At 38.1% G+C, this 115,343-nt stretch carries 98 protein-coding genes (1 of these 98 only partly in view); 53 read left to right on the top strand and 45 right to left on the bottom strand.

What is annotated here, in order from left to right; all coding sequences use genetic code 11:
• The first annotated feature begins 50 nt into the window (after positions 1-50).
• The 3 genes from IPP32_00715 (at position 51) to IPP32_00705 (ending at position 5,217) form a co-directional block, all read left to right on the top strand.
• On the top strand, positions 51-662 hold the full coding sequence (locus IPP32_00715) for a YihA family ribosome biogenesis GTP-binding protein (GenBank protein MBL0046614.1): 612 nt from the start codon (positions 51-53) through the stop codon (positions 660-662).
• Positions 659-1,552, top strand: coding sequence for an alpha/beta hydrolase (locus tag IPP32_00710; GenBank protein MBL0046613.1), 894 nt, complete (start codon positions 659-661; stop codon positions 1,550-1,552). The genes IPP32_00715 and IPP32_00710 overlap by 4 nt, the downstream gene beginning before the upstream one ends.
• 245 nt (positions 1,553-1,797) lie before the next feature.
• A complete protein-coding gene (locus IPP32_00705; protein ID MBL0046612.1) occupies positions 1,798-5,217 on the top strand; it encodes a T9SS type A sorting domain-containing protein in 3,420 nt (1,139 codons plus the stop codon).
• Positions 5,218-5,287: 70 nt separating this feature from the next.
• On the opposite strand, the gene IPP32_00700 is transcribed toward IPP32_00705, so the two are convergent.
• Positions 5,288-5,776, bottom strand: a complete 489-nt coding sequence (locus tag IPP32_00700) for a DinB family protein (protein ID MBL0046611.1) — start codon at positions 5,774-5,776, stop codon at positions 5,288-5,290.
• 73 nt (positions 5,777-5,849) lie between these two features.
• Here IPP32_00700 and ruvC point away from each other — a divergent pair, with 73 nt between their 5' ends.
• A complete protein-coding gene (gene ruvC / locus IPP32_00695; protein ID MBL0046610.1) occupies positions 5,850-6,410 on the top strand; it encodes a crossover junction endodeoxyribonuclease RuvC in 561 nt (186 codons plus the stop codon).
• Between the two features lie 2 nt (positions 6,411-6,412).
• Here the strand turns inward: ruvC and IPP32_00690 are convergent, their stop codons facing one another.
• Positions 6,413-7,798: a hypothetical protein gene (locus tag IPP32_00690; GenBank protein ID MBL0046609.1), complete on the bottom strand. Its 1,386-nt coding sequence runs from the start codon at positions 7,796-7,798 to the stop codon at positions 6,413-6,415.
• Positions 7,799-8,076: 278 nt separating this feature from the next.
• Here IPP32_00690 and IPP32_00685 point away from each other — a divergent pair, with 278 nt between their 5' ends.
• Together IPP32_00685 and queG are read left to right on the top strand one after the other, a co-directional pair.
• Positions 8,077-8,532 (top strand): hypothetical protein, encoded by a 456-nt coding sequence (locus tag IPP32_00685; GenBank protein MBL0046608.1) that lies wholly within the window; start codon positions 8,077-8,079, stop codon positions 8,530-8,532.
• A 422-nt stretch (positions 8,533-8,954) separates the two neighbouring features.
• Complete coding sequence (gene queG / locus IPP32_00680) at positions 8,955-9,887, top strand: tRNA epoxyqueuosine(34) reductase QueG (protein ID MBL0046607.1); 933 nt, start codon at positions 8,955-8,957, stop codon at positions 9,885-9,887.
• Here queG and IPP32_00675 read toward each other — a convergent pair.
• The 3 genes from IPP32_00675 to IPP32_00665 all read right to left on the bottom strand — a co-directional run bounded on the left by IPP32_00675 (position 9,871) and on the right by IPP32_00665 (position 11,447).
• Positions 9,871-10,059, bottom strand: a complete 189-nt coding sequence (locus IPP32_00675; GenBank protein MBL0046606.1) for a hypothetical protein — start codon at positions 10,057-10,059, stop codon at positions 9,871-9,873. The two genes, queG and IPP32_00675, sit on opposite strands and share 17 nt — an antisense overlap.
• A gap of 202 nt (positions 10,060-10,261) precedes the next feature.
• Positions 10,262-10,834, bottom strand: coding sequence for a UbiX family flavin prenyltransferase (locus IPP32_00670; GenBank protein MBL0046605.1), 573 nt, complete (start codon positions 10,832-10,834; stop codon positions 10,262-10,264).
• Between the two features lies 1 nt (position 10,835).
• The gene (locus IPP32_00665; GenBank protein MBL0046604.1) at positions 10,836-11,447 is read right to left on the bottom strand and encodes a PorT family protein; all 612 of its coding nucleotides are present in this window, start codon (positions 11,445-11,447) and stop codon (positions 10,836-10,838) included.
• A gap of 205 nt (positions 11,448-11,652) precedes the next feature.
• On the opposite strand from IPP32_00665, the gene IPP32_00660 reads away from it, so the two are divergent.
• Entirely contained in the window at positions 11,653-14,826 is a 3,174-nt protein-coding gene (locus IPP32_00660; GenBank protein ID MBL0046603.1) for a fibronectin type III domain-containing protein, read from the top strand.
• 68 nt (positions 14,827-14,894) lie between these two features.
• On the opposite strand, the gene IPP32_00655 is transcribed toward IPP32_00660, so the two are convergent.
• Positions 14,895-16,736, bottom strand: a complete 1,842-nt coding sequence (locus IPP32_00655; protein ID MBL0046602.1) for a DUF349 domain-containing protein — start codon at positions 16,734-16,736, stop codon at positions 14,895-14,897.
• Between the two features lie 174 nt (positions 16,737-16,910).
• On the opposite strand from IPP32_00655, the gene gdhA reads away from it, so the two are divergent.
• Entirely contained in the window at positions 16,911-18,257 is a 1,347-nt protein-coding gene (gene gdhA, locus IPP32_00650; protein ID MBL0046601.1) for an NADP-specific glutamate dehydrogenase, read from the top strand.
• 64 nt (positions 18,258-18,321) lie between these two features.
• Here gdhA and IPP32_00645 read toward each other — a convergent pair whose 3' ends face one another.
• Together IPP32_00645 and IPP32_00640 are read right to left on the bottom strand one after the other, a co-directional pair.
• A complete protein-coding gene (locus tag IPP32_00645) occupies positions 18,322-19,362 on the bottom strand; it encodes a T9SS type A sorting domain-containing protein (GenBank protein MBL0046600.1) in 1,041 nt (346 codons plus the stop codon).
• A 136-nt stretch (positions 19,363-19,498) separates the two neighbouring features.
• On the bottom strand, positions 19,499-19,639 hold the full coding sequence (locus IPP32_00640) for a hypothetical protein (GenBank protein MBL0046599.1): 141 nt from the start codon (positions 19,637-19,639) through the stop codon (positions 19,499-19,501).
• Between the two features lie 500 nt (positions 19,640-20,139).
• Here IPP32_00640 and IPP32_00635 point away from each other — a divergent pair, with 500 nt between their 5' ends.
• The 3 genes from IPP32_00635 to IPP32_00625 all read left to right on the top strand — a co-directional run bounded on the left by IPP32_00635 (position 20,140) and on the right by IPP32_00625 (position 21,319).
• Positions 20,140-20,499: a 30S ribosomal protein S6 gene (locus tag IPP32_00635; GenBank protein ID MBL0046598.1), complete on the top strand. Its 360-nt coding sequence runs from the start codon at positions 20,140-20,142 to the stop codon at positions 20,497-20,499.
• Between the two features lie 19 nt (positions 20,500-20,518).
• Positions 20,519-20,788: a 30S ribosomal protein S18 gene (locus IPP32_00630; protein MBL0046597.1), complete on the top strand. Its 270-nt coding sequence runs from the start codon at positions 20,519-20,521 to the stop codon at positions 20,786-20,788.
• Between the two features lie 84 nt (positions 20,789-20,872).
• A complete protein-coding gene (locus IPP32_00625; protein MBL0046596.1) occupies positions 20,873-21,319 on the top strand; it encodes a 50S ribosomal protein L9 in 447 nt (148 codons plus the stop codon).
• A 422-nt stretch (positions 21,320-21,741) separates the two neighbouring features.
• Here the strand turns inward: IPP32_00625 and IPP32_00620 are convergent, their stop codons facing one another.
• Positions 21,742-22,977, bottom strand: a complete 1,236-nt coding sequence (locus IPP32_00620) for an RsmB/NOP family class I SAM-dependent RNA methyltransferase (protein ID MBL0046595.1) — start codon at positions 22,975-22,977, stop codon at positions 21,742-21,744.
• 657 nt (positions 22,978-23,634) lie between these two features.
• Here IPP32_00620 and IPP32_00615 point away from each other — a divergent pair.
• From IPP32_00615 to IPP32_00595, 5 genes are all read left to right on the top strand, one after another.
• Positions 23,635-24,330, top strand: a complete 696-nt coding sequence (locus IPP32_00615; GenBank protein ID MBL0046594.1) for a hypothetical protein — start codon at positions 23,635-23,637, stop codon at positions 24,328-24,330.
• 189 nt (positions 24,331-24,519) lie between these two features.
• On the top strand, positions 24,520-24,894 hold the full coding sequence (locus IPP32_00610) for a hypothetical protein (protein ID MBL0046593.1): 375 nt from the start codon (positions 24,520-24,522) through the stop codon (positions 24,892-24,894).
• Positions 24,895-24,961: 67 nt separating this feature from the next.
• Positions 24,962-27,259 carry a T9SS type A sorting domain-containing protein gene (locus IPP32_00605; protein MBL0046592.1) on the top strand — a complete coding sequence of 766 codons (2,298 nt, stop codon included), beginning with the start codon at positions 24,962-24,964 and terminating at the stop codon, positions 27,257-27,259.
• 34 nt (positions 27,260-27,293) lie between these two features.
• On the top strand, positions 27,294-27,872 hold the full coding sequence (locus IPP32_00600; protein MBL0046591.1) for a DUF3109 family protein: 579 nt from the start codon (positions 27,294-27,296) through the stop codon (positions 27,870-27,872).
• Between the two features lie 112 nt (positions 27,873-27,984).
• The gene (locus IPP32_00595) at positions 27,985-28,734 is read left to right on the top strand and encodes a T9SS type A sorting domain-containing protein (protein ID MBL0046590.1); all 750 of its coding nucleotides are present in this window, start codon (positions 27,985-27,987) and stop codon (positions 28,732-28,734) included.
• A gap of 366 nt (positions 28,735-29,100) precedes the next feature.
• Here the strand turns inward: IPP32_00595 and IPP32_00590 are convergent, their stop codons facing one another.
• Positions 29,101-29,820, bottom strand: a complete 720-nt coding sequence (locus IPP32_00590; protein ID MBL0046589.1) for a pyridoxine 5'-phosphate synthase — start codon at positions 29,818-29,820, stop codon at positions 29,101-29,103.
• Between the two features lie 115 nt (positions 29,821-29,935).
• Between IPP32_00590 and IPP32_00585 the strand changes: the two genes are divergently transcribed.
• The 5 genes from IPP32_00585 to IPP32_00565 all read left to right on the top strand — a co-directional run bounded on the left by IPP32_00585 (position 29,936) and on the right by IPP32_00565 (position 34,364).
• Positions 29,936-30,598, top strand: coding sequence for a CBS domain-containing protein (locus IPP32_00585; protein ID MBL0046588.1), 663 nt, complete (start codon positions 29,936-29,938; stop codon positions 30,596-30,598).
• A 12-nt stretch (positions 30,599-30,610) separates the two neighbouring features.
• Positions 30,611-32,017: a BamA/TamA family outer membrane protein gene (locus tag IPP32_00580; GenBank protein ID MBL0046587.1), complete on the top strand. Its 1,407-nt coding sequence runs from the start codon at positions 30,611-30,613 to the stop codon at positions 32,015-32,017.
• 5 nt (positions 32,018-32,022) lie between these two features.
• Positions 32,023-32,901 carry an NAD kinase gene (locus IPP32_00575; GenBank protein MBL0046586.1) on the top strand — a complete coding sequence of 293 codons (879 nt, stop codon included), beginning with the start codon at positions 32,023-32,025 and terminating at the stop codon, positions 32,899-32,901.
• 96 nt (positions 32,902-32,997) lie between these two features.
• Positions 32,998-33,573: a Crp/Fnr family transcriptional regulator gene (locus tag IPP32_00570; protein MBL0046585.1), complete on the top strand. Its 576-nt coding sequence runs from the start codon at positions 32,998-33,000 to the stop codon at positions 33,571-33,573.
• 77 nt (positions 33,574-33,650) lie between these two features.
• The gene (locus IPP32_00565; GenBank protein ID MBL0046584.1) at positions 33,651-34,364 is read left to right on the top strand and encodes a CPBP family intramembrane metalloprotease; all 714 of its coding nucleotides are present in this window, start codon (positions 33,651-33,653) and stop codon (positions 34,362-34,364) included.
• A 446-nt stretch (positions 34,365-34,810) separates the two neighbouring features.
• Here IPP32_00565 and IPP32_00560 read toward each other — a convergent pair whose 3' ends face one another.
• The 18 genes from IPP32_00560 to mraZ all read right to left on the bottom strand — a co-directional run bounded on the left by IPP32_00560 (position 34,811) and on the right by mraZ (position 55,173).
• Positions 34,811-35,848 carry an OmpA family protein gene (locus IPP32_00560; protein ID MBL0046583.1) on the bottom strand — a complete coding sequence of 346 codons (1,038 nt, stop codon included), beginning with the start codon at positions 35,846-35,848 and terminating at the stop codon, positions 34,811-34,813.
• Between the two features lie 114 nt (positions 35,849-35,962).
• Positions 35,963-37,744, bottom strand: a complete 1,782-nt coding sequence (locus IPP32_00555; GenBank protein MBL0046582.1) for a peptide ABC transporter substrate-binding protein — start codon at positions 37,742-37,744, stop codon at positions 35,963-35,965.
• A gap of 119 nt (positions 37,745-37,863) precedes the next feature.
• Positions 37,864-38,631: an exodeoxyribonuclease III gene (gene xth / locus IPP32_00550; GenBank protein ID MBL0046581.1), complete on the bottom strand. Its 768-nt coding sequence runs from the start codon at positions 38,629-38,631 to the stop codon at positions 37,864-37,866.
• An 84-nt stretch (positions 38,632-38,715) separates the two neighbouring features.
• Positions 38,716-39,159 carry a GatB/YqeY domain-containing protein gene (locus tag IPP32_00545; GenBank protein MBL0046580.1) on the bottom strand — a complete coding sequence of 148 codons (444 nt, stop codon included), beginning with the start codon at positions 39,157-39,159 and terminating at the stop codon, positions 38,716-38,718.
• Between the two features lie 12 nt (positions 39,160-39,171).
• Positions 39,172-40,722: a cell division protein FtsZ gene (gene ftsZ / locus IPP32_00540; GenBank protein ID MBL0046579.1), complete on the bottom strand. Its 1,551-nt coding sequence runs from the start codon at positions 40,720-40,722 to the stop codon at positions 39,172-39,174.
• A gap of 53 nt (positions 40,723-40,775) precedes the next feature.
• Positions 40,776-42,077: a cell division protein FtsA gene (gene ftsA, locus IPP32_00535; protein MBL0046578.1), complete on the bottom strand. Its 1,302-nt coding sequence runs from the start codon at positions 42,075-42,077 to the stop codon at positions 40,776-40,778.
• A gap of 5 nt (positions 42,078-42,082) precedes the next feature.
• A complete protein-coding gene (locus IPP32_00530) occupies positions 42,083-42,877 on the bottom strand; it encodes a hypothetical protein (protein ID MBL0046577.1) in 795 nt (264 codons plus the stop codon).
• On the bottom strand, positions 42,874-44,277 hold the full coding sequence (locus IPP32_00525) for a UDP-N-acetylmuramate--L-alanine ligase (GenBank protein MBL0046576.1): 1,404 nt from the start codon (positions 44,275-44,277) through the stop codon (positions 42,874-42,876). Before IPP32_00525 ends, IPP32_00530 begins: the two co-directional genes overlap by 4 nt.
• A gap of 1 nt (position 44,278) precedes the next feature.
• Positions 44,279-45,379 carry an undecaprenyldiphospho-muramoylpentapeptide beta-N-acetylglucosaminyltransferase gene (murG, locus tag IPP32_00520; protein MBL0046575.1) on the bottom strand — a complete coding sequence of 367 codons (1,101 nt, stop codon included), beginning with the start codon at positions 45,377-45,379 and terminating at the stop codon, positions 44,279-44,281.
• Positions 45,372-46,535 carry an FtsW/RodA/SpoVE family cell cycle protein gene (locus IPP32_00515; protein MBL0046574.1) on the bottom strand — a complete coding sequence of 388 codons (1,164 nt, stop codon included), beginning with the start codon at positions 46,533-46,535 and terminating at the stop codon, positions 45,372-45,374. Before IPP32_00515 ends, murG begins: the two co-directional genes overlap by 8 nt.
• Positions 46,535-47,080, bottom strand: a complete 546-nt coding sequence (locus tag IPP32_00510; protein ID MBL0046573.1) for a hypothetical protein — start codon at positions 47,078-47,080, stop codon at positions 46,535-46,537. The genes IPP32_00515 and IPP32_00510 overlap by 1 nt, the downstream gene beginning before the upstream one ends.
• Before the next feature lie 20 nt (positions 47,081-47,100).
• On the bottom strand, positions 47,101-48,459 hold the full coding sequence (gene murD, locus IPP32_00505; GenBank protein ID MBL0046572.1) for a UDP-N-acetylmuramoyl-L-alanine--D-glutamate ligase: 1,359 nt from the start codon (positions 48,457-48,459) through the stop codon (positions 47,101-47,103).
• 4 nt (positions 48,460-48,463) lie between these two features.
• The gene (locus IPP32_00500; protein MBL0046571.1) at positions 48,464-49,720 is read right to left on the bottom strand and encodes a phospho-N-acetylmuramoyl-pentapeptide-transferase; all 1,257 of its coding nucleotides are present in this window, start codon (positions 49,718-49,720) and stop codon (positions 48,464-48,466) included.
• Positions 49,721-49,744: 24 nt separating this feature from the next.
• On the bottom strand, positions 49,745-51,205 hold the full coding sequence (locus IPP32_00495) for a UDP-N-acetylmuramoyl-L-alanyl-D-glutamate--2,6-diaminopimelate ligase (protein MBL0046570.1): 1,461 nt from the start codon (positions 51,203-51,205) through the stop codon (positions 49,745-49,747).
• Positions 51,205-53,313, bottom strand: coding sequence for a transpeptidase family protein (locus IPP32_00490; GenBank protein ID MBL0046569.1), 2,109 nt, complete (start codon positions 53,311-53,313; stop codon positions 51,205-51,207). Before IPP32_00490 ends, IPP32_00495 begins: the two co-directional genes overlap by 1 nt.
• A 2-nt stretch (positions 53,314-53,315) precedes the next feature.
• A complete protein-coding gene (locus IPP32_00485; protein MBL0046568.1) occupies positions 53,316-53,786 on the bottom strand; it encodes a hypothetical protein in 471 nt (156 codons plus the stop codon).
• A 21-nt stretch (positions 53,787-53,807) separates the two neighbouring features.
• On the bottom strand, positions 53,808-54,704 hold the full coding sequence (rsmH, locus tag IPP32_00480; protein ID MBL0046567.1) for a 16S rRNA (cytosine(1402)-N(4))-methyltransferase RsmH: 897 nt from the start codon (positions 54,702-54,704) through the stop codon (positions 53,808-53,810).
• Position 54,705: 1 nt separating this feature from the next.
• The gene (mraZ, locus tag IPP32_00475) at positions 54,706-55,173 is read right to left on the bottom strand and encodes a division/cell wall cluster transcriptional repressor MraZ (GenBank protein MBL0046566.1); all 468 of its coding nucleotides are present in this window, start codon (positions 55,171-55,173) and stop codon (positions 54,706-54,708) included.
• Positions 55,174-55,508: 335 nt separating this feature from the next.
• Between mraZ and IPP32_00470 the strand changes: the two genes are divergently transcribed.
• The 4 genes from IPP32_00470 to IPP32_00455 all read left to right on the top strand — a co-directional run bounded on the left by IPP32_00470 (position 55,509) and on the right by IPP32_00455 (position 59,592).
• Entirely contained in the window at positions 55,509-56,372 is an 864-nt protein-coding gene (locus IPP32_00470) for a 1-acyl-sn-glycerol-3-phosphate acyltransferase (GenBank protein MBL0046565.1), read from the top strand.
• Between the two features lie 22 nt (positions 56,373-56,394).
• Positions 56,395-57,324 carry a GNAT family N-acetyltransferase gene (locus IPP32_00465; GenBank protein ID MBL0046564.1) on the top strand — a complete coding sequence of 310 codons (930 nt, stop codon included), beginning with the start codon at positions 56,395-56,397 and terminating at the stop codon, positions 57,322-57,324.
• Positions 57,325-57,351: 27 nt separating this feature from the next.
• Positions 57,352-58,815, top strand: a complete 1,464-nt coding sequence (locus tag IPP32_00460) for a glycosyltransferase family 39 protein (GenBank protein MBL0046563.1) — start codon at positions 57,352-57,354, stop codon at positions 58,813-58,815.
• A 69-nt stretch (positions 58,816-58,884) separates the two neighbouring features.
• A complete protein-coding gene (locus IPP32_00455) occupies positions 58,885-59,592 on the top strand; it encodes a DsbA family oxidoreductase (GenBank protein MBL0046562.1) in 708 nt (235 codons plus the stop codon).
• A gap of 3 nt (positions 59,593-59,595) precedes the next feature.
• Here the strand turns inward: IPP32_00455 and nadE are convergent, their stop codons facing one another.
• A complete protein-coding gene (gene nadE / locus IPP32_00450; protein MBL0046561.1) occupies positions 59,596-60,378 on the bottom strand; it encodes an NAD(+) synthase in 783 nt (260 codons plus the stop codon).
• A gap of 82 nt (positions 60,379-60,460) precedes the next feature.
• Positions 60,461-61,285 carry an outer membrane beta-barrel protein gene (locus IPP32_00445; protein MBL0046560.1) on the bottom strand — a complete coding sequence of 275 codons (825 nt, stop codon included), beginning with the start codon at positions 61,283-61,285 and terminating at the stop codon, positions 60,461-60,463.
• Positions 61,286-61,341: 56 nt separating this feature from the next.
• On the opposite strand from IPP32_00445, the gene IPP32_00440 reads away from it, so the two are divergent.
• The 8 genes from IPP32_00440 (at position 61,342) to IPP32_00405 (ending at position 70,825) form a co-directional block, all read left to right on the top strand.
• Complete coding sequence (locus IPP32_00440; protein ID MBL0046559.1) at positions 61,342-62,355, top strand: hypothetical protein; 1,014 nt, start codon at positions 61,342-61,344, stop codon at positions 62,353-62,355.
• Between the two features lie 53 nt (positions 62,356-62,408).
• A complete protein-coding gene (gene gldC, locus IPP32_00435; GenBank protein MBL0046558.1) occupies positions 62,409-62,753 on the top strand; it encodes a gliding motility protein GldC in 345 nt (114 codons plus the stop codon).
• A gap of 116 nt (positions 62,754-62,869) precedes the next feature.
• Complete coding sequence (locus tag IPP32_00430; protein ID MBL0046557.1) at positions 62,870-63,196, top strand: hypothetical protein; 327 nt, start codon at positions 62,870-62,872, stop codon at positions 63,194-63,196.
• A gap of 107 nt (positions 63,197-63,303) precedes the next feature.
• Positions 63,304-64,875, top strand: coding sequence for a SulP family inorganic anion transporter (locus IPP32_00425; GenBank protein ID MBL0046556.1), 1,572 nt, complete (start codon positions 63,304-63,306; stop codon positions 64,873-64,875).
• 17 nt (positions 64,876-64,892) lie between these two features.
• Positions 64,893-65,570 (top strand): carbonic anhydrase, encoded by a 678-nt coding sequence (locus IPP32_00420; protein MBL0046555.1) that lies wholly within the window; start codon positions 64,893-64,895, stop codon positions 65,568-65,570.
• Between the two features lie 29 nt (positions 65,571-65,599).
• The gene (locus IPP32_00415) at positions 65,600-68,206 is read left to right on the top strand and encodes a DUF2309 domain-containing protein (protein ID MBL0046554.1); all 2,607 of its coding nucleotides are present in this window, start codon (positions 65,600-65,602) and stop codon (positions 68,204-68,206) included.
• A gap of 1 nt (position 68,207) precedes the next feature.
• Positions 68,208-70,079: a hypothetical protein gene (locus IPP32_00410; protein ID MBL0046553.1), complete on the top strand. Its 1,872-nt coding sequence runs from the start codon at positions 68,208-68,210 to the stop codon at positions 70,077-70,079.
• Positions 70,080-70,126: 47 nt separating this feature from the next.
• A complete protein-coding gene (locus IPP32_00405; GenBank protein MBL0046552.1) occupies positions 70,127-70,825 on the top strand; it encodes a DUF2490 domain-containing protein in 699 nt (232 codons plus the stop codon).
• A gap of 102 nt (positions 70,826-70,927) precedes the next feature.
• Here the strand turns inward: IPP32_00405 and IPP32_00400 are convergent, their stop codons facing one another.
• The 9 genes from IPP32_00400 to IPP32_00360 form a co-directional block, all read right to left on the bottom strand.
• On the bottom strand, positions 70,928-71,761 hold the full coding sequence (locus IPP32_00400) for an Omp28 family outer membrane lipoprotein (protein ID MBL0046551.1): 834 nt from the start codon (positions 71,759-71,761) through the stop codon (positions 70,928-70,930).
• A 19-nt stretch (positions 71,762-71,780) separates the two neighbouring features.
• Positions 71,781-73,436: a hypothetical protein gene (locus tag IPP32_00395; protein ID MBL0046550.1), complete on the bottom strand. Its 1,656-nt coding sequence runs from the start codon at positions 73,434-73,436 to the stop codon at positions 71,781-71,783.
• A gap of 17 nt (positions 73,437-73,453) precedes the next feature.
• Positions 73,454-73,966 (bottom strand): TlpA family protein disulfide reductase, encoded by a 513-nt coding sequence (locus tag IPP32_00390; GenBank protein ID MBL0046549.1) that lies wholly within the window; start codon positions 73,964-73,966, stop codon positions 73,454-73,456.
• Between the two features lie 67 nt (positions 73,967-74,033).
• Positions 74,034-75,953 carry a T9SS type A sorting domain-containing protein gene (locus tag IPP32_00385; GenBank protein MBL0046548.1) on the bottom strand — a complete coding sequence of 640 codons (1,920 nt, stop codon included), beginning with the start codon at positions 75,951-75,953 and terminating at the stop codon, positions 74,034-74,036.
• Positions 75,954-76,048: 95 nt separating this feature from the next.
• A complete protein-coding gene (ispG, locus tag IPP32_00380; protein ID MBL0046547.1) occupies positions 76,049-78,025 on the bottom strand; it encodes a (E)-4-hydroxy-3-methylbut-2-enyl-diphosphate synthase in 1,977 nt (658 codons plus the stop codon).
• Positions 78,026-78,167: 142 nt separating this feature from the next.
• Positions 78,168-79,079, bottom strand: a complete 912-nt coding sequence (locus tag IPP32_00375) for a TIGR01777 family protein (protein MBL0046546.1) — start codon at positions 79,077-79,079, stop codon at positions 78,168-78,170.
• A gap of 91 nt (positions 79,080-79,170) precedes the next feature.
• Complete coding sequence (locus tag IPP32_00370; protein ID MBL0046545.1) at positions 79,171-81,066, bottom strand: T9SS type A sorting domain-containing protein; 1,896 nt, start codon at positions 81,064-81,066, stop codon at positions 79,171-79,173.
• Positions 81,067-81,158: 92 nt separating this feature from the next.
• On the bottom strand, positions 81,159-81,833 hold the full coding sequence (ung, locus tag IPP32_00365) for a uracil-DNA glycosylase (protein ID MBL0046544.1): 675 nt from the start codon (positions 81,831-81,833) through the stop codon (positions 81,159-81,161).
• A gap of 270 nt (positions 81,834-82,103) precedes the next feature.
• Positions 82,104-82,826: a (Fe-S)-binding protein gene (locus tag IPP32_00360; GenBank protein MBL0046543.1), complete on the bottom strand. Its 723-nt coding sequence runs from the start codon at positions 82,824-82,826 to the stop codon at positions 82,104-82,106.
• 300 nt (positions 82,827-83,126) lie between these two features.
• Here IPP32_00360 and IPP32_00355 point away from each other — a divergent pair, with 300 nt between their 5' ends.
• Both IPP32_00355 and purD read left to right on the top strand, forming a co-directional pair.
• A complete protein-coding gene (locus tag IPP32_00355) occupies positions 83,127-83,561 on the top strand; it encodes a hypothetical protein (GenBank protein ID MBL0046542.1) in 435 nt (144 codons plus the stop codon).
• A 106-nt stretch (positions 83,562-83,667) separates the two neighbouring features.
• Positions 83,668-84,945: a phosphoribosylamine--glycine ligase gene (gene purD / locus IPP32_00350; protein ID MBL0046541.1), complete on the top strand. Its 1,278-nt coding sequence runs from the start codon at positions 83,668-83,670 to the stop codon at positions 84,943-84,945.
• Here purD and IPP32_00345 read toward each other — a convergent pair.
• On the bottom strand, positions 84,934-85,122 hold the full coding sequence (locus IPP32_00345; protein ID MBL0046540.1) for a hypothetical protein: 189 nt from the start codon (positions 85,120-85,122) through the stop codon (positions 84,934-84,936). The two genes, purD and IPP32_00345, sit on opposite strands and share 12 nt — an antisense overlap.
• 52 nt (positions 85,123-85,174) lie before the next feature.
• Here IPP32_00345 and IPP32_00340 point away from each other — a divergent pair, with 52 nt between their 5' ends.
• From IPP32_00340 to IPP32_00290, 11 genes are all read left to right on the top strand, one after another.
• Complete coding sequence (locus IPP32_00340; protein MBL0046539.1) at positions 85,175-86,161, top strand: hypothetical protein; 987 nt, start codon at positions 85,175-85,177, stop codon at positions 86,159-86,161.
• Positions 86,162-86,709: 548 nt separating this feature from the next.
• Positions 86,710-87,405: a phosphoribosylformylglycinamidine synthase subunit PurQ gene (gene purQ, locus IPP32_00335; GenBank protein ID MBL0046538.1), complete on the top strand. Its 696-nt coding sequence runs from the start codon at positions 86,710-86,712 to the stop codon at positions 87,403-87,405.
• A gap of 174 nt (positions 87,406-87,579) precedes the next feature.
• Positions 87,580-90,810, top strand: coding sequence for a hypothetical protein (locus IPP32_00330; GenBank protein MBL0046537.1), 3,231 nt, complete (start codon positions 87,580-87,582; stop codon positions 90,808-90,810).
• Positions 90,776-91,600 carry a T9SS type A sorting domain-containing protein gene (locus tag IPP32_00325; protein ID MBL0046536.1) on the top strand — a complete coding sequence of 275 codons (825 nt, stop codon included), beginning with the start codon at positions 90,776-90,778 and terminating at the stop codon, positions 91,598-91,600. Before IPP32_00330 ends, IPP32_00325 begins: the two co-directional genes overlap by 35 nt.
• 121 nt (positions 91,601-91,721) lie before the next feature.
• The gene (locus tag IPP32_00320; protein ID MBL0046535.1) at positions 91,722-91,877 is read left to right on the top strand and encodes a hypothetical protein; all 156 of its coding nucleotides are present in this window, start codon (positions 91,722-91,724) and stop codon (positions 91,875-91,877) included.
• 5 nt (positions 91,878-91,882) lie between these two features.
• Positions 91,883-92,107, top strand: a complete 225-nt coding sequence (locus IPP32_00315) for a hypothetical protein (GenBank protein MBL0046534.1) — start codon at positions 91,883-91,885, stop codon at positions 92,105-92,107.
• Positions 92,086-93,414 carry a T9SS type A sorting domain-containing protein gene (locus IPP32_00310; protein MBL0046533.1) on the top strand — a complete coding sequence of 443 codons (1,329 nt, stop codon included), beginning with the start codon at positions 92,086-92,088 and terminating at the stop codon, positions 93,412-93,414. The genes IPP32_00315 and IPP32_00310 overlap by 22 nt, the downstream gene beginning before the upstream one ends.
• Positions 93,415-93,646: 232 nt before the next feature.
• The gene (gene lpxB, locus IPP32_00305) at positions 93,647-94,756 is read left to right on the top strand and encodes a lipid-A-disaccharide synthase (protein ID MBL0046532.1); all 1,110 of its coding nucleotides are present in this window, start codon (positions 93,647-93,649) and stop codon (positions 94,754-94,756) included.
• The gene (locus IPP32_00300) at positions 94,753-95,898 is read left to right on the top strand and encodes a SpoIID/LytB domain-containing protein (protein ID MBL0046531.1); all 1,146 of its coding nucleotides are present in this window, start codon (positions 94,753-94,755) and stop codon (positions 95,896-95,898) included. Before lpxB ends, IPP32_00300 begins: the two co-directional genes overlap by 4 nt.
• A gap of 153 nt (positions 95,899-96,051) precedes the next feature.
• Positions 96,052-96,243 carry a cold shock domain-containing protein gene (locus IPP32_00295; protein ID MBL0046530.1) on the top strand — a complete coding sequence of 64 codons (192 nt, stop codon included), beginning with the start codon at positions 96,052-96,054 and terminating at the stop codon, positions 96,241-96,243.
• Positions 96,244-96,322: 79 nt separating this feature from the next.
• Entirely contained in the window at positions 96,323-98,440 is a 2,118-nt protein-coding gene (locus IPP32_00290) for a ComEC family competence protein (GenBank protein MBL0046529.1), read from the top strand.
• On the opposite strand, the gene IPP32_00285 is transcribed toward IPP32_00290, so the two are convergent.
• The 3 genes from IPP32_00285 to fsa all read right to left on the bottom strand — a co-directional run bounded on the left by IPP32_00285 (position 98,435) and on the right by fsa (position 101,133).
• Complete coding sequence (locus IPP32_00285; GenBank protein MBL0046528.1) at positions 98,435-99,055, bottom strand: threonylcarbamoyl-AMP synthase; 621 nt, start codon at positions 99,053-99,055, stop codon at positions 98,435-98,437. The genes IPP32_00290 and IPP32_00285 overlap by 6 nt on opposite strands.
• Position 99,056: 1 nt before the next feature.
• Positions 99,057-100,349: a SpoIIE family protein phosphatase gene (locus tag IPP32_00280; protein ID MBL0046527.1), complete on the bottom strand. Its 1,293-nt coding sequence runs from the start codon at positions 100,347-100,349 to the stop codon at positions 99,057-99,059.
• Positions 100,350-100,476: 127 nt separating this feature from the next.
• The gene (gene fsa / locus IPP32_00275; GenBank protein MBL0046526.1) at positions 100,477-101,133 is read right to left on the bottom strand and encodes a fructose-6-phosphate aldolase; all 657 of its coding nucleotides are present in this window, start codon (positions 101,131-101,133) and stop codon (positions 100,477-100,479) included.
• A 149-nt stretch (positions 101,134-101,282) separates the two neighbouring features.
• Here fsa and IPP32_00270 point away from each other — a divergent pair, with 149 nt between their 5' ends.
• From IPP32_00270 to IPP32_00260, 3 genes are all read left to right on the top strand, one after another.
• A complete protein-coding gene (locus tag IPP32_00270; GenBank protein ID MBL0046525.1) occupies positions 101,283-102,767 on the top strand; it encodes an NAD(P)/FAD-dependent oxidoreductase in 1,485 nt (494 codons plus the stop codon).
• 5 nt (positions 102,768-102,772) lie between these two features.
• A complete protein-coding gene (locus tag IPP32_00265; protein MBL0046524.1) occupies positions 102,773-105,922 on the top strand; it encodes a UvrD-helicase domain-containing protein in 3,150 nt (1,049 codons plus the stop codon).
• 137 nt (positions 105,923-106,059) lie between these two features.
• Entirely contained in the window at positions 106,060-108,090 is a 2,031-nt protein-coding gene (locus tag IPP32_00260) for a M13 family metallopeptidase (GenBank protein MBL0046523.1), read from the top strand.
• Positions 108,091-108,162: 72 nt separating this feature from the next.
• Here IPP32_00260 and paaZ read toward each other — a convergent pair whose 3' ends face one another.
• Together paaZ and IPP32_00250 are read right to left on the bottom strand one after the other, a co-directional pair.
• The gene (gene paaZ, locus IPP32_00255; GenBank protein ID MBL0046522.1) at positions 108,163-110,262 is read right to left on the bottom strand and encodes a phenylacetic acid degradation bifunctional protein PaaZ; all 2,100 of its coding nucleotides are present in this window, start codon (positions 110,260-110,262) and stop codon (positions 108,163-108,165) included.
• A gap of 64 nt (positions 110,263-110,326) precedes the next feature.
• A complete protein-coding gene (locus IPP32_00250; protein MBL0046521.1) occupies positions 110,327-112,387 on the bottom strand; it encodes an HDIG domain-containing protein in 2,061 nt (686 codons plus the stop codon).
• Between the two features lie 176 nt (positions 112,388-112,563).
• Here IPP32_00250 and IPP32_00245 point away from each other — a divergent pair, with 176 nt between their 5' ends.
• The 4 genes from IPP32_00245 to IPP32_00230 all read left to right on the top strand — a co-directional run.
• Positions 112,564-113,742 (top strand): acetyl-CoA C-acyltransferase, encoded by a 1,179-nt coding sequence (locus tag IPP32_00245; GenBank protein ID MBL0046520.1) that lies wholly within the window; start codon positions 112,564-112,566, stop codon positions 113,740-113,742.
• Positions 113,743-113,836: 94 nt separating this feature from the next.
• Complete coding sequence (locus IPP32_00240; GenBank protein MBL0046519.1) at positions 113,837-114,229, top strand: four helix bundle protein; 393 nt, start codon at positions 113,837-113,839, stop codon at positions 114,227-114,229.
• Between the two features lie 89 nt (positions 114,230-114,318).
• Positions 114,319-115,095: a C40 family peptidase gene (locus tag IPP32_00235; GenBank protein ID MBL0046518.1), complete on the top strand. Its 777-nt coding sequence runs from the start codon at positions 114,319-114,321 to the stop codon at positions 115,093-115,095.
• On the top strand, positions 115,095-115,343 hold the 5' end (the start) of the coding sequence (locus tag IPP32_00230; GenBank protein ID MBL0046517.1) for a DUF255 domain-containing protein. 294 nt of this gene lie beyond the right edge of the window; the window shows 249 of its 543 coding nt (coding positions 1-249); it begins with the start codon at positions 115,095-115,097; its stop codon lies off the right edge, out of view. The genes IPP32_00235 and IPP32_00230 overlap by 1 nt, the downstream gene beginning before the upstream one ends.

The following is a 115,343-nucleotide window of genomic DNA, read 5'->3' as shown; positions in this document are numbered from 1 at the left end:
GAAAAAATAACTCAACTACTCAATATCTCAACAACTCAACACCTCAAACCTTGGAAATAAAAACTGCAACATTTGTTATCAGCAATACCGATTATAAAAAATCACCCACGCGCAAGCTCCCTGAATATGCTTTTATTGGACGTTCCAATGTTGGTAAATCGTCGCTCATAAATATGTTGTGTGGAAATAAAAGTCTGGCAAAAACTTCCGGGAAACCGGGTAAAACGCAACTCATTAATCATTTTATCATTAACGAAAAGGAAGAACCCTGGTATTTAGTGGATTTACCGGGTTATGGTTACGCCAAAGTGAGCAAGACACTCAAAGAGCGTTGGGGAAAATTTTTGCAGGAGTATATATTAAAACGCGAAAATTTATTGTGCATGTTTGTGCTCATTGATAGCAGATTAGAACCTCAAAAAATTGATTTGGAATTTATGCAATGGCTCGGCGAAAAAGGGGTTCCATTTGTAATGGTATTTACTAAAAAGGACAAACTGCCAATTCGTGCATTTAATAAGAACATGGGCAGCTATAACAAAAAAATGCTTGAGTTATGGGAAGAGCTTCCTAAGCAGTTTTTTTCTTCGTCCATCAATTCAGACGGTAAAGAGGAGATTTTATCCTTTATTGAAGAAACAAATAAATTGATGGTGGAATGAGATGGTTTATTTGTTTTTTGTTTGTAATTCCAATTGTTAGCAATGCACAATCGATTCAGGTTGGAGCAGGCAGCATAAAGCGATTCGAAAACTTTAAATCAGTTTATGTTGATCCACGTAATGTGGATGTGTGGGTTCCTTCGGATTATTCCACGGCGGTGAAATATGATGTAGTGTATATGCAAGATGGCCAAATGCTTTTTGACAGCACAAGCAATTGGAATCATCAGGAATGGCAGGTAGATGAAACGGCAGAAAAATTGATGCAAAGCAAAAAAATTCGGAATGCTATTATTGTGGGAATATGGAACAATGGAGCCTACCGACGAAGCGAGTATTTTCCGCAAAAGTGTATTGAAGCTATGCCTCCTGAACTAAAGGATACTTTGATTGCAAATTATTTGTTAGGAAAAGTTTTAGCGGATAATTATTTATTGTTTCTCACCCGCGAATTGAAGCCATTTATCGACAGTGCTTTTTCAACCAATACAAGTCTTAGTCACACCACTATAGCCGGTTCAAGCATGGGCGGATTAATTTCGCTTTACGCCATTTGCGAGTATCCCCAACTCTTCGGCGCTGCTGCTTGCATGAGCACCAATTGGCTGGGAGTTGTTTATAAAAACGAAAGTATCGCACCTTTTTTTATCGCTTATTTAAAACAAAAATTGCCTGACCCCAACACACACAAAATTTATTTTGATTATGGTTCATTGGGCTTGGATAGCTTATATAAACCGGTTCAACTAAAAGTGGATGAGCTTATGCGGGCACACAAGTACAGTTCAAAAAATTGGATTACTAAAGAGTTCCCGGGCGAAACACATAGTGAAAGGGCTTGGAGTATGCGTTTAGCCATTCCTTTTGAATTTTTGTTGCAGTTGGATTAATTCTCCTTTCAACTTTCGATAGTTCCATGTTATGAACTGCAAATTTAAGCTAAGAATTATGAAAGAATTGTCGGTAATTCTGTAATGGATATTGCTTTTAATACTGTTGTTTTGTATAAGCGCTAAATTATAATTTAATCAACAATTTCAGGTTAAAAAGTCCCTTTGAAAATCGGTGAATGGAGGCTTGTAAATTGATGATTTTTGTAAATTTACACTTACTAATAGTACCAAACAAATAGGAAATGAAGAAGAAAATTACAATAAGTTTTATAGCATCTTTATTACTGATTAGTTCAGTTTTTGCTGTATTACCAACACCACTCATAACTTCACCTGCCGACGGATCGGTTGGAAATCCTGCCAATACAATTATTAATTGGTACAATGTTACCGGCGCAACCAATTATGAGTTTAAAATAAACACCGATCCAACATTGAATGGCGCCACCTTGCAAACGTCTGTATCAAGTCAGTTTTCTACAAACGAACTTTTATACAACACCATTTATTTTTGGCAAGTGCGCGCTTTGAAAACCACCGGAACTCCCGATTCATCAGATTGGACACAAATATTTAGTTTTACAACTGCTGCTACGCTTGCGTTAACAGCACCAAGCGACGGAGCAATTAATCAATTACCAAAATGCTTTTTAAATTGGGCCAACAGTGGAGGTATTACTAATTACCAGGTTCAATGGGATGAAACAGCAAATTTTAATTCTCCTTTCTTGATGGACTCCCTTTTACCGGATTCCGTTTCTGATATTTATATAAACAATTTAAAATTTGGAACTACTTATTTCTGGCGTGCACGAGGAATGCATGCTTTGGATACGATGCAATGGACTAATCCATATTCTTTCACCACACTTGATTCAGTTGTTCTTTCCTCACCGGCAAGTGGAGCTGCATTTCAATCTACAAGTAGTTTATTGAATTGGGATTACATCAGTGGAATTACAAATTATGAAGTGCAAATTGATATGCTACCAACATTTAATTCACCCTCATTTCAAAGCGCAGTGTTGCCGGATTCCATATCTCAATGGACAACTGCAAATTTGGATTTTGGAACCAATTATTATTGGAGGGTGCGTGCTTGGCATGCAACCGATACTACTCAATGGTCGCAAGTGTGGGATTTTTCCACATTGGTTTCGGTAACGCTTACTGCCCCTGCAAACAATGTTACAAACCAGTTTCCGAATGTGCTTTTGAATTGGAACTATGTGTCTGACCCAATCTCTTATGATGTGGAATTCGATACGAGTGCCACGTTTACTTCACCGCTCTATGCATATGCAACAAACGATACAATATCGGAATACAAAACAGCAGAATTATTATTTGGTACAAAATATTTTTGGAGAGCACGTGTACACAATGCAGCAGATACCTCACAATGGTCATCAGCATGGAGTTTTACAACCATTGATACCTTAAATCAAACAAGTCCTTTGAATGGGTCAGTAAACCAAGCTTCGCGCGTTACACTTAATTGGTCAGCTATAAGTGGTACAAGCGGGTATGATATTCGTGTTGATACAGTTGCTGATTATTCATCTGCTTTTGCATTTCAACTGAGTTCACTTTCGTCCAACCAGCAATTAACTAATTTATATTTTGGCACCACTTATTATTGGAGTGCTCGTGCAGTTCATGCAAAGGATACATCTTCATGGACGAGCAATTGGACTTTTACTACTGCGGATGCAGTCGCGCTTTCATCACCTGCCAACCTATCTGTTGATGCAGCTCCAAGAACAAATTTAAACTGGAGTAATTTAAGTGGCTCCAACGAATATATTGTGCAGTACGATACCGCTGCAAATTTTTCATCTCCTTTACTTGTCTCAGCAAGTGCATTGGTGTCGAATTATTTTACATCCAATTTATACTTTAATCAAACTTATTTTTGGCGTGTACGTGCCATCAATTTAGTGGATACAAGTGGCTGGTCTCCTGTGTGGAGTTTTACTACCGTTAATCAAGTACTGCATACTTCGCCCTTGGATAGTGCAATTGGTCAAGCCTTGATTACTGAAATTAATTGGTCAGGTGTTTCAGGAGCAACCGGTTATATTTATCGTTTTGATACCAGTCCTTTATTTAATGTTTTTCCACAATATGGAAATTCAATCGGGACGAATTCAAGAGCCGATATAACCTTGCCATTAAACGGACAAACGTATTATTGGCAAGTGGCGATTGTTGATTCGGTGGATACTTCAGGATGGTCCAATCCATGGAGTTTTACCACATTCTATCAAATTGCGAATGCTCCTCTGCTTGTATCGCCCTTAGATATGGCAAGTGGTATTCAATTAACAGCTGCACCTTTAGTTTGGAATAGTGTTCCTGCTGTATTTGGATATGAATACATGTATTCAACAAACTTCAATTTTGCAAATTCGATTAGTGCAAATACTTTGGATACAACAGGAGCCACAGCCGCGCTTGCAAGCTTTACAACTTATTACTGGAAAGTAAGAGCAGCGAATGCAAGCGGCTATTCGCCATGGTCAGCTACTTTTTCGTTTACTACTTTAAATCCTTTATCCAGTGCTCCTTTATTATTTGCTCCCGAAGATTTAGCAGTGGATGTTCCTCAACCGGTAGCATTTAGTTGGTATCCTGTAAATATTGCTACATCATACATCGGTGAATACGCAAACGATACAGCATTTACCAATGCAGTTATTTTTGCAACTACCGATACATTTGCCATTTCGGGAACGCTTAATCCTTTATCAACATATTATTGGAGAATAAGAGCGAAAGATGGAAATGCTTTATCACCATGGAGCGAAATATGGAGTTTTACAACCGAAAATCCATTAACCGTTGCGCCGCTTCAAAATGCACCCCAAGATCTAGCAATTGGAATTGCAACACCCGCTAATTTTAACTGGTATTCCATTGAATTAGCTTCTTCTTATGAATGCGAATACGATACCGATAGTTTGTTTTCGGCACCTATCACTTTATTGGCAAATGATACAAGTGTTAGTTCTTTACCTCTTACTCCATTTACCAAGTATTTTTGGCGTGTGCGGGGAGTGTTAGGTAATGTATCATCACCTTGGAGTGCAACTTGGCGCTTTACCAGCGATGATGCTACCATTCCTTTCCCAATTTATCCGGCCTATGGCGATACAGGATTGTTGACTCCGGTAACTTTTAGCTGGAACCTAGTTATTGTGGCCAATAGTTACGAATGTGCCTATGACACCGATTCACTCTTTTCGAATCCGATTGTTTTGAATTCCAACAACGATACAGCACAATCACTAAACTTAGCTTCCTACACAAAATATTTCTGGAGAGTTAGAGCTTATGATGGCACACAGTTTTATGCTTGGAGCCCCACTTGGGTTTTTACCACTTCTGTAATGATTGGATTGCCTTCACACGCAAGTGAAACGGCACTCAGCATTTATCCCAACCCTGCCAAAGACAAGTTGTTTGTGCTTGTTCCCAACAAGGCAAATGAAACTATTTTGATACGCTTGTATAACGCTTATGGTGCAGAGGTATGGACAAAAGTATATTCGGGAAGCGTTAATGAAACACTTAGTTTGTCAAGCTATTCAAAAGGGCTTTATACTATGATTGTGGATAATGGAAAATCCCAAACTGTAAAAAAATTGCTAATAGAATAAACGTATTTGTTAAGAACACCAAGGGGAAGCTGTTCCATTCAGTTTCCCCTTTTTTATTGCTTTTCGTCTCCTAATTTCTTAGAAAGGCTATAAAATCAGTGCTTGGAAGTGCAGCAATGCCTGCTTGCCGGAGTAGCGTAACCAATTGCCCACGATGATAGGTGGAATGGTTCATGCAATGCATGATTATTTCGGTATGCGAATTTGTAAACTCTTTTTGCTGCAAATTTTTATAGGTACAGCTTTTTAAAAAGAAAGAATCCGGCGCATTTTTAACGCTTGTTTCAAAATCGCGAGAACAGGCTAAAAAGGCATCTATGGCTACCTCGTTTCCAAATGTTTTACTAGGAAAGGCGGTTAATGAAATGCCATTTATGCGGTTCAGCCATATATACTCCGCATCCCAAATGTGATATACCGTTTTTCGAATGGAAGAAAAACTACTGCTAATTTCTTTTTCCAGTTCAGCTTTATCAACCTTTACTAATACCACTGCGATGCGGCTGTTGGCCCACAAATTATAGCTTACTAATTGTTTCAGATAGTGAGAAGTTTCCATTGTTTTATTTTGATTCAAATATAAGTCAATTTCAAATTTTGAATTTCCTACTTTCGCAACATATAAAAAATAAATGCCGGCACTCGTTAAGGATAAAATTATATTAGGAATCGACCCCGGAACTACCATCATGGGTTATGGATTGGTGCACAGCAATGGAACAAAAATTTCGTTAATTGCTTTGGGCGTATTGCAATTAAGTAAATACGATGACCATCCGCTGCGATTGAAAAAAATATTTGAACGTACGCTTGGATTGATAGAAGAATACAAACCCGATGAAATGGCCGTGGAAGCTCCATTCTTTGGAAAAAATGTGCAATCGATGTTAAAGTTAGGTCGTGCACAAGGTGTGGCTATAGCTGCTGCGATGTATCGCGATGTTCCCATATTTGAATACTCTCCCAAAAAAATTAAGCAAAGCATCACCGGTAACGGAAATGCAGCGAAAGAGCAAGTTGCTGCCATGCTTCAAAATTTGTTAAGCATAAAAGAAATTCCCAAAGATTTAGATGCTACCGATGGATTGGCTGCAGCTGTTTGTCACAGTTATCAAAACACTTCCGGAAGCGGTGAAAAAAAGTATTCCGGTTGGGATGCATTCGTGAAAGATAATTCCAAGCGCGTAAAATAATTTTACTTTAAACTCCCTTGCAGTGAAATGTTTTCATCCCCTTTCTGATAAGGAAGATAGGTGATAATAAACTGAAACATTTCATCCGTAGTGCGCATGCTTCCTTCCCTTTCTGATACAGTTCTTGGAGGGTGAAAGGGATTAAGCGGATTGTTACGGGTATTGTCGAAAGTTCCATAAACATAAATAACAGCACCTTCCGGGATTTTTACCATCTTTTTAAATGTGTAAAAATATTGCCAGCGAAAATCCCATTTGTTGATTTTAATAAGTGGGATGGTATCTCCATTTGTTTGAACAGCAAATGCCCAGAATTTTTTTCCCAGCAGATGCATGTGAGGATTTATGGTGAGGATAGAAATATCCGTTGAAACATAGTAACGCGTTAAAAACGTTTTTACCGAATCGGGCGGAATCACCAAGGGCGGCTCAATGGGAGATACTCCAAGTGTTCCCATTTGTAGTTCAAGTGTGGGGCGTTTAAGTGGACCTTTTCCAAAAAAAATATTGAGCTGCGATTGATCACTGGTATCCACCGCTGATGGTCCATAATGGATGTCTTTAAAGAAAAATGCTCCTTTGCGCGACATTAAAAATCCTCCAATTCCTTCGGGATAAATATTCGGTAGCACACCGGGTAAATAATTGGTAACAGATAACTTTAATATGGGATAAGTGCCGTCATCATTAGCTAATCCCAGCTTATCGTATGCTGATTTTATGGTGGGGAAATCTTTTATGTCTACAATTTTATCTCCATCAAATACGTTTTTCTTTTTGTCGTATTCATAACGTACCATCTCACCGTTCATGTGATGCAACAATTTGTTGTTGCCCGGAATAAATTCAATAGCACGGATAAATGTATCGCGCGGAATTTGATATGGAATCTTCATTAATAAAAAACGGTCTTGCTTATCGCCTTTTATGATTAAGGGTCGCTCCATTTTTAATACCAAATCGGGTTTTCCTAATTGGGAAGCATTTTCAAACACAGGCGCTGGCGGTAATAAACTGGAATCCCCATAAGGGCAGCCGGCTTTTACCCAATCGCCTATTAAATTTATTTCAGCATCGGTTAAAAGTTTTTCATCGCTAAAATGTGTATAGCTTGCATCGGCCGGCCAAGGAGGCATGTAGCGTGTTTTCGTTGAAATGGCAATCATGGGTGCGCGTTTCGCCGCATCTTCATAACACAGTAAAGGAAAGGGACCAACCGAATTTTTTTGATGACATGGTGAACAATTCTTAAATAAGATAGGAGCAATGTCTTTTGTAAAAGTTACTTGATTATTTTGTTTTGAGGATTGCCCACAACTGATGCTAAAAAGCACAACTATTGTAGCAATTGAATAAATGGCAACTTTATAATTCTGCTTAATTTTCACCTTTTAATCGAGTAGCTGTTCCTGAATAAGTTTGGACAAAGATATTTGCTTATTGGAGAAATAGGAGACTTGAAAGAAATTATTTGTAAATCCAGCACTTTTCAAACAACTGACTAAATGCACATCTTAAGGTGTTTAACAGGGTATATTCTGATAAAAGGCTTAATTAATTAGGGAGCGGATTTGTTTTCGTGATGAAAAAAAAATATTTTTAGAGCAGTAGCATTCTCAAATTCTAATTCATGATACACCAACCACACACAGAAAAAAAATTAACAATGAAAAAAATATTCTTGCTTCTTTGCATAATTCAATGGACGAATTGCAACGCGCAATCCCTAAAAAATAATTCCTGGATACTTGGGAAATGGGAGATGAAAATGGGAAATAAATCCATCTTCGAAGAGTGGAAAATGCAAGACGACAGCACATTTGTGGGCAGTTCCTATATGCAGGATGGAAATGGTAAGCAAAGAATTATGGAAACCATGGAGCTAAGAAGCAGGGGTGGAGTTAATTATTATGTTCCAACTGTAAAAGGGCAGAACAACAATAAGGAGGTGGTTTTTAAAATTTCAATAGCCGAAGAAAATAAATTTACAGCCGAGAATTCGGAGCATGATTTCCCTCAGCGCATATACTATGAATTAATATCTCCTAACGAACTAAAAGCACAAATTGAAGGATTGCAAAAAGGGAAGCTACGCAAAGAAGAATGGATTTTTAAGAAGTAATTAGAAAGCTGTAATATCATTTCGTAGAAGAATGTAAGTGCATTTATTCCACGTTAGTATTGTGGTAATTTATTTTAGGTTGAATAAAAATTGCACACCTTTAAAATCAAACTCATTCTAATAAATCAGCACTCTAATCCACCCCCTGCCCCCGCCGGCGGGGGATATAAAAAGCCCCGTAATCTTTCAAATTGACTTTCAATTCGTCTAATCTTAAAAATCATAAGCATCCTAATAAATCAGCACTCCAATCCACCCCCTGCCCCCGCCGGCGGGGATACATAAATCCAGTTAATCCTCATTACAACTCCCGTCCATCTTAAACAAATCCATCAGCTAATCGGCTAATTAGCTAATCAACAAATCAGCTAATCAAGAAATCACATTTCAAAAAACAATCGTTTACCTTTACCAAAACAAATATGTCCTCTACATCTAAAAATACCCAAGTCATTAAAGCCGAAGCCAAGCGCTTAGGCTTTGAGTATTGCGGCATTTCGAAAGCAGGATTTTTAGAAGAGGAAGCACCCCGATTGGAAAAATGGTTGAAGAATAAGCAACATGGAAAAATGCAGTACATGGAAAATTATTTCGATAAGCGCCTCGATCCTAGGTTATTGGTGGATGGTGCTAAGTCGGTGATATCGCTGCTGCTGAATTATTTTTCCGAGCAAAAGCAATGCGATGCAACAGCACCAAAAATTTCGAAGTATGCTTATGGAAAAGATTATCATTTTGTTATAAAGGAAAAATTAAAGGAGTTGCATCACTTTATAGAAACCCACATTGGACAAGTTAATGGTCGTGCATTTGTGGATTCGGCGCCGGTTTTGGATAAAGCATGGGCAAAAAAAAGTGGCTTGGGTTGGATAGGAAAAAATGCCAACCTTATCACCAAAAATAATGGTTCCTTTTTTTTTATTGCGGAATTAATTGTGGATTTAGAACTCGACTACGATGGCCCGATAAAAGATTATTGCGGTTCGTGCACCCGTTGCATCGATGCTTGTCCAACACAGGCCATTACTGAGCCACACGTGGTGGATGGAAGCAAATGCATATCCTATTTTACCATTGAACTAAAAGAAAATATCCCAACTGAAATGGCCGGTAAATTTCAGAATTGGGCATTTGGTTGTGATGTGTGCCAGGATGTGTGCCCTTGGAATCGGTTTTCAAAACCGCATTCAGAACCCCTATTTACTGCGAATTCAGCAATGCTTGAACTCTCGAAAAAAGACTGGGAAGAAATTAGCGAAGATGTATTCACAAAAGTCTTTAAAGACTCTGCGGTTAAACGCACAAAATTTTCGGGCTTAAAAAGAAATCTGGATTTTCTTAAACGAAGCGTCTGAAAACTTCTTTGATAATGGGAGCATACTGATTGCCAAAGGTGGCGAGGCACCAAACTTTAAGCATTAAAGCTTCCTCTTTTTTTAACCATTTAATTCCTTTTAGCAACTCTTTCTTAAATAGTGATTTGTCGAAACTCACTTTTTCTAAGGTGAGTTTAGTTAACTCATACATGCCAGTGGTGATTAAAGTGAATACTAAAATTAAACAGCACAATAATTTTCCTGAAAATCATACTGTTGATTAAGCTCCTTTGATTCAATTTAAAATGAATCAAATTACTCTTTCCATACCTTCTAACGCAAAGGTACAAAATGAGGTTACTAAAAAAAGCAAAAATTTGTTTACAATCTTCAAATTACAGAATTGCAGTCAATTATTTTTCATTTTCCTTCCAGCGAAACGAGTTTATTTGCAATCCGGCTAAATCAAGCGCCCTGTCTACAACGGTTGCAGCCAACTCTTCAAATGTTTTGGGCAAGCTATAAAAAGAAGGGCTTGCCGGGCATATAATACCTCCCGCTTCCGTTATCAGTTTCATGTTGTTGATATGAATCAAACTCAGTGGGGTATCTCTCGTTATTAAAATCAGTTTTCTGCGCTCTTTCAGCATTACATCCGCAGCTCTTGTGGTTAAATCATTGGATATTCCTGCAGCAATGCGTGCTAGTGTGCCCATGCTGCAAGGACAAATAATCATACTGCTAAATCGAGCCGAGCCGGAAGCAAAGGGGGCAAAAAAGTCGGATTTGGAATACATTTTAAAGGGAAATTTTTCATACTCCGTATTTTGCAGTTCATATTTCCAAACGTCTTTTGCATTGTCGCTCATGACTAAGCCCACTGTTTCTATTTGGTTGGTTAACTGCTGTAATTTTTGAAGCAATACTTTAGCATAAATGGAACCACTGGCTCCGGTAATGGCGACGACTATTTTTTGTTTTTCCATCTTACTTAAAATCGTACCGCAGTGCAAAATACATAGCGGTGTTATATTGACCTTTGTTCCATCTATAGGTTTGACCTGATGCGTGTGCCCTTATTGGAAGAACAGAATTAGTGAACCTCCAGTTTACCGAAAAGTGGTTGAAAACTCGGTAGTTTAATCCGGCGCAAGCACTCCACTCCGTTTTATTAAAAGGTCGGCTTTCTATAGTTCCTGTGGGAAATTCCCCATATACATCACTCACTTTGGAGTTAATTAAATAACCCAACGAAGCACCCAATTCATAGGTAAATCGCCGGATTTTATATTTATACAACAATGGAAATTCGGCATAGTTTACTTTTAATTGAAAATAAGCTTTTCCTTTTTCCAAATCTTGTGCTTGCAAACTGCCTTTTTGTGCATACAACAATTCAAATTCAACTGAGCTACTATCGCCTATTTTAATACTAACAAATGGTCCGGCAACAATCCCCGCTTTGTGAAATCCACCCAGTTGGTCGCCCGAAACCTGACTGGTAACCACTCCGGCCATTAGGCCCGATTTAAAGTTTTGTGCCACAACCGGCAAAATACTTATAAGGAGTGAAAAGGTGAGCAGCTTAATGTATTTCATGTATGCATTCAAATCTGCTCAAAGTTAGGAATGCTATGCTTTAGAGAAAGAAAAAATTGCATATTTTTTTCTCATTGAACTGATGTCTGTTCCCGTTCGGGTGAATTAATTTCTATTTAAGCTCAATTTGTAATACTTCTGAAACTTAATTCGAGTATAAATAAATGAGAAATCATCCAATTAACACGAATTAAAACCTCAGGCTATGAAAACACAACTCAACCACTTCGGACTACTCCTGCTAATCGGTTTATTCTTCTCAGCGTATAAATCGCAGGCTCAAAATTATGCATACAAGGGTATGTATGTATACACGTTGGATTCCATTTTAAACGATGCCAGCGGTAAAACAGAAGATGTTTTATTCCGCTATTGTCGCGATAGTTCTATTAATGCGCTCACGTTAAGTGTAGGCGCATATAATTTAAATACCTCTCCTTCATATGTTACCAAGCTTGCAGCATTTATGAAAAAAGGAAAAACGCGTTACGGCATCAAATATTTTACAGCCGTTTTTTCGGATTATGCCACCTTGTTAAATGAAATCCACTTTTATCAAAACAGCCGCACCGATACCCTCGAACGATTTAACTATTACAACTATGAGTTTGAATATTGGAACAACAATTTTTACACGGCCACCGGAAGCTCCGAAACTGCATATTGCACCAAATATTTACAACCCAATAATTGCAGTTGCGATTCTGTGGGAGCTTGGAATTATTTTACAAAATACATTAAGCGTGTGGATTCCTTGGCCCAGGCCGATAATATTAAATCTTCACTTTATATTGGGGTAAAAAGTAAAGACACACTTAAAAATCGCTTTATTGCCAACACCGTTGATTTGATTATGATTGCCTGTTATAAAAATTTGCCGGCCGATTTATATCAAACGCATACCACCGGAAAATTTACTGCCTTTTCAAAAGCAAATCACAAGGTGAATGTGATTCCAATCTTTGCCAGTTTAACCCAAAGTGCCAGTGAGAATTTGAAGCAATGGTTAAAGGGTGCCCCACCCACCGGAAAGCACTCCGAATCCTCGGCAATGCCTGTATTTATGAGTGAGTACAATTTACTACCGGCTAATGTCAAGAATAATTTAAACATCATCGGTTACCAATGGTTCAAGTATGGTGGAATGCCTAAGGATTCCAGTTTTAACGCAATTTCTATCACGCCAAGTGGATTGGTTGCAACACCTTCTTCCACAACAGCCGCCTTAGCATGGACCGCGGTAAATGGAGCAAATCAATACAGCATTTGGTATGCACCGGCAAATACTTACAACTGGACGAAGTTAAGCGCCACAACTGCTTCAACAACCTTGTCGGGATTAAGCGCCGATAACACGTATCAATTTTTAGTATTTGCCAAAACGAGTTCCGGAAATACTGCAAGCTCTCAAGTGGCTTCATTTACCACAACAACTGCTACAGCAACTTGTGTTAAAGCTACCGGATTAAGTGCAAGTAACCTTTCAAGTGAAAGTGCAGATTTAACTTGGGTTGCAGCGCAAGGTGCAGCCGGATATAATTTACGTTACAAAGCGGTAGCTCAAACCACTTGGCTTACTCATTCGGCTACATCAACAACGTTTTCACTATCTGCTTTAAGCCCGGCAACCAATTACGAGTTTCAAGTACAAACTAATTGTGGCGCATCAACAAGCGACTTTACTACATCAGTTACTTTTACAACAGCTACGGCATCATGCGGAATACCAACTACTTTAAGCAGCAGTTCAGTTACCGCAACAACTGCAACCTTGGGCTGGGCGCCGGTTAGCAATGTTGCTGGATATATTGTATCCTATCGATTGGGAAGCGCTGCAAGTTGGATAAGCCAGTCGGTTGCTGCAAATTCGCTTTCAATAAGCGGATTAAACCCTGCTTCAACCTACGAGTTTCAGGTGCAATCAAAATGCAATGCAACTACTTTAAGTTCTTTTTCTACCTTGGCTAGCTTTTCAACTGCAAATCCGGTATGTGGCGTTCCGGCTGGTGTTACAGCTGCTGCAATCACAAGTTCAGGAGCAACAATTAGTTGGTCAGCGATGCAATATGCAACATCCTATTTAATTCAATACAGAGTAAAAGGAACATCCATTTGGACCAGCACTACTAGTACCACAACAAGCGTTGTGCTTACCGGTTTATCTTCCGGATCTGTTTATGAATATGCGGTGCAAAGCTATTGTTCTGCCACCAATTTAAGTGCTTTTTCAGCAACAACAGAATTCACAACACAAGTGAATTGTGCAAGCCCGGGTAGCGTTGGAGTAAGTGCAACTACCTCCAACACAGCAACACTTACATGGGCTGCATCTGCAAACGCATTGAGTTATAAATTGGAATATAAATTGCCTACAGCAAGCACCTGGACTGCTGTAAATTCAACAAGCTCGAGCCAAACATTGAACGCACTCACCGCTGCGACAACCTATCAATATCATCTACAAGCTGTATGTGCAGCTGCAAGCAGTGCCTTTACTGCAACTGCTCAATTTACCACTACGGCGCCTTCACTTACCTGTGATGTTCCTCAAGGGCAAACAGTAACAGCAATATACTCTACCTCGGCAACACTTAATTGGACAGCTGTAAGTGGAGTATCGAGTTATAAAGTGCAATACCGAAAAGTTGGCTCAAGTGTTTGGACCAATAAAACAACTGCCAATACTTACAAAATAATTTCCTCACTTAAATCAGCAACAGCTTATGAATTCAAGGTTCAATCGGTTTGTTCTGCTTCCTTGAGTAGTGCTTATTCTGCCGTATTTGTCTTTAACACAAAAGGAGCAACCACAAAAGCAGTTTCTCAAACCTCCGCCATGCGCACTACACTAGGCATAAGCATTAAGTGGACTAGCACGGAAGAGGAAGACGCTTCTTATTATAGTATTGAAAAATCAACTGACGGTAATGAATTTGAACCATTCAAGACAGTGCTTGTTGAACAAAATACTTTTAGTGGTGCTTCGTATGAAATTGAAGATGTTGATTTTGATGCACAGGACGCAAGTGCTTCCATTTGGTATAAAATTTCACTAATTGATGCAGATGGAAACAGTGCTTACTTACGCACTATAGAAGTAATGCCAAAAACAGAATTTGCAGATGAATTTAAAATTTATCCCAATCCAAACCCCGGCGATCAAATTAACCTGAACGTGAAACTCGAGAAGAAGGAAGAAATTTTAGTGGTATTGATGGATATCTTAGGAAATTTGGTGTACTCTAAAGTTATGATTACAGATGATAATGGTGCCATTGCAACCGCAATAAATCCTACGCAAGAATTGGCAAAAGGTATTTACCAAGTGGTAGGCTATTCTTCTACCAAAACCTTAAGTCAGAAATTAATTGTGAAATAGGGTTAAGTTAAAAAAGAAAAAGTCCGGAGCTAGCTTCGGACTTTTTCTTTTTTAAAAGGTGATAAAACCTAAACGTGAGGAATCATTTTTAATTGCGCTTTGAGCTTTGTTACTTCCTCTTTGCTTCGGTCAATTTTTTGTTGAAACTCTGCTTTCATCGCATCTGCATTCTTTGATTTGCCAAAGAAACCCAAGTTGTTTTCCAATTGATTGATATCTGCTTGAATGCGTTTTATTTTATCCTGCAAATGAAATCGTTCCTTCGAAATTTCGTCTTTACCTTGGGGAGTTTGCTGCAATTGCTCGTATTTCATTTGATAAAAAGTACGGTCTTCTGAACCTTTCTTTTCTTTGATTTTACCCAAATACTCATTCACAGCTGCACGATAAGTAGTTTGTAGCGACTCAAATTGCTTGTAAGGAACTTCGCCAATGGCACTGAATTCTTGTTGTAAATTTTTTACTGCCTCTAAGTTGGCTTTATTATCATCTTGAATTTCGAGTGACTGAAATTTTGCAATCACTTCCATTTTCTTAGTATGATTGTCAATCAAAACCGCATCGCGCTCTGCGAAATTTTTGTTTTTATTTTCGAAATACAAATCGCAAGCCTTTTTAAATCGAAACCAAATTTTGTCAGAAACCTTGCGGGGCACAGCTCCCACCTTTTTCCATTCGGCTTGAATTTTTTTGTACGCTTCGGTGGTGGCAGCCCAGTCTTTATTGTCCACCATGCTTTCAGCTTTTTCGCAAAGCGCAGTTTTTAAAGCCAGGTTTTTATTTTGCTCATCGCGCAAAGCGTTAAAAAACACATCCTTTTGATTGTAAAATTTTTGACGTGTTTGCTTAAAGCGATTCCAGGTTGCATTGTTATCTTCTTTTGGAGTAAAGCCAATTTTTTGCCATTGGTTCCAAATTTCAGTTACCCGTTCGGTCGCTTTTTTCCAATCGTTAAAATTGGTATGGTTTACGGTTAACTCTTCATCGAGCTTGGCGCACAAAGCAGTTTTTGCCTGTAGATTTTCATCCTGTTTTGCCCTTACTTTTACTAAATTTTCCTTTAGCTTGGCGTATACTTTATCGGCAGCTATTTTAAAGCGCTCCCATATTTGCTCATTGGCTTCTTTCCCAACATTTCCGATTTCGCGCCACTGGTTTTGAAGTAATTTTAATTCATCCACCGCTTTTCGGAGCGAATTTTCTTCGGCTAGTTTTTCAGCTTTTTCGCACAATTCAGTTTTGAGCTCCAGGTTTTTTTTCTGGTCGAGTTCGCGCAAGTCTTTGCTGATTTTCATCACGTCAAAAAACTGGCTCACACAAAACTGATAGTTTTGCCATAAATTATTTGCTTCGGCCGGTGTTACTGCACCAACAGAGCGCCATTTGCTTTGTAAAGCTTGAAATTTTTGATAGGCTTTGGAAATATTTTCTTCGCCCATCATCATGTCTTTCAACTCCTGAATGATGAGTTTTTTGGTGGCTGTATTTTCAAGGATTTGCTTTTCCTTTTGCGCCTTTAGCTCACTGCGTTTTTTATTAAACTGACTTGCCAGTGCTTCAAACTTATCGTCTAAAGCATCTTTGCGCATTTCAAAATCTTCGGCTAAGCCACCCTCTTCGATGTAGAGGTTACGTTTCGCGTCGGTTTCGGTTTTCACCAGTTCAAAATAGGCTTCACGCAACAAGCGCACTTTGCCGGAGGCGGATTGTACTTCATCCGATTTCACAATTTCTTCCAGCTTGTGAAAGAGTTGTTCTTTGTTTAAGCCCGAAAAATCAAGTTCGTTGTGGTGTTCTTCCACATGATTTTCATCTTCGTGTAAAATAGGTTCTTCGACAGCAATCTGCTGAGTCGATGTCTCAAAATAAGACTCGCCTGAGGTCATTGTATTTTCTTCGTTTTCTTGCATTGTGCAAAACTATTATTTTAATTTAATCCTTTGGGATTACTAAAGTACAAAATTATTTTATGCAGAATCAATATAAATAAGCCTTCACTCTCCTTTTTCAAAAGCTGATTAAGTTCTTTTGTGCTTAATTGTCAAAAAGTTATATTTACCCAATAACCTTTAAACTAAAAACCTATGAGCAAGTATCAAAAATTAATTGATGAATTTATGCAACGGGTGCGCACTAAAAATCCGGGTGAACCTGAGTATCACCAGGCGGTGCTGGAAGTTGCAGAGTCGGTAATTCCATTTATGGAGGAAAATCCACGCTACAAAAAAGCCAGAATTTTAGAACGAATTGTGGAACCTGAACGTGTACTCATGTTTCGTGTTCCATGGATTGATGACAAGGGAGAACTTTGTGTAAATAGAGGATTTCGCATACAAATGAACAGTGCTATCGGACCTTACAAAGGTGGCTTGCGCTTTCACCCCTCTGTGTATTTAGGTATTCTTAAATTTTTAGCTTTTGAACAAGTATTTAAAAATTCTCTTACTTCCTTGCCAATGGGTGGTGGTAAAGGCGGAAGTGATTTTGATCCCAAAGGGAAATCAGACAATGAAGTGATGCGTTTTTGCCAAAGTTTTATGACCGAGTTATATAAATATATTGGACCGGATACGGATGTCCCTGCCGGGGATATTGGGGTAGGCGGAAGAGAGATTGGGTTTATGTTTGGACAATACAAACGCTTAAGTAATACTTTTTCAGGCGTACTCACCGGTAAAGGAGTTCAATTTGGAGGAAGTTTAATTCGTCCAGAAGCTACCGGATACGGCTGCGTGTACTTTACCGCAGAAATGTTGGCAACAAAAAAGCAAAATTTTAAAGGCAAAAAAGTAGTCATTAGTGGTTCCGGAAATGTGGCGCAATACGCAGCCGAAAAGGTTATTCAGTTGGGCGGAACAGTTCTGACAATGAGCGACAGCGAAGGTTACATTTATGACAAGAGCGGTATTGATGCGAAGAAATTGGCCATCATCATGAAACTCAAAAATGAGCAACGAGGCCGCATTAAGGATTGTGTGAAATTATTTAAATGCGAATTTGTAAAAGGCAAAACCCCTTGGGAAGTGAAGTGCGATGTGGCTTTGCCATGTGCCACTCAAAATGAACTCACCGGAGCCGATGCTAAAAAATTGGTAGCGAACGGTTGTATAGCTGTGGCAGAAGGAGCAAATATGCCTTCTACACCGGATGCAGTAAATATTTTTATAGATAAAAAAATATTGTTTGCTCCAGGAAAGGCTTCCAATGCCGGCGGAGTAGCAGTGAGCGGTTTAGAAATGAGCCAAAACTCTTTGCGTTTATCCTGGACGCGCGAAGAAGTGGATAAGCGACTGCATGACATCATGAAAAATATTCATGCAAGCTGCATTAAACACGGTACAGAAAAAGGCTACACCAATTATGTAAAAGGTGCCAACATTGGCGGATTTGTGAAAGTGGCTGATGCGATGATTGCGCAAGGGCATGTGTAAAAAAAAGCAACAGACTGGTCGGACCACTAGTGGTCCGACCAGTCTGTTTTAATTGCGTTTCATTTTATTTATTAACGATAATTTTTTTTGTAAAAATGCCTTTCGAATTTTCTATTTTCAATAAGTAATTCCCAGTTTCAAGCCAACTGCAATCAATGTTATGTTGATCAGTCGGAGCTATTTCCTCCCAAATGAGCTTACCCTGTAATGTATAAACTTTATATGTTGCATCCTTTTCATTCTTATCGATAAATTGGATCTTAAATATGCCATTGCTGGGATTCGGGGACACAAGGAAAGAATTGTCTTTTGATTTTTCATTTATAGTAGAAGGACTACCAGTTGCAGTATAAATACCATTCACTTCGGAAGCTGATAATGCCCGGTTGTAAATTAATATATCGTCCAAAACACCTTTAAAGCCTGTAGCTGTAATTACCCCAGCTAAACCAGCTTGCGAAGTACCAACTGGTGTTGCATTAAGTCCAAGTCCTGCTGTGCTAAGAGAAGCCTGGCCTTGTGGACCAATAGGCCCGCCATTGTAGGAGAAGCCGGTTGCTAATGCTCCGTTTATATACATTTCCATGGTTTCGTTGGAGTGATTATACACCGCCACAACATTCGTCCATGTTCCCGGAATAATTAACATATCAGAGTTAAAGCTAAGCGTTCCAAAGGTAAATTTGAGGTGATTGTTTCCACCCAGGTTTCTAATTCCCAACTGCCATGCATCATTGGCAAACATGGTTGGAGAAACTTGAAATACCGTTAATTTCATCCATAAGGAAATGCTGAAGCTGTTTGTGCCAAAGTTAAATTGGGAAGGTTGACCGAAATCTATAAAAGTTGTAGATAGGCTTGCGGGTACAAAATCGTAGGCACTATTAGCATTGCCATTCCTATCGGCAGTTAAGGCAGGAAAGGTATTTCCCGGCCATCCACCTGAGGAAGGAGTGCCATTAATTCCATTTCCATTTTGATCATTTGCATTTCCTGTGAATGGAAAATAGCCTATTAGCCCGTTGGATGGAATTTGAGCTGATGCACCTTTTCCAAGAAGAAAAAGTGACATGATTAATAATTTAACGCAGGTAATTTTTTTCATTAGTAGTTTTTTTAGTAAGAATTACAATTGGATTTATTTTCCTTTCGAAATTACTCGCTAAAAAGCACTAAAAATATCGCTACCTGAGGGTATTTTATAGTAGGTACTGGTACTTAGTGATCCTACTTCTTTTTAATTAATCAACTAATTTAGCATTCGGAAAATTTATTTTCCAATTGTTAAATACAGCCAGTGAACGAACAGTTACCATGGTTTTGTGATCGAGTTGAATTTTGAAGCGGGGGCGCTTGTCTTCAAGCGGTTTCTTTTTTTTCATGAAATTTTTCATTTTCTTTATTTTTAGTAGAACGATTTAATTTGATTGATATTGTTAGCTCAAAGTAAAGAAGCTTGGCAAGCGACTGAAATAGTACAAAATAGGATATGGTTGTAGTTGTTTGTACTACATAGTGGTCCGACCACTATGTTGCCGAAGTACCACGCATTAGGGATTACTCACGAGAGTTTAATTTTAGGTGTTCGTGATTCGCTTTGCTTAATTGAGCCTTTGTTTAAGCTCTCCGCCAGCTGGCGGAAGCGAGTGGCGAAAGCCCGGCCCGACGCAGGAGGGAATGCCCTGATGGGTAAACTTTATTGAATGCTTGGGAAGCTGTGCCGGCTAGCACTGAATTGGGTTTAACAAGCGTCTACTATCCAATGACTTAAGCCTGGAAAACAGCCGGTATTTTACTTTGGTAGTTCAAAAACTTTGCTTACATTTGCAGCCCGCAAAAAAAATGTGGTATAAATTAGTATAAACCAAAATCTTACAAAACAATGTTAAAAGATTATGAAACCGTTTTCATTATGACTCCCGTTTTGTCTGAAGATCAGACAAAGGAAGCGGTAAGTAAGTACAAAGAGTATCTTACTACAAATGGTGCTAAATTAGTGCACGATGAGAGTTGGGGCCTAAAAAAATTGGCTTACCCGATCCAAAAAAAATCATCCGGATTCTATCATGTGATTCAGTTTCAGGCTGAAGGCAGTTTGATTGGAAACTTGGAGGTTACTTACAAACGCGATGAACGTATTTTGCGTTTCTTAACTGTTGCTTTAGATAAGCATGCAGTTGCCTGGGCTTCTAAAAGAATTGGTCGTTCGGCTGAGAAAAAAGTAGCATCCGCAACCGTTTAATTTTAAAAAAGACAAAGACATGGCAGCAAAATCAGCAGAAATTAGATTTTTGAACCCTCCAACAGTGGAGACTCAAAAGAAAAAATATTGTCGTTTTAAGAAAAGCGGCATGAAGTATATCGACTACAAGGACCCAAACTTTTTATTGAAGTTTGTAAACGAGCAAGGTAAAATTTTACCACGCCGTTTAACCGGTACTTCTGTTAAGTATCAGCGCAAAGTGGGAACGGCTATTAAAAGAGCGCGTCACTTGGCTTTGATGCCTTATGTTGCAGATATGCTGAAGTAATAAATCAGTTATTGGTTATAGAGCTATTGATTATTGAGTAACTCTTGCCATAGCAAATTACAAACAAGAAAAACGAAATTTAAAATGGAAATTATATTAAAACAAGACGTAAAACACTTAGGATATAAGAATGATATCTTAAAAGTGAAAAACGGATATGGCTTAAATTACCTTATCCCGCAAGGCTTAGCAAAAGTTGCTGATGCTTCTGCGAAAAAAGTACTTGCTGAAACAAAAAAGCAAACTGCTTTTAAAGAAGAAAAATTGCGTAAAGCCGCTATGAGTACTGCCGATTTCTTAAAAGAAGTTACAGTAAAAGTAGGTGCAAAAGCAGGAGAGAACGGAAAAATTTTCGGTTCGGTTACTTCTTTGCAATTGGCTGAAGCAATTAAAAAATTAGGTCACGAAATCGACCGTAAATCCATCACCATTGATGACGAGCACATTAAGTCTTTGGGTGAGTATACTGCAAAAGCACGTTTATCGCGTGATGTAGTTGCGGATATTAAATTTGAAGTGGTGGAAGAATAAGCTTCACTATTGCATATTAAAAAGAGGCTGTCTCCTAAGGGGCAGCCTCTTTTTTTTTGTTATTCTTTAGGTTTTTAATGCGGACGTGCGGTTGATTAGATTGGATGTTTCGAGCCGTTTGTAATTATGCCAGAGGCATAGGAATAGCAGACACTCGCAGGATGCGAGAGAATGGTGGTTTTGCCGGAGGCATAATAATAGCTTACACTCGCAGGATGCGAGCGAGTGGTGGGATTATGCCAGAGGCATAGGAATAGCAGACACTCGCAGGATGCGAGCGAGTGGTGGTGAAGGGGTGGTGGATAGTATTACTTGTGGTTTCTATGATGTTGGTTAAAATAAACACATAGTCACATAGAAAACATAGAGAAAGAGGGTTTATCCAAGTGCAATATTTAAGTATTATTGCAGTTATGTCAACACTAACTAATACGTTTCATTAAGGCCATATAAAACCCATCGCAATCAAAAGCAAGGGGCGAATATTGCTTTTCTCCTTCGAGCGTCCAGCCTGCATTGTTTTGCAGGAACCATTGAATTTGTTCTTTTCCTTCGGAAGGCAAAATGCTGCAAGTGGCATATACCATCATTCCGCCCACTTTGGTAATGGGGGAGAAGCGTTCCAGAATTTCACGTTGGGTGCGAATAACATTATCAATTTCTTCGGGTTTCAACATCCATTTGGTATCGGGATTTCGGCGCAATACACCCAGTCCGCTACAAGGCACATCGAGCAAAAGTCGATCGGCCGAATCTTTTAATCGTTTTACCACTTTTGTGGAATCGATAACTCTGCATTCTACAATAGCAGCACCTGCGCGTTTGGCACGTTTTTTTAGCTCGGCCAATTTAAATTCTTTGGTGTCGAGGGCAATGATGTTTCCTTTGTTTTTCATCATCGCTGCAAGGTGTAGTGTTTTACCTCCTGCTCCAGCACAAGCATCCACCACCCGCATACCGGGTTTTGCGCCTAAAAAATCAGCAACCATTTGCGATGCAGGATCCTGCACTTCGAACCAGCCATTTTTAAAAGGTTCGTAACGAAATACGTTTCGGCTAAATTTTAGTTGTAAGGCTTCGGGTGCCCAAGGAAGTGTTTCGGTTTCGATACCCACTTCGGCGAGGGTAGTTTGTAATTCGGGCACATTTGTTTTTAGTGAGTTGGCACGCAACACCATGGAGGCATTGTGATTTAGGGCAGGAGCTAACTTGTTCCATTGTGCTGCGCCTAGTTCTCTTTCGCAACGCTCATCCAGCCAATCCGGATAAGATTCCCAAATTTTGCGAATGTGCTCGTATTTTTTTAAAAGCGAAATGATTTTGCTTTCGTTGATGTCTTTGTATTCGGCTGTTTCGGGAAGTTCTTCGCCTTTTATTACCAGCCACGTGCCGTAAATAGTTTTCCAATTGTGTTCGCTTAGTTCGGCTTTGGTATCGGCGCAAGTTAAGATAAGCCGCCAATTGCGCACCAAATCATAAATCGTTTCGGCTACAAAGGAACGTTCACGCACTTTCCATTTTTTATTGTTACGCATGGTTTTTTCCATGGCTTTATCCATGAAAGTTCCATCCACAAAAATGAATTGAAGTGTTTTAAAAACTTCTTTTAATAAGGTTCTCTTGTCAACTGTTTTAAAGTTCTTCTTTTTATCGTCCATTTTGCAAAGGTAGTTTTATTACGAATACTTGCTGATTAGCCGATTAGCTAATTAGCCGATGGATTTTTGTATCCCCCGCCGGCGGGGGTAGGGGGTGGCTTGGAACGCAGATTTATTAAGATGATTATGATTTTTTAAGATTGATTTGTTGATTAGCCGATATGCTGATGAATATTTAAAATTGAGATGGGCAAGGAACGCAGATTAAAGTATCCCCCGCCGGCGGGGGCAGGGGGTGGCATGGAACGCAAATTTGTTAAGATGATTATGATTTTTTAAGATTGATTTGTTGATTAGCCGATAAGCGGATGAAATTTTAAAATTGGGAAGAGCAAGGAACTCAGATTTTTATATCCCCCGCCGGCGGGGGTAGGGGGTGGTATGGAGCACTTATTTATTTGGATTTCTTAGTTGTGTAATAAAGCTTAAAATCCAATTATTTGGAATCATTATCTTTGCAAAAATTCGTTCATCATTGAAAGACAGGAATAAATCGATTTTGTTTTTTATCCTCGGCGCTATAACCGCTTTATTTGTTGTGGAAGCAAGAAAGGAGAAACCTTTTGAAGGATTGAAGAATCGAGCGCGCAAGCTATTGAACCAATTAAAAATTAACTAATTGCACTATTCTTGCTTTTTCAAATCCCCATTGAGTTAATGATTACTCACGCCACCTTTTTTGGAGTTCAAATAGCTGAACCTACAACGGCTTTTACGGATTTTATTTTAGCTTTTTTATGTATTTTGTTTTACTTTCAATTTTCTGCTGCCAAGCAGGATAAGGGAGCACTGTATTGGAAATTATTTTTTTTATTTATGGGTTGCTCTACTTTTATTGGGGGTATCACCCATGCTGTTTTCGAAAACCATCACACCAGCGGCTATCTTATTTTTTGGATAACCATGCAAATTTTAAGTGGCTTGTCTGTGTATGCAGCGCAAGTAGCCACAATTTATAGTATACCCAATGCAAATATTCCAATATATCGTTCGGAAGATAAGAGTTTACTGATTTGCAGGATACAGTTCTTCGTATTTGCACTAGCTACACTCACCTTGCAAAATTTTTTGATTGTTGTAGTGAACAGTACAGTAGGATTTTTAATGGTACTTTTTATACATGCCATATCCGGAAAAAAATATGGTAACCGTCCGGCAGGATGGATTGCACTTGGAATTACTATTTCATTTTTAACTGCAATTATTTACACCTTAAAAATTTCGCTTAACGATTGGTTTAACTTTAAAGACATTGCTCACGTAATTATGATGGTGAGTGTATGTTTTATTTTTTATGGAGTTGGCTTATCCATCCAAGGACCCGAAAAGGAGGAAACTTTTAATAGTAATTGAACCTAAAAACACCAAAAATTGACTCTAAAAAAACAACTTTTAAAAAAAGCATTTTTATTTTTCTTGCTCTTAATAAATGTATCCTGTAAAGTGAAGGATTCAAATAAAGTAAAAGCGGAAAAATCAGTTTGGAAAGCAATATCAATAAGCGATATAAAGCAAAGTAAAGATTCACTACCAAAAAAATTCATGGCCTATAGACTCGATGAAGAAGGCCTTCGAAAACTAGTTGCGCCGGATTCAACACGCTTAAAAGTGGCTGTTGAATTTCCGATGCCGGATGGCAGTTTTGTTACCTATAGTATTATTGAAGTGCAGGTAATGTCGCCGGCATTGGCAGCAAAGTATCCCAAGTTTAAAACCTATGAAGGTGTTGATATAGTAAATAGTGCTAACCGGGTAAGAATTGATTTCAACAATAAAAATTTCCATGCTTATTTTATGACTTTAACCGGCGAATATTTTATTGCGCCAGTTGATGGGGATGAGAAAAACTACTACATGGTTTTTAATAAGGAAGACAGTCCATTTCCTAAGTTGCCATTTGAAGAAGGCAATCGTTAATAAACATTTACCCTTACAAAATTGTATATTTGTTTTACATTATTATAGTTTACCCAAATCTAACCAGATGAAAAAAATCAGTACACTTAATTTAAAAAAATTTTTCGGTGCAATTGCCGCATCCATGCTTATTGCTGCAGTTTCAACGGCACAAAACAGTGCATTTTGGAAAACAGCCACCATAACCACCTTTAACCTTAGCCAAGAAAGAACCGTTTATCCGGAAAAGTTTTTGGGCTATCGTTTGGATTTGGTCGGATTAAGAACCGCATTAAATGCAGCTCCGAAAGAATATACAGTTGACCGCAACAAAGGGTTGATTTTGGAATTTCCATTGCCCGATGGTACATTCAGTCGTTTTTCGATTGTTGAAACAGAAGTGATGCATCCTGCATTAAGTGCAAAATATCCGCTCATAAAAACTTATGTGGCGCAAGGTATTGATGATGTGCATGCATGGATGCGCCTTGATTTGAGTTATCTTGGCTTTCATGCTATGCTTTCGACAATAAATGGATATGTTTTTATTGATCCTGTAAATAATACTGAACTTGAAAATTATATCTGTTATTACAAATCTGATATGCCCAATGCGTACGAAAGGCATTGTGAATTGCAGGGCAGTAAGTCGGAAGAAGAAAGCCTTGTTGAAAAAATTGGAGCACATTCCTCAAAAGGCAATTTAAAAATTCACGATACCGGAGATGAGCTACGTACCTATCGTTTAGCAATGGCCTGCACCGGCGAATATGCAGCAACCAAAGGCGGTACAGTGCCCGGAGCTTTATCGGGAATTGTAACTTCGGTGAATCGTGTAAATGGCATTTACGAAACAGAAGTAGCGGTGCGTATGGTATTAGTTGCCAATACTGATACCTTAATATTTTTGAATGCGGGAAGTGATCCTTATTCCAACAATAGCGGAGGTGCTATGCTAGGGCAAAATCAGACTACTGTTACAAATCGCATTGGAACTTCAAATTACGATTTTGGTCATGTGTTTAGCACAGGCGGTGGTGGTATTGCCGGATTGGGCGTAATCTGCAATAATTCTCAAAAAGCTAATGGTGTAACTGGTTTGCCTAATCCTGTGGGCGATGCTTTTGATGTGGATTATGTTGCACACGAAATGGGGCATCAGTTTGGTGCAAATCACACCTTTAATAATAATACTTCGGGTGGGTGTAACGGTAATGCGGCACAAGGGCATAATTTTGAACCGGGCAGCGGAAGTACCATTATGGCTTATGCCAGTTTGTGCTCGCCTTTTGATTTACAAAACCACAGTGATCCTATTTTTCATACAGAAAGTTATAATGAAATATTTAATTACACGATTTTTTCGGCAGGGAATTCATGCGCTGCCGTGAGTTTTACCAATAATAGCGTACCTGTTATTAATACGTTAAACGATTACGTAATTCCATTTAAAACGCCTTTTGTTTTAACCGGTTCGGCTACTGATTTTGATGGGGATCCAATGACTTACATTTGGGAACAGTATGATTCAGGACCATTTGGAAACCCCAATACGCCAAGTGGGGACGCAGCTATTTTTAGAGATTGGACGCCCGTTGCTGATTCATCACGCACTTTTCCTCGTTTAATTAGTATCATTAACAACACCACCGTTTTGGGTGAAAAATTGCCTACTTATGCACGCACGATGCACTTTAAATTTACCGCTAGAGATAACCGAACCGGCGGAGGTGGAGTGGCAAATAATCTTACTTCTGTAGCAGTGGATGTGATTAATACAACGAATCCGTTTTTAGTTACAGATCCTAATGTGGGATCGGTGCTGTGGCATTTTGGTGCAAACGAATTAGTTACTTGGGATGTAAGTTCCACTGATTTAGCACCCATTAACTGTGCTAACGTGAATATTCTATTGTCGGTAGATGGTGGTTTTACTTTTCCTTATACACTTTTAGCCAATACTCCAAACGATGGCAGCGAAACAGTTACAATCCCTACCAGCGGTGGCTTACCACAAGTAAATACAAATCAAGCCCGCATAAAAGTGCAATCGGTTGGAAATATTTTCTTTGACATGAGCAATGCAAATTTTTCGATTCAAATTCCTAATGGTGTAGAGTCGGTGGGCTTTGAAGCGAATGCGCTTAATGTATTCCCAAATCCATCGAGTGGTAATGTTGCGATAGAACTTAATTCAGCACTAAGCGGAAAAATACTAGTAACACTTACGGATTGTTTAGGCAGATTAGTTTATTCTGAAGAATTAATAAAAAGCAGTACTAAGTTTAAGCATAACTTAAATTTAGATGGGCTCGAAAAGGGTATTTATTTTGTTGAAGTAAAGTCCGGGAAAAGCGCTACCGCTGCGCGATTTGTTAAACTCTAAGTAGGCTATTTAAATTTTGGAAAGCAACAGTTTTATGATTGAAATAGACAATACGCTGGTATCAGACGATATATTGGAGCGTAAGTTTGTGTGCGACCTCAATGCTTGTAAGGGCGAGTGCTGTGTAGCCGGAGATTCAGGTGCTCCCTTGGAAAAGGAAGAAGCAGAAATTCTTGCAAAAATATATCCTACCGTAAAGCCTTTTATGAATGCAGAGGGAATTGCCGAAATTGAAAAAATGGGCGTTTCTTTAATTGATTCAGATGGTGATTTAGTTACGCCTTTGGTAGACGGTGTGAAACATTGTGCTTTTGTGATTTTTGAAAACAGCATCGCTAAATGCTCGATTGAAAAGGCATTTTATGCCGGAAAAGTGGATTTCAAAAAACCTATTTCTTGTCATTTATATCCGGTTAGGATTACCAAGTATAAGCATTTTGAAGCCGTTAATTATGAAGAGTGGGATGTATGTAAACCCGCCTGTAACTGCGGCGAAAAACTAGATGTTCCGGTATATAAATTCTTAAAAGAACCCTTGGTGCGCAAGTTTGGAAATGACTGGTACGCTCAATTAGAGTTACTTGCAAAAGAGCACAAGTCCAAAGCCGTTTAAATAAATTAACACTTCTAGGTTTAAACAATTCGATAATTAGCCTTGTTATTAGCTTTAATTGTTTATAAATTTGAACGATAATTTTTAATACTAACACAAAATCAAAACAAAAATGAAAAAAATCTACATTACAATGATTGCTCTTGCGATGGCATCTTTTGCTAACGCGCAAGTTTTAGTTACTTTTCGAGTGGACATGTCAGCAGCAAGTTTAGGTGCTGATGCTGCATGTACTGCTATTCCTTTTGACCCTATTACAGATGTGGTTGAAGCTATGGGCGGTGATTACAATGGTTGGTCAGCTGCAGAAACAGTAAACTGCGGAGATCCGTTTACTCCAAATGGAACTGATTTTGTTCTAGTTGGAAATGGAATTTATGAGAGAACAGCTTTGATTACTGCTGCAACACCATCAGATTCACCTTTTAAATACAGAATCAACCATGCTTGGGGAAATGACGAATTGCGTGGTGTAGGCGATGGTAACAGACACCTTAATTTATCAACTTACACAGCTGGTTCTAGCATTGTTGTAAATTGTGTTTTTAACGATTCTACAATGACTATCGTTGACATTACAGGAATTAAATCAGTAAACAATGCAATTAATGCATTAACTGTTTCTCCAAATCCAGCTGCAAACGGATTGGCTAAATTGGCTTATTCTTTAAACAGCAACGAAAATGTAACTGTAAGAGTTTACAATGTATTAGGTGCTGAAGTTGCAACTTTAGTTAACGAAGCACAAGCTGCAGGTGTTCACCAAATCGAGTGGAATACAACTTCTACTGATAAAGGTATTTACACAGTTGTTGCTAAAACTTCAACAGGTTCAAAAGTAGTTAGAGTTGCTGTTCAGTAATTCGTAACGCTTTCAAAAAGAACGGCTCTGGTATTCAGGGCCGTTTTTTTTATCTGATATTCTCCGATAGATACTTTTCAGCTTACTATTAAGAATGGGGATTAGGTAAAAAATTGGGAGCTCAAAAATTAACCGCAAAGTTCGCGGAGGTGTCGCGGAGCACGCAGAGATATAGTTCAACATCAAGCTCAGCTTGATTTTTGAATTCTTAGTGCACGTTAAGGTAAAAAATAGAGTTTTAAAAAGTTATCGCAAAGCCTGTGGATGAGTCGCTAAAAGCGAAATGAATTTTATCCCTATCACTTTAGCGTACTTTGCGGCTTCTTTATGTCCTCTTTGCGTCCTCTGCGGTAAAAACCGTAAGCGCTATTTTATGTTAAGCTGCCGCAAATACAATTGAATAGTGTTTTCGATGCCATAATACAAAGCATCGGAAATAAGGGCATGACCAATCGAAACCTCCAATAATCCGGGAACTTGCTGCGCGAAATAGGCTAAGTTTTCCAAACTTAAATCATGACCGGCATTAATACCTAATGTTAGCGACTGGGCTATTTTAGCTGCTTCCACAAAAGGAGCTACCGCATTTTTTTTTCCACTTGGATATAATTTAGCATAACTTTCTGTGTATAGTTCAATGCGGTTGGTGCCTGTTTTAGCAGCATATTCGAGGTTTTTAGCAGCTGTATCCACAAATAGTGAAGTGCGAATGTTGTCGACATGAAATACTGCTATAACCTCGGTTAAAAAATTTTGATGCTTTCTTGTATTCCATCCCGCATTCGAAGTAAGCACATTAGGAGGGTCGGGCACAAGTGTTACTTGCGCTGGTTTTACTTTTTTTACCAAGTCAATAAAATCAGGTGTGGGGTATCCTTCAATATTAAATTCGGTTTTCAAAAGCGGTTTTAAATCCAACACATCTTGGTAGCGAATATGTCGCTCATCGGGGCGTGGATGCACAGTTATTCCTTGTGCACCAAAGCGCTCGCAATCTTGTGCAAATTTTAATACATCCGGAATAGCGCCACCACGCGCATTTCGAAGGGTTGCAATTTTATTAATGTTTACACTTAGTTTTGTCATTTAAATAAATATTAGACTGTAAAATAAAGAAATTAGATTTTACGTTGGTAGTAAAATGCAGCTTTTGTGTTCTGCGCTAAAATCCTTAGGTTTGTAATACTAATCCGTATACATCATGCTAGCTCTAGAGTTAATGACCGACGATATACCACCGCTTAAAACTTCCGATACCGGAGTGAAAGCACTTGCGTGGATGGATGAGTTGCGCGTATCACATTTGCCAATAGTAAACAATGTGGCATTTTTGGGATTGATTTCTGAAAACGACATTTTGGATTTAAATGCTCCTAACGACCCTATTGGAAATCATACGCTTTCGTTGGTTCGACCTTTTGTGTATAGCCATCAGCATTTTTATGAAGTATTGCGCATGTTGTCGCAACACAAGCTTTCGCTGATACCGGTTTTGGACGAGCAAGAACATTTTTTGGGAAGCATAAAACTTTCAACCCTGCTCGAAAAGTTTGCGGACATGGCCTCTTTAAAGGAACCCGGTGGGGTTATTGTTTTGGAGTTAAACACCAATGATTATTACCTTGCTGAGATAGCTAAAATTGTGGAGAGTAATGATGCTAAAATATTGAGCTTATATATCTCCTCACCAACTGATTCAACCAAACTGGAAGTTACCTTAAAAATAAATCGCGCAGATTTATCCTCCATCCTTCAAACTTTTTATCGTTTTAATTATTCGGTAAAAAACACCATCCACGAAAGTGAAGGCGATACCGAAATGAAAGACCGATTCGATTCTTTCTTAAGTTACTTAAATGTGTAAGAGGTTTTTTTGATGAAAAACCTTGTAGTACTTTTTCTAATTTCCTTAGTAGTGCTTAAGTCATCCGGGCAAACCGTGATGGACAGCACCTATCAAAAAAAATACATTCTCGGGTCAATTAGTTTGTTTGGAAATAAAAAAACCAAAGATAAAATCATACTCCGCGAAATTCCTGCAAAACCTGGCGATACCATAAATGCAAATGAATTAAGTGATTTGCTAAAGAAGTCACAACAAAATATAATCAATACTTCCTTATTTAATTTTGCTACGGTGGATACTCAGAATGTGAAATCAGATACCTTGCATATTTTTGTAAAAGTAATTGAACGCTGGTATTTATGGCCCAATCCAATATTTGAAATTTCGGAAAGAAACTTTAATACCTGGCTCGAAAATCCAAATATGGAGCGCGTGAGTTACGGCTTTTATATAGTGAAAAACAATTTCAGAGGACGGAAAGAAAACATACAATTTAGAGCCCGTTTTGGCTATGCAGAACAATACGGTTTTGCATACAATATTCCCTATCTCAATAAAAAGCAAAACCTTGGATTGGGACTATCCTTTGCCTATTCGCGAAATCACGAAATACAATATAAGTCGGAAAACAACAAGCAAATTTTTTACAAGGATCCCAATAAGTATGTACGCCAAGAATTGGGTGCGCGCATACGCTTAGGTTATCGCATTGGAATTTATGGTTCGCACAGTATGGAATTGCGCTATAATGAAGCGCATGTGGAGGATACAATACGATTCATAACGCAAAATTACTTCAGCAGAAATGCAACAAAAACACAATTTTTTTCACTCAATTTTCAGTTCCGACAGGATGAGCGCGATAACAAGCCTTATCCCTTAAATGGATTTATTGCCATGTTGGATGTGACTCAAGTTGGGTTTGGCTTATTAAAAGAAGAAAATTTTAATGTGTTTAGAACCGAAGTGCTTTTTAATCGCTACGATAAACTATGGAATAGAGTGTATGCAGCAGAGGGAATTAAATTTAAGTTGTCACCCAATGCCAATCAACCCTATTTTGTGCAACGCGGATTGGGCTTTTCAGATTTTGTAAGAGGATATGAATTGTATGTAATTGATGGACAAAATTACGGTTTGTTAAAAACCAACTTAAAGTATCAATTGGTGAAACCGCATGTGCAAAAACTGACATGGGTACCATCCGAAAAATTTAATACTTTTCATTACGCCTTTTATGTAAATTTGTTTGCAGATGCAGCTTATGTGGTCGACAATAATAATGCGCGGGATAATTATTTAGCCAATAAATTTATATACGGCACCGGCATTGGGATTGATTTTGTGACCTATTATGATTTGGTTTTTAGGGTAGAAGGAGCAGTGAATGCGCAACATAAAACAGGAATTTTCTTACATTTAGTAGCCCCAATTTAAAAACAATGAAAGTAGGGATTTACGGAAAAAAATTTGACAAACTTAATGAGGACGCAGTAGTAGAGTTGATCTCGAAATTGCAAAGGTGTGCCATTGAGATTGCGGTATTCGAACCTTTTCATGAACTCATTAAGCATAAATTAAAACTTGGAAGTGATATCACAACCTTTTCGCAAAGCAAGCATATTGTAAATAAAATCGATTTTTTGTTTAGTTTGGGTGGTGATGGCACCTTACTCGAAACATTAGCATTGATAAAGGGTTCGGGCATTCCCATACTTGGAATTAACACCGGGCGATTAGGGTTTTTATCGAGTGTGTCGGAGCGGGAAATTGGTTTTGCTATTGATTCCCTATGCACCGATAATTATTCGTTAGATAGTAGAACACTGGTACAGTTGAGCACACAAAATAATTTGTTTGGCGACATGAATTTTGCGCTGAATGAATTTACCATTCTTAAAAAGGATACCTCCAGCATGATTACCATTCACTCGTATTTGAATGGTTTGTTTTTGAACTCATATTGGGCCGATGGCTTAATTGTAAGCACGCCCACCGGTTCTACGGCCTACTCCTTAAGTTGCGGCGGACCAATTGTTGTTCCCGATTGCGAAAATTTTATTGTTACTCCGATTGCACCGCATAATTTAAATGTGCGCCCTATCATTATTTCCGATAAAGATATCCTCACCTTAAAGGTTGAAGGGCGACATAAAAACTTTTTGGTATCCTTAGATTCACGTTCCGAAAATATTCATTCCGAGATAGACATGACACTTCAACGTGCCCCTTTTAAAATAAATTTGGTACGCCTGCAAAACCAGCACTTTCACGATACATTGCGCAAAAAATTGATGTGGGGGATTGATCGGAGGAATTAAGTAGTGGGTGGGATCATCAACTTGTTGGGATTTCAGGTGATTGGAAATCACCTGAAGGTCAAAGGGCGCATTACAAGTTATAACACTCTTTAAGGAATGCAACATTTAGCGGAAATATTTAAGCAATCATATGACCCATATTTTATAGCACCAATTGAAATTTGGGAGACTTTTGCTCAAAGTGGACAAGTAATTGACACATCAAAAAATGAAGTGATTAAAAAGTATAATGAGCGAGAAAAATATTTCTATTTTATAGTAAAAGGTTCAGGAGGAATTATGTTGTTTCAAAACAATAATTATTTGTGCATTGACTTGTGTTATGAAGGTGATTTTTTTGGAGACTATTTTTCTTTTATTACCAATCAGGCAACCAACCTTGAAGTTATTTGTTTTGAACCGTCTACCCTTTTTAGAATAGATAAGCAAAATTTTGAACTATTGGCAAAAACGGAATATGGACGACAAATTTGCCAAATTGCTTCCGAAAGTATGTACATTCACAAACAAACGCAACAGTTAGAACTACTCTCTAAAACTGCTGAACAGCGCTATCTTGAAATGTTTACAAAGCAACCAAACATTATTCATAGAACACCTAACAAATACATTGCTTCCTATTTGGGAATTACACCAGAAAGTTTTAGTCGATTAAGAAAAAAAATTTCTTAATTTTCATTTCTTACCCTAGGATATGTTTTTTCGGGAATTATGTTTTCATTTTTGCACTTGATTTAATAAGTTTAAAAATGGGGAAGTTTAAAATAGTAATACCGATAATTCTTGTAGTTGTTTATACAGCACTAATTCTTTTTTCTGCTCAGCAATCAAAAACAAATAGATTGATTTCAGTTTCACAATATGATTATGTAAACGTTCAATTTAATTATCAGTTTTTACTTTTATTGATAACAGTACTTTCGATTGGAACAACCTATTTATTAAACAAAGAGAATTTTATTAATTATTTCGACTTTGGCAACATTTCAAGCCCTGCAAAAGAAATGAAATTGTTTGGTATTAAAGCCAATGACAGTTGGCTGAAAACCGGAATTTCGTTATCTATTGTTATTAGTTTAGCAACGGGTATATTTATGTATTTACAATTGAAACTAATACCAATAAGTTGGGCAACTTTACAAAGTGGTATTTTTTGGATTTTCCTTTTTTCTATAACCAATTCCTTTGGCGAAGAAATTATTTATAGAATCGGAATAGTGTCGCCCCTAAAAGGGCTTTTGACACCAATGACAATTTATATAATTTCTGCATTATTATTTGGAATTCCCCATTTAGCAGGAATGCCAAATGGCTTGATAGGTGCAACTATGGCAGGAGTGTTAGGACTCGTTTTAGCTAAATCACTTTACGAAACAAATGGTTTCTTTTGGGCTTGGACAATTCATTTTATTCAAGACGTAATTATAATTGGAACACTGTTTTTAATGTCTACAAAGCAATAAAAAATAAGCAAAATACATCAAATCTCACAGTTAAAAGAGGTTTGTCAAAAGGAGAGCATTTATGCATACTTTAAAAATTTGAAATATTATTGAACTTTGTATTAAAATCAGCCTCAATGCCAAGCTTAAAAATGTTATGCCACATTACTCGAATAGGGCAAACAGGATAAATTCTGCTCCTTGAGTTTAGAATGAATTTGGTCTTTGCTTACCTTTTACATAAGTAATTGATAAAGACAAAATGATTTTTCTTTTGGAACAATGACAGAAAGAGAATTTGGAAAGAAGAACTGGTTTTAAGATTACCACGCTCTAGATCCTATTTAGAAAATATTACAACATATTTTAGGTAAAATATTGGAGATATATTGTACTATTTTCACTTAACCGAATGTCCCATCAAACATCAAAATAAAGCACTTCTAATGATTGCAATCTGTTAATCACTAATTCGTCTCCAACACCTTTAAAATCTCATCCAATTTTGGCGTAAGAATAATTTCGGTTCTTCGGTTTTTCTTTCTTGCTTCAGCAGTATTTGCTGCATCAATAGGAAAGAATTCGCCTCTGCCCGAAGCAGCTAAACGGGTAGGATCCATTTTACTGTTTTGAGTAATGATTTTTACAATAGAAGTCGCGCGTAATACACTTAAATCCCAATTGTCTTTAATGGCACCACCGGCACTGTTATAAGGAACATTATCTGTATGCCCTTCAATCAAAACATTTATATCCGCATTTTGCTCCAATACCTTGGCCAGTTTTTTTATGGCATCGGCACCTTTCGGATCTACAACAATACTTCCGGAGGCAAAGAGCAAACGTTCTTCCAGAGACACATATACTTTACCATTTTTTTGTTGGATGGTAAGTCCATTATTTTCAAAACCCAAGAGTGCATCCGAAACTTTTTTCTTTAAGGCGCTCACGGTGCTGTCTTTTCGTGCTAGTACGGTTTGCAGTTCATTTACTTTTTCTTCGCGTTTCTTAAGTTCAGCGCGAGATGCTGTTAAATCGGCGGTTAAATCATCCAGGTTTTTCTTTTTGGCATTCAATTCACCTTCCAATATTTTCAAAGCATCTTGTTTGCGTTGTAATTCTTCCTGTGTCATTTGCAAGTCGCCCACCAACTTTTTATTTTCGGCAACATTTCCAGAAAGCAAATCACGATTTTTGTTTAAGAGCAATTCATTCGTTTCATTTAACTTATCGTAATTTTTGGTAAGCATGTTCATCGAATTCGATTGACGCATGCTGTCGCTTGCTAATTGTGCCACACGCTTTCGCACTTCAGTAAGTGCTGCATCACATTCGGTGAGTTTTGTGCTGATATCTTGATTTTGCGATTTTAAAGAAATGTTTTCATCCGAACATCCTTTTTGACGGGATTGTAATTCTTCGTATTGACGCGCCGGAACGCAAGCGCTTAAAAAAAGTATGGAACTAAGTATATACGGAGCTAAATTTCTGATTAATGTTTTCATGACAGGTTTATTTTATTTTGTAAAATTACTAAGCTCCAAGCATAATTTTAGGTAAGGAAATGTATAGTTAGTAACAGCAACATGTTACTTTACAAAGGCACCGAAGTGTGTAAACTATTTCTGTGCAGCCTTACTTTGTGCGCTTCCGCTAGATTTTGAAGCTTGCTGTGTAGCTTCTTTCTTTTGAAAATATACCTGCGAAAGATCTAAATAATCAAGTGCATTAAAGTCGAGATTACGCACATATTTTTGAGTAAGGTAGGTACTTTGATCATAGTAAATGGGCATGTAAGCCGCATCGTTAATAGCAATTTGATCAGCCTGCTGATACAGCGAAAATCTTTTTTGTATGTCCACTTCTTTTAGAGCAGCTTCATAAAGCGAATCAAAGCGCACACTTTTATAACGGCCCGAGTTCACCGGTGAAAGCCCACCAGAGTCAGGAACCAGTTTACCATAAAAAATATCTAAAAACGATTGCGGGTCGGGGTAATCCGCTACCCAACCCGATTTCCAAAATTGAGCACTTCCGTTATTTTCTTGATCGAGTTTTTGCGGAAAGGGCAACACGTTTAATTTGATGGCTACATTTAAATTGTCGGAAAGCATTTTTTGTATGGCCTGTGCCACCTCTATATTGCGCTCTCCTCCACTGTTTAAGAGCAATGCAAAATCAACCGGGAATCCTTGTCCATTTGGATAACCTGCTTCAGCCAATAATTTGCGTGCCAGTTCTGGATTGAACGAAAAACCTTTTACGGCACGTGTATCGTAATTTGGAAAGGAGGGAGGAACTATTCCATACAGCGCAGGACGTGCTTCATCTAACAACACAAATTTTGCAATTTTTTCGCGGTCAATTGCATAATTGAAAGCCTGTCGCAATTTTTTGTTTTGAAACAATTTCCCTTGTGTTTGAAATCCATAATAACTGATAGACATGATTGGTGTGATATTCAAATTGAAATTAGCGCTACCGCTATTGCTTTCCCGCATTAATTCCTCCCGCATTTCTGAAGGAACTCCGGAAACGATATCCAAATTTCCTTTTTTAAATTCGAGGTATTCAGCTGTTTTTTCTTTATTGAATGAGAATTTAATGATATCGAGATAGGGCAATTGGTTTCCTAGTTTATCCGTATCCCAATAGTTTTCATTTCTTGCTAAAATAATGGATTCATCGTGCTTGACATCCTTCACATAAAAGGGGCCTGTTCCAACGCAATGGGTGCGCATTTCAGACCCATATTTTTCGACAGCTTCGTGCGGGAAAACCCAGGCAAATGGCATGGTCAGCATGTTTAAGAAACCTTGAAACGAATATTCTAAATCGATTTCTAAGGTGGAATCGTTCAACGCTTTTACCCCTGTTACTCCCTCTGAAAGTGGCGCTCCTTTTTCGGTTGATTCATAATAGGCATTTGCCCCCACAACTCTATCTTGAAAAATATAAAAACCCGAATTTATTTCTTCATTACTGCTGCAAAGTTTTTCAAAACAATACTTAAAATCCTGTGCAGTAACTTCTCTCCCAATTCCTTTTTCAAAGCAGGCGTCGTTCTGAAAATGAATTCCTTTTCGAAGGTGAAATGTAAAGGTTTTGGCATTATTGCTAATTTCCCAATGGCTGGCAATAGAAGGAAGTACGGACAAATCTTTGGGTGATATTTTCACCAATCCTTCGTACACCTGACTGGCAATTTGTTGTGCAATAATTTCGTTTACTTTATGCGGATATAAGCTGGAAAAATATTCATTTTCATTGATTTTAAAAACGCCCCCAAAAGTTATATTCCCTTTAGCAATGCGAGTTTTGGGAGCTGCTTTGGGTTGAGGATTGCTGCAGCAGCAGAAGAATAATAATAGGCTAATACAGCAAATAAAAATCGATTTCATAATTTTAAAAAATGGAATTTCATCCAATCAAATATAATCTAAATCTATAGCTTTTGATAAAATTTATTTTGTCAAAAAATAATTTAGTCATACTTAATTTGGAATTAATAATGTTCATTTTACATATCAATATCTAAAAGTACCGGGCAATGATCCGAATGCTTAGCTTCCGGCAATATTGCTGCATGAATTAATTTGGAACGTAGATTTTCACTTACTAAGTTATAATCAATTCTCCAACCTAAATTTTTTGCGCGCGAATTTGCTCGATAACTCCACCAACTGTATTGATGTGGCTCCTGATTAAATACACGAAACGAATCCACAAATCCACTGGCTAAAAATTTATCGAACCAAAGGCGCTCCTCTGGAAGAAATCCGGAGGTGTTGGCATTTGATTTTGGATTGTGAATATCGATGGGTTTGTTACAAATGTTGTAATCACCACATATAATGAGCTTGGGCCTTTCTTTTTTTAGTTGATTGATATACTCTTGGAAATCTTGTAACCATTCCATTTTAAAGCCTTGTCGTACCTCTCCGCTTGAGCCGGATGGATGATAAACACTTATAATGGAAATATCCCCAAAATCAGCTCGGATTACTCGGCCTTCTTCATCGTATTTTTTTATACCACATCCAATGGTGATTTTATCTGCTTGCATTTTTGATAATATCGCGACACCGCTGTATCCTTTTTTTTCTGCAGGATGCCAGTAGTGTGTATATCCTGCAGCCGAAAAGATGGAAATATCCAATTGATCGGGACTGGCTTTAATTTCTTGCAAACAAACAATATCCGGATTAGCACTTTTTAACCAGGCCATCCAATCTTTACTCAAGGCTGCACGAATTCCATTTACATTATATGAAATTATTCTTACCATATTTTTAATGCTATTTTTAAATTAAAAAATGAAACGCCCACACATTGCTGTATAGGCGTTTCTCCCCTTAAACTAAGTAAACCACTACTTACTCAACAGCTCTTTAACAATGGTGCTTACTACTTTCCCATCTGCTTTTCCCGCAAATTGTTTTGTAGCAAGGCCCATTACTTTGCCTAAATCAGCAGGGGAGCTTGCGCCAACTGCTGCAATTATTTTAGAAATTTCTGTTCTTAATTCTGATTCATCCATTTGCTTTGGCAAATAGTTTTCGATGATGGCTGCTTGTGCTAATTCTACATCAGCTAAATCTTTTCTGTTTTGCGTAATATAAACTTCGGCTGTTTCTTTACGTTGTTTCACCATTTTATTCAAAGCCTTCATTTCACTTTCAGGACTTAATCCTTCCGGGGAAGTTTTAAGTAAAAGAATTGCCGATTTAACAGCACGCAAAGCTTCCAATTTAGCGGCTTCTTTTGCAAGCATCGCTGCTTTTATATCCGCATTTATTTGTTCTTCTAAAGTCATTTAGCTTTTTTATTAGTCAACGTTATCGTGAAGAAATGAATTGTTAGGCTTTATCTCTGTTGATTTATCCTCACCTTCAGATAAAGTAAATCGAGATACCTGCGAATCGCTTGAATGCGGAACATTAGATAATGTTACATTTTTGCGCAAGTAAGCCGGTTGACTTTCCATTTCACTTAACCCACCCGGTGTTTTGAATTTATGACTCAAATTTTTCAAACGATTTACACGGTCGTTCGCCAATTTCATTCTGTCGTCAGACGGGATGTTGGATTCAAATTTCTCTTCCGTGTTTTTTACAATCAATGTAGGTTCATCTTGTTTGATGCTAAAAGTGAACGACTCTTCCTTCTCTTCAACCTTCTGTTCACCAGATGTGGATGAAATTTCAAATTCAAAACTAACTTGCTCAATTTGTTCTTCTTTCTGAGTTGTAGCAGTGTCATCAATATCTTCTAATTGGTGCACAATGGGTTGTTGTGATGTAGCAGTAGTTGTGCTGATTGGTTGAACAGGAACACTTGGTGCAGGACTGCTTGAAATCACATCATCCAATGAATACTTTTTAACCTCAGGCTTTTTCACCACATCATAACCCAAATCATTTTTCTTGTTAAATCCGGTTGCAATGATGGTAACATTTACTCTGTCGCCTAAACTTTCATCTACCCCAAAACCTTGTATAACTTCCGCAGTTTGTCCGGCTGCATCCTGAATGTAATCAGCTATTTCACCGAACTCGTCCATGGTAATTTCTTCGGTCCCACAAGTAACATTTAAGAGTACATAGTTTGCACCTTTTATATTGCTATCATTTAACAAGGGCGATGAAAGCGCCTGTTCAACTGCGTTAATGGCTCTGTTTTCACCTGCTGCAGATGCTGATCCCATTATGGCAACACCACTATCTTTCAAGACTGTTTGAATATCTGCAAAGTCGGTATTGATGTGAAGCGTTGTAGTGATAATGTCGGCAATTCCTTTTGCAGCTGTGCTTAATACATCATCGGCATGACCGAAAGCATCCGTCATACGAAGATTACCATAAATTTCGCGCAATTTATCATTGTTGATGATAAGCAGGGTATCCACATTTTTTTTCAATTCCTCTAATCCTAGCTCCGCTTGCAATCTTCTTTTTCGGCCTTCTAATCCAAAAGGAATAGTCACAATGGCTACTGTTAAAATTCCCATTTCTTTAGCAGCGCCGGCAATTACTGGAGCTGCACCTGTTCCCGTTCCGCCACCCATACCGGCAGTAACAAAGACCATTTTGGTATTATTTCCAAGAACTTCTTTTATGTCTTCGATATTTTCAATAGCCGCATTTTTACCTACTTCGGGTTGTGATCCAGCGCCACGTCCTTCTGTAAGGGTTGAGCCCAACTGAATTTTGCAGGGAACCGGGCTAATGTCCAAGGCTTGCTGATCGGTATTGCACACCATAAAATCTACCCCTTTAATTCCCATGCGATACATGTGGTTCACAGCATTGCTGCCTCCTCCACCTACTCCAATTACTTTTATAATGGAAGAGTTGTCTTTAGGTAAATCGAATTTCATCATCTCGTTTTGCATTTTAATTTGTATTAACTAGTGGTTTTTATAAGTGGTTTTTATTGTATGTCTTCGTCAAAGATTCCTTTTGCTTTTGTAATTAAATTATCGAAAAAGCTGCCTTTCTTTTTTACGGAATGGTCTTTAATTTCAGTATGTGTAGGCGGCGGAGTCTCCGGATTTTTTTCTTCTGTTGATTCCGTTTCGGGTTGAAGAAAAGCTAAACCGCGTATCACCAATCCAACGCCCGTTGCATACATCGGACTTGTTACATCTTCCAAACCTTTGCTTAAATGCTCATTGGGATATCCCACGCGTGCATCCATACCGGTTATGTATTCCATGAGTTGTGTGATGTGCTTGAGTTGGGCTCCACCACCTGTGATAACAATACCCGCAATTAATTTTTTCTCGTAACCCGAATTTTTGATTTCATAATAGATGTGCTCTATTATTTCTTCCATTCGCGCCTCAATGATACTCGCAAGATTCTTTAATGAAATTTCTTTAGGCTCCCTTCCACGTAGACCGGGAATGCTCACTATTTCATTATCTTGATTTTCACTTGCTAATGCCGAACCAAATTTAATTTTAAGCAATTCTGCCTGGTTTTTAATAATGGTACAGCCTTCTTTTATATCTTCTGTGATAACATTTCCGCCAAAAGGAATAACAGCTGTATGCCGTATTATTCCTTCATGGAAAATGGCAATATCGGTAGTTCCACCCCCTACATCTACTAATACTACACCTGCTTCCTTTTCTTCATTGCTTAATACTGCATCTGCGGAAGCAAGTGGCTCCAGCATAATTTCTTTCGGTTTTAATCCGGCACGCGTAACACATTTTATTAAATTATTTATTGCCGCAACTTGTCCGGTAATGATATGAAAATTGGCTTCCAGTCTGTTTCCCGACATTCCAATAGGATCTTTAATTCCCATTTCATTGTCTACAATGTATTCCTGAGGCAACACATGAATTATTTCTTCGCCCGGAAGCATAGCCAATTTGTACATGTCGTCAATTAAGGCGTCCACATCTTTTTGACTAATCTCTTCTTCCAAACTATTGCGCATGCGTATGCCGCGGTGTTGCAAACTTTTGATGTGTTGCCCTGCAATTCCAACATGCACATCACTAATTGTAATTCCTGATTTACTTTGAGCTTCTTCAATAGCAACCTTTATGGATTGAACTGTTTTTTCGATATTGGAAACTACCCCGCGCGAAACACCAACAGACTCGGTTTTTCCAAGTCCTAGAATTTCAATTTTTCCGAATTCATTTTTACGCCCCACTAAAGCAACAATTTTTGTTGTGCCTATATCCAACCCTACAACTATGTCGTTGTTTTTCATTTCCCTTATTTTTTGCAAACCACGTTATCTTTGAATTTTAAGTTGATTTCGGTATAAGCATTCCATCCCACTTTGCTTAAACCATGCGTATAAAAAACCATCAACTTTTTAAATTTTGCATCGATGTCTTGAGTGTCTCCAAATATAATTCGGTTATTCCCCATCGTTGGTATTAGCTCAATGTCTTCGCCTACTGTAATTTGTTGAATTTGAGCTTTCCAAAATTCGTCTGAATCAATATATTTCGCAAGGCAATAAAGGCCAAAGAGGGTGTTTTTTTTCAACAGCGAATCGTTAATATCATTCTTTGAAAAATCTAGTAGATTATTCTTTGCAAAACTTTCATATATTTCTCCTGTAATCACCGGTACACGCGCAGTGTAGTTGCGTGACCACAACATCAATTTGCCTTTTGAATCGATGTAATAGCTTTCACCTGAAGCAGTAATAACACGTGCAATTGGTCGTTTTTGGGTGATATTGATGGTTAGGTCACCTGCAATATTTTCGAAAACTTCGGCGTTTGAAATGGCCGGATGCGTATTGAATATTTTTTCTAATTTATTTACATCTATCGTCTCAAGTGTTTGTCCTTCCAGCTTGTCGCGATTTTCGAGTGCCATTTGCAAAATGTCGGCCCGGCTAACAAATTCATTTTCGTCGGTATTGTCAATGTTTACTTCCACAGCGCCGCACTTTAATCGCTTGTGTTCGTTCTTCACAAAGCCTAACAATACAATGGTTCCTGAGAGTAAAACAATCCAAAAGGATGCGTAAAGTATTTTTTTAAATGTGCTCATCCGATTAATTTATATGCGTTGTTTAAAGCAATTTCAAGCGGTTCTACTAACTTGTCAATATCACCGGCGCCAAGAGTTAGCAATACTTCCGGATGAAGTGAAACCACTTTCTCACAAAGTGATTCTTTGCTGCAAATTGATTTTTTACTGCTGTTCATTTTACTTAAAAGCAATGCTGAGTTTATACCTTCAATAGGTAATTCACGTGCAGGATAAATATCGAGTAGTATTGTTTCATCGAGTAAATCCAAGCTTTTCGCAAATTCATCGGCAAAATCACGTGTACGCGAAAAAAGATGAGGTTGAAATATGCCCGTTATTTTTTTGTTAGGATATAATTCTCGCACGGAGTTAATGCAAGCTTTTAGTTCTTCCGGATGGTGAGCATAATCGTCAATAAACACTAAGTTCTCGCTTTTAATACGATAATCAAATCTTCTTTTTACTCCACGAAAGGTATTTAGTGCAATTTTTATTTCAGCAGCACTTACTCCATAAATTTGCGCAGCAGCGCAGGCTGCAATGGCATTTTCGGTATTGTGTAAACCCGGAAAGGAAAATTGAATTTCCTTAATACATTTAATTGGGCTAATAAAATTAAACACATAATTGCCATCTACAATATGGATTTCACTACCATAAAAATCTGCTTTTTCACTCAAAGCGTACGTATAAGTTTTATACGAATCACCTTGTGGCAATTTAAAATCCAATCCTTTTTTTGAAATAATGTGACCATTGACTTTGGTTTGTCCTGCAAAGAGCTCAAACGATTCTTTTAAGTATTTGTGTTCGGTGTAAATATCTAAATGATCAGCATCAACCGAAGTTATGATAGATATATTCGGACGCAAAGTCAAAAAGGACCTGTCGTATTCATCGGCTTCCACTACCGTTGGACCCATTCCGTTTTTGTTTTCAGAAAGTAAAAAATTGGAATTGTAATTTCGAGTTATGCCTCCTAAAAAAGCACTACAATCTTTGTTTGCCGATTTTAGGATATGCGCTAAAATGCTGGAAGTAGTTGTTTTTCCATGTGTTCCGGCAACTGCTAAGGTAAATGTGTTTTGTGTAATTATACCCAACACTTCTGACCGTTTTTTGAGGGTATAACCTTCCCTTAAAAAATAATTGTATTCTTGATGATCCTTAGGAATGGCAGGAGTGTAAACAATTAATATTTCTTCTTTAGAATCATTTATTGTTGACTGGAAAAATGAAATAGTGTCTTCAAAATGTATAGCGATACCTTCTTTTTGTAATTCAACTGTTAAAGCAGTTTGAGTTTTATCATATCCACAAACAGTTTTATTTAAGGTTTTGAAATAGCGTGCTAAGGCACTCATGCCAATGCCCCCAATACCTAAAAAATAAACGCTCTTGATGGTGTTAAAATCCATTTTAATTTTGATTCGCAATACTAACTACTTCACTTGCTATTACTTCGGCTGCATCTCTAAAGGCAAGTCGAATTATATTCTCTTCCAATTTTTTTCTTTTCTCATCGTTCTGTAACAAGTCGAATAGTGTTTCTTTTAGCTTTTCTTTTACATCACTATCTTTTATTAGAACAGCAGCATGATGTGTTACTAAGGCTTGCGCATTGCTTGTTTGATGATCTTCAGCAGCGAATGGATAGGGAATAAGGATTGCAGCTTTATCCACAATGCACAATTCTGAAACGGAACTGGCACCTGCTCTCGAAACAACTACATCGGCAACAGCATAGGCATAATCCATTTTTGAAATAAAATCAAATACTTTGATATTAGGATTTCCATTACCTGATTTTGCCTCGTCGGCAATAGGTTTGTAATTAATTCCCGTTTGCCATATTAACTGAACAGAATGTTTTTCGAATTCAGGTAGAATGGATTTTATGCTTTCATTAATACTTCTTGCACCAAGACTTCCACCGATAACCAATACTGTTTTTTTTGTGCCATCTAATTCAAAAAACTCCAACGCTCTTTCGCGTTTGCCACTTAGGTTTTTAATATCTTGTCGAACTGGATTACCGGTTAAAATTATTTTTTCCTTTGGGAAGTATTTATCCATTCCTTCATAAGCAACACAAATTCGCTTCACTTTTTTTGCCAGCCATTTATTGGTGATTCCCGGATAAGAGTTTTGCTCCTGAATCAAGGCAGGTATTCCCATTTGGGTGGCAGCATATAACAAGGGGCCGCTCGCAAATCCGCCTACACCTACAACTGCATGGGGTTTAAATTCCTTTATGATTCTTCGTGATTTACTTACACTAGAAATTAATTTAAATGGAAAGGAAAAGTTTTTAAGTATTGATTTTCGCTGTAAACCGCTGATGTTTAAGCCCACAATTTTATATCCGGCAGCAGGTACTTTTTCCATTTCCATTTTACCTAAGGCTCCTACAAACAGGATGTTTACACCATTGTATTTTTCTTTTAATGCATTTGCAATTGCAATTGCCGGAAAAATATGCCCGCCAGTTCCTCCACCACTTATGATTACATTAAGCATCCGCCAACTCTCCTTTCTTTTCAGATTCAATTTCTCTACTCACACTTAATATAATTCCAATGGCAATGCTCGAGAAAATAACAGAGGTACCACCAGCACTTACCATGGGTAAGGGCTGCCCCGTAACGGGAAATAAGTGCACAGCTACGCCCATGTTTATCATAGCCTGAAAGACCAACATAAAGCAAAGCCCAATAGCCAATAAGCTTCCAAAGGTTTTTGGACTTTTGGTAGCAATTCGAGTGGCCCTAAATAGTAAAATCATGTATAAAAATATGACCAAAAATCCGCCTAGAATGGAGCCGTATTCTTCAATGATGATGGCAAAAATAAAATCGGAGGAAGCTTGCGGTAAAAAGTTGCGCTGTGTGCTCTTACCCGGTCCTTTGCCGATTGGCCCACCGGTAGCAATCGCTATCATAGCCTGTTCCGCCTGATAGTTTTCATCACTATCACCACTTACAAAACTTTCAATACGTGTTTTCCAGGTCTCTACCCGATTGTTGATGTGTGGGAAAGTGAAGACTAACAAAATAAAGAGTCCAAGAAATACGATGCCGCTTCCAATCAAAAGCAATATGTATTTAATGTTTACTCTGCCAATAAACATCAAAACAATGCAGGTTACAAAAAGTACTGCTGCTGTTGAAAAGTTAGCTGGCAATATCAATCCACAAATAATCAGAATGGGCAATACAATTGGAACAAATGCTTCTTTAAAATCTTTAATTTGATCTTGTTTCATCGAAAGCAATCGTGCAACATACACTACAAGTGCCAACTTAGCGAAATCGCTGGTTTGAAAAGTGAATCCAATTCCCGGAATCGCAATCCATCGACTTGCATCCCCGGCACTTACCCCTTTCACCAATGTAAACAGCAGAAGTGGGGCAGCTACAAATAAAGCTATTTGGGACCCTCTTGAATAATAGCTGTATTTTAACAGGTGAGTAAGGTAAATGAAACCTAATGCAAGCGCAACAAATCCTACTTGCTTAAAAAGAAAAAATTCAGTATTCCCACCTTTGTATTTATAAGCCAGCGAGCCCGAAGCACTGTACACTACAAGCACAGAAAAGATAGATAGCATTACTGCAACTACCCAAATTACTTTATCACCGCTTAACTTATTTAGGATTCTATTCACTTCACTAATTATTTAATTCTTGAATCAAAAAAATCGCGCACTGAATTTTTAAAACTATTTCCGCGTATTTCATAGTTTTCATATAAATCATAGCTCGGACAAGCGGGTGAAAACAGCACCACATCACCCTTTTTTGCCCAATGATAGCTATACTCAACAGCCTCTTTCATTTCTTTTGCATCAATGATTAAGGGTACAATATTTTGATATTGAAAAATTTTGAAAAGTGTGCTATTATCCTTTCCTAGGCAAATAATAGCTTTTACTTTTTCACGCAAAATTTCAGCCAATACACCGTAATCATTTCCTTTATCAACACCACCAACTATCCAAATAATGGGTTTCTCCATTTTTTCTAGCGCAAGCCAAGTGCTATCAATATCAGTCGACATGCTGTCATTGATAAACTCAACGTAGTTAAACTCGCCCACCTTTTCTAATCGATGTTCTGAACCATTGATGTCGGCATAGTTTTCACGGTCAATTTCTTTGCGCATCTGCAAAAGTTTGCGCATGTACTCAATCGGATTACTGCTAATTTTCTTTGCGTCCATAATTTAATATTTGGTTGATTTTATAATGATTTTACGTCTCTTTTAAACTGCCTTCCCCTATCCTCATAATTTTCAAATAAATCGAAACTGCTGCAGGCCGGTGAAAGCAAAACAGTGTCGCCTTTTTTGGCCAATTTATAAGAACGTTTAACTGCTTCTTCCGATGAATGTGCATCCACAATTATTTCCACGATATCTGCGAAAGCATTGTGAATTTTTTCGTTCTCCTTGCCTAAGCAAACAATCGCTTTTACTTTGTCTTTTACTAACTCTCTAAGCATCGAATAATCATTGCCTTTATCTACACCTCCAACAATCCATACTGTAGGATTAGTCATGCTTTCCAAAGCATACCAAGTAGAGTTTACATTGGTTGCTTTACTGTCGTTAATAAACTCGATGCCGTGCACCTTGGTTACAAACTCTAATCGGTGTTCGATGTTCTCGAAGTCAGACAGACTGTCGCGAACAACCTCATTGCGAATGTCAAGCACTTTGGCAATTATGCCTGCGGCCATAGAGTTGTAAATGTTGTGCTTGCCTTGTAAGGCTAAACTGTGTATTGACATAGAGAAGGGTTTATTGTTTATATCCAGGATTAATTCGGTTTCATTTAAATAGCCGCCATGCTCCACTTTTTCGTGAATGGAAATCGGAATGAGTTGCGCGGCAATTTTTTTGGTGGCGATTTGAGATTGTGTTATTTCATCGTCTTTGCAATAAATAAAGACATCTTGATTGAGTTGATTTTGGCTAATTCTAAATTTTGAATCCACATAGTTTTGCAATTCGTATTCATAGCGATCAAGATGATCCGGTGTAATGTTTAATAATACCGCCAAATTGATACGTGTTTTAAACATGCCATCTAATTGAAAACTGCTTAGTTCTAGTACATAATAGTCGAACGAATTTTGTGCTACTTGCATCGCAAAACTCTTTCCCACATTTCCGGCTAGGCCAACATTTAGTCCGGCTTTTGATAAAATGTGATAGGTGAGCAAAGTAGTTGTGGTTTTTCCATTTGTTCCGGTAATTCCAATGAGTGTAGCATTGGTATGACGTGCTGCAAATTCGATTTCCGAAATCACAGGAATTTTCTTTTTTAAAAGTGCTTGCACTAGTTCACTTTTATCGGGAATACCAGGACTTTTTACCACTTCATCGGCATTCATTATTTTCTTGGAAGTGTGTTGGTTTTCTTCATAGGCAATATGATGTTTCTCCAACTCCTTTTTGTATTTTTCGCGTATCCCTCCTTTGTCGGAAACAAATACATCATAACCTTTCTGTAACCCGAGTATAGCAGTGCCAACACCGCTCTCGCCACCGCCAAGAATAACTAGTCGTTTTAAAGAATTTGTATTTTTTGTGCTCATTATTTTAACGAAGTTTTAGCGTAACGAAAGTCATGATGGCTAACATCACACCCACAATCCAAAAGCGGGTTACAATTTTTGATTCATGAAACCCAAGCTTTTGATAATGATGATGAAGCGGTGCCATTTTAAATATGCGACGCCCTTCACCAAATTTTTTCTTCGTGTATTTGAAATACCCTACTTGAAGTACTACCGAGAGATTTTCAACTAAAAAGATTCCACATAAAATTGGAATGAGTAATTCTTTTCGAATGGCTAATGCAAATACAGCAACTATACCTCCGAGTGTTAAGCTTCCTGTATCGCCCATAAATACTTGCGCAGGGAAGGAGTTGTACCACATAAATCCAACACATGCTCCAATAAATGCTCCCATAAAAATTACCAACTCTCCTGTATTAGGGATATACATAATGTTCAAGTAATTCGCGAAAATCATGTTACCCGACACATAGGCGAAAATCAAAAGTGTAGCACCAATTATCGCTGATGTACCGGTGGCAAGTCCATCTAATCCATCGGTTAAATTGGCTCCGTTACTTACAGAGGTGATAATTAAAATAACTATGGGAACAAAAATCAACCAAGCCCATTTTTGATACCCTTCTCCCATAAAGGAGATGAGATTGGAATAATCAAATTCATTATTCTTTACGAATGGAATAGTTGTTTTTAATGACTTTGTGGCTGAATTGGCATAATGTGGTAAATTGCTTGCATTTAAATCATGTGAAAACATATCGTTCTCCATCACTACTTCCTGTGCATTGTATACTTTTTCTTTAATCACCACATTTTTGTTGAAATACAAAGTGAAGCCAACAATTAAGCCCAGTCCTACTTGACCAATTATTTTGAACATACCTTTTAAACCTTCTTTGTCTTTTTTGAAAACTTTGATGTAGTCATCTAAAAAGCCAATTGTTCCAAGCCAAATGGTAGTGCACAACATCAGTATGATGTATACATTGTGCAGTTTAGCAAACAGTAAAGTGGGAATGAGGATGGCCGCAATGATGATTAGCCCTCCCATTGTGGGTGTTCCTTGCTTTTGATTTTGTCCTTCCAAACCTAAGTTTCGAATGGTTTCTCCCACTTGTTTTTTGCGGATGTATTCGATAATTCTTTTTCCGAAAATCAGCGAAATAAGTAATGACGTTATAATTGCCATCGCTGCTCGAAAGGAGATGTATTGAAATACACCGGAACCGGGCAAATCAAAGTGTTTGTGCAAATAATCAAAAAGGTAATAAAGCATTTTGTGGTTTTTCTTTATTCGTTTTTAACTCAATAATTCAAATGAACTCTTCAATTCTTCCATGTCATCAAATGGATATTTTACTCCTTTTATTTCTTGGTATTTTTCGTGTCCTTTACCGGCCACCAATATGATGTCGCCGGGTTGTGCTAAGGAGCAGGCAGTTTTTATCGCTTCTCTGCGGTCTACTATCGACAAGGTTTTTTTATTGTAAGGAGGCTGAACTCCTTTTTTCATTTGACTCAAAATCTCATCCGGATCTTCCGATCTCGGATTATCGCTTGTAAGTATTACACGGTCACTAAGTTCGCAGGCGATACGCGCCATTATTGGTCTTTTCAAAGCGTCTCTATCTCCACCGCAACCTACCAACGTAATTACTTTTTCATTTCCGGTACGGATATCTTGAATGGTGTTTAAGACATTTTTTAAAGCATCCGGAGTGTGTGCATAATCAACTATGCCGGTAACTTTGCTGTGCGAACGGATATATTCAAACCTTCCTTCAACAGCGCTTAATGTGCTAAGCGCTGTGAGTACATTTGTGGAGTCTTCTTTAAGCAACACTCCAATACTGTAAGCAAGCAGTAAATTGTAAGCATTAAAACTTCCAATAAGTTTGGAGTAAAATTCTTTTCCATCAACTGTAAGAATTAAACCTGAGAACTGATTTTCAACTATTTTACATTTAAAGTCTGCTAGCGAATTAAGTGCGTATGTTTTGCGGTGAGCACGTGTGTTTTGCAACATCACTTCTCCATTTTTATCGTCTTTATTTACCAGTGCAAATGCATTGGGAGAGAGCATATCAAAAAACCCCTTTTTAGCTTGGATATATTTGTCGAAGGTTTTATGATAATCTAAATGATCGTGCGTGATATTTGTAAAAGCTGCTCCGGTAAACTCAAGTGCAGTAATTCGATGCTGTACTACTGCATGTGAACTAACTTCCATAAAACAATGTGTGCAGCCTTTCTCCACCATTTTTTGAAGCAAAGCATTTAATTGAAGTGCATCCGGTGTGGTGTGCGTGGCAGGCAATTGTTCCCCATCAATATAATTGCTTACTGTACTCAACATTCCTGTTTTGTAGCCAAGCAGTTTAAATAAATTGTAGAGCAGCGTTACAGAGGTTGTTTTTCCATTTGTGCCGGTTACACCTACAAGTTTTAATTTTTCAGAAGGATGCTCATAAAAGTTAGCCGCAGCAATGGCAAGCGCCTCACTGCTGTCTTTAACTTTGATATAGGTAATTTTATCGTCACATAGTTTGGGAAGTACTTCACAAATTATCGCAATGGCACCTTTTTCTATTGCAGTGGAAATAAAATTGTGACCATCCACAACCTCGCCTTTAATGGCAACAAAAAGTGCAAATGTATCGGCCTTACGTGAATCAAAGCAAATCGACTCAATAGCCACATTCGTGCTACCAATTACCTCCTCAATTCGGGTTTTGTAAAGTATGTCGCGCAATAATTTCATTACGATAATTCGATATAAACGTGTGTTCCTTTTATGATTTTGCTTCCTGCTTCCGGTACCTGTTTTACAACAGTTCCCCTTCCATTTATGCGTACAGATGCTCCACTGTTTTCGAGTAAATAAATGGCATCTTTTAAGCCCATGCCCAGTACATTTGGTACACCGGTTTTAACCGTTGTTTTACGCGAAAAATTTAACCCTCTACTATCGCTTGAGGAGGCAACCCACTCAGCGTTTCCTGAATTATCTTTTTCTTTTATTCCTAATTTTTTTGCGGCAATTTCTAAATCACTCTTGTTAGCTGTTTTTGCCAATGGGGTCTTTAATGTGCGGCTTGTATCTGCTTGAAGTTCTTTGTGAATTTCTGTGCTGGTGGCATACACTTTATCTGCAATCTCCCTGAAAACAGGACCTGCAACATCATTCCCATAGTATACTTTTTGAGTTGGAGCATTCACCACCACTATGCAAGTGTATTTTGGGTTTGCTGCCGGAAAGTATCCCACCAAAGAGGCTTGATAGCTCACTTTACCTTGATATTTATAACCATAGGCCTTATTGTATATTTGAGCTGTTCCGGTTTTTGCTGCGATCTTGTAATCGGCTGTTTTCAAGTTGGTGGCTGTGCCTCTTTCAACTACTCCCTCCAACATTATTTTTGCTTTGCGAATAGTTTCTCTTGAACAGATGGAAGGGTTAATCACATTAGTCTGGAAAGACTTTACCAGTTCACCTCTTTTGCGAATTTCTTTTACAAAAATGGGCTTCACCATTTTGCCATTATTTGCAACCGCATTATAAAAGGTAAGAATTTGCAAGGGAGTCATGCGTGATTCATATCCTGTTGCCATTACAGGCAATGTTACCGGACTCCAGGTCTTGTCTTTTGTGTTTTTAATATAAGGAAGTCCTTCACCGGTGATATCCAAATTCAACGGTGTATTCAAACCCATTTTATACAAGCGGTCGATAAATTTTTGTGGGTTCTTTTGATAGTATTTGAAAATAACTTTGGCTATTCCAACATTCGATGATTTTTCAAACACTTGTTGCAAAGTAATTTTTCCATACCCTCCTTCATGCGAATCGCGAATGTGGTGATCATAAAAAACCACATCACCATCTTCAGTATCCACCATTTCATCCAAATCCGTATATCCATCTTCCATTGCGGCAATTAGCGATGCCAGTTTAAAGGTAGAACCAGGATCAGTGCTTTCACCAATTACATAATTATAGCTCTCAACATAATTTGTAGAGTCAACTTTTTTAAGATTCACAATGGCTCTAATTTCTCCTGTAGCAACTTCCATCAGTGCTGCACATCCGTGATCTGCTTGTTGTTTTTTTAGCTGCGTCAATAATGCACTATGCGCCACATCTTGTATGTTCACATCAATTGTGGTATAAATATCACTTCCGTCTGTGGCTTCTATATCATCCTCCTTGTGCACCGGTGCCCAATTGTTTCCTGATATTTTTTGCATTAAGCGCTTGCCACTCACGCCTTTTAAATAATTGTTGAAAGAGCCTTCTATTCCTACTGGTTTTATGCCTTCTCTTTGATAACCTAAAGTGCGGGCAGCGAGCTCACGAAAGGGCATTTCACGACGGTTGTTTTGTATACACATTAAGCCGCCTTTGTATTTTCCCATTTTAAAAAGTGGGAAAGTGCGCAAGGTTTTTACATCGGAATAGCTCACTCCTTTTTGAAGAAAGAGGTAACGCTCCTTTTGTTTACGGGCACGAACCAAAATGCGTTTGTAGTCTTTTGCAGATTTATCTTTAAATAAATTGGATAAACACAAGGCTAAAGAATCAACATTTTTATTGAAGAGTTTGCTGGTAATAGGCCCCGCGCAAACATCCATGCGTATTTCATAAATGGGAACAGAGGTGGCAAGCAAACTTCCATCGTTGCTAAAAACATTACCTCTCGCTGCTTCTATATTAAAATAAGTTGTGGTGAGTTTTTGTGCTTTTTCTTTCCACTCCCGTCCTTCAACAAACTGAATTTTTACAATCCGCGCAACTATGAAAAGGGCAAATACGCACATCAATAGATATACGAGATATACTCTCCACAATATGTCTTTTTTTGTTTCCAAGTTTATTTTGTGCTGGCTAAGGTGGATGACGTTTCAGAAGCATTTGATTTTGCTGCTTCTCCTTTTTCAATAACTATTTTTTTAGGTGCAACCACCGATTCTTTAATTCCAATTTTCATCACCTCAGCTGCACGTGCAACTTCCGATTGCTTACTGATAAACATCAGGTCGGATTTAGAAGTAATGTATTCGGATCGCAATTCCTTTATTTCACTGTTAACAGTATTGGTTTTGCGCATAATTTTTTCAGCGTAATAGGTATTGGAGATATAGACTATGGCTACTAAAACCAAAAACAGTATGAACGGTATTTGCTTAACCGCACTTTCATTGGTAAGAAAATTTCCATTTATTACATCAATTACCGCACGGTCTTTTTTAGCTGATTTTTTGGGAGTCGGAGACGCAGATGACGCAGTGTTCTCATCTTTTTTAACTTCCTCTAAAATTTTTGTCTCCTTAGTTTCTTCCATTAATTAAATAAATCAGCGTTTTTATTTTTTTTCAGCTATTCTTAGTTTGGCGCTGCGCGACCTTGGGTTTTGTTCCATCTCTTCCAAACCCGGAACTATGGGCTTTTTTGTTATTGATTCAAAAGGGGTAAACGTGTTTCCAAAAAAATCTTTCTCAATCTCGCCTTCAAATTTTCCTTTGCGCATAAAGTGTTTCACCAATCGATCCTCAAGTGAGTGATAAGAAATTACCACCAGTCTGCCCCCCTGTGCTAAAACTTCTTCACTTTGTATTAGCAGTTCTTTCAACACCTGTAGCTCATCATTTACCTCAATGCGCAAGGCTTGAAAAAGTTGAGCCAAGTATTGATTTTCTTTCCCTCTGGTGATTAATGGTGCAATGGCCTCCTTTAATTCACTTACTGTTTGTATCGCTTTTTCCTTACGTTGATGAAAAATGCGATAGGCCAATTTTGCAGCATTGGGTATTTCACCATACACTTTAAATACCTCTTTCAATTGCGCTTCCGAATATTCATTCAAAACCAGCTTGGCAGTTTTCTGATTGTTTCTATCCATCCGCATGTCCAATTCTGCTTCAAATCGTGTCGAGAATCCCCGAGCTGCAGTATCAAACTGATGGCTCGAAACGCCTAAGTCTGCCAAGATCCCGTTCACCGGAATTGCTTTGTGCAAGCGCAGGTAGTTTTTGAGATACTTAAAATTTTGACGCACAAAAATTAATTTGCCCTCCTCCATTTTATTTTTTTCAGCATCCTCGTCCTGATCAAAAGCAATCAGTTTCCCACTTGTAAGGTGCTTTAGAATCTCTTTCGAATGCCCGCCACCACCGTAGGTTACATCTACGTAAGTGCCACTTGGGTCAATCTGCAATCCTTCAATACATTCATTTAAAAGAACGGGTTGGTGGTACATCATCTTAATTTTCTTGCGGAGGATTACCACCCATCACTTTCTCTGCAAGCTGTGCAAATGCGTCCGGATCGTAGCCTTTCATTACATCCTTATACAATTTGTCCGACCAGATTTCTATTTTATTCAAGCTCGATGTGAGCACGATATCTTTTTTAATTTTTGCGAAATCAACCAAATGCTTCGGCAATAAAAAGCGATTCGTGGCATCCAACTCCACTGTACTTGCCCCATTGGTATACTGCCGAATAAAATCGTCGTTCTCTTTTCTAAATCGATTTAGTTTACTCAAATCCTTCACTATCTCTTCCCATGCATCCATTGGGTAAAGCACCAAACACTTTTGAAAAACACTTCGGTTAATCACAAACTTCTCCCGCAACTCAGTCGGAAATTGTTTGTACAACCCGGCCGGCATCATAACCCTTCCTTTCACATCCACCTTACACTCAAATTCGCCTATGTAGTTCGTCATTGCTGGTGTTTCGCTTCGAGCGGTAAATTTAAAACAATTTTTACCACATTTTACTACTTTTTACCACTTTTGTTCAAAACTTTTTGGTTATTAACTGTTTTGGTGTCATTTCGTTCCAAACTATTTGAGCTGCATCTCTTTATTGATAAGCATTTCATAAGATTGGGTAAAAAGTGGGAGGAAAAATCAGCGTTTGTAATTCGCGTTTGAGCAAAACAAATTCGGTTCTGCTACTTTTCGAAGTGAAAAAGTTTTAGGTTTGAGGAAAATAGAAAATGCGAATTCCTATTTTTGAAATTTACTTTTTGTGCATTTAAATTGAAGCAAAAATAATTATGACTACTCCATCCCATTCTGTATTAAGTAAGGATGATGCAGAAAAGCGTACCATTGATTTGGAAGAATTAATACGAAGTAAGAATCCGCGCTTAGCAAAATTCCTTCCCAATTTTTTGTTGAATTATGTAAAACGAATAATCCATCAGGATGAAGTAAATACGTTTCTATACGAGCATCGAAACGATAATGGCTTCCAATTTTCGAGCGGCGTGGTGAAGTTCTTTAATGTTACAGTTAAGATTCAAGGCATGGAAAATATTCCGGCTTCAGGAGGCGCTGTATTTGCTTCTAATCACCCTTTAGGCGGATTTGATGCCATGGTAATTTTAGATTCGATTGGTCGGGTTCGAACCGATGTGAAATTTATTGTAAACGATATTTTACTCAACCTTAAAAATTTGAAACCACTTTTTGTAGGGGTTAATAAACATGGAAAAAATTCAGTTCAAATGCTGGAAGATATTGATGCCGCGTATGCTTCTGAACAAGCAATATTTATTTATCCTGCAGGATTAGTATCACGAAAACAAGATAGTGGCAAGATTGAAGATTTGGAATGGAAAAAGAGTTTTATTACCAAAGCAAAAAAGCACCAACGAATGATAGTTCCATTATATGTGGATGGGCGCAATTCGAATCGCTTTTATAACCTGGCAAGATGGAGAACTAAGCTAGGAATAAAGGTGAATTTGGAAATGTTTTTTTTAGTAGATGAAATGTTTCGGCAGCGAAATAAAACAATTACTGTTATATTTGGTAAACCTATTCCATATAGCACTTTCGACAATTCGAAAAGCGATTTGAAATGGGCACATGAAGTAAAGCAAATAGTTTACAAATTAGCTGAATCAAAAAAATAATTTGCTGAACCATAAACCTATGATGCAAGAAATAATTCCTCCCGTTGCTATTGATTTAATTGAAAGTGAGCTCACTCAAGATAAATTTATCCGTCAAACCAACAATGGAAAAAATTTAATTTATATCGTAAATTTTCACAATTCACCTAATCTGGTTCGTGAAATTTGTCGCTTGCGTGAAGTTACATTCCGTAATGCAGGTGGAGGTACAGGCAAAGAATTGGATATCGACATTTACGATACCGGAAATAATCCCTATCAACAATTAGTGGTGTGGAGCCCCGAATACCGCGAAATAGTGGGCGGATACAGATATATTCGCTGTGATAAAGCTGATAAAGATGCCAATGGAAATTTGCAACTCGCAACCAGCGGCTTATTTGATTTATCCGAAAAATTTGTAAAAGAAATTCTGCCCTACACAATTGAATTAGGACGTTCCTTTGTGCAACCTAATTTTCAGCCTGTGGCCGGTAACCGCAAAGGACTCTTTTCACTTGATAATATTTGGGATGGCTTGGGAGCTATTACGGTGGATAATCCTGACATTAAATATTTTTACGGAAAGGTTACCATGTACCGTCATTTTAATGAAAGGGCACGCGATATGATTTTGTATTTTCTTAAAACGTATTTTCCAGATCCCGAATTTTTACTTCGTCCCAAAAGCGCATTGCCCATTACTACCGATGAAAACTATTTGAATTCGCTCTTTAAAAACCTAGATTACAAAGAAGGATACAAAGTACTAAAACACGAAGTGGGAGAGTTGGGAGAAAATATTCCCCCTTTGGTAAATACCTATATGAATCTTTCACCAACAATGAAAAGCTTTGGCACCGCACTCAATAGCACCTTTGGTGAAGTAGAAGAAACAGGCATACTTGTTACTATTGCCGACATCTACGAAAGCAAAAAGGAAAGGCATTTGAAAACTTACGTGAAGAAGTAATGCAATTCTAACCATTTTATCTACCCAATGCAATTGCTAAAAACGGGAGGAAGGCTCGATGCTATCTGCCTCAAATTTTCTGATTCCCCCTTTTTATTGGCGCTACTTTTTCTAGTAACTTTAGCGCTTCGTCTTCTTTACCTCAACTTCTACCCACTCAATATTGATGAGCCTTTTACTGTTTTTTATTCGCAAATGTCTTTAAGCAACATTGGTGAAATGTTAAAGACAGAGAATAACCCACCCTTATTCTTTATACTTCTTCATTACTGGATAAAACTTTTTGGAATTAGTGAATTTTCTGTCCGATTCTTACCGGCTTTATTCAGCGCACTTACTGTGATTTTTATATATAAAATAGGAAGTGATTTTTTTTCAAATAAAATAGCTTGGGCTTCTTCATTTCTATTTATTTTTTCGGAGTCACATTTTGAGTTTGCGCATGATTGCAGAGCCTATTCACTCTTGGTTTTTCTTAGCTTACTTTCAATGTATTTGTTGCTTATATTAATTAAAAGAAATGCTGGAAACGGATATTGGATTTTGTTTTGCCTTGTTAATAGTCTGCTTATCTACACGCATTTTATTGGATGGATAGTTATTTTAGTACAAATCAGTTTGCTCCTAATTGAATTTAATGCGGCAAGTTTAAAAAAGTTTGGAGCTGTTTTTTCGATAAATTTTTTATTACTGCTTCCCTACCTACCCATATTTATTAGACGAATAGCTGTTACTACCAAATTCGGCACTTGGGTTACTGCACCAACCTATGAGGATTTATATATTCGCCTTTGGGATTATTCCAATAAACCATTCTTAACAGTGCTTTTCATAAGTATTTTCACTTTGGGTAGCTTACAGTTAATTGTTGCAAAGAAAAGAACAAGCATTCAAATTAAGGCTTTATTAATGTTGTTTTTTATTCCCTATTTAGGATTGTTTTTGGTATCACAAAAAATTCCTCTTTTCATCGAGCGCTACTTGTTAATTATTTCACTCCCATTTTATATTTTAATATGCGTTTTTATTGAAGAAGCTGCTTCAAAAAGAAAGGGGTTTAGTCTACTTTTTATTTTGCTTCCCTTATGCATGTTAGTAACCAGCAATTTTAATCCCAACAGAAAAAGACCCAACAAGCAATTAGTTGAATTGTTGAGTCATTTAAAAAATGATTCAACAGCCTTGCTTATAAACCCTGATTGGTACGAGGCAACATTCTTATATTACTATGATAAAACTATTTTCAAAGAGTATTCATCTGCAAAAATGGAGCTAAATAAAAGGGGTATTTTTCCATTATCAGGAAGTAATTCGATGCAAAAGCTTTCACTTGAAAAGTATCATCAAATAATATACTTTCAATCAAACTCTAATTTGGTGGATACGGCGAACGCGACGCTTGAATGCCTAAAAGGGAAATATAAATTTATTGCTACAAAGAGGGTATATGATTGCAATATCAGTATCCTAATTGAAACCGGTGCGATTTAATGTTTACTTTCATGCAACCTTTTAAGATTAAAATTTAGAAAGAAAATGGAAACAATGAATGTAAATAAAATGAAAGTCGAAATTTGGAGCGATGTTATGTGTCCCTTTTGTTATATCGGTAAACGTAGGTTTGAAGCGGCTTTAGAGCAATTCCCAGACAAGAATAAAATTGAAATTGAATGGAAAAGTTTTCAGCTTAATCCCGATATGATTACCAATCCCAATAAAAAAATTGATGCCTATTTGGCTGAAGTAAAAGGGATATCGCTTGAACAAGCAAAAGAAATGAATGAGCGTGTAACAGCAATGGCAAAGGAAGTAGGATTAACTTACCATTTCGAAAAAGCAATTGTAGCCAATTCATTCGATGCACATCGCTTTTCTCATTTCGCTAAATCAAAAGGCTTGCAAGATGCCGCAGAAGAGCGCTTATTTAAAGCCAATTTTACGGAAGGAAAAAATACAGCTGATGCTGCAACCCTTGTGGAACTTGGTGTTGAAATTGGCTTGGATAAATTAGAACTTAAGGAACTTTTAAAAAGCACTTCCTTTAGCGATGCCGTTCAAGAGGATATAATAGAAGCAAGAAACATAGGCGTGGGTGGAGTTCCTTTTTTTGTATTTGATCGAAAGTATGCCGTTTCAGGTGCGCAAGCAAGCGAGGCATTTTTGCAAGCATTAAAACAATCTTTTGCCGAATATCAATCAACGAAATTTGATTTGAATGCAGCTCTAAGCGATGACCTGGTATGCACGCCCGATGGTGATTGTAAATGAAAATCAACTCATATATTCTTTTGGAATAAGGCAAACCGGAATAGGATTCATTTTATGCAAGTTTGCTCGATGCCGCGATTCATATATTTTAAGCACTTCTTGCTCCCTTGTGGATAAATTTTGAGGCCTTTCCTTTTTTTCCAATAGTCGCATGGCCCATTCCAACTCATCATAACTGGCTCCAATTTGATCTTCATCACTTCTTCCATCGTGAAACAAACCATCTGTTGGCGCTGCTGTTTGGATAGAAGAAACAACGCCTAGTTCTTTTGCAAGTTCATACACTTCCGATTTCATTAAATCTGCAATAGGGGAAAGGTCAACACCCCCATCACCATACTTGGTAAAAAAACCAATTCCGAAATCTTCTACTTTATTTCCGGTTCCTGCAACAAGTAATTTTTTATTTCCCGCAAAGGCATAAAGTGTCATCATGCGCAATCGGCTCCGGGTATTGGCAAGTGTGAGGTGATCTTGAATTTCGGCAGGAAAAGTTTTTTCTGATTCGATAAATAAATTCGAAAGATTTACTTCATAGGAAGTAACGTTTTCGTATCGTGATTTAAGCCAATCAATGTGTTCATGAGAGCGACTATATTCAGATGGACTCTGATGAATGGGTAAGTTTAAACATACGACATCTTTTCCCGTTAAGGCGCAAAGTGTGGAAGTTAGTGCCGAATCAATTCCGCCTGATACTCCAATAACAAAACCATTCATTTTGGAAGATTCACAATAGGAGTTCAGCCAGGATACAAGGTGTGCAATAATTTTTTTGTGATTCATTTTTTATGCTTTCTATTTAGTGCAAAAATAAAAATCCCGTTTCTGTTTAGCACAAAAACGGGATTTTTATTACTTGAGAAGGTTAAAATAATACGCCTACAGTAATGGATACAGCATTGTTGGTGAATTTTTGTTTGTATGCTGATCGGTCTGAACGATACAAATAATCTGATTTTGATTTAGATACATTAGTTAATCCATTCAAATAATTGACACTAAATACCAGTGAGGTTGATCCTGCCAAGTTATATTCAGCGCCGGCTCCCACATTTATTGCAGCTTTAAAAATGCTCATATCGCTGCTGATGTTAATGTCATCCAATGAAGTTGAAGAGTTTTTGGAACTCAACACATCGTCTTTTGCAATAGCTTTTGTTCTAATTCCGATATTCACTCCGGCTTGACCGAAATACGTCATCACCCCAATTTCTTTGGTACGCATTTTTAAGGTAATTGGAATTGCCCAATAGGCGATACTGAAATTGCGTGTTTTTAATTGATACGCTTCGGTTGTTTTGCTGATGCCGGAAGTGTCACTTTTTATTTCAAGTGGCGCATCATCATGGTACAAATAGCGAGCGGTATCCGTATAACTAAGGGATCCTCCATTTTTTTCAAATCCAATTCCGGTAGCTAATGAAACCACTTTGTTTAAGCGGAACTCCGTCATTAAAGCATAGCCCAATTTAAATTTAGCTCCCGCACCATCCAGTTTTTTTACATCACTTGGCTTGAGCCAAGATATTTCCGGACTAACACGCAAGCCAAATCTGAAATTTTTTAATGGCTCATCTTCTTGAGCAATGGCGCGCAAACTCAAAGAAAACAATACGAGTGCAGTAAAAGCAAATCGAGTTAATTTGGTGGAATTATTAAAGAATGTGGGTGCAGAGAACATGTATTTCATAATTTTGTCTTTTTAGTTTCCTATTTTGATTACACAATAATAATCAATTTTAAAGAATGACATTAAAACATGCATGCAAGTTTTTAACTGTTTTATTCACCATTTCTGCCTGTACGCATAACAGCAAGGAGGTGGATGTTTCGGAGGTTAAAATTGATTTTCAATTTTCACGTTTTGAACTGGATTTGCAAACTTTGAAGTCGGATGTAAGTCCTGAAAGAGTTTCCATACTTGAAAAAAAATATGGTGTATTTTTCGAACGCTTTAATCAAAACATTATTCAAATTGGCAGTTCAAAAAGAGCGGATTATGCCACAAATATTTCGAGTTTTTTAAATGATGCAGCGATACAAACAGTATTTGCAGATGTTGAAAGGGAATTTGCCACAACCGAAAAATTGGGTGAACAATTCGAAGATGCGTTAAAACACTACAAGTATTATTTTCCGGATAAACTTATTCCGCACATTTCCACTTTTATTTCCGGATTTAATTATCCTTTGGCAGTTACGGATAGTGTTTTAGGAGTTGGCCTCGACATGTATTTGGGGAAAAATTACAACTACTACAAACTTATGGCAATGCCCCAATACCAAATTGAATACATGAGAAAGGAATACATTGTTACCGATGCCATGCGTTCTTGGTTACAAACTGAATTTGAAAACAACGACGCACACAATAATCTTTTAAGTGAGATGATATTTCAGGGAAAGCTGCTTTACACAATTGATTACTTTATGCCAACTCAACCTGACAGCATTAAAATGGAATTTTCGGCCAAGCAATTAAGTTGGCTTGAAAACTCAGAGGCATCCATCTGGAAATATTTTATTGATAAAAATTTACTCTATTCTACACGCTTTTCTGAAAATATAAAGTATATAAATCCGGCTCCTTTTACCGCCGGAATGCCAAAGGAATCGCCCGGTAGAGTGGGTGTGTGGGTTGGCTATAAAATTGTTTCAGCTTACATGCAAAATAATGCTGCTATAACCATTCCACAATTGATGCAGGAAAAAAATGCACAAAAAATTCTGAACGAATCACATTACAAACCCAAAAAATAATTATTAGTTAAGCCCATTACTCATATCTCAATACTATAATCTCAATACTCAACATGAAAAAATCTGAAATAAAATTCAACATTACTCTTGATGAAAATAATTTACCTGAAACCATTACATGGGAAGCAACTGATTCGGGCGTTGCTGGAGAGAGTGCAGCTAAATCAATAATGCTAAGTGTATGGGATTTAAAGGAACGCAACACACTGCGTATCGATTTATGGACTAAAGATATGATGGTAGATGAAATGAAAGTGTTTATGCATCAAACATTGGTGTCTATGGCAAACACGCTGGAACGTGCTACCCAAGAAGATAAAATGGCTGCTGATATGCGCGATTTTTGTGATCATTTTGCGGAAAAATTAGATTTAAAAGACCCAAGCAAGGGTCGTTAATAATATCCGCCAGGTAATCTGAACAAAATTTTTGTACCACTATTAAATGTTAAAAAGCATTAAATATAACTGCGTACCTGCTTTTTAATCGGATTCTAATTTACATTTGCAAACCTATGGTGCTTTTTAAGAAAATATTACTTATTTCTATCCTCCTGCTCTTTACTGCTGCCAGCAGCTTTGAGTCGATTCGATTGTTGCATCAAAAAATAAATCCAATTGCACTATTGGATGTAAAGGATTTTGATTGTGAAGAAAAAAATTCAGAATCAGAGAAATCGAATGAAAAGACGGATAAGAAAAATGCCATCGATGATTTTTACGCATTTTCTAAATTGAGTTATTTCACCCTCCCTCAAACACAAAAGCAATTTCACAACAGAATTAATTTTTCATCTTCTGATTACAGCCAAGTGATTTATTCACCCCCAGAATTGCTGTAATCTTTACCATCAGGGAATTCAACCTTGATGCTTCTCATTGTTTATTCCAAAGTTTTTGTAAGATCCTGAACAGGGTCATCATTTATTTCTTAATCATTAATCTATATATGTCGACTATGAACGAAAATTCCAGTGGTATTACATTTAAGTATTTTAAAAATGATTTACCGGCCAGTATTGTAGTGTTTTTTGTGGCTGTTCCACTATGCCTTGGAATTGCCCTTGCTTCTGGAGCTCCATTGTTCTCGGGTATTATAGCAGGTATTGTGGGAGGAATTGTAGTTGGCTTTGCTAGCGGTTCCGCACTTGGTGTTAGTGGCCCTGCAGCAGGTTTAGCTGTGATTGTGCTCACCTCTATTTCAGCATTGAATGGCTCTTATACTGCATTTTTAACAGCGGTAGTATTATCCGGGATTCTTCAACTTGGCTTGGGATATGCACGAGCCGGTTTCATAGCCTATTTTTTTCCATCCTCTGTGATAAAAGGAATGCTCACGGGTATAGGTCTTTTAATAATCCTAAAACAACTGCCGCATGCCTTGGGTTGGGACAAAGATGCTATTGGTGATGATGAATTTTTTCAGGCCGACGGACAAAATACAATTTCGGAAATTTTTAAAGCAATTGAGTTTATTACGCCTGGTGCAGTATTGATTGGAATAGTATCACTTGCAATTTTAATTCTTTGGGAAAAAGTATTGAGCAAGAAACATAAAATATTTCAATTAATTCAAGGACCAATTGTAGTTGTTGTACTAGGCATTCTGTTTAACATTTCTTTCCGCCAAGGCATACTTCCCTTCAGTTTGGCTGATGATCAGGTGGTTCGACTGCCGGTACCGCAATCCTTTTCGGGCTTTTTTAGTCAGTTTACTTTTCCCGATTTTTCGGCCCTGTCAAATGTAGAAATCTATAAAATTGCAATCATCCTTGCTGTTGTTGGTAGCCTCGAAACCTTGTTAAGTGTTGAAGCAGCCGATAAACTGGACCCCGAAAAACGTGTTACTCCAACAAACCGTGAACTCAAGGCGCAAGGTCTTGGAAATATTGTTTCAGGATTAATTGGTGGTTTGCCCGTAACACAAGTAATTGTGCGTAGTTCAGCAAACATTTCTTTTGGTGCGAAAACAAAAATGTCAGCTATTTTACACGGCGTTTTTCTTTTAATTAGTGCCATTACAATTGCATCGGTTTTAAATCTAGTGCCCTTGGCCAGCTTGGCGGCAATACTTTTAATGGTGGGCTATAAACTGGCAAAACCTTCGCTATTTAAGCAAATGTATAATTTGGGATGGGAACAATTTGTGCCTTTTACTGCAACCGTTATCGCCATACTTGCTACCGACTTGCTAAAAGGAATAACAGTAGGAATATTGGTGGGCATATTTTATACACTTCGCCATAGCTATCGTAATTCACATCACATGAAAGACATCACTACTAATGAAAAAGGGCAAGAAGTACATCACCTTGTTTTAGCAGAAGAAGTGTCTTTTTTTAATAAAGCAAGTGTAATAAAAGTGTTGGATGAAATACCTTTTAACTCCAAGGTTATTATTGATTGTTCAAAATCAAAATCTATTGCTCATGATGTTGTTGAACTCATTAAGGATTACGAAAGCAATGCAAAATCAAAAAACATAAGTGTTGAAAAAATTAACTTTTTAGAACCAAAATAATTTTGAAAATATTCGATATGAAAGCACACACCTCAATAACTCAAAGTAACATAACACCTCACGATGCGCTACAAATCTTAAAAGAAGGAAACCTGCGCTTTATTAGTAATTTAAAAGTAAACAGAAATTTACTTCAACAAGCAAATGACACCCGGCAAGGTCAATGGCCATTCGCGGTTATACTTAGTTGTATCGATAGTAGAACTTCTGCAGAATTAATTTTCGATCAAGGCCTAGGCGACATATTTTCTATTCGCATTGCCGGTAATATTGTGAATACCGATATCATTGGAAGCCTCGAATTTGCTTGCAAGGTTGCCGGATCCAAATTGATTGTTGTTATGGGTCATAGCAAATGCGGCGCTATCAAAGGCGCTTGCGATCATGTGGAGATGGGCAATTTAACCGAATTGCTGGCTAAAATTCAACCTGCTGTGTACCAGGAAACACTTACTACAGATAAAGATATGCGTAATTCCTCAAACGAAGATTTTGTTGAAAATGTTTCTACCATAAATGTGAAGCGCTCAGTAAAAACAATTGTGGACCGTAGCTACATTCTTGAGCAAATGATCGAAAAGGGAGAAGTGGCTATCATCGGGGCAAAACATGATTTGGAAAGTGGTGTAGTAGAATTTTATGAAGAAAGTATGATTTCCAATAAAGCGGATGTAAGAGCGCAAATGAGCTATTAGTAAAAATATTACCTAATAAATTGGTATAAATGACCAACTCGAAAGTATTAACTAAACCTGCCATTAAGGATTCAGTAACTTCGCATGCATCGGAGCAGCAGAGTAATCTAAATGCTGTTTTTCAGGTTGATCACCTGATTAAGGAACTAAAGCATTACTTGCCTACCCAAACTCCCTTAAAGGATTTTATTCACCATAATTCCTTGCATGCATTTCAAAAGCAAAAATTTTATACTGCAATTTTTAATGCAGCCAATAGCTTTGGATATCAGGTAACACTTGAGCTTAAGGATTATAGAAAGCTCTTTCAAGTTGGCCGAATTAAAGAGTCGGTGCTCGAACAACAAATTACGAATTGGAAAGGCGCAGAATCACTACAGGATTGGAAAAACAAATTGCTCCATGCATCTTACGAGGAGCATATTACCCCGGCAATTGGCCAGTTGCGAATGTACTGGAAGACGATATACAAAGTCGATTTGGATTCATTAGTACAACCACTTCTTTTCCGAATCCTCAGCAGTTATTTAGATCAAGGTATATCAACCTGGAAGTTTCCTGCTACCGAAAAGGGCTTTTTAGAAGCATTGCGACAACTTGAGCGAAACTCATTTGGCAGTATTTTTAAAACCAATAAAGCGCGGCAACTTTTCTTTCAAGAAAATTTACAACTATCGGATTTGTTGCAGTTGTTGGTGGGTAGAGCATCTCATTTTGAACAGTATGTTTTTGATCAGCAATTTGGTCACAGGGGTTGGTCGGGAATGGTGGCAACTATTGAAACTCAGCCACACACTTTATTGGATTCCCGCATTATTTCGCTACACGACCTTATCTTTTTTGAATCATTACTCGAAATAGATGCCCTGGAAGCGCAGCTCGGAAATAAATGGACTGCACTCTTGGATACAATTTATGTTGAACCCAAAAATGTGCTCGCTCCGGCTCTTCAATCTGAATTAAATGAAGTACTTTCTATTTGGCAAAATGCTTTTGAATGGTCGTATTATGATGAAGTTTTAGCTGGCATGTCAAATCTTTCTAGAGAGCAAAATGAACTTGAAAAGAAAAGTTTTCAAGCCATTTTTTGCATCGATGAAAGAGAATGCTCGATTCGCCGTCATCTCGAGAAAGTGGATGTTAATTGTGAAACACTTGGTTCTCCCGGATTTTTTGGCGTAGAATTTTATTTTCAACCACAAGGTGGAAAGTTTTACGAAAAATTATGTCCCGCGCCGGTTACACCAAAATACTTGATAAAAGAGTTTGATGCAAAAACCGAACGTAAACATGAATTCATTTATACACCTAAATCGCTTGCTCTATTTCCCGGTTTCGTAAGCGCATTTGCATTTGGTTTCTTGTCGGCCATTAAATTGGTGCTAACACTCTTCCGACCCAAAATGAGCCCGGCTATATCCAACGCATTTGCTCACATGGACAAACATTCAGAACTCAGTATCGAAAACAAGCATAGCTCCGATACCGAGAATGGACTCCAAATAGGATTTACAATCGATGAAATGGCGTTGCGAGTAGAAGGCTTTCTTCGAAGTATTGGACTAATTAAAAATTTTTCACCAATCATTTATGTCGTTGCACATGGCTCAAGCAGTGCAAATAATCCACACCACGGAGCACACGATTGTGGTGCCTGCAGTGGTAGACCCGGATCGGTTAATGCGAAAGTGTTTGCTTTTATGGCCAACCACCCTAAGGTACGCGAAATACTTCAAAACAAAGGAATATTTATTCCTGATAAAACTCAGTTTGTGGGAGCACTGCATGATACTGCTGCCGACGAAATTCAATTTTATTCAGAAAAATCACTCACCGAAAAAAATGCAGTGCTTCACATCAACAATACCACCATTTTCGAAAAAGCACTTGACCTTAATGCAAAGGAAAGATCACGAAGGTTTGCTTCTATAGCTACCAAAAAAGATCTCAAATCAGTTCGAAAGGCTATTAAAGACCGCTCTGTATCTATGTTTGAACCCAGACCTGAATTGGGACACGGCACTAACACTTTGTGTATTGTTGGAGGCAGGGCGCTTACAAAGGGCTTGTTTTTAGACCGCAGGGCTTTTCTAAACTCCTATGATTATCGTTCTGATTTGGATGGAAAAATACTGTGCGGTGTGATGAAACCGCTAGGACCGGTGTGTGGTGGAATTAATTTAGAATATTATTTTTCGAGAGTCGATAACTACAAGCTTGGTGCTGGAACAAAATTGCCCCACAATGTGATTGGATTAATTGGTGTGGCCAACAGTTGCGATGGAGATTTAAGACCAGGACTTCCACTTCAAATGATAGAAGTGCACGACCCCGTTCGTTTAATGATTGTGGTGGAACATTTTCCGGAAGTTGTGCTTTCTACCATTCAATCCGTACCCGAAATGTACGAATGGTTTATTAATGAATGGGTACACTTGGTAGCAATACATCCAGAAACGCGTCAATTTTACTATTTCAAGGAAGGGGCTTTCACAAGCTATTCACCCTTAGCCCAAAACACACCAACCGTGAATAATTTCAATACCCTCATTGATTCAGCAAAGGAAATGGAAACAAATTATATTGCTGATGCAACACTCGAAAATTTACCGGTATTTCTTCTAAACGAAAAATAGCATGTCTCAACTCTTACAACTTTTTATTTGGATTCCTTTCATCGGATTTCTTATCAGTACGCTGCTACCTCGAAAGAGAGAGAGTTGGATTTCGTTTACAGCCCTTCTTATTACAGGGATTTGTATGTTAGGAAATATTGGTTTTATTTTTTATTGGTTGCAGCAAGCACGCCCAACACTTGATATTAAGCATATAGTGCTCTTTCAAACCGAGAACATTGAGATTTTTATCGATTTTTATTTTGATAAAACTTCTGCCGTTTTTTCCGTGATGGGGGCAATCCTTACTTTTATTGTAAGCCTGTTTAGTCGTTACTATTTGCATCGAGATGAAGGGTTTAAGCGCTTCTTCAGCATTTTACTGCTGTTTTTTATGAGTTATAACTTTGTTGTATTTGCCGGCAATTTTGAAACGCTGTTTATTGGGTGGGAAATTTTGGGCATGTGCTCCTTTCTGTTAATCGCTTTTTACCGCGACCGATACTTGCCGGTGAGAAATAGTTTGAAGGTTATTTCTGTGTATCGATTCGGCGATATTTGCCTCATTTTAGCCATGTGGATGAGCCATCACTTATGGCATCAAAACATTACATTTAATCAACTAAATGATACCAATTTGGTACTTCAACACCTTGCCGAACACAATTGGTATGCTGTGTTTATTGCCGGTATGATTGTATTGGCAGCAACGGCAAAATCTGCTCAGTTGCCTTTTTCCTCCTGGCTGCCTCGTGCCATGGAAGGACCTACTACTTCAAGCGCTATTTTTTATGGTGCGCTCTCCGTGCACTTAGGTGTTTTTTTATTACTTCGCACCTATCCATACTGGGAAAGTTTATTTGCAATAAAGGTTGTTATTGTAACCATTGGACTATCAACAAGCTTGGTCGCAAGCGCAATAGCTAAAGTTCAAGCTACGGTAAAAACACAAATTGCCTATGCATCAATTGCCCAAATCGGATTAATTTTTTGTGAAATTGCATTGGGTCTGCACACACTTGCATTGTTACATTTTGTTGGCAATGCGTGCTTTAAAACCTATCAGCTACTCGTTTCACCTTCGGTGATGAGCTATCGCATACACGACATGTTATTTAGCTTTGTACCAAGTGCAACAAATTCCTCTAAAACTAGCTTATCACGAATAAGAAATTCAATTTATTTACTCTCAATAAAGGAGTGGAACTTAGATTTCAATATGCAGCGATTTATGTGGAATCCCTTTAAAATTGCAGGAAAATCATTGGTCAAACTCAATAGCAAAGTTTTTAGTGTATTGATTTTATTGTTTTTTCTTATTGGTTTATATTGTGCAGCTTTTCAAAATAGTTTACCCGAAAACATATTCTCCTATTTGCCCCATTTTTATTCATTTTTAGGTTTGATTATTATTATTAGAGCATTCGTTGAATCGGGGAATGCCATTCGTGCTTGGGTTTTCGCTGTTTCCGGACAATTATTTATTACCATAGCTATTAGCATGCTGAATGAAAATTTTGGTCAAAATCATATTTTCATCTACCTGAGCGGTTCCATTATCTCGGCTTTAGTTGGATTTTTATGCCTTCAAAGAATTCAAAGGCAGGAAGGAGATATTAGGTTAAATAAATTTCATGGACATGTGTATGAACATCCCAAAGTGGCTTTTGTATTTTTATTGGCCTGTTTGGGTTTTATTGGCTTGCCCTTTACTCCTACGTTTATTGGCATTGATATTCTGTTTAGTCACATTCACAAGCACGAAGAGATCATAATTATTTTTACCTCGCTTAGCTTTTTAGTGATGGAAATTGCTGCCTTACGAATTTATGCACGCATCTTTTTGGGGCAGCATCAAAAGGCATATCATCCCATTGCATTTCGCTCTTCATAAGTACTTTGACAAATTCAATATGGATCATTAGCGTAAAATTTCAAGTTTTGAAAAACAATTTTTTGGGAATATTCTGTGCCCCACTATTACTCCTGTTCTTTATTTCGCATTCCTCCACTGCAGGGGAGCCTGGTAATTGGACGATTTTTGTGAATCAAACACGTCTGCATAAAAATTGGAGTCTACATAACGAGCTCCAGTATCGGAGCTTTGACTTATTACCCAACACTGAGCAATCGCTTTTTCGAGTTGGACTTAATTATCATTTCGATGCAAACCTCATTATCACCGCAGGGCTTGCCCATATTGGAACTTTTAAAAACGAATCGCATTTCAACAATGAAAGAATTCTTAGTGAAAACCGAAGTTGGGAACAAATAACTTTAAAATCGAATCAAGGTAGGTTGCTTTTTGAGCACAGATACCGTGTCGAACAACGTTGGATTAAGGCGAATGAAGAAGTAAGCTACAAAAACAGAATCCGATATTTATTTCGAACCACCGTTCCGCTTACAAATAAAGTGATAGCAAAAAATGTATTCTTCTTGAGTTTTTACGATGAGGTTTTTTTGAACTTGAACAAAAATCCTTTCGATCGTAACCGCTTATTTGCTTCAGCAGGATTTCAATTTAATAAGAATGCCAATGTACAATGCGGTTATTTGGTGCAAACGGTAGGCGCCATCTCAAAAAATTACCTTCAACTCGTTCTCAACTACAATCTTGATTTTAGAAAGTCAGATTAATTTAAGGTGAGGTTTCTATTTTGAAATAGCTCAACTATTTGTGCTGTTAAAACACAATAAAGTAGTGAAATTAAATGCAATTATTCATAAGGAACGTGAGATTTAATATATCACTTCTTTTTCCTCTGCTTGTAAGATTTCTTTGGTGCTATCATCATAAATAAAAGCAACCACAGCACAATGTTTTTCTTTCCAACTTGCCCCTAAGGCACGTGCATAAGTTTTGGTAAAGTTGGTACCGGGGCTAACTACTGCTGAAGTTAATATTTCACCAAAGGCACCGTTAAATGCACCGCGCAAAACATGCTGATGCACATAATCCGAATCGTTAGCAGGAGAGGGCAATTGATTGTCTTTTTGAGCATGTAAAATACTGTCTTCAATTAAATAAACTGCCAATTTATAAGTGCTGTTGAAGTCTTTTAAAAATTCACATTTTACCGTGGTGATAACAATTCGATTTGTAGAAGTATAGGTATTTTCAATAGTGATAGTCGCTTCAGCAGGCAGGTTTAATAACGAGTCGGCATATTCACTCCATTTAGAGTATTCAATTCTTCGTGCTCCATTTCTACTAATTCTGTTTACCATTCCGCTCGGCAATCCCAAATCACTTACATGAAACAAACTGTCGTTAGAGTTGCCAATCGGAGTTCTAAAATCAATGTTATAAATCCCTGAACCCGGGGAAGCAAAAATAGAAGTTACATGTTCTCCAATCGCAATAACCCTTCCGGGACGCACCAATTGCAAGGATTTTATTGCTTCGGCAGCACGCGGGCAATTGGGACAAAGGTGTCCGGTAAAATCTTCAATTAGAATTTTTCGAGTTCCTGTGCTTCCTGTGGATACTTCTGTATAAGGCCCTTCAACCTTATCGCAACTCATAAGAAAAAGTGCAAAAATTAGTGCGAGAAATGGAATTATTTTTTTCATGATAAAACTAAGGTCGAAATTAAAAACTACTGCTTACACTCAGGGTTAATCCATTGGATGCCGGCACTATCCTACACACTCCGCCCACACATAAAAGGCCCGCACGCTGGCGTCCATAAGCAATTGAAAAACGATTGGCATTTTGGGTATAAGTAATATTTCCGGTATAATAATGAATCTGCTTTTCTGATTCAGGATTTCCATAATTGTACTGATCTAATACCGCAACCGACCAATGTGGCGCCACGGTATATTCTAACAACGCTGCTGCCCAACTTCCAATATCTTGTTTGGTAAATAATCCTTCCACTTCTATGCGAATGGCATTTGTTGAATTTATTTTATAAGTGATATCAGCGGCTGCCAAATTGCTGTAAATAGTGGGTTCACCGGGATGACCCTGCACCACTTCTATGTTGTATACTTGATTGGCATAAAAGAAAACGGTCTTCCATTTCTTCGAGAGTTTACGGGTTATCTCCACATTAAAATCTTTAAAGAAAACGGTTTCACCTACTTTTAAGAATTCACTTTTATAACCCATAGTATGCGGCTCAAGCAAGGAAGTAGAATCGTTTGGTATTTGTTTGTCAATGTCATGCACTTCCGAATAATTTACATTTACTGTAGTTCCATATTTCCCACCTAACCAACTGTCTTTTTTTAGGGTGTAAATTACTTCTGCTTGATAGGCCATTTCACCATTTGGTTGCGATGCATACGGATAAATACTCGCAGCTAAATTATAGCTTTGCTGTTTGGTGAGTGCAGGTAAATAATTAATCATTAAATTGTTCCCAATCGCCCCGCGGTCACTACGAAAACTCATGTTGTCAATGCGCTTGGCTCCTAAATTAATACCTAATCCTTTTTGCGAATAAGCAAGCCCAAGTAAGACGGCACTTCCTTCTTTGTAAATGAAATTATTCATCGTGGAAGGGTCATTTATTTTTTGCACATATTCCCCGCTAAAACTGAATTTTCCGTAAGCAACTTTTAGACGCCCACCGCCAGAAGCCACGTTCTCAGGTAATTTGTATACAATGTCTTTATCTTGCTGATACTTGCTCACAAAACTACCACCAACTTGCACTTTAAGTTTGGCATTGGCAAGTTGCTCTGATAATTCATTCACATTAATTTCAGCATCTGCTCCACGCACAATTCCTTCCCCTTGCCCAAAGAAGAAGCGTTGCTTGGCAATAAAACCCTTTAGATAAAGTCCTGAAATGGGTCTATATTTTAAACGTAAACCGTCCATCGCATTGTCCACTCCAAGTGTACGTTCTTCATAGCTTCTAAAAATTAATCCGCTTCCAAACTGGTCATAAAAATTTCCGGCTGTAACCGTTAAATTATCCTTTGTGTAAGTTGCATAACGAAATCCAAAGCCATTCCCTTTGTATCGCGTATCAAAACCCTGCAAAGCATTCAAATAACTTTCGTAGCGTACCCCGCATGAAAAATTTTCACGAGTGAAATTCAAATTTGCAAAACCGTTCATCAGTACTTTTTCCGGAACTATTGGTGCACCAATCAGTGTATCCTTATTGTAGTATTGTACGTCCGTTTGAAAATTCCCATGTATTTCGCCTAAATTGGGTTGGCCAATACTGCTTAAATAAAAAAAGCAGCTCACATAAAGTAGGGCTGCTTTTAATTGGATTTTATTCACGTTAAAATAGTGTGAGATTATTTTATTTCTTCCCCTTTTGCTACCTTTTTTACCAATTCAAAAATTTTATCTTCATCGCCCGGAGCCGAAGAATTTTGCTGCCAAACAATTTCTCCCTTGCCATTCACTAAAAAAATATGGGGAACATTGTTAACATTCATAGCTCTCTTAAAATCGCCATTAGGATCGAGCAAAACTTCATATTCCCAGTTTTTTCCATTTACATAAGGTCCAACTTTTTCCATATTACGTGCATCATCAATGGATACCGCTACCAGCTTAACTCCGGTTTCTTTTTGCCATTCAGCATATTCTTCGGCTATCGCATTCAACTCTGCTTTGCACGGGCCGCACCAAGTAGCCCAAAAATCCACCAACATAGGTTTTCCGTCATTGCTTAATTGAGAAGTGTTAAAAGAGCTTCCATCCAATTTCTTTACATCTGCAGAAGCTATGTGCTGTTTATTTTGCGCTTCTGCTGAAATAAAATTTAAACCAAGTCCCAGTAAAATAAGAATGAATTTTTGCATGTTGTATTGGGTTAAAAAAATAAATCAGCTCCGAATTCAACGGAACTGATTTATTTTTTGTTCTAAATTATTTTGTAAGATTTACTTTTTGATTAAATACTTTTGATCCTGCAGTTAATTTAACCACATAAATGCCGGCCGATAAGCTGTTAACATTGTATGCAAAACTTTGATTTCCTGCTGGAAGTTTTCCTTTGTTCTCGCTGTAAACTCTTTTACCTAGTATGTCAAATACTTCAAATCTTATTTCTTCCGCTTGATCTAAATTTAATTTTATGTTTAAGTAGTTTTCAGAAATTTGATACACATTAAATACAGCGTTGGATTTTGAAACATTCTTCACTTTTAAAGTTCCATCATAAAAGTTCACATCATCAATATAAATATTGTTTCCGCCATTTTTAGTAGCACGGAATGCAACAATTACATTGGCTTGACCAATATAAGGGTCTAAATCGATGCTCTCTGTACGCCACTGACTTGCTGTAGGTGTAAATGCATTTGCATTTATGGGTGCTGTGGCAAGTGTTGCACCTGTTTTTGAGTATAAAGGAGTCCAACTAAGTCCACAATTATAAGATAAGCGCACTTCTAATTTTTGCGCTGATGTGGCTGTTTTTTGTGCAGCAGCGACATTAAAATCTAAATTTACCGGCGAAACAGCATTTGTTAAATCTAATGCTGGAGCATAAAAATCATCAATTTGACCATTTACGTTTGCGGAAGAAAAAATATCCATTTTGGCACATGCACTGCTTCCTCCCATTCCTCCAACACCTGCTTTTCTTGTCCACGTTGGTCCGTTATCCGGATTATCAATATACCACTCAGCACCAGGAAATGCTGCTCCCTCAAAGCCTTCAACTTTGGGTATTGCATTAAAATTAGAAATAACAATTGATTTTTTGGAAACGGTATTAAATAAGTAGGACGATTTGTAGTTGATGTTATTGGGATCAGTTGCTTTTATTACTAAGTCGTGCGCTCCGCTTGTTGTGCTGATAGGCGCCAATGAAATAACTTGTGTTAAACCCGGTGCTATATTACAACTTACCGGAATGGAAGTAAATGGATTTGCATCAAACTTATAATCAATGCTACAGCTGGTTAATTGTGTAGTTCCTAAGTTTTTAAGTGTGATAACTGGTGTATAACTGCTATCGCATTGCACGGTTTGTAAACCGGAAATTGATTTTATTCCAACCATGTCAGCAAGTGGTTGCACATCACTAAATGCGGCTTGACGAATGTTTTGAGAAATATCATCTTGAATAAATCCAACTACCGCCAATTGGTTAAAATCATACATGTAAGAAGGAATTGCAGCAGCAATGGTAATAGTTTGTGTTTGACCTAAAGCATTTGCCGTTACAAGTGTTCCAGATGCGGTAGGATACATTTTTCGCATTACAAAATGAAAATCTTTTTCACCATTGGTTCCGGGTGCGGTGGCAAATGTAATTTTCTTTTCTACTAAAGCAATTCTTGCCTTATTCGCACCACTAACAGCCATGGAATTGGTAATGTTCATGGTAATGAAAATGGAATCGTAGTCAGAGGAAAAGCTATGTGTTAATATTACATCATAAGGTGATGCAATCGCATACTTTGTATTTACAGTAGTTTGTGTAATGTTGTGCGGAGCTCCAACATAATATCCATTTAATGGTGTAGATGCCGTATCACCATCAATTACTCCATATGGCACCCCATTTAAATTATAGTAATAATTCTGACGCGTTAGAACCTCTGCCGCAGTTTGTACGTTCATTGGATCATATCCCGGAAAATTAGTTTGATATTTAATTGAAACAACCTTCACAGTGTTCGCACCAATCAAGGTATTAAAAGTTGGATTTTGCGATGCGCAAGGACCACAACTTGCATTTGTAAATTCTTCAATAAGCACCAATCGTTGTGATTGCGCTTGAAGTAAACTTGTTGAGTACAAGCTAAGCAGGCACAAAAGTGTAGAGATTTTCTTCATAAAATGAATTGAATATTTGGGTTAATAAAATTTTGAAATGCGAATTTATACTATTTTGGAATTTTTTGACTTATTTTTCGCTTAGTAGATGATTTTCACACATCTATGAGCTCCTTTTCCACCCAATCACCATTTTCCTTAATGAGCTCAATCAGAGCATCAACCGCTAAATCGCTGTTAATGCTTCTTTTTACCACTTCTTTACCTTTGTATAAGGTAATTTTTCCAACCCCTACACCAACATAGCCATAGTCGGCATCCGCCATTTCTCCTGGGCCATTAACAATACAACCCATGATGCCAATTTTAACTCCTTTTAAATGATCCGTTCTATGTCGAATTTTGGAGGTAGTTTCTTGTAAATCAAATAAGGTGCGCCCACAAGAAGGACAAGAGATGTATTCGGTTTTTGAAATGCGCGTTCGCGTAGCTTGCAATAATCCAAAAGCGGTACGATTTACATTGCTTCTGCTTCCGCAATTTTTTGCAGCTATCCATACTCCGTCGCCAAATCCATCCAACAGCAATGCACCAATATCCGTAGCTGCATGCAATTGCAAATCAGTTTCATTTAGGTCTTTGTAATTTCGTTTCACAATTACAGGAATACCTGATTGCTTAAGTTGCATCTCCATAAACATTCTCCGCTGTTCGGCCATTCCATGCACATTGGCAGTTTCAAATACCAAAACAAGGTTTTTTTTAAATGCTTTTAAGATGCTGAAAAAATCTGGTTTAGCATCTAGCAGATCCGCTGCACATACAAGCACAAAATTTAATTCAGTTGAATGAATTGGCGCATTTAAAAATGCGGATAAATGAAATAAAGGATAATTCCTTATGGGATTAATCAGATTTTTCCAAGTTTCATAATTATTTATAATACCAAGCGTTCCGGGAAGTTCAAAGTTTATTTTTTTATCACCCACATAAATAAAGTCGCAGGCTTGATCACTCAAATTCCATTTATCAAGCGGGATTGAATAAGCATATCCAACCGAAAACAAATTTGCTGCGTTTATTTCTTGTTCGTCACTAAAATCAGCAATTACACGAGGTACGTTGTGTCCACCGATAGTTTGCACTTCCTCGCTTTTTCGTTTTTCGAAATCATAAGGTGAGTAAGGTATTTGTGCTGTAGCGATGGCTTTAATCGGTTCATGTCCCTCACGTGTCGAATAGCGCTTAACCAATGCCAATGCAACCGGAGCTTCAAATTCAGGGTCTTCGGTTAACGAAACACGCACAGTATCTCCAATTCCATCTTCTAATAAAGTGCCAATACCTACAGCAGATTTTATTCTTCCATCTTCTCCTTCACCTGCTTCGGTTACACCCAAATGCAAAGGATAATTCATGTTTTCTTCTTGCATTTTTTGTATGAGCAATCGATAAGCCTGCACCATTACTTTTGGATTACTTGCTTTCATGCTCAACACAATATTGTAATAATTGAGCTCCTCACAAATGCGCAAAAATTCAAGTGCCGATTCCACCATCCCCAAAGGTGAATCGCCATAACGGCTCATGATACGATCGCTCAACGAGCCATGATTGGTGCCAATGCGCATTGCAGTTCCATATTCCTTGCAAATTTTTACCAGTGGTGTAAAGCGTTCTCGAATTCTTTCTAACTCCGAAACGTAAGTATCGTCGGTATATTCAAGTGTTTCAAACTTTTTTTTATCGGCATAATTACCCGGATTTACCCTTACCTTTTCCACTATTCGCGCTGCTAACTCCGCAGCATTCGGTGTAAAATGAATGTCGGCAATGAGCGGAACAGAATACCCACGCTTATTTAATTCTTTTTTTATTTCAGCTAAATTTTGAGCCTCTTTTATGCTGGGCGCTGTAATACGCACCATTTCACAGCCGCTCTCAATCATGCGAATGCTCTGTTCTACGGTTGCAAGTGTGTTTAAGGTGTCGGTGGTGGTCATGCTTTGTATACGGATGGGATGATTCCCTCCAAGCGCAAGATTTCCAATTTGAACAACGCGGCTTTTGTAGCGCGAATATTCAGTTAAACTAGTGCAATACAAAGCTGTTTCTTGGTGTGTTTTTTCCATTTTAATGTAAAAATTCACCGGCAAAATTACGAATAATCAACGGAGATAAATGAACTCTGTTAAAACATTACCTGTATTTAAATTCCTAACTTTTATGTTATTATTAAGGTACTTAATTCTTCGAATCCAGCTGGCATTCCACTTACATGCGTTCATAAATATTTTTTATAGCAGTTTTTAAATCTGTAAATGCAAAATGAAATCCGGTTTGTTCTATCCTTTCGGCCGATACTCTATTGCCGTTTAATACTAAATATGCTCTATCACCTAAAATAATTTTCATTAAAAACTTTGGTAAATTGGGTAAAAATAAGGGGCGATGCAAAACTCCGGCAATTGTTTCAGTAAGGAGTTCTTGTGTTACTGATTGAAGGGGCGCTACAGCATTGTAAACTCCATTCAATTGTGAATCCTCAATTGCTTTTATAAAAATGTTGCACACATCATCAATGTGAATCCAAGGCACATATTGTTTTCCACTACCAATTGCTGAGCCTACGCCTAGTTTAATGGGAAAAGACATCTGTGGTAATGCCCCTCCCGAAGCTGCTAAAACAATTCCCAATCGAATGCGCACAGTTCTCATTTTTTGCTCAAATGCTAGCGCTGCATTTTCCCAAGCCACACAAGTTGTTGCTGCAAAATCAATCCCTGGTGCATCGCGTTCTGTAAATATTTTTTCAGCAGTGCTAAAGCCGTAATACCCAATTGCCGATGCCGAAATGAGAGCTTCCGGTTTGTGATGCGCCATTGAAATCGCTTTTTTAAGTAATTCCAAACTTTTTACACGACTGCTTACAATAGCCGCTTTTCGGGATGCTCTCCATTTTTTTGCTACTATCGATTCACCTGCCAAATGAACAATATAGTCAGCTTTTTCAATAGCTTCTGAATCCACTTTTTGTTTTTCAATGTCCCAGCAATAATTTTGAATCCCAGGAATTGCTTTTGCAGATCTGCTTAAATGGGCTACCCTATATCCTTTTTCAAGCAGCAACGCAGTTAAGCGCATCCCCACCAATCCACTCCCTCCGGTGATAAGTACTGTTTTCATTCTAGATTAACATAAAAATACCTCAAAAGTTTATAAAATAAAAGAGGCTGTATCCGTTAAGACACAGCCTCTTTTTTTAAAGTAATATTACTTATTTAACAATATTAAATTGACGGTTAATTGTTTTACCGTTCATGTTAAACACACAGGTATAAATACCGTTGCTTAATTGACTCACAGGAAGTTCAACTTTTTGTTCACCTTGTATGGAGAAAAACTTAGAAGCCGCAACCAGTTGACCCTTCATATCGTAAATTTTATAATCGATACGTTGGTTGTTTTTATCTGAAGTTAAACGGATGGAAACGTTATTTCCACTTGGATTTGGATAAAAATTACCCAATTCGTTAGCGGCTGCTGAATTTGCTTTTACCCCAACAGATAGTGGGTTTGCAATAGTGATGTTCAACATCAAATCTTCGATTTCTTTGTCTCTGTATGGTGACCAATTTTGACCAAAAATCTCATACATTCTATTGCTAAAAGGAGCAACAGTGTTTTGACCAATCGCAACACCTTCGCCACCCATTAACCAACCTACATAAATGCTGCTTGATGTAATAGTAAGTGGTGAAGGCAACACCACATCATTGTATACTCCAACAGTAATTAAAGATGGATCAACAAATATAGAATCCAATAATGCTCCCGGTGCACCGTTAAGTCCGCCATTGTCATAAATCTTAATGTAAAAACCTACCGGCACTGTCGCATTTGCCGCAATAAAAACATGTACAGCATTCAAAAGTACCGGAGAATAAGGCAATGGAAATTCAACACCAATACCGGCACTTCCTCCCGACCAAGCGATACCATTTCCGGCTGCAACTCCATTGTCGAATGCTAAACGCGTGCTGGTGGTGGAAGTATCAACTACACGAATCTCACATGTTTTTTGATTGTTAGTAGGCGTTGCATCTCCTGATAATTGAGTAGAAACGTTAAACGAAAAAGCTCCAACGGTAGCATGTTTCCATGTTTTTGGAAAAGTTACTGCTTCTGTTTGTCCCATTGTTAAAGCTCCTGTTGCGTAAGTTGCAGTATTACCACCCCCAACTAAAGGTTGATTTACATTGGATTGATTTTTAATATTTGCGCCCACATTAAATGAAGCCAATGACGTATTACCGGTATTTTTAACTTCTGCTGTCAAAGGAAATGCATTTGCAGTTGCAGTATCTTTTGCCAAAAACAAACCGGCTGATTCAGCATTACCAACGTATAGCGTCGAAGCATCATTTACTTGGAAAGTGGAAGAAGCAGGATAATAAAACTTAACGGCTGTATTAGCAGTTGGATAAACATCATGAACATGTTGCAATCCATCGCTACCTGAATTATTTTCAATTCCTGCAGTAAAATAGTTAGCAGTTGCTGCACTTGCTCCAATCTGACTTTGATATTGGAATGTAATGGAACTATCAAGAGCTGAGAAAATAACCTGAAAAGTATTCGATCCGTCTATATCAGGAGTACCGGTTGTAGAAAAGTTATTATTTGCCCAAAATGGAGTATTAATCCAAGATACAATTAATGTGTCGTTATCTGCACTTGTCCATCTCCAAACTTGAGCCGGGTTAGCTCCTGAATAGGGAACCAGACTTAAGTCAGCCAAAAAAGGAGCAACATAATTTTGTGGCAATGCAGTACTTGGAATAGTTGTAAAACCTTGTGCGCCTGATGCTAACAATCCGGCATTAAATCCGACATACCCATTACTTCCAATCCAAAAATTGGTAACATCATACCAATAATAATGCATCGGAAAGCCTATGCTAAAAGGGCCTACAAAGTTATCATCATCTAAACCGCTAACTTGCGATGCATCGCCTAAAGTGGTAATATCAATCCAGTTATAAGTGGGACCATTTGGGTCGTTATTATCGCGCCAAACATAGCCGTACAAATCTGGCCCGCCCGAAGTTTGAGCTTGTGATGCTGTCCATAAGGAGGTTATAGCAGCAAGTGTAAGTAAGATTTTTTTCATTTTAATTTAAGATTAGTTATTTAAGGGTTTAAAATTTTTCTGACTGCTAAAATAAGAAATTTATTTTGTTGAAGAAGGATTTGCGCGATTAATCAAGAATCAATTCTCCAATCTATGGGTGTGCCGCCATTTTCCGCAAGGATATAGTTAGTTTTTGAAAAATGTTTGCACCCGAAGAAACCATTGTATGCAGAAAAGGGTGAGGGATGCGCTGCTTGCAAAATAAAATGTTTGTGCGTGTCAATTAATGGAATTTTTGATTGTGCAAATTTTCCCCAGAGCAAAAAAACAATACCTTCTTTATACTCCGAAATAGCTCGAATTACAGCATCTGTAAATTGTTCCCATCCTTTCCCTTGATGGGATGCGGCCATGCTCTCTCGCACAGTTAAGGTGCTATTAAGCAATAGCACACCTTGTTTCGCCCAAGGTTCCAAATTTCCTGAAAGCGGTATTGGAAGATTTAAATCTTGATTCAATTCTTTAAATATATTTTGCAAACTAGGTGGATGCTTTATCCCATCCGAAACCGAAAAACAGAGTCCATTGGCCTGCCCAGCTCCATGGTAGGGATCTTGCCCAATGATAACCACTTTTATATTATTGAATGGTGTACTGTTGAACGCATTAAAAATTTTTGAGCCGGGAGGAAAAATGCGGTATTTGCTTTTTTCATCTAATAAAAAGTCCTTTAGTTGCGCAAAATAATGTGCTTCAAATTCCGCCTTTAAATATTTTTTCCAACTCTCTTCAATTGTTGTTGCCATAAGTCTTTCTTTTGCCTAAAAAATTATTGCTTTTTTTGGTAAGATAAATTATTTATATTTGTCGCTACTTATTTTTAAAAAGACAGACAATAGTCACAATTTATTTTTTCCGGATGAAAAAGATAATTCTCGCCTTACTTGTGTTAGCAATTGGAACCTGCATTTTTTCATCTTGCAAAACACACGAACGTTGCCCTGCCTATGGTAGTATTCAAAATGCTGCCCACAAAAAAGCTGTATAGGTTTTTTGAATTCTTATTATCAATCACCTCAATCCCATCCCGAAGCCAATACATCAGCAAGGTGCATAATTTTTAGTGGCTTTTGATTTTTACGTAGTACACTTTCTATGTGCATCAAGCAAGACGAGTCGGTTGAGATTAAAAAATCAGCCTGAGTACTTTCTGCATCTTCAATTTTTTGCATTGCCATACTCACTGCTAAAGGTTCCATTTTAACGGAAAATCCCCCACCAAAACCACAGCATGCTTCTGGTGTTTTCATTTCAACTAAACGAAGTCCACGCACTTTTTCTAATAATACGCGGGGTTCTTTTTTAATTCCATAATTCCGCAAGGCTGTGCAGGAATCATGGTAGGTGCCCACTCCGTTAAGGGTTGCACCAAGGTTGGTGATTTTTAAGACATTCACTAAAAAATCACTGAATTCAAACATATTCTTTTGTATTTGTTTAAATTCATTGTGCAATACCGAATTGTGAAACATGTCGTTATATTGGTTCTTAACAAATCCAACACATGAAGTTGAAGGGCAAACTATATAGCGGTCGTTTTGAAATTCACGTATAAATTTATCTCCTACTTCTTTTGCTTCATCCCAAAATCCCAAGTTAAAAGATGGTTGCCCACAACAAGTTTGCTCCGGATTGTAATTTACGGCACAACCCACTTTTTCAAGCACTTTAATCATGTTAAGTGCAGTGTCGGGATAAAACTGATCGATATAACAGGGTATAAATAAATCTACAATCATAAGAGCAAAGGCTTTTTTAATTCCATTCGGGCGCACAAATTTAGCAGAGTTTTTAGCTTCACAAAGCTTCTCTTCCTTTCTTTTATGTCTTCGCTTTTGTTTTGTGGAGGAACTAAAAAGTCGGCCCTTAAGGATTGTTATCTCTTTCTAGCTTTCGCTTGAAGGATGTAAATAAGCTTGTTCAATTTCTCATTCTTCCTGTTTAGCAAGAATCATAATTCATTCCGGTGCAACTAACGTAAATTTACTTGAAAGATTGAAAATGACAATTTTTCAAATACGTTCATTAATTGAAAAAATATGAAAAAAGCGGTGGTCATTCTTCCTGTAATTATTATAAGCCTTGTACTCACTTTTGCCGGATATAAATTGCGGCACAAAAAAACGGTAAACCATAGCCAAAATAGAGAATACAAAATTAGTGCAGCTAAGTTGTTTAAAGAGTTTCAGTTGGTAGAGATGACAGCCAATGCAAAATACCTTAATCAGGTTATTGAAGTAAGCGGAAATGTGAAAGAAGTGCTACAAAATGGGGATGGAGCAATATCCGTAAAACTAGATGCCGGAAACCCTCAGTTTACAGTGAATTGCAAACTGTCTAAATCAGAAAAGGAACTTGTAAAGCAAATCCAAACCGATCAAGAAATTGTGGTTAGCGGAATCTGCAAAGGAATGTCTATGGATGTTATTTTGGTGGATTGCAAACTCAAAAAGGAATCCTTATTTCAATTTTAATATTGTTTTTAGTTTGGTGGTTCTCTAAAAACAAAGAGGGAGGCAAAATTTAATTTGTCTCCCTCTCTTTTTAATTTACTTTTGAATCAAAAAATTTACCATCACTATGAATGTGTTGATTCTTGGTTCCGGCGGCCGCGAAAGCGCTTTTGCGTGGAAAATTGCCCAATCTAAACTTCTCAAACAACTTTATATTGCACCCGGAAATGCCGGAACCTTGCAGTATGGAATAAATATAGACCTACTAGAAACAGATTTCGATGCGGTAAAAAAATTGGTTCTCGAAAAATCAATCTCCTTGGTTTTGGTGGGTCCGGAAACACCTCTCGTAAATGGAATTCATGATTTTTTCCTAAACGATGAAAAGCTCAAAAAGGTACATATAATAGGCCCTCGCATGCAAGCAGCGCAGTTGGAAGGAAGTAAGGATTTTTCGAAAAAATTTATGTTGCGACACAACATACCTACAGCCAAGTACCAAACCATTATTTCACAAACGATTGCCGAAGGCTACACATTCCTCGAAAGCTTAAGCCCTCCCTATGTATTAAAAGCAGATGGATTGGCTGGAGGCAAGGGAGTTTTAATTCTCAACGATTTGCACGAAGCCAAAAAGGAATTGAATGAAATTTTGTTCAGTAAAAAATTTGGAAATGCAGGTAGTTCTGTTGTGATCGAAGAATTTTTACAAGGCATCGAACTATCTGTATTTGTAATTACCGATGGTGTGTCATATAAAATTCTGCCAAGTGCAAAAGATTATAAACGTGTTGGGGAAGGCGATACCGGTCCTAATACAGGCGGAATGGGAGCTATAAGTCCCGTGCCTTTTGCGGATTTTAAGTTTATGAACAAAGTGGAACAAAGCATCATTATACCCACCATTAAAGGACTAAAAAAAGAAAAAATACCCTATCAAGGTTTTATTTTTATTGGCTTGATGAATGTGGGTGGTAATCCCTATGTTATTGAATACAATTGTCGCATGGGCGACCCCGAAACCGAAGCAATTATTCCCCGGCTTGAATCTGATTTTTTAGATTTATTAAAAGGTGTGGCATCTAAAACCTTGAGAAAAAGACAAATACTTATTTCAGAAAAAACTGCTGCAACTGTTATGCTTGTCGCTGATGGATATCCGGGCAAGTACAAAAAAGGCCATGAAATAAGCAATTTGGATACAGTGAAAAATGCCATGGTATTTCATGCCGGAACTAAAATATATAAAAATAAAGTGCAAACAAATGGGGGTAGAGTGTTGGCGATTAGCTCCTTAGGGGATACAATTGAAGAAGCCTTGCAAGTGTCGTTAACAAATGCAAGGCTTATAGATTTTGAAGGAAAAAACTTTAGAAAAGATATAGGTAAAGATTTACTTCGTTAAATCTTCCATTCGGTTAGAAGTATATTTGTCTTTGTTCTTAACTAAATACCACATCCAAATAAAGTTGGCAATTGTCATTAAAATACTGAATAAGATATTAGAAGATGCACCGATAGCTTCTACTGCCGGAAATATGGATTCAAAAAATGTTCCTATACCATGAAATACTGCTGTCATATGATTTGGCTTTTTTATTTACGCAGCAAATGTAAAAAATAATTTATCAAATATGATTGTTGGATTTTTTAAACGCAACTTAACTTCTTCCATTTTATTTGTCCCGCTCATTGCTGGGTGTTTATGGATAATAGGATTTATTCATGTGCTTCCCGCGGCGAATAAAAATACCATGCCATTGTTTGATTGGTTGTGTCGCGCAACGTTGAAGTATCCGGTGTTGCAAATGATTCTCGCATTTTTAATACTTATCGCTCAAGCTTTTTTGCTCAACTACATTTGCGATAAGTACAATATCCTTTCAAAAAAAACCTATTTCCCTGCACTGGTGTATGTGATTTTTATGAGTTGCAGTAAATTGCTATTAACCTTGCACCCCATTTTACTAGCTAATTTATTTTTATTATTAAGCATTGAGCGTATCTTTAACTCTTACCATAAAGACGAGGCATTTGGACATGTTTTTGATGCCGGTTTTTACATTGGAATTGCATCGCTTTTTTATTTCCCGGCGCTAATACTTTTCCCAATGGTTTGGGTGGGATTAATTGTGATCCGCACCTTTGTGTGGCGTGAATGGATTATCTCCTTCATTGGATTGTTACTCCCTTATCTCTTTATTTTTACGTATTATTTTTGGTATGATAAAGTGGAATATTTTTTACTAGACAAAATTTTTTATCCCTCTTCAGATGCAAAATACAGCATCGAATCGGAACCCTTTTCGTTTATACTTTTAGTAGGCTTCATACTGGGAATTATGGCTTTATCGTTTTTGAAACTCACCAAAGGCCTACCTGTTAGCACTATTTTGTCTCGTAACATGTTGGTTGTTTTTACTTGGATGATTGCGCTTTCCTTATTGGCCTTTTTTATGGCGCCGGTTTTAAATATCCGTTACTTTTCTTTTATGGCAATTCCCATCAGTATTTATGCATCTCATTATTTTTTAACAGCTAAAAAAGCCTGGTGGGCAGAAGTTTTGTTAATTGCATTTATTTTGGTAATAGTGCTCAATTTTATTTTTTACAGCTTATAAAAGTTTTGGTTTTTAGAGAGGATAATGATTGAGTTTCTAAGATTAAACTCACCAACTTAACAAATCAGCGTTCTTTTCCACCCCCTGCCCCCGCCAGCGGGGGATAATTTTTATGTATGCCCCGCCGGCGGGGCCTGCTGGTTTGTGCAAGCAAATCGGCAGGGGGTGGTGAGTAGGATTTTTTTTGAAAGTATGTGCTTTTCCACCCCCTGCCCCCGCCAGCGGGGGATACCAGAATACACTATATTTGTGAGCATTTAAAATCCAACTTAACAGCTTTCAAAACTCACCCTTCGAAACCGCTCAGGATGACAGGCTAAACTCAACAACTTGTTAACTCAATAACTCAATAACTCAATAACCCTCCTTCGACTCCGCTCAGGATGACATAATAATTCAATAACCCTCCTTCGACTCCGCTCAGGATGACATAATAACTCAATAACCCTCCTTCGACTCCGCTCAGGATGACATAATAACTCAATAACTCATTAACTCAATAACTCATTAAAATTTCCGTATTTTAGCTCCCTCAAAATTCCTCAAAAATGAAATTTGGCGTTGTTGTGTTTCCCGGCTCTAATTGTGATCAGGATGTAATTTATGTGCTTCAAACTATTATGAAGCAAAGAGTAGTACAACTTTGGCACAAGGACAGTGATCTTCAAAATTGCGATTTTATTGTACTTCCAGGAGGATTTTCATTTGGCGACTATCTTCGTTCCGGCGCCATTGCGCGCTTTTCGCCCATTATGGAAAAAGTTATTGAATTTGCAAACACGGGTGGAAATGTCTTAGGCATTTGTAACGGCTTTCAAATATTGTGTGAGGCAGGTTTACTGCCGGGTGCCTTGCTGCACAATAACTCGCAACAATTTGTATCAAAAAACACTTTTATAAAATCTCAAACTGCTAATTCTCGCATCACAGCAGCCATCAATAAAAATAAAGCTTTAAAAATTCCTGTTGCGCATGGTGAAGGTCGTTTTTATACCGATGAGGAGACACTCAAAAAGTTAAATGCGCAAGACCAAATTTTATTTCGCTATTGCGATGAAAATGGCCAAATATCTGACGCTTCTAACCCGAATGGCTCGTTCGAAAATATAGCAGGAATTTGTAACCACCAACGCAACGTTTTTGGCATGATGCCGCATCCCGAAAGAGCAGCAGATAAAGAATTACGTAACCTTGACGGAAAGCTTATTTTTGATTCTATATTAAGTTTGGTAAAAGCTTATTAATTAAATTACGGACAGTTGTTTAGCCCGTTTTTATACCCCCATAATTAAGCCCCAAAAATGGGATGCCGTCAAGCAATAATTGCAACTCATCGATTTGCTGAAAAAAAAGAATAACTTTTTAGGCTTACTAGCATATAATAGTTATTTTTACAACACTTTATAAATCACAGAATCATGAAAAATAAAATACTCTTAACGGTATTCACCTTGTTAGTTGCGGCGTTCACTAGTACAGCCCAATTAAATTATCAGGTTTCTAAAACTACTGGTAATGCGTTTAATGCTAACCCTTCTACAACAACCACTGCTATCGTTGGGCTTGGTGTTGCAACTGTGAACGTGGTAAGTACTGCCGGTATCACAAAGGGGATGGTTGTAAACGTGGCAAGCGGCACGGATGCCTTATCTCAAGGTCGATTGCCTTTGGATTGTAGAGTGTTGGCGGTTACAAATGCAACTCAATTTACAATTACTTCCACTCCGGTCGTTGCAATTGTTTCCGGTGCAACGCTTGTTTTTAATCAATTGCTTAACAAAGGTCGTGATGACCATGGTTCTTGTGAAACAGTAATCGGATTTCCTTTTAATTTTGGAGGTACTGATTATTATACATTTAGTGCTAATATTGACGGGTTTATAATATTAGGAAATCCAACCTTTGTTACAACGGTTACAACAGCTCCTTCTAGCACTGCGACTATAAATGCTCCTGGTCTTGGCTTAACCGTTGGACAATATGTAGTGGTACAAAGCACTACTGGAGGTTTGTTTTCACCTCAAACACGTGTTACTGCCACTGCAGCAGGTTCATTTACTGTAAACATTGCTCCAAATACGATCATTCCTACGGGTGCAACAATTCGTGCACTTAACATGCAAACTGCAATGGGTACGCAGTGCCAACCTTCGGGTGCTACCAACGGTTCTCCGCAAGGAACTTTAACCGGTCCTTGGTATTGCCTTGCTCCAGGACAATGTGCAACCACAACCACGTGCAATTACACCGTATCAGCAGTTGCACCTCGTGCATGCGGTAACTGTGATAACAATGGTGGTGGATTAGGGGCTTGGTATATTAATAACATGACCACCACTTCTTATCTTCCCATGATTGCGCCTTTATGGGACGATTGGGTTACCAATTCCACCACCGGTAGTGTAAGTTATTTGGTGGGTGGCGCAGCAGCAAGTAGAACCCTTACCATCGAATTTAAGAACATGGCCAGATGGCCGCAATATACAGCTACCGCTTATTCTTTTCAAGTTGTATTACACCAAAATAGCGCATCTCCGTTAAATGGTGGGCCGGATATAGAAATGAATTATAAATTTGAAGGAACCGTAAATAGTTTAGGTGCTTCCATAGGGGTAAAAACGACTTGTGCCGGTGACCAGTATTTTTTAAATCAGGCCAATGCCATTGACAATAGCTCCAACCCATCTCGTTTTACGGAGACAACCACGAATGCATTCCCCGGTGATGGGGTGCGCTTTACTTGGGATGCTCCATTAGGTGCAGTTACACCTACTAACGACAAACTTTGCGTTGGAGCAATTAACAATGCATTGCCACTTGTTTTTGGAGTTGGTTCTTGTACCCCCTACAGCACTACTACTAAAAGTGCAACCAATTCATCGCTCACGGCAGGTGAACCTGCTTATGCCAATTGTGGTACGCAAACGCAAGATCAAGACATCTGGTTTTATGTAGATGTGCCACTGGGTGCAAGCACAACTTTAACCTTTCCTGGAAACGTTGGTAATACCATCATTAATGTTACCAGTCCGCAAGGCTTAAATTTTAATGTGGGCGAAACAATTTTTGTTACCAGCGGTGTAGGGGCTTTTCCGGTAGGAGCAACTGTAACAGCTAGAAATGCAAGTCAAATTACCATTTCGGCTGCCATTACTGTTGGGAATGCAATTCCTGCAGGAGCTACCATTGTGAGTGGATCACCAATGATTGTTTCTACCGATTTGGTGCAATATGTGGCAGGTCCTTGCTCTGCAGCAAATGGAGTTCAGTTTCAAGTATTCAAAAGCAACCAGCTAGCGGGTGGGGCACTTGGTTGCCCTACACTTGGCGCTTGTGTTTTAAATTCGGATAATGGAGGTACTTTAAATACTTTAAACTCAACTAGCCCGATGACCTATGTGGCATCGGGACAACGTTATTACATTCGGGTGGACGATGATGATGCGGTTACAGGGAATCTATCTGCACCTTTCCCTCAATACTACGATTTTCAGATTTGCGTAAAAGACCAGTTTAACGATGGTATTTGCCAAGCGGCAACCTTAACCCCTTCAACCACTTGTAATCCTATTGTATACTCTACTGTGGGTGCAACACCTTCTACATCCAATGCAGGTAACAGTTGTGCGGCAGGGTTATTAAGTAGTGATGCCGGACCGCCCAGTTGGGTTCAACCCCATGCTACACCGGATGGTGGAGTAGGTTCACCCAACGATGTTTGGTTTAAATTTACGGTTCCCAATGTAGCAGGTGGTTCGCAAGATTGGGTAATTGAAACCCTTTCGGGTACCTTAACGGATGGTGCCATGGGGATTTACAAGCGTTCATCCAATTGTGGTGCCTTAACAACTGCCGCAAACTCAGGACCCGATTGCAGTAACCCGCTTTCACCTATAGGCCCAATGGGAACTTACCGTGGTTTTTCAACTGCCTTTAGCGCCACCAACGATAACCGCACCGCTACCGAGTTAATGCCGCGTATTGTGGCAACCGGTTTAACACTTGGTGCTACCTATTACATTCGTTTTTGGAAGGGCTCTACCGGTATTGACGGTACTTTTAGTATTTGTGTGTATGAACGTCCAACTTGTGGGGTAAAAGTAGTATCGGGTTGTGCCGCCCCTGCAGTTACTCCCGGTGATGCCAATTTTATTGTGTGGAACACCAATCCTAACGGTAATTTTAACGGCACCAAATGCAGTACCCCCTTGCCGGTGTTCCCTTTAGATACCAATGGTAAATGCTATAACTTGTATCCCAAAATTCCTACAGTAGGCTCTGATTTTGCACCCCTTTGTGGCGATAATTACAATACCCCGTTTGTTGCTCGTGTAGGTGCTACCGGCGAAAATCCGCCCGATGGTATGCCAATTGGACCAACCTTTAACCAAGGATTTTGTGGAACTGCCGTTCCTATTACAGCGCCGCTTTATTACCGCATTAAAGCAGGTGCTACCGGAAGTTTAAAAATGGATATCTCCAACCAATTATGCGGGTTAAATATTGGTATGCGTGCCGGACTATACGATGTAACACCTACACCCACTTCATCTACCTATGATTGTTCAGGAATTACCCAATGGAATGGTGTACTGGCTACTGTGGGTGCACCTAATGGAACTACTTATTCTAGCACCAAACTTATTTAGATATTGCAATTCATCAACCAACCCAAGTGGTGCTTTAATTACAAACCATGCTAATGGAGGTACAGGACCAACCAGCACAGGGAAATTCTCAATGACTTGGGCATTAACTGCCGGTAAAATTTACTACTTGTTAATGGATGGAGGCTATAACGCTGGTTTAGGAACCGGCGACCGTTGTTATTTTGACATGACTTTAACCAATGTGAATCCATTGGTTGGCGTAGTGGTATTGCCAATTCGACTAATAAGCTTTAAAGGTAAAAACAGGGATGGAAGCAATATATTAGATTGGGCAACCTCCAGCGAAGAAAATAACAGTTACTTTACCCTAGAGCGTTCAAAGGAAGGCGATAATTTTGAAAGCATTGCGCGTAAAGATGGTGCCGGAAACAGCAATACAACGTTAAATTACCAAGTAGAAGATAATAATCCGTTAACCGGAGTAAATTACTACCGTTTGCGCATGACAGATACACAAGGCATGAATACGTATTCCGATATTATTTCAGTTTACTCTTCAACCGGTAAAATGATTGATTTTCAAGGTATTCACCCAAATCCGGCCAACGGAAGTATTTTTGCCGATTTTTATGTGAATGTAAACACTACACTTACTGTGGAAGTGCGCGACATTTCAGGAAAGTTTGTTAAATCCTTTAATTCAAGCGTGGATGCAGGTAAAAATAGTTTGGAAGCCGACATTAAAGATATTGATAACGGCTTGTATTTTATTACCATTCGCGATATAAAATCAGGAGAAGCCTATACCACCCGATTTGTAAAAAATTAATACCGCTATTTTGAAAAGCCCTGTTCATGATTTATGAACAGGGCTTTTTTATTAAATTCCAAGTTGTCACTTTCAGCAGCAGCAAATAAGTTTACCTTTGAAACTTCTAAAACCTAAAACTATGAAAAGAATTTTTACACTATTTTACCTTGTTTTTGTTTCCCTCTCACTGCTTGTTAATACCGCCTTTGCTGCTTATTGTGGAGATCCAACCGGTTCAATTTCCGAAATGCGTTTTATAACAATGCGTGTACGGCAGGTTATATTACCAATGTAAGCATTTTGGGAGCCGGTCTTAACAATACAAGTGCTTGTTTAGGTCAATCCTACTATTTTTATAGTGTGGCGCAAGCAACCGGTTCTATTCAGCAAGGTAATTCCTATACGCTAAGCGTAACCACCAATACTTCAAGCATTATTGCGGCATGGATTGATTTTAATCATAATCAAGTACGTTTCATGTTAGTTAATTTATACAGGTTGATTTGGCCAGTGATACAGGTGTAGCTTCCTTGGCTACTTTTAACGTGCCATTAAATTCACCGGTAGGTACCACCGGAATGCGTATACGCACACGTACATCGGGTAATCCAAATGGGGCAGGTGATGCCTGTACCTTGGGCTATTTTTCGGGCGAATGTGAAAATTACACCATAACAATAACTGCAGCCCCTCCATGCAGTCCTACCCCTGTTGCCGGCCAAACTATTTCCAACGATGATACCGTTTGCTATTTCAATACTTTTACCTTATCGCTAAGTGGCGCTACAGTTGCAGCCGGAATTACTTACGAATGGCAATCCTCTCCCGATAATACCACTTGGACTTCGCTGCCGTTTGGAACAAATTCAACATTTACCTACTCACAATATGTAGCCACTTATTACCGTTGCTTATTGCGTTGCAGTGGAGGTGCACCTTCGACATCAGCTTCCAAGAAAATTGAAATGGTAGCTCCGGTGTATTATGATTTTATGGCGGGTACCATTTATGTTCAAAACTTCGATAATTGGGTGGATGCCTGCGATAACCACGATGTGCCTTCTGAAAACTGGAAGAATACACCTTCTACAGGAAATACCTCCTGGCGCCGTCAAGATGAAGGTTATACCAGAGGTGCCTGGTCTTTTCCAAGTGCTATCATAACTCCGCGCACAGGTAGCGGTTGTGCTGCATTTCATACCACCGCTTCTCCAAATTTAGCACCTCCCATTTATGGAGACCTTGATTTATATTTGAACTGCATAAATTTTTCGAGTATTGATTTTTCATTCTGGTATTATAAAGTGTGCTGTGTAATTGGTTACGATACTTTGTATATTGATTACTCTACAAATGGAGGATTTACATTTAGCCCGGCAGCGCAGTTTTTGCTGAATGATACCTTACACCCCGGCCCATCCGCATGGAAACAAAGAGTGGCAGCTGCTATTCCGGTAAATAACTCCCCAACAGTAATTATTCGCATCCGTGAGTCGGGCGACCTAGCCGGAACAGACGATACCGGAATTGATGATGTGAAAGTAGATGGCGTTTTAGGGACTGCTAATCGGGATTTAGATTTGAGTAACATTGCATTTATGCCCAATCCATCAAATGGGAATGTTACTTTACGTTGCAGTAACAAAAGCTTTAGCAAGTCTACACTACAGTTGATGGATTTAACCGGAAGAGTGGTGTATTCTGAAGCCATTCAAAACGCAGCCTCTAATTGGAGTGCAGTAATGGATTGGAGCAATCAGACAAAGGGAATTTATATTGTGAAATTGATTAGCGATACAAAAGTGTACACTCAAAAAATTGTATTGGAATAAATTGCGATTTTTGTGTTAAGTTAAAAAGGCCCGGTGATTCATCGGGCTTTTTGTTGCAAGTAGGGCTTTTAAATTAGCTACTTTTGTAAATTGTAGTATCCCCCGCCGGCGGGGGTAGGGGGTGGTAAGTGGGTGGTAAGGCGGGGTAAGGAGGTGGTAAGCACGCTGATTTATTAAGATGACTATGATTTTTTAAGATTAAAGAGGGATTAGTTTAACCGATATAAAAAATTTGAAATACTACATCATTGCAGGAGAAGCCTCCGGAGATTTACACGGTTCCAATTTACTGCGCGAATTAAAAGTACTGGATAAGCAAGCCGAGTTTCGCGGTTGGGGTGGTGATTTGATGCAGGCCCAAGGTGCTGCGCTAGTGAAACATTACCGCGATTTAGCGTTTATGGGATTTGTAGAAGTATTAGCGAACCTTCGCACCATCCTTAAAAACATTGATTTTTGTAAAAGCGATTTGCTTCAAGCAAGGCCGGATGTGTTAATTTTAATTGACTATCCGGGTTTTAACCTGCGTATTGCCGAGTTCGCTAAAGCACAAGGAATACGTGTATTTTATTATATATCGCCTCAAATATGGGCGTGGAAACAATCGCGGGTGCATAAAATAAAACGCTTTGTAGAACGCATGTTTGTGATTCTTCCATTTGAAAAGGATTTTTATGCGAAGTTTGATTATCCGGTCGATTTTGTAGGTCATCCCTTGTTAGATGCCATAGCCAATTCAAATAACACTGCCTTAGCAGCCGAAATTAAGACGGATAAGCCAATTGTGGCGCTGCTCCCGGGAAGTCGAAAGCAAGAAGTGTTGCAATCCCTTCCGGTGATGTTGAAAATGATTGCTAAGTTTCCAACTGCTCATTTTGTACTTGCGGCTGCACCGTCCTTACATCCTGAATTTTACAAAACACTCACACAGGGGTATTCGGTTCAGCTTGTTCAAAATAATACGTATGGAGTGTTGCAGCAAGCAAAAGCGGCGCTGGTTACTTCAGGCACCGCGACGCTCGAAACCGCTTTGTTTCAAGTACCCGAAGTGGTGTGTTATAAAGGCAGCAAAGTTTCCTATTGGATTGCTCGCCAATTGGTGAAAGTGAAATACATTTCGCTGGTAAATTTAATTATGGATAGCCTTGTGGTAACCGAATTAATTCAAAACGATTTCACCGAAGAAAGATTGGAAACTGAATTAAAAAACCTGCTGGAGAATGAAGTGTACCTTGCGCAATTGAAAGCCAACTATAACTCACTCATTGTAAAGTTAGGAGGCAGCGGAGCATCTGCAAAAACAGCAACCTTAATGTTTCAATACCTAACAGAGAAAAAGTGAAAAGCATTCTGACTGCAGCATGTTTACTGATTTCTTTAGTTGCAAATTCCGCAACAGTAACAATTGGTGTGTTTAATGAGCTAAAGGTGAGCGCTCTTGTGCTTAGTGTGGAAAGCGGCAAGTATTCAGTGTTTATGGATGGTGTTAAACGCATGTCTGCGGATGAAAATGCAGTTTATCAATTGGTGCTCGAAAATGATTCTATCCGCATAAAAACAATGGACAAGAATTATGGAAAGTTCAAACGAATAGAATTTAATGGAAACGACACGGGTGCGCTCAAACTTAAATGTATTAATCCCTCAAAGCCAGCTAAACGTTACGACAATGATTTCTTGTTTTTTGTGGAAGCCAATCAGATTAAACTGCGTAATAAGGTGGATTTGGAAAAATACCTTGCCGGAGTAGTGGAGGTGGAAGCAGGTCCAAGTTTAACACCTGAGTATTATAAGGTACAAGCAATCATTTGCAGAACCTATGCATTAAGTAATATGCGGCGGCATGAGACCGAGAATTTCAACCTTTGCGACAATGTGCATTGCCAAGCATATAAAGGTTTTAATAACTTGAATCCCGCCATTGAAACGGCTGCCTTCGCCACCAAAAATCTGGTACTTGTTGACAGCAAATCGGAATTAATTACCACCGCTTTTCATAGTAATTGCGGAGGTGAAACCTGTAATTCGGAAGATGTTTGGGGAATGCCCAGGCCCTATTTACGCAGTGTACAGGACACTTTTTGTTTGCGTCAACGCAATGCGAAATGGACCAAAAAGGTGGCCAAGCAAGAATGGAACAGCTATTTGGCACAAAACTGTAAACCCTGTGCTACGGATACTTCAGCCTTGTGCTGCGATTTTAATCAAGAGCACCGTAGCCTTTTTATTGAAATAGACAGTACAAAAATTCTACTCAAAAATATCCGAAACGACTTAAAATTAAAATCTGCTTTTTTCTCCATACAACTTCAGCCTGACTCTTTGTTATTTGTTGGAAAGGGTTATGGACACGGGGTTGGATTATGCCAGGAAGGGGCCATACAAATGGCAAAACAAGGATTAAGCTATAGCAGGATTCTACATTTTTATTACAAAGATGTGGATATCATTAACCTCAGCAGACTGCATTTTTTTAAAGAATAGAATTTATTGTATCAATTCCATTCGTTCTATCCGCCCCATCAGCGTTATCCGCGTTCTATTACGCACTTCTTCAAGCCGAATACACCTAAATTTTTTTATTTGGATAATATACTTTACTTTTGCGCAATTATTAATTATTAATCACAAATTTAAATGACAACAGGTACAGTAAAATTTTTCAACGTAACAAAAGGCTTTGGCTTTATTAAAGCTGATGATACGCAACAAGAAGTGTTTGTTCACGCAACAGGTTTAGTAGACCAAATCCGTGAAGACGACAAAGTAACTTTCGAAATTACCGAAGGTAAACGAGGGTTAAATGCAATTAATGTAAAAAGAGCTTAATTTTTTTATCATAATTCATTAGAAAAACCTCACCCTAAAAGGTGAGGTTTTTTTATGTCCAAAAGTTTTACTTTTCAGTATGAACTTTTGGCACCAAGCTTCGGTTGTACGTTTGCTGTTTCCCTTTATTCTAGGGATTCTTGCAGTAGTGTTTTTTGAATTTCGTATACCTTTTTTTGAGTTTAGTATTTTACCTCCGCTTGCCCTTCTCATCCTTTTTTCACACCACAAAAATGTGCGTTTTACCTATCGGTTTCGGTGGGTAAATGGAATTTTGGTGAGCCTGCTTTTTTTTATGTGTGGGGCGCAACTTACGATTTCAAACACAGCGATTAATTCGGAGAATCATTATGTGCATTTGCTTCAAAAACAAAATTTTGCCTTAGCACAAATCAACGAAGCCCCTGTTGATAAAGGGAAATCCATTAGAGCAGAAGTTAAACTAATTGGAATGAAGCAAGAAGATAAGTGGAAGACTTGCTTTGGAAAAGCCATGATCTCTTTGGCGCGCGACAGCATGAGCACTCAATTGCACTATGGAGATTTGTTGCTTTTACATACCTCCTTTAACGCAATACCTGCACCACAGAACCCATCTGAATTTAATTATCGGCGTTATTTACAATTTCACAACATCCATTTTCAGGCGTATTGCAAAGCTTCTGCTTGGATAAATTTAAAACAAAACCGAGGAAATGTAATTCTTAAAAAGTGTTTGGCACTTCGGGATTATTTGCTGAAGGTGTTTCGCGAAAATGGTATTTCAGGGCAAGAATACGCTGTGGGTGCCGCTTTGATTTTGGGCTACGAAGATAAGTTGGATGCCGAAATTATGAATGCTTATGCCGCTAGTGGGGCTTTGCATGTGCTTTCGGTTTCGGGATTGCACATTGCTATTGTGTTGGTTATACTTAATTCGCTCTTGTTTTTTTTAGATAGATTTAAAAGAGGTAGCTTACTTAAGGCGCTAATTTTATTGTTTTTACTCTGGGTTTATGCAGCCTTAACAGGGCTTTCACCTTCGGTATTGCGTTCAGCTGCTATGTTTTCGCTCATTATTATTGGTAAGTCACTGGATCGCCATACCAATATATACAACACATTGGCTACCTCCATGTTGGCACTTTTAATTTGGAATCCCTTTTTGCTTATGGAGGTGGGATTTCAGTTGTCGTATCTTGCCGTGCTTGGCATAGTAAGTTTTCAGGCCGCGATACAAGGACTATGGGAACCGCGCAACAAGCTACTGCAACACATTTGGACCCTCACCGGCGTTTCGATTGCTGCACAGCTCAGTACTTTTCCGCTCGGACTATTTTATTTTCATCAATTTCCGAACTATTTTTTACTCTCCAATTTAATTGTTATTCCGGTTTCTACTGCTGTACTTTATTTGGGCGTTGCTGTGTGTTTGTTAGCTAAACTAAAATTGGCAACGGTGTTTTTGTGTAAACTGCTTTCGGGATCGTTGTGGTTTTTAAATGCGGCTGTTCTGTTTTTCGAACAATTGCCGCATTCGGTGATTCAAGGAATATCTTTAACTGTTCTCGAAAGCTCTTTACTGTATATGTTAATGGGCAGTTTTTTTCTTTTTTTTAGTTTTCGGAAAATTGTGTTTTTAATAAGCGGATGTGCAGTTGTTGGGCTCTTGCTAGTTGCTTTAGTAGTTGAAAAGTATGCTCAGCTGCAGCAAGAAAAATGGGTTATTTATAATGTGAAGAATCACAGTGCAATTGATTTTATAACAGGAGATAAAAATTATTTTTTTGCCGACAATGCATTGCTTCAAAATGAGGGTAGGATGCTTTTTCATGTCAAGCACAATTGGTGGGACCTTGGTTTAAGTTATTCGCACTACTTTGATCAACGCCATTTGCAATCGGGTTTTCAATCGCCGGTTTTAAAAAGCAAGAACTTTATTATTCAGTTCAATGCTAAAAAAATAATTTATATATGTCCTCAAAATGTGGAACAAATTAAATCGATTTTAATTGCAGAGCCTATTGATTATATTGTGCTTTCAGCAAATGTGAAAATACACATCGGTAAGTTGCATGAACGTATAAAATTTAAAAAGGTAATTTTTGATTCCAGCAATTCTAAGGGCAAAATTCGATTTTGGAAAGAGCAATGCAAGGTGCTGAAAATGGAGTATTACGATGTATTAGAACAAGGAGCATTTGTGGAGGAATTATAAATATTGCTCCAAATTTCCTAAGCCTTGTCGAATAATTTCAAACTCGCCTTTTGAGCAATCCACAATAGTGGAAGGTTCATTGTTGCCATAACCGCCGTCAATTACAAGGTCCACAATGTCTTTGTATTTTTCGTGAATGAGTTCCGGGTCAGTGGTATATTCAATTATTTCATCTTCATCGTGAATAGATGTGCTCATTACAGGATTTCCCAATTCGGTTACCATTTGCAAACAAATTAAATTATTGGGAACACGTATTCCAACTGTTTTTTTGGAGCTTTTAAACAGCTTGGGAACATTGCTATTGGCTTCCAAAATAAAAGTAAAAGGTCCGGGCAATGCTTTGCGCATTACTTTGTAAACAGGGGTATCAATATTCTTTGCAAATTCCGAAATGTGGCTAAGGTCTTGACAGATAAAGGAAAAATTTGATTTTTCGGGTTTTACACCCCTTATTTTACATATCCGTTCCACCGCGCGACTGTTATAAATGTCGCAACCCATACCATAAACAGTATCGGTTGGATAAATTACAACTCCCCCATTTTGAAGACAGTCGATTAAAATACGAAGGTTGCGCGGATTGGGGTTTTGCGGATGAATAGGAAGTAGCATATTAGTGTATTTGATAGCGAAATCCAACAACTAAAATGTCGTCGACTTGTTTGGTTTGACCTTTCCAATTTGAATGGCTTTGGAGCAATAAATCTGCTTGTGTATCACTTTTATTAGAACTCAACTGAAGTAAGAGTTCCTGAAATTTTTTGGTAGAAAACTTGGTAGAATCATGTCCGCTAAATTGATCCGCAAATCCATCCGAGTAGAGGTATAAATAATCGTCCTCTTCAAGTGAAAGTTCATGGGTAGGATATTTTTTTTCTTTTTGAATGGCAATTCCACCTACCGACTGAGGGTCACCTTTCAATACTTTCAATTCATTTTTACGCACTAAAACCATTGGTCTACCGGCGCCTGAAAAAAGTAAGCGGTCATTTTCTAAATCAATGGTACATATAGCAATGTCGAGGCCATCGTGCGAGTGCGCTCTATTTGCATCCAACCGAAAAATGTGGGTAATGCGTTCATGCAACTGTGCTAGGATGGCAGAAGGATAGGATATATTATTGTTGACTACAATATCGTTTAACACCATGTGCGAAATAATGGATGTAAACGCTCCGGGAACACCATGTCCGGTGCAGTCGGCAAGAGCAATTATAATTTTTGAAGCCTGTTTATGCACCCACAAAAAGTCGCCCGAAACAATTTCTTTGGGAAGATTTAGCATAAAGGAATCTTTAAAAATACTGCGCAAGCGCTCGCTTCCGGTAAGAATGGTGTCTTGCATTTGTTTTGCATATTCGAGACCATCCATTATGTTGCGGTTCTTAAGTGCAAGTTCTTCACTTTGAACTTTTAGTTTTTTGTTGTTGCGCTTCAGCTTTTTTGCGTTGCTTTTATTTTTGTGAATAAGGGTTTTGATGAGTTCGCTAAGTTCTTCCAATTCATAATTTTCAAATTGAATTTCATCTTCATTCTTTTTGCCGATTAAATCTTTTAAACTCACTTTCAGATTTACCACCGAATTGTTGATGTTGCGGTCGTTTTTCGAAAGTTTTTCATTGGCTTCATTCAGTTCACCGGAACGGATGGCAAAGCTCCTGCTCTTATGCAACAGGCTTTTGTTGAACTGATCATAAGTTGCACTCACATCGTTCATGAAACTCAGCAACAAGCTAATAATTTCTTCTTTTTCGGGTGTGGATTCGGATGTTTTGATACGGTCGAGTTTGGCGCGCAAATAATCCTCCACCGAAGTTTCATCCTCCTCATCAAACAAGCGTTTAAGCTGATGAATCAAAACTTTGTGAAAGACTTTTTTTTCGGAATTACGCGCGTAAAAAGCCATATCGTTTTTACAATTAGTTTGCTGGCATCAAATCCAAAAGAAGCGCTGAAAGCCTATTAATTTGAGCCAACATTTAATAAATTAACAGGTACAAGCGCATTAACTCCAAGCAAAAGTAAACTTACAGTTATTTATTTCCTTTAGCGTGATCGGCAAGAAAGGTTGCAAGTCCACTGTCTGTTAGCGGATGTTTAAGCAATGCAGTAATTACGCTTAGCGGGCAAGTTGCTACATCTGCGCCAAGCTCAGCACACTTAAGTAAATGAATGGTGTGTCGAATTGAAGCAGCCAATACTTGTGTTTGAAAGCCATACATGCGGTAGATGTGCACAATAGATTCGATCAATTCAAGGCCATCGTAAGAAATATCATCCAAACGACCAATAAAAGGCGATACATAAGTAGCTCCGGCTTTAGCAGCTAACAATGCTTGACCAGATGAGAACACTAAAGTGCAATTGGTTTTAATTCCTTTTGAAGAAAAATATTTGATGGCTTTAATACCGTCTTTAATCATAGGAACTTTCACCACAATTTGCGGGTGCAAAGCTGCAAGGTTTTCGCCTTCTTTGATGATGTTTTTGTAGTCGGTTGCTATCACTTCGGCACTCACATCACCATCCACAATGTTGCAGATATCCACATAATGCTTTAAAATATTGTCGGTTCCGGTGATTCCTTCTTTTGCCATAAGGGAAGGATTGGTAGTAACGCCATCCAACACACCCATGTCTTGAGCTTCCTTTATTTGTGCAAGGTTTGCAGTATCAATAAAAAATTTCATTGTTAAGTTTTTAAGTTTTTACAGGGATAAAAATAGGTATTTTATTTTGGTGATTGGGCTTCAAAAAATGTTTCTTTCATACGGGGTGATTCTGATTTGATATGTGAATGATTTTATTACTTTCGTAAACCCTCATACAAAGCTGAACTATGGAACAACTTGATCATTTTGATTTATGTGTAATTGGCGGTGGTGCTAGTGGATATGCTGCTGCCATGCGTGCTATTGATTTGGGAAGAAAGGTGTTATTGGTGGAAAAGGAGAAAATAGGAGGAGCCGGACTTTTTAACGGCGCATTATCCAGCAAAACCATGTGGGAGTATTCACAAAAAATATCCTCCATACGCTCTGAAATTCCTGATTTTGAAGTGAAGTTTGAAAGCCTTAAAGCGGTTGTGGAGGAAGCGGTGTATGAAAAAAAGTTTCAAATGGATGTGCACCTTACTTTGCTTAAAAAGGAAGCCAAACAACGTTTGCTTTACTTAGAAAGAGGCATTGCGAAGTTGATTAGCAAGAATGAAGTTTCCATTCAGAAGGGAACAAAAGAAGAAAAACGGATATCAGCCGATTTTGTGTTATTGGCAACCGGCAGCCGACCACGAAAATTACCGCACATCCCCATAGATGGAAAGATTATCATGACCAGCGACGATATGGATAAAATGTGCGATTTTCCAAAGAGTATGGTGATTTTAGGAGCCGGAGTCATTGGATGCGAGTTCGCAACTATTTTCAGCAATTTTGGAAAAACCAAAGTATATATTATTGATAAAGCCGACCGTATACTTCCTTTTGAAGACGAGGATGTGAGCGAGATGGTGAGTTACAATATGGAGAAAAATGGCGTAGTAATTCATAAAAACTCCTCCCTCACCCGTATGGAAATTAAAGACGGAATGGTAGAGTATGAATTGAAATACAACGACGGCAGCATTGAGATACTACACGTTGAAAAAGCACTGATTTCGGTAGGAAGGGTGGCCAATGTAGAGAATTTAGGACTTCAAGAAATAGGAGTGAAAGTTACAGAAAGGGGAAGTGTGTGGGACAATGATACCCAAACCAGTATCGATAATATTTATGTAGCTGGCGATTTAACATCAGAAATAGCACTCGTGAATGTAGGTGAGCGAGAGGCAAGACATGCTGTAGTGAAAATGTTTGGGAAAAACCCCAAGCCATTAGTTTATAAAAACATCAGTACCATCATGTTTTTGAATCCGGAAGTGGCTTCTGTTGGGATGGGTGAGCAAGAGGCGACGCGACAAGGTTTATCCTATAAAGTGGCGAAGATTGATTTTACTACCATTTCCCGTGCCATCGCCATGCGAAAAACGGTTGGTTTTTTTAAAATATTGGTTACGAATGATGATGAAATGCGCATACTTGGAATGCGTGCAGTGGGAGAGCATGCCTCGAGTGCGATTCAAGCAGTTGCGTTGTTGATATACATGAATAAGGGAATTGATGAATTGGGGCACATGTTGCATCCTCATCCCAGTATAATTGAAGGGATACAAGAATGCGCACGCATGTTACTTGGGAAATCCATTTACAAATCATCGATGTTTAAAGACAAGTTGAAATGTTACAAGAATGAAAATGGGATAATTACCCCACTCGAAAATTTGTAATTGCCATGAGTTTTACGGTTTACAAATCCTCTGCCGGTTCAGGCAAAACCTATACGCTAGTAAAAGAATATTTAAAGATTGCCTTGCGTGAAAAGGAAACGAAACGCTATAAAAATATACTTGCCATCACCTTTACCAACAAGGCTGCAGCCGAGATGAAGGAAAGAGTGATTGATGCGCTTACGGCTATTGCATCAGTTGACAAATTGGAAGGAACAGCCTATTTTTTATTGAAAGATTTAGTGAATGAATTGCAACAGGATGAGGCAAGCATTCGCAGTAAATGCGAAGCTGTATTGAGTTCTATGCTGCATAATTATTCTGATATAGCAATTTCGACCATCGATAAATTTGTGCACAAGATAGTACGCAGTTTTGCGCATGACTTGCACATATCGCTCAATTTTACGGTGGAGATGGATACCGAAAATTTACTGCAAACAGCTATCGATTTAATGATTTCGAAGGTGGGTTCAGACCCGCATTTGACGGCGGCATTAGTTGATTTTAGTGAGCGTAAAGCGGATGAAGAACGGAGCTGGAATATTGAAATGGATTTAGCTGATTTTGCTAAAGATTTACTGAAAGAGCAGCATTTAACTTATTTGAACAAGTTGAAAAACTTAAGCTTGCCTGAGTTTAGTAAAATAAGAAAGCGCTTGGATGAACTTACTTCACAGTTTGAAGTTGAATTGCAACACATAGGTGCTGCCGGTATACACCATATAAATTCAAACGGTATTGAGCAGAAGGATTTGGCCGGTGGTGCAAATGGGATAGGTAAGTATTTCTTTTACTTACAAGAAAGGCGTGCCAAAAACTATCAAGCTACTCCAACACTTCAAAAATATGTAAGTAATGATAACTGGACTTCGGCAAAGGTAAGTCCTGCCGGACGTGATGCAATAAATTCCTGCAAAGATGAAATGGCAAAACTTTATCATGCGGCACAAAAAATTATAGAAGCAGGTTATGCAGCTTATCTCTTGCATGTGGGCATACAAAAAAATATTTATGCAGTATCCGTGCTCAATGAGCTTGAAAAAGTAATTCAGGAAATAAAACTGCAAAAGAACCTCGTGCACATTTCGGAGTTTAGTAAAAAAATTGCCGACATTGTTTCAAAAGAGCCGGTTCCATTTATATACGAACGAATTGGTGAGAAGTATAAAAACTACCTTATTGATGAATTTCAAGATACTTCTATTTTGCAATGGCAAAATTTTATTCCTTTAGTTGAAAATTCTTTAGCCACAAATGAATTTAATATGTTGGTTGGGGATGCGAAGCAAGCAATTTACCGTTGGAGAGGTGGCGAAGTGGAGCAGTTTGCAATGCTACCCGAAATCTTTAAATCGGAATCAAACCCTATTATTCAGTCGCGACAAGCAGTTTTAATACGGAATTTTGTAGAAAAAAAGTTAGTGTACAACCGCAGAAGCAAACATGAAATTATTGAATTTAACAATTCATTTTTTCGATTTGTGGTAGATCAGGAAAGGTTTCCAAAAGAATTGAAATCTATTTATGATGCGCTCGAACAAGAAAGCGATGCAACGAACACAGGCGGAAGTATACACTTTCATTTTTTGGAACCCGGTGCGGAGGATTTTAATGCTGATGCATTAACCGCTAATCAAGTATTGCAAACCCTAACAAAATTGCTTGCTGATAATTTTCAATTGAGTGATATTGCAATATTGACAAGGAATAACAAAGTAGGAGTGATGCTTTCACGCTTTTTAATTGAAGCCGGTATTCCTGTGGTAAGCCGAGAATCTTTATTGCTAAAAACCTCCTCGGCGGTGAACTTTTTAGTGAATACATTACACTATTTAAATGATTCACAGCAAGAGATTGCACAGGCTGCGATGATGGATTTTTTGCTGAAACAAAATGGTGCTGTAAATACTGTAGGGTTGAATGATTATTTTAAAACTAAAGACTTGTTTTTTACGAATTTGAAGGGTCATTATCCTGAATGGAACAAATCGAAATTACGTCGCTTGCCGCTGTATGAATTATGTGAATCATTAACTCGAATTTTTAAGCTCACAGCTAAAGCGGATCCATATGTAGTTTTCTTTTTAGATGCTGTTCAGGCATATACATTGGCGAATACAAATGATGCACTTGATTTTTTGGAGTGGTGGGAACGTAAAAAGCATTCATTGTCGATTGTAATCCCACAGGGCTTAAATGCCGTGAATGTGCTTACGATTCACAAATCAAAGGGCTTGGAATTTCCGGTGGTACTTTTTCCAAATGCCAATTGGAATGCGAAAGTTCCAAAAGAAAATATGTGGGTGAATTTGGAGGATCCCGAATTACCTCAACTAAAAGCAGCCTTATTGCCTTTGAATGCCGAATTAGCAAAAACAACTTATGCAGCCGATTATCAGGCAGAAATTAACCGTAAGGAATTAGATGATATAAATTTGGTTTATGTTGCCTTTACACGTGCAATTAAACGTTTGTATGTATTTGCTGAATTGCCTGATGGACATAAAAAAATTGGAAAGTACTATGTGGAATACCTTCAAGCAAAGGGTTTGTGGAAGGATAATCAGTTTGACTATGCGCTCGGTACCGAACAAAAAAATGAAACCAAATCGAAAACCGGGAAAGGAATTGGATTTGAATCTTTAACCACACTTGTCAGCAATGATTGGCGCACAAAATTAGTGTTGAGCCATCAGTCTGAAAAGCTTTGGAACATGGAAAACCCCGACAGTGACAAGGATTATGGAAATTTAATTCATACCGCATTGTCAAAAATAAAAAGTTTGTCGGATGTTGACACTTCCTTGCAAGCCATGTTAACGGAAGGTTTAATTGGAACCATCGAAAGGGATTTTTTACAACGAAAATTAAGCCGTTTAATATCCCGAAAGGAGATACAACCCTTCTTTGAAACCGGTTTACACATCAAAACAGAAGCGGAAATACTTTTACCAAAAGGCAATTCCTATCGGCCCGACCGAGTTGTTATTTATCCTGAAAAAGCAGTTGTATTGGATTATAAAACCGGAGTTGAGTTAGAAAAGCACAAAGAACAAATCAACCAATATGCTGAAACCCTTTTGCAGATGGGCTTTACGAGCGTTGAAAAATATTTGCTTTATACCGAAACAGAAAAACTGATAATTATATAATTCCTGATTCTGAAAGCAAAATAATTTTTACCTTCGTCCGCCTTTTTAGAGGGTTATACAACTGTTTTAACAGAAGAATCATTAACAACAAAATTAAAAAAATGAATAAAAAAATTACGCAAACACTTGCATTAAGTATGTCTTTTGCAAGTTTGCTTTTTATTGCTTCTTGCAGCAATGATGCAAAAAAGGGAACTGAAAATTCAAGTTCTTTTGTGGCTTTTGAAAAAGCGAATTTCGATACCACTGTGAAGCCGGGCGACGATTTTTACCAATATGCTAATGGAGGCTGGTTAAAGAAAGGAGAAATTCCTGCTTCTGAATCTCGTTGGGGCAGTTTTGATATGTTGAACGACAATATTAAGAAAAACCTTCACACTATATTGGACGAAGCGGCTGCCAAAAAGGATGCAACACCGGGCAGTGTGGAGCAAAAAGTGGGAGATTTTTATGCCGTAGCCATGGATTCAGTAAAACTAAATGCTGATGGTATAAGCCCATTAAAAGAGGAGTTGGCAAAAATAGAAGCGCTTAAAACACCTGCCGATGTGCTTACGGAAATCGCTCATTTACACAAATCAGGAAGTGGCTCTTTCTTTGCAGCTTTTGTAAATCAAGATGCAAAAAAGAGTGATGAGTTAATTGTGCAAATTTATCAATCGGGCTTAGGCTTAGGCGATAGAGATTATTATACTAAAACAGACCCTGAATCTAAAAGCATTCAAGACGCCTATTTGGCGCATGTTACAAAAATGCTAAGCTTGGCCGGAGAGGATGAAAAATCAGCTGCAGCAAATGCGAAGTCCATTATGAAATTGGAAACAGAATTAGCGAAAGCGTCTAAAACTCGCTTAGAGCAAAGAGATCCGGAAGCAAATTACCATAAAATGACGATGGATGAGTTGGCAAAATTAACTCCATCTATTGATTGGAAAGCATATTTTGCAAGCAATGGATTTGCGTCTTTTACAAACCTTGTTGTTTCTCAGCCTGAATTTTTAAAAGTAGCGGATAAACTAATTAAATCAACTCCACTTCCAGAAATGAAGGAATACTTAAAGTGGAATTTAATTAACAGTTATGCAGATTATTTAAGTGATGATTTTGTAATGCAAAATTTCGACTTTTTTGGAAGAACTCTAACCGGTGCAAAAGAAATGAAGCCGCGATGGAAACGTGCTTTACGCGAAACAGACGGTGCAATAGGAGAAGCGCTAGGACAGTTATATGTTGCAAAACACTTTAGTGCGAATGCTAAAAAACGTATTAATGAATTAGTTGATAATTTGATGATCGCTTACAAGGAACGTTTGTCGCAAATTGATTGGATGAGCCCTGAAACAAAAACAAAAGCTCTCGAAAAATTAGCTGCAATCGATCGTAAATTAAGCTTTCCTGACACCTGGAAGGATTATACTTCATTGGATATTAAGCGCGATTCGTATGTGCAAAATACCATGCGCGCTCAAGAATTTGCGTATAACCGCAACATCAACAAATTAGGAAAACCGGTTGATCGCACCGAATGGTTAATGAGTCCACAAACCGTAAATGCATATTACGAACCCAGCAAAAATGAAATTGTTTTCCCATGTGGAATTATGCAATTCCCGTTCTTTGATGAAAATGCGGACGATGCTTTTAATTACGGTGGAATTGGTGCTGTTATTGGACATGAAATTACCCATGGTTTTGATGATGAAGGCAGCCAGTTTGATGCTAAAGGTAATTTGAATAATTGGTTTACAGAAGCAGATAAAGCAAAGTTTAAGGAGCGCACTGCCGGTATAGTAAAACAGTTTAATAACTACGTTGCTATTGATACCATGCATGTGAATGGAGCCTTAACACAAGGCGAAAATATTGCAGATTTGGGAGGCATCACAATTTCTTTTGCAGCTTTGCAAAAAGCGTTGGCCGGAAAAGAGAAAGAGACGATTGATGGATTTACACCGGAGCAACGTTTCTTCTTAAACTATGCTCAAGTTTGGAGAGGTTTATACCGTGATGAAGCATTAAAACGTCAATTGCAAACCAACCCACACTCACCCGGTAAATTCCGTACTCTTGGTCCTTTGAGTAATTTTCAACCTTTTTACGATGCGTTTGGTGTGAAAGAAGGTGATAAAATGTTTGTAGCTGAGAGTGACAGAGTAAAGATTTGGTAAGATGAATAGTTGTTTATAATGAAAAAGCCCGCAACATTATGCGGGCTTTTTTTATGTTTGTAAGTGTAGTGATTACTGCTCTTTTCGTGCTACCATTGTAAGAATGGTTGCAATGCCCACAGTATCGCCGCGCGAAATATCTACCTCATATTTTTTTCTGATTTCTTCTGAACTGGCATCGTAAATATCAACCAACCATTTTACGATTCCCACTTTCACTTCTGTGCCATTGGCTGCGATTAAGGGTTTGTCGTTGGCAATTTTTTCTTTGCAGGTAAATCGCACGCCAATTGTCATACCCGGATAGATTGGTTTTGTAAACCTACATTCATCTAAGCCATAATTTAAGAGTACCGGGCCTTTGGGAGGATCCACAAATAAGCCGGCTGCGCGCGAAAGCACAAAATAACCGTGTGCAACAGTTCGCTTAAAGATGGTTCCTTCCAGCGATTCAGGTTGTAGATGAGCATAAAATTTATCGCCACTTAATTCAGCAAAATTTACAATGTCATCTTCTGTTACAGTGTGTGTTTTGGTAACAAGGGTTTCACCGATTTCAAGTTCGTCAAAATATTTTCGGAAAGGGTGAATGGTATCGATTTTTTGTTTGGAACCATTTTGATACACATTTGTAATCTTGGTCAGTGTAGTTGGTGATCCTTGAATTGCGGTGCGTTGCATGTAATGAAAAACACCTCTTATTCCACCCATTTCTTCGCCTCCCCCGGCTCTTCCCGGACCGCCATGCACTAAGTGAGGCATTGGTGAACCATGTCCGGTACTTTCTCCGGCGCATTGAGCATTAATAACAATCATCCGCCCATGCATGCAGGCCGAACCTAAAATTATGTCTTTCGCAAAATCATCGTCTGCGGTGAATACACTTCCCACAAGGCTTCCTCGACCTAACTTAGCTAATTCGGCAGCTTCGTCGGTTGTTTTGTAACTCATTACCGTGCTCACCGGTCCAAATGCTTCGATGCTGTGGGCACCCGATTTATCGAAAGGATGTTTGCTGTGCAAAAGAACTGAGGGCATAAAAAATCCTTTGTTTTTATCGGCGCCACTTACTTCAAAATCATCCATATTTCCATAAGCAATTTCGCAGGTTTTAAGCAGCTCTTTTACTTTCTCCTTCACATCCACCACTTGTTCCTTGCTAGCCAGTGGCCCCATGCGCACACCTTCCACAGCCGGGTCGCCAATTACATTGGTTTTGAGTCGGGAACTAACTGCTTTTATCACCTCTTGTGTCATGCTTTCGTGCACAATGATTCTTCTGATGGCAGTACATTTTTGACCGGCCTTAATCGTCATTTCGCGCGAAACTTCTTTGATAAATAATTTGAATTCTTCGGTGTCGGGAGTTGCATCCGGCCCTAAAATGGAGCAGTTTAAGGAATCGGCTTCCATGTTAAATCGGACAGAATTTTCGGTTATGGCAGGGCTTGCTTTCAACATTTTTCCGGTGCTGGCGCTGCCTGTAAAGGTTACCACATCTTGTTCGGTAACATGTTGTAAAATATCTCCGGCACTTCCGCAAATCAATTGCAAAGCACCTTCCGGTAATATTTCCGACGCAATAATTTCGCGGGTAACGTGTTCAGTTAAGTATGATGTGACTGTTGCAGGCTTTACGATTGCCGGCATCCCTGCAAGGAAGTTCACTGCAATTTTTTCCAACATCCCCCAACAAGGGAAATTAAAGGCATTGATGTGAATCGCAACGCCTTCCATGGGAACACAAATGTGATGTCCGATAAAGCTTCCGTTTTTACTCAGCATTTCGGCTTTGCCATCCACATAAAAAGTTTCGTTGGGCAATTCTCGTCGACCTTTACTGGCGTAGACAAATAAATTACCGATTCCACCGTCAATATCAATCCAGGAATCTGCTTTAGTTGCACCTGTGAAAGCGGACGTAGCATAAAAATCGGCCTTTTTTGTGGTGAGGTAAAGGGCAAGCGATTTTAGCATTAATGCGCGCTCATGAAAAGTTAGTTTGCGCAATTTTGGCCCACCTACTTTACGTGCATACTCCATCATAGCTTTAAAATCGAGGCCTTTACTGGTGGCTTCAGCTACTTGTGATCCGTTAATGGCATTGTATAAAATTGTTCCGGCACCTTCGCCTTCTACCCATTTTCCGGCGGCATAATTTTTTAATTTCATTCGTAAGGAGGTATTGAATTAGTGAATTTTTTGTTGCTGAATTTGTGTCAATTTGAAATGTCTATCACTTTGGATACTCAATCCGCAAATGATGAATATTCAATAATTTTTTCTTGAATATCTTTTTTATGGAATTGATATTTTTGAAGGTGATATCTGCATTTAAGAATTGTTGTTGTTCGATTTGACGATCGATTACTTTTTCAACCAATTCGCCAATGATTTCAGCATCGTATTTTTTTAAACTTCGGGAGGCAGCTTCTACTGAATCGGCCATCATTAAAACAGCTGTTTCTTTACTAAACGGAATAGGACCGGGATATTGAAATATCGATTCATCCACTTCTTGCCCCGGGAAATTTTTTAAAAAAGAAACATAAAAATATTGTGCTTTGGTGGTACCGTGATGCGTGCGAATAAAATCTATCAATGCATCGGGAAGATTATTTTTTTTGGCGATTTCAATGCCTTTATGCACATGGCCGGTAATGATTTTAGCACTGTCTTCAAAACTTAATTCATCGTGCGGATTAACGCCGGTATATTGATTTTCGATAAAATACATGGGCATTTCCATTTTGCCAATGTCATGATAAAGTGCTCCGGTACGCACCAAAAGGGAGGACCCACCAACAGCCAGAATAGCTTCTTCGGCCAAATTTGCTACTTGCAGTGAATGTTGAAAGGTACCGGGAGCACGCAAAGCCAATTCGCGTAATAGTGGAGAATTAATATCCGCCAATTCCATCAAGGATACATCCGAGATAAAACCGAACAATTTTTCGAACAAATAGATTAAAGGATAGGAAAATAAGGTTAGGCCTGCACTTGCTCCAAACCATGCGATGATAGTCCAATCAATACTTGTAAATTTTCCTTCTTGAATGACTGAAATCCCCACATAAGAAAGCGTGTAGGCCATGAAAATAATTACCACCGAGAAAAACAATTGCGCTCGTTTTCTCAAATTGATAATGCTAAAAATGGCAAATATTCCACCAATGAGTTGAATAAAAACAAATTCAAAGGGATTGGGTGCATGCAGTCCAATAATGAGACAGGTAGCTAGGTGCGTAAACATCGCCACACGCGTATCAAAAAAAGTACGCGCCATTACCGGAAGAATACAAAATGGAAGCAGGTAGATACTAAAGATGCTAAAGCGCGTTGCAAGTGAAGCCATGAGCACCATCAAGCAAACCATTAGCATTATGAACGTCATGCGGTGATTGTCTTCAAAAATATCTTTTCGAAAGAGGTAGAAAAAGATGAATAACATCAACAGACATATTCCAACTAAAATAAATTGACCGGATAGAATAAAATAAAAATTAGAGTTGGCTCCTAATTGTGAGAGGTACTCTGCTTTTAAAGAATTAAGGATGTTGAATTTTTCATTGTCGACCATATCGCCTCTTGAAATGATGCGTTGGCCTCTCTGATTCATATCACGTATAAGTGAAATATTATCGAACAAGTCTTTTTTTACTTTAAGACTCGTTTTTTGGTCGTAAAAAATATTTTGCTTCAATAAATCTTCTAGCAAGGAAAGAATAAGTTCTCTATCAACATCATTTCTTTTTTCGAGCGATTTTTGTGCATAGTTGTAGGCAGATTGAATACTAAAAAGGTTTTTTAGTTCCACTTCATTCGCCAAATTATTTTCTAAAACAAAAATTGAAAAATCACCCGGTTTGTGCTCTATGAGGTCGTTGAGTTTGATAACCCCATTTTGATAAATTTCATTCAACAATTCTGTACCTGCTGTGTAATTAACCCTTTGGCTAGTTTTAGGGTTTTTTAATTTGCTCCAACGTTGTTCAAATTCAGTTGGATAATCAGTTACTATTTGCGGGAAAACGCTGCTGTCGAGTTTAAAATAGGGTTTAAAATTTTTAATGATTTCATTTTGTTCTGCTGCAACTTCTTCGGGAAGTTTATTGATTGCAAAGTCGAAAGGAGCAATTAAATCTTCGTGTAACCAAGGTTTTCCTTTTTGAAATTCGTATTTGAATTTTCCTTCTTTTGGGAAGAGGTAAACGATAAAAGAAATACTTATTAGCACCAGAAAAACCTTATATAAATCGGCATGTCTGTCGCGAAAAAAGGAAAGTATTTTCTTCATATTGCTTAATAAAATTCTGACGAAATTAGTTAATTTTTGGTAAGCCAAATAGGCATTCTCTGCTTTTATTTATATTTACAAAAAATTCTGTTAAGGTCAATCCTTTCCGGGAAAAAAATAGTGCAATCAACGCAAATTAATTCGTATCAATTAAAAAATAATCTCAATATAACAGTATGAAAGAAGTTTATATCGTTTCTGCAGTAAGAACGCCAATGGGAAGCTTTGGTGGTAGTTTAGCAAGTGTATCGGCAACACGATTAGGTGCAGCAGCTATAAAAGGCGCAGTTACAAAGGCCGGAATTAAGCCCGAAGATGTTACAGAAGTATTTATGGGAAATGTGTTGCAAGCAAATGTTGGGCAAGCACCGGCTCGACAGGCAGCTATTTTTGCCGGTTTATCCAATACTGTAATTTGTACCACTGTGAACAAGGTGTGTGCTTCAGGAATGAAAGCCATCATGTTGGGCGCACAATCCATTATGTTGGGCGATAACGATATTGTTGTTGCAGGTGGTATGGAAAGCATGAGTCAGGTACCTTTTTATTCGGATTCGTTGCGTTGGGGAAATAAGTATGGTAATGCCAGCTTAATTGATGGTTTGGCAAAGGATGGACTTACCGATGTTTACCACAACTATCCAATGGGGAACGCAGCAGAATTGTGTGCAAAAGAATGCAAGTTAAGCCGCGAAGAGCAAGATGCATATGCAATTGAATCTTATAAGCGCTCAGCAGCAGCGTGGGCGAAAGGTAATTTTAAAGAAGAAGTTATCGGTGTTGAAATTCCTCAACGTAAAGGAGATCCATTAATGGTGATACACGATGAGGAATATAAAAACGTAAAATTTGAAAAGATACCGGAGTTAAAGCCTGTCTTTCAAAAGGATGGCACAGTTACGGCTGCCAATGCTTCAACCATGAACGATGGTGCTGCTGCTTTGGTATTGATGAGCAAAGAAAAGGCGGAACAATTGGGGATTAAGCCAATTGCCATCATTCGCGGATTTGCAGATGCAGCTCAAGCACCAGAGTGGTTTACTACCGCACCATCCAAAGCGATTCCAAAAGCCATTCAAAAGGCAGGATTAAAACAAAGTGACATTTCGTTTTACGAAATAAATGAAGCTTTTGCTGCCGTATCGTTGGCAAACAATAAAGAAATGGGATTAGATGTATCACGCGTGAACGTGAACGGTGGTGCAGTTTCATTGGGACATCCGCTAGGATGCTCCGGTGCACGAATTATTGTTACACTAATTCATGTACTCAAACAAAACAATGCAAAATACGGTGCCGCCGGAATATGCAACGGTGGAGGAGGAGCCAGCGCAATGGTGATTGAAGCTATTTAAAAGTTTCAAGTTTCATGTTACAGGTTTCTTGTTTCTTGTTTCAAGTTATAGAATAATGCAAGCGATTTGAATGTGGGTTTACAAATAAATTATTATGGCAACGGTTGTTAAGTTTGAAGACTTGGAAGTTTGGCGATTAGCTAGGCTTCTTTGTAATGAAGTTTATATTTTGACAGAGTCTGTAAGTTTTGAAAAGGATTATAAATTAAGAGGACAAATTAATGGTGCATCAGGTTCAATAATGGATAATATCGCTGAAGGCTTTGAACGCGACGGCAAAACTGAATTTCGACAATTTTTAAGTATTGCAAAGGGTTCCTGTGGTGAAGTACCTTCTCAATTATACCGTGCGATAGATCGGAATCATATAACTCAAGAGCAGTTTGAATCAGTTAAAAAGCAATCCGAAGAGTTAAGTAAGAAATTAGCTAATTTTATTAAGTATCTCAATTCATCGGAAATCAAAGGATTAAAATTCAAATTATAACATTTCACTCCTTACACGAGATTATTTTGCCTAAAGCTTTTGCACTTTAAAGGAACAATTGAAACAAGAAACAATAGAAACTAATTTGAATGTTCGGAATTTGTAACCTAAGTGTAGTACCTTGCAGAGCAGAAGCATCTGACAGGAGTGAGATGGTGACACAACTTTTGTTTGGCGAGCGCTTTAAAATTTTGGAAGAAGGTTCTAACTGGATACGAATAAAAATCAGTTGGGACGGCTATGAATGTTGGATTGGATCAAAGCAATATCTGCCATTATCCGGTGTTGCGTATATGGAATTGGAAAAGGCCGCTACTATAAACTCTTTTGAATTGGTTCAAGTTATTTCATCCGGCAACAGCGCTCACATGTTGCCCATTTTGTTGGGAAGCACCTTGCCAAATTACAAGAATAAAACTTTTTCAATTGAGAAAAGCCACTATACTTATGATGGTTTGACAACCGAAAAGGCAACTTTAAAATCGCGTGCCGCCCTCATCGAAAATGCTTTTTTATATTTGAATGCGCCTTATCTCTGGGGAGGCAGAAACCCTTTTGGCATTGACTGTTCAGGGTTTACTCAAATGGTGTTTATGTTGAATGGGATGAAATTAAGAAGGGATGCTTTTCAACAGGCCGAAGAAGGTGAAACACTCAGTTTTTTGGAAGAAGCAGAAGAGGGTGATCTCGCATTTTTTGATAATGAAGATGGCAAAATTATTCATGTTGGTATAATTTTAAAAGACAATAGAATTATTCATGCTAGTGGAAAAGTGCGCATCGACAGTATTGATCATGAAGGTATTTTTAATGCAGAAATACAAAAGTACTCACACCGACTCCGACTTATAAAACGCATTTTGTAATGAATAGGTTTTTGTTTTGTTTCTTGCTTTTCGTAGGATTTTATGGGAGTAATTATGCACAAAAAAGGGATGTTTCCAGGGCTGCAATTCATTGGCTCAGTTTTCAAGAGGCAGTGGAATTAAATAAAACAGCTCCAAAGAAAATTTTTGTGGATTTATATACCGAATGGTGCGGATGGTGCAAGAAGTTGGATGCAACCACTTATCAGGAAAAGGATATTATTAGCTATTTGAATGAACATTATTAT

Source organism: Bacteroidota bacterium (assembly GCA_016721765.1).
Lineage (GTDB): Bacteria > Bacteroidota > Bacteroidia > UBA4408 > UBA4408 > UBA4408.
The sequence above is the reverse complement of the archived record's forward strand: the minus strand, read 5'-3'. Positions and strand labels throughout refer to the sequence as shown.

Excerpts from the sequence above, each read along its gene's own strand:
- IPP32_00710 (MBL0046613.1), top strand. The coding sequence starts at position 659 with ATGAGATGGTTTATTTGTTTTTTGTTTGTAATTCCAATTGTTAGCAAT.
- IPP32_00705 (MBL0046612.1), top strand. The coding sequence starts at position 1,798 with ATGAAGAAGAAAATTACAATAAGTTTTATAGCATCTTTATTACTGATT.
- IPP32_00700 (MBL0046611.1), bottom strand. The coding sequence starts at position 5,776 with ATGGAAACTTCTCACTATCTGAAACAATTAGTAAGCTATAATTTGTGG.
- ruvC (MBL0046610.1), top strand. The coding sequence starts at position 5,850 with ATGCCGGCACTCGTTAAGGATAAAATTATATTAGGAATCGACCCCGGA.
- IPP32_00685 (MBL0046608.1), top strand. The coding sequence starts at position 8,077 with ATGAAAAAAATATTCTTGCTTCTTTGCATAATTCAATGGACGAATTGC.
- queG (MBL0046607.1), top strand. The coding sequence starts at position 8,955 with ATGTCCTCTACATCTAAAAATACCCAAGTCATTAAAGCCGAAGCCAAG.
- IPP32_00675 (MBL0046606.1), bottom strand. The coding sequence starts at position 10,059 with ATGTATGAGTTAACTAAACTCACCTTAGAAAAAGTGAGTTTCGACAAA.
- IPP32_00670 (MBL0046605.1), bottom strand. The coding sequence starts at position 10,834 with ATGGAAAAACAAAAAATAGTCGTCGCCATTACCGGAGCCAGTGGTTCC.
- IPP32_00665 (MBL0046604.1), bottom strand. The coding sequence starts at position 11,447 with ATGAAATACATTAAGCTGCTCACCTTTTCACTCCTTATAAGTATTTTG.
- IPP32_00660 (MBL0046603.1), top strand. The coding sequence starts at position 11,653 with ATGAAAACACAACTCAACCACTTCGGACTACTCCTGCTAATCGGTTTA.
- IPP32_00655 (MBL0046602.1), bottom strand. The coding sequence starts at position 16,736 with ATGCAAGAAAACGAAGAAAATACAATGACCTCAGGCGAGTCTTATTTT.
- gdhA (MBL0046601.1), top strand. The coding sequence starts at position 16,911 with ATGAGCAAGTATCAAAAATTAATTGATGAATTTATGCAACGGGTGCGC.
- IPP32_00645 (MBL0046600.1), bottom strand. The coding sequence starts at position 19,362 with ATGAAAAAAATTACCTGCGTTAAATTATTAATCATGTCACTTTTTCTT.
- IPP32_00640 (MBL0046599.1), bottom strand. The coding sequence starts at position 19,639 with ATGAAAAAAAAGAAACCGCTTGAAGACAAGCGCCCCCGCTTCAAAATT.
- IPP32_00635 (MBL0046598.1), top strand. The coding sequence starts at position 20,140 with ATGTTAAAAGATTATGAAACCGTTTTCATTATGACTCCCGTTTTGTCT.
- IPP32_00630 (MBL0046597.1), top strand. The coding sequence starts at position 20,519 with ATGGCAGCAAAATCAGCAGAAATTAGATTTTTGAACCCTCCAACAGTG.
- IPP32_00625 (MBL0046596.1), top strand. The coding sequence starts at position 20,873 with ATGGAAATTATATTAAAACAAGACGTAAAACACTTAGGATATAAGAAT.
- IPP32_00620 (MBL0046595.1), bottom strand. The coding sequence starts at position 22,977 with ATGGACGATAAAAAGAAGAACTTTAAAACAGTTGACAAGAGAACCTTA.
- IPP32_00615 (MBL0046594.1), top strand. The coding sequence starts at position 23,635 with ATGATTACTCACGCCACCTTTTTTGGAGTTCAAATAGCTGAACCTACA.
- IPP32_00610 (MBL0046593.1), top strand. The coding sequence starts at position 24,520 with ATGGCCTATAGACTCGATGAAGAAGGCCTTCGAAAACTAGTTGCGCCG.
- IPP32_00605 (MBL0046592.1), top strand. The coding sequence starts at position 24,962 with ATGAAAAAAATCAGTACACTTAATTTAAAAAAATTTTTCGGTGCAATT.
- IPP32_00600 (MBL0046591.1), top strand. The coding sequence starts at position 27,294 with ATGATTGAAATAGACAATACGCTGGTATCAGACGATATATTGGAGCGT.
- IPP32_00595 (MBL0046590.1), top strand. The coding sequence starts at position 27,985 with ATGAAAAAAATCTACATTACAATGATTGCTCTTGCGATGGCATCTTTT.
- IPP32_00590 (MBL0046589.1), bottom strand. The coding sequence starts at position 29,820 with ATGACAAAACTAAGTGTAAACATTAATAAAATTGCAACCCTTCGAAAT.
- IPP32_00585 (MBL0046588.1), top strand. The coding sequence starts at position 29,936 with ATGCTAGCTCTAGAGTTAATGACCGACGATATACCACCGCTTAAAACT.
- IPP32_00580 (MBL0046587.1), top strand. The coding sequence starts at position 30,611 with ATGAAAAACCTTGTAGTACTTTTTCTAATTTCCTTAGTAGTGCTTAAG.
- IPP32_00575 (MBL0046586.1), top strand. The coding sequence starts at position 32,023 with ATGAAAGTAGGGATTTACGGAAAAAAATTTGACAAACTTAATGAGGAC.
- IPP32_00570 (MBL0046585.1), top strand. The coding sequence starts at position 32,998 with ATGCAACATTTAGCGGAAATATTTAAGCAATCATATGACCCATATTTT.
- IPP32_00565 (MBL0046584.1), top strand. The coding sequence starts at position 33,651 with ATGGGGAAGTTTAAAATAGTAATACCGATAATTCTTGTAGTTGTTTAT.
- IPP32_00560 (MBL0046583.1), bottom strand. The coding sequence starts at position 35,848 with ATGAAAACATTAATCAGAAATTTAGCTCCGTATATACTTAGTTCCATA.
- IPP32_00555 (MBL0046582.1), bottom strand. The coding sequence starts at position 37,744 with ATGAAATCGATTTTTATTTGCTGTATTAGCCTATTATTATTCTTCTGC.
- xth (MBL0046581.1), bottom strand. The coding sequence starts at position 38,631 with ATGGTAAGAATAATTTCATATAATGTAAATGGAATTCGTGCAGCCTTG.
- IPP32_00545 (MBL0046580.1), bottom strand. The coding sequence starts at position 39,159 with ATGACTTTAGAAGAACAAATAAATGCGGATATAAAAGCAGCGATGCTT.
- ftsZ (MBL0046579.1), bottom strand. The coding sequence starts at position 40,722 with ATGAAATTCGATTTACCTAAAGACAACTCTTCCATTATAAAAGTAATT.
- ftsA (MBL0046578.1), bottom strand. The coding sequence starts at position 42,077 with ATGAAAAACAACGACATAGTTGTAGGGTTGGATATAGGCACAACAAAA.
- IPP32_00530 (MBL0046577.1), bottom strand. The coding sequence starts at position 42,877 with ATGAGCACATTTAAAAAAATACTTTACGCATCCTTTTGGATTGTTTTA.
- IPP32_00525 (MBL0046576.1), bottom strand. The coding sequence starts at position 44,277 with ATGGATTTTAACACCATCAAGAGCGTTTATTTTTTAGGTATTGGGGGC.
- murG (MBL0046575.1), bottom strand. The coding sequence starts at position 45,379 with ATGCTTAATGTAATCATAAGTGGTGGAGGAACTGGCGGGCATATTTTT.
- IPP32_00510 (MBL0046573.1), bottom strand. The coding sequence starts at position 47,080 with ATGGACGCAAAGAAAATTAGCAGTAATCCGATTGAGTACATGCGCAAA.
- murD (MBL0046572.1), bottom strand. The coding sequence starts at position 48,459 with ATGAGCACAAAAAATACAAATTCTTTAAAACGACTAGTTATTCTTGGC.
- IPP32_00500 (MBL0046571.1), bottom strand. The coding sequence starts at position 49,720 with ATGCTTTATTACCTTTTTGATTATTTGCACAAACACTTTGATTTGCCC.
- IPP32_00495 (MBL0046570.1), bottom strand. The coding sequence starts at position 51,205 with ATGAAATTATTGCGCGACATACTTTACAAAACCCGAATTGAGGAGGTA.
- IPP32_00485 (MBL0046568.1), bottom strand. The coding sequence starts at position 53,786 with ATGGAAGAAACTAAGGAGACAAAAATTTTAGAGGAAGTTAAAAAAGAT.
- rsmH (MBL0046567.1), bottom strand. The coding sequence starts at position 54,704 with ATGATGTACCACCAACCCGTTCTTTTAAATGAATGTATTGAAGGATTG.
- mraZ (MBL0046566.1), bottom strand. The coding sequence starts at position 55,173 with ATGACGAACTACATAGGCGAATTTGAGTGTAAGGTGGATGTGAAAGGA.
- IPP32_00470 (MBL0046565.1), top strand. The coding sequence starts at position 55,509 with ATGACTACTCCATCCCATTCTGTATTAAGTAAGGATGATGCAGAAAAG.
- IPP32_00465 (MBL0046564.1), top strand. The coding sequence starts at position 56,395 with ATGCAAGAAATAATTCCTCCCGTTGCTATTGATTTAATTGAAAGTGAG.
- IPP32_00460 (MBL0046563.1), top strand. The coding sequence starts at position 57,352 with ATGCAATTGCTAAAAACGGGAGGAAGGCTCGATGCTATCTGCCTCAAA.
- IPP32_00455 (MBL0046562.1), top strand. The coding sequence starts at position 58,885 with ATGAAAGTCGAAATTTGGAGCGATGTTATGTGTCCCTTTTGTTATATC.
- nadE (MBL0046561.1), bottom strand. The coding sequence starts at position 60,378 with ATGAATCACAAAAAAATTATTGCACACCTTGTATCCTGGCTGAACTCC.
- IPP32_00445 (MBL0046560.1), bottom strand. The coding sequence starts at position 61,285 with ATGAAATACATGTTCTCTGCACCCACATTCTTTAATAATTCCACCAAA.
- IPP32_00440 (MBL0046559.1), top strand. The coding sequence starts at position 61,342 with ATGACATTAAAACATGCATGCAAGTTTTTAACTGTTTTATTCACCATT.
- gldC (MBL0046558.1), top strand. The coding sequence starts at position 62,409 with ATGAAAAAATCTGAAATAAAATTCAACATTACTCTTGATGAAAATAAT.
- IPP32_00430 (MBL0046557.1), top strand. The coding sequence starts at position 62,870 with ATGGTGCTTTTTAAGAAAATATTACTTATTTCTATCCTCCTGCTCTTT.
- IPP32_00425 (MBL0046556.1), top strand. The coding sequence starts at position 63,304 with ATGTCGACTATGAACGAAAATTCCAGTGGTATTACATTTAAGTATTTT.
- IPP32_00420 (MBL0046555.1), top strand. The coding sequence starts at position 64,893 with ATGAAAGCACACACCTCAATAACTCAAAGTAACATAACACCTCACGAT.
- IPP32_00415 (MBL0046554.1), top strand. The coding sequence starts at position 65,600 with ATGACCAACTCGAAAGTATTAACTAAACCTGCCATTAAGGATTCAGTA.
- IPP32_00410 (MBL0046553.1), top strand. The coding sequence starts at position 68,208 with ATGTCTCAACTCTTACAACTTTTTATTTGGATTCCTTTCATCGGATTT.
- IPP32_00400 (MBL0046551.1), bottom strand. The coding sequence starts at position 71,761 with ATGAAAAAAATAATTCCATTTCTCGCACTAATTTTTGCACTTTTTCTT.
- IPP32_00390 (MBL0046549.1), bottom strand. The coding sequence starts at position 73,966 with ATGCAAAAATTCATTCTTATTTTACTGGGACTTGGTTTAAATTTTATT.
- IPP32_00385 (MBL0046548.1), bottom strand. The coding sequence starts at position 75,953 with ATGAAGAAAATCTCTACACTTTTGTGCCTGCTTAGCTTGTACTCAACA.
- ispG (MBL0046547.1), bottom strand. The coding sequence starts at position 78,025 with ATGGAAAAAACACACCAAGAAACAGCTTTGTATTGCACTAGTTTAACT.
- IPP32_00375 (MBL0046546.1), bottom strand. The coding sequence starts at position 79,079 with ATGAAAACAGTACTTATCACCGGAGGGAGTGGATTGGTGGGGATGCGC.
- IPP32_00370 (MBL0046545.1), bottom strand. The coding sequence starts at position 81,066 with ATGAAAAAAATCTTACTTACACTTGCTGCTATAACCTCCTTATGGACA.
- ung (MBL0046544.1), bottom strand. The coding sequence starts at position 81,833 with ATGGCAACAACAATTGAAGAGAGTTGGAAAAAATATTTAAAGGCGGAA.
- IPP32_00360 (MBL0046543.1), bottom strand. The coding sequence starts at position 82,826 with ATGATTGTAGATTTATTTATACCCTGTTATATCGATCAGTTTTATCCC.
- IPP32_00355 (MBL0046542.1), top strand. The coding sequence starts at position 83,127 with ATGAAAAAAGCGGTGGTCATTCTTCCTGTAATTATTATAAGCCTTGTA.
- purD (MBL0046541.1), top strand. The coding sequence starts at position 83,668 with ATGAATGTGTTGATTCTTGGTTCCGGCGGCCGCGAAAGCGCTTTTGCG.
- IPP32_00345 (MBL0046540.1), bottom strand. The coding sequence starts at position 85,122 with ATGACAGCAGTATTTCATGGTATAGGAACATTTTTTGAATCCATATTT.
- IPP32_00340 (MBL0046539.1), top strand. The coding sequence starts at position 85,175 with ATGATTGTTGGATTTTTTAAACGCAACTTAACTTCTTCCATTTTATTT.
- purQ (MBL0046538.1), top strand. The coding sequence starts at position 86,710 with ATGAAATTTGGCGTTGTTGTGTTTCCCGGCTCTAATTGTGATCAGGAT.
- IPP32_00330 (MBL0046537.1), top strand. The coding sequence starts at position 87,580 with ATGAAAAATAAAATACTCTTAACGGTATTCACCTTGTTAGTTGCGGCG.
- IPP32_00325 (MBL0046536.1), top strand. The coding sequence starts at position 90,776 with ATGGAACTACTTATTCTAGCACCAAACTTATTTAGATATTGCAATTCA.
- IPP32_00320 (MBL0046535.1), top strand. The coding sequence starts at position 91,722 with ATGAAAAGAATTTTTACACTATTTTACCTTGTTTTTGTTTCCCTCTCA.
- IPP32_00295 (MBL0046530.1), top strand. The coding sequence starts at position 96,052 with ATGACAACAGGTACAGTAAAATTTTTCAACGTAACAAAAGGCTTTGGC.
- IPP32_00290 (MBL0046529.1), top strand. The coding sequence starts at position 96,323 with ATGAACTTTTGGCACCAAGCTTCGGTTGTACGTTTGCTGTTTCCCTTT.
- IPP32_00285 (MBL0046528.1), bottom strand. The coding sequence starts at position 99,055 with ATGCTACTTCCTATTCATCCGCAAAACCCCAATCCGCGCAACCTTCGT.
- IPP32_00280 (MBL0046527.1), bottom strand. The coding sequence starts at position 100,349 with ATGGCTTTTTACGCGCGTAATTCCGAAAAAAAAGTCTTTCACAAAGTT.
- fsa (MBL0046526.1), bottom strand. The coding sequence starts at position 101,133 with ATGAAATTTTTTATTGATACTGCAAACCTTGCACAAATAAAGGAAGCT.
- IPP32_00270 (MBL0046525.1), top strand. The coding sequence starts at position 101,283 with ATGGAACAACTTGATCATTTTGATTTATGTGTAATTGGCGGTGGTGCT.
- IPP32_00265 (MBL0046524.1), top strand. The coding sequence starts at position 102,773 with ATGAGTTTTACGGTTTACAAATCCTCTGCCGGTTCAGGCAAAACCTAT.
- IPP32_00260 (MBL0046523.1), top strand. The coding sequence starts at position 106,060 with ATGTCTTTTGCAAGTTTGCTTTTTATTGCTTCTTGCAGCAATGATGCA.
- paaZ (MBL0046522.1), bottom strand. The coding sequence starts at position 110,262 with ATGAAATTAAAAAATTATGCCGCCGGAAAATGGGTAGAAGGCGAAGGT.
- IPP32_00250 (MBL0046521.1), bottom strand. The coding sequence starts at position 112,387 with ATGAAGAAAATACTTTCCTTTTTTCGCGACAGACATGCCGATTTATAT.
- IPP32_00245 (MBL0046520.1), top strand. The coding sequence starts at position 112,564 with ATGAAAGAAGTTTATATCGTTTCTGCAGTAAGAACGCCAATGGGAAGC.
- IPP32_00240 (MBL0046519.1), top strand. The coding sequence starts at position 113,837 with ATGGCAACGGTTGTTAAGTTTGAAGACTTGGAAGTTTGGCGATTAGCT.
- IPP32_00235 (MBL0046518.1), top strand. The coding sequence starts at position 114,319 with ATGTTCGGAATTTGTAACCTAAGTGTAGTACCTTGCAGAGCAGAAGCA.